Source organism: Paenibacillus tundrae (genome assembly GCF_030812775.1).
Classification (GTDB): Bacteria; Bacillota; Bacilli; order Paenibacillales; family Paenibacillaceae; genus Paenibacillus; species Paenibacillus tundrae_A.
On the sequence record NZ_JAUSTI010000019.1, the window covers coordinates 1 to 97,024 of the forward strand.

Annotated in this window: 100 protein-coding genes, 1 pseudogene and 1 other annotated feature; of the genes and pseudogenes, 82 read left to right on the plus strand and 19 right to left on the minus strand. The window is 41.8% G+C overall.

Annotated features, from left to right (window positions below; genetic code table 11):
- The 17 genes from J2T19_RS23850 to J2T19_RS23930 all read left to right on the plus strand — a co-directional run.
- Positions 1 to 729: RHS repeat-associated core domain-containing protein (locus J2T19_RS23850; protein ID WP_307220273.1), on the plus strand; the 729-nt coding region annotated here is incomplete at its 5' end.
- A gap of 17 nt (positions 730 to 746) precedes the next feature.
- Complete coding sequence (locus tag J2T19_RS23855) at positions 747 to 1,292, plus strand: SUKH-4 family immunity protein (protein WP_307220275.1); 546 nt, start codon at positions 747 to 749, stop codon at positions 1,290 to 1,292.
- Positions 1,293 to 1,336: 44 nt separating this feature from the next.
- On the plus strand, positions 1,337 to 1,831 hold the full coding sequence (locus J2T19_RS23860; RefSeq protein ID WP_307220277.1) for a hypothetical protein: 495 nt from the start codon (positions 1,337 to 1,339) through the stop codon (positions 1,829 to 1,831).
- Between the two features lie 395 nt (positions 1,832 to 2,226).
- Entirely contained in the window at positions 2,227 to 2,745 is a 519-nt protein-coding gene (locus J2T19_RS23865) for a SecY-interacting protein Syd (RefSeq protein WP_307220279.1), read from the plus strand.
- A gap of 38 nt (positions 2,746 to 2,783) precedes the next feature.
- A complete protein-coding gene (locus J2T19_RS23870; protein ID WP_307220281.1) occupies positions 2,784 to 3,323 on the plus strand; it encodes a SecY-interacting protein Syd in 540 nt (179 codons plus the stop codon).
- A gap of 213 nt (positions 3,324 to 3,536) precedes the next feature.
- Entirely contained in the window at positions 3,537 to 4,097 is a 561-nt protein-coding gene (locus J2T19_RS23875; protein ID WP_370874941.1) for an AHH domain-containing protein, read from the plus strand.
- 123 nt (positions 4,098 to 4,220) lie between these two features.
- A complete protein-coding gene (locus J2T19_RS23880) occupies positions 4,221 to 4,757 on the plus strand; it encodes a cytoplasmic protein (RefSeq protein ID WP_307220285.1) in 537 nt (178 codons plus the stop codon).
- Between the two features lie 273 nt (positions 4,758 to 5,030).
- Positions 5,031 to 5,411, plus strand: a complete 381-nt coding sequence (locus J2T19_RS23885) for a hypothetical protein (RefSeq protein ID WP_307220291.1) — start codon at positions 5,031 to 5,033, stop codon at positions 5,409 to 5,411.
- 244 nt (positions 5,412 to 5,655) lie between these two features.
- Entirely contained in the window at positions 5,656 to 6,099 is a 444-nt protein-coding gene (locus J2T19_RS23890; protein WP_307220293.1) for an SMI1/KNR4 family protein, read from the plus strand.
- Positions 6,100 to 6,263: 164 nt separating this feature from the next.
- On the plus strand, positions 6,264 to 6,767 hold the full coding sequence (locus J2T19_RS23895; RefSeq protein WP_307220295.1) for a hypothetical protein: 504 nt from the start codon (positions 6,264 to 6,266) through the stop codon (positions 6,765 to 6,767).
- 79 nt (positions 6,768 to 6,846) lie between these two features.
- Positions 6,847 to 7,239, plus strand: coding sequence for a hypothetical protein (locus J2T19_RS23900; protein ID WP_307220297.1), 393 nt, complete (start codon positions 6,847 to 6,849; stop codon positions 7,237 to 7,239).
- 184 nt (positions 7,240 to 7,423) lie between these two features.
- Positions 7,424 to 7,891 carry a hypothetical protein gene (locus tag J2T19_RS23905; protein WP_307220299.1) on the plus strand — a complete coding sequence of 156 codons (468 nt, stop codon included), beginning with the start codon at positions 7,424 to 7,426 and terminating at the stop codon, positions 7,889 to 7,891.
- A 202-nt stretch (positions 7,892 to 8,093) separates the two neighbouring features.
- Complete coding sequence (locus tag J2T19_RS23910; protein ID WP_307220301.1) at positions 8,094 to 8,390, plus strand: hypothetical protein; 297 nt, start codon at positions 8,094 to 8,096, stop codon at positions 8,388 to 8,390.
- A gap of 143 nt (positions 8,391 to 8,533) precedes the next feature.
- A complete protein-coding gene (locus J2T19_RS23915; protein WP_307220304.1) occupies positions 8,534 to 9,115 on the plus strand; it encodes a hypothetical protein in 582 nt (193 codons plus the stop codon).
- Between the two features lie 34 nt (positions 9,116 to 9,149).
- A complete protein-coding gene (locus J2T19_RS23920; protein ID WP_307220306.1) occupies positions 9,150 to 10,043 on the plus strand; it encodes a nucleotidyl transferase AbiEii/AbiGii toxin family protein in 894 nt (297 codons plus the stop codon).
- 170 nt (positions 10,044 to 10,213) lie between these two features.
- Positions 10,214 to 10,648 carry an Imm48 family immunity protein gene (gene imm48 / locus J2T19_RS23925; RefSeq protein WP_307220308.1) on the plus strand — a complete coding sequence of 145 codons (435 nt, stop codon included), beginning with the start codon at positions 10,214 to 10,216 and terminating at the stop codon, positions 10,646 to 10,648.
- 348 nt (positions 10,649 to 10,996) lie between these two features.
- Positions 10,997 to 11,536, plus strand: a complete 540-nt coding sequence (locus tag J2T19_RS23930; RefSeq protein ID WP_307220310.1) for an RNA 2'-phosphotransferase — start codon at positions 10,997 to 10,999, stop codon at positions 11,534 to 11,536.
- A gap of 259 nt (positions 11,537 to 11,795) precedes the next feature.
- On the opposite strand, the gene J2T19_RS23935 is transcribed toward J2T19_RS23930, so the two are convergent.
- The 5 genes from J2T19_RS23935 to J2T19_RS23955 form a co-directional block, all read right to left on the minus strand.
- On the minus strand, positions 11,796 to 12,653 hold the full coding sequence (locus J2T19_RS23935) for an SDR family oxidoreductase (protein WP_307220313.1): 858 nt from the start codon (positions 12,651 to 12,653) through the stop codon (positions 11,796 to 11,798).
- A gap of 241 nt (positions 12,654 to 12,894) precedes the next feature.
- Positions 12,895 to 13,320: an Rrf2 family transcriptional regulator gene (locus J2T19_RS23940; RefSeq protein WP_307220317.1), complete on the minus strand. Its 426-nt coding sequence runs from the start codon at positions 13,318 to 13,320 to the stop codon at positions 12,895 to 12,897.
- 158 nt (positions 13,321 to 13,478) lie between these two features.
- Positions 13,479 to 14,303, minus strand: coding sequence for a carbohydrate ABC transporter permease (locus J2T19_RS23945; RefSeq protein WP_307220319.1), 825 nt, complete (start codon positions 14,301 to 14,303; stop codon positions 13,479 to 13,481).
- The gene (locus J2T19_RS23950) at positions 14,304 to 15,176 is read right to left on the minus strand and encodes a carbohydrate ABC transporter permease (protein WP_128102955.1); all 873 of its coding nucleotides are present in this window, start codon (positions 15,174 to 15,176) and stop codon (positions 14,304 to 14,306) included.
- A gap of 55 nt (positions 15,177 to 15,231) precedes the next feature.
- Positions 15,232 to 16,533 carry an ABC transporter substrate-binding protein gene (locus J2T19_RS23955; protein ID WP_307220321.1) on the minus strand — a complete coding sequence of 434 codons (1,302 nt, stop codon included), beginning with the start codon at positions 16,531 to 16,533 and terminating at the stop codon, positions 15,232 to 15,234.
- Positions 16,534 to 16,692: 159 nt separating this feature from the next.
- On the opposite strand from J2T19_RS23955, the gene J2T19_RS23960 reads away from it, so the two are divergent.
- On the plus strand, positions 16,693 to 18,585 hold the full coding sequence (locus tag J2T19_RS23960) for a cache domain-containing sensor histidine kinase (RefSeq protein WP_307220323.1): 1,893 nt from the start codon (positions 16,693 to 16,695) through the stop codon (positions 18,583 to 18,585).
- A gap of 2 nt (positions 18,586 to 18,587) precedes the next feature.
- Positions 18,588 to 19,397, plus strand: a complete 810-nt coding sequence (locus tag J2T19_RS23965; RefSeq protein ID WP_307220325.1) for a response regulator transcription factor — start codon at positions 18,588 to 18,590, stop codon at positions 19,395 to 19,397.
- On the opposite strand, the pseudogene J2T19_RS23970 reads toward J2T19_RS23965, so the two are convergent.
- The 3 genes and pseudogenes from J2T19_RS23970 to J2T19_RS23980 form a co-directional block, all read right to left on the minus strand.
- Positions 19,398 to 19,661 (minus strand): annotated as a pseudogene (locus tag J2T19_RS23970) (YfbR-like 5'-deoxynucleotidase); the annotation flags it as partial.
- A 420-nt stretch (positions 19,662 to 20,081) separates the two neighbouring features.
- The gene (locus tag J2T19_RS23975) at positions 20,082 to 20,558 is read right to left on the minus strand and encodes an NUDIX hydrolase (RefSeq protein ID WP_307220327.1); all 477 of its coding nucleotides are present in this window, start codon (positions 20,556 to 20,558) and stop codon (positions 20,082 to 20,084) included.
- Positions 20,559 to 21,344, minus strand: a complete 786-nt coding sequence (locus J2T19_RS23980) for a helix-turn-helix domain-containing protein (protein WP_307220330.1) — start codon at positions 21,342 to 21,344, stop codon at positions 20,559 to 20,561.
- A 298-nt stretch (positions 21,345 to 21,642) separates the two neighbouring features.
- On the opposite strand from J2T19_RS23980, the gene J2T19_RS23985 reads away from it, so the two are divergent.
- The 18 genes from J2T19_RS23985 (at position 21,643) to J2T19_RS24070 (ending at position 37,543) form a co-directional block, all read left to right on the plus strand.
- Positions 21,643 to 22,692 carry a thiamine-phosphate kinase gene (locus J2T19_RS23985; RefSeq protein WP_307220332.1) on the plus strand — a complete coding sequence of 350 codons (1,050 nt, stop codon included), beginning with the start codon at positions 21,643 to 21,645 and terminating at the stop codon, positions 22,690 to 22,692.
- Positions 22,689 to 23,210, plus strand: coding sequence for a dCTP deaminase (locus tag J2T19_RS23990; protein ID WP_307220334.1), 522 nt, complete (start codon positions 22,689 to 22,691; stop codon positions 23,208 to 23,210). The genes J2T19_RS23985 and J2T19_RS23990 overlap by 4 nt, the downstream gene beginning before the upstream one ends.
- Positions 23,211 to 23,218: 8 nt before the next feature.
- The gene (dcd, locus tag J2T19_RS23995; RefSeq protein WP_307220337.1) at positions 23,219 to 23,752 is read left to right on the plus strand and encodes a dCTP deaminase; all 534 of its coding nucleotides are present in this window, start codon (positions 23,219 to 23,221) and stop codon (positions 23,750 to 23,752) included.
- Complete coding sequence (dcd, locus tag J2T19_RS24000; protein ID WP_307220339.1) at positions 23,749 to 24,318, plus strand: dCTP deaminase; 570 nt, start codon at positions 23,749 to 23,751, stop codon at positions 24,316 to 24,318. Before dcd (J2T19_RS23995) ends, dcd (J2T19_RS24000) begins: the two co-directional genes overlap by 4 nt.
- Complete coding sequence (gene murG, locus J2T19_RS24005; RefSeq protein ID WP_307220342.1) at positions 24,308 to 25,393, plus strand: undecaprenyldiphospho-muramoylpentapeptide beta-N-acetylglucosaminyltransferase; 1,086 nt, start codon at positions 24,308 to 24,310, stop codon at positions 25,391 to 25,393. Before dcd (J2T19_RS24000) ends, murG begins: the two co-directional genes overlap by 11 nt.
- Positions 25,390 to 26,019 carry a PIG-L deacetylase family protein gene (locus tag J2T19_RS24010; RefSeq protein ID WP_307220344.1) on the plus strand — a complete coding sequence of 210 codons (630 nt, stop codon included), beginning with the start codon at positions 25,390 to 25,392 and terminating at the stop codon, positions 26,017 to 26,019. The genes murG and J2T19_RS24010 overlap by 4 nt, the downstream gene beginning before the upstream one ends.
- A 79-nt stretch (positions 26,020 to 26,098) precedes the next feature.
- Positions 26,099 to 26,347 carry an acyl carrier protein gene (locus tag J2T19_RS24015; protein ID WP_307220346.1) on the plus strand — a complete coding sequence of 83 codons (249 nt, stop codon included), beginning with the start codon at positions 26,099 to 26,101 and terminating at the stop codon, positions 26,345 to 26,347.
- 28 nt (positions 26,348 to 26,375) lie between these two features.
- Entirely contained in the window at positions 26,376 to 27,119 is a 744-nt protein-coding gene (locus J2T19_RS24020) for a TauD/TfdA family dioxygenase (protein WP_307220348.1), read from the plus strand.
- Between the two features lie 76 nt (positions 27,120 to 27,195).
- On the plus strand, positions 27,196 to 28,377 hold the full coding sequence (locus J2T19_RS24025) for a radical SAM protein (RefSeq protein ID WP_307220350.1): 1,182 nt from the start codon (positions 27,196 to 27,198) through the stop codon (positions 28,375 to 28,377).
- A gap of 77 nt (positions 28,378 to 28,454) precedes the next feature.
- Positions 28,455 to 29,207: a WbqC family protein gene (locus J2T19_RS24030; RefSeq protein WP_307220352.1), complete on the plus strand. Its 753-nt coding sequence runs from the start codon at positions 28,455 to 28,457 to the stop codon at positions 29,205 to 29,207.
- The gene (locus tag J2T19_RS24035; RefSeq protein ID WP_307220354.1) at positions 29,161 to 30,312 is read left to right on the plus strand and encodes a DegT/DnrJ/EryC1/StrS family aminotransferase; all 1,152 of its coding nucleotides are present in this window, start codon (positions 29,161 to 29,163) and stop codon (positions 30,310 to 30,312) included. The genes J2T19_RS24030 and J2T19_RS24035 overlap by 47 nt, the downstream gene beginning before the upstream one ends.
- Positions 30,296 to 31,723 (plus strand): class I adenylate-forming enzyme family protein, encoded by a 1,428-nt coding sequence (locus J2T19_RS24040; RefSeq protein WP_307220356.1) that lies wholly within the window; start codon positions 30,296 to 30,298, stop codon positions 31,721 to 31,723. The genes J2T19_RS24035 and J2T19_RS24040 overlap by 17 nt, the downstream gene beginning before the upstream one ends.
- A 35-nt stretch (positions 31,724 to 31,758) precedes the next feature.
- Positions 31,759 to 32,484 carry a hypothetical protein gene (locus J2T19_RS24045; RefSeq protein WP_307220357.1) on the plus strand — a complete coding sequence of 242 codons (726 nt, stop codon included), beginning with the start codon at positions 31,759 to 31,761 and terminating at the stop codon, positions 32,482 to 32,484.
- Positions 32,485 to 32,525: 41 nt separating this feature from the next.
- Positions 32,526 to 33,890: a glycosyltransferase family 2 protein gene (locus J2T19_RS24050; protein WP_307220359.1), complete on the plus strand. Its 1,365-nt coding sequence runs from the start codon at positions 32,526 to 32,528 to the stop codon at positions 33,888 to 33,890.
- Between the two features lie 20 nt (positions 33,891 to 33,910).
- Complete coding sequence (locus J2T19_RS24055) at positions 33,911 to 34,921, plus strand: glycosyltransferase family 2 protein (RefSeq protein ID WP_307220361.1); 1,011 nt, start codon at positions 33,911 to 33,913, stop codon at positions 34,919 to 34,921.
- A 23-nt stretch (positions 34,922 to 34,944) separates the two neighbouring features.
- Positions 34,945 to 35,934, plus strand: a complete 990-nt coding sequence (locus J2T19_RS24060; protein ID WP_307220363.1) for an ABC transporter ATP-binding protein — start codon at positions 34,945 to 34,947, stop codon at positions 35,932 to 35,934.
- Positions 35,935 to 35,966: 32 nt separating this feature from the next.
- Positions 35,967 to 36,749 (plus strand): ABC transporter permease, encoded by a 783-nt coding sequence (locus J2T19_RS24065; RefSeq protein ID WP_307220365.1) that lies wholly within the window; start codon positions 35,967 to 35,969, stop codon positions 36,747 to 36,749.
- An 8-nt stretch (positions 36,750 to 36,757) separates the two neighbouring features.
- Complete coding sequence (locus J2T19_RS24070; protein ID WP_307220367.1) at positions 36,758 to 37,543, plus strand: ABC transporter permease; 786 nt, start codon at positions 36,758 to 36,760, stop codon at positions 37,541 to 37,543.
- 191 nt (positions 37,544 to 37,734) lie between these two features.
- Here J2T19_RS24070 and J2T19_RS24075 read toward each other — a convergent pair whose 3' ends face one another.
- Complete coding sequence (locus J2T19_RS24075; protein WP_307220370.1) at positions 37,735 to 38,481, minus strand: alpha/beta hydrolase; 747 nt, start codon at positions 38,479 to 38,481, stop codon at positions 37,735 to 37,737.
- A 57-nt stretch (positions 38,482 to 38,538) separates the two neighbouring features.
- Between J2T19_RS24075 and J2T19_RS24080 the strand changes: the two genes are divergently transcribed.
- The 3 genes from J2T19_RS24080 to J2T19_RS24090 all read left to right on the plus strand — a co-directional run bounded on the left by J2T19_RS24080 (position 38,539) and on the right by J2T19_RS24090 (position 41,509).
- Positions 38,539 to 39,723, plus strand: coding sequence for a phenylacetate--CoA ligase family protein (locus tag J2T19_RS24080; protein WP_307220372.1), 1,185 nt, complete (start codon positions 38,539 to 38,541; stop codon positions 39,721 to 39,723).
- A 90-nt stretch (positions 39,724 to 39,813) separates the two neighbouring features.
- Entirely contained in the window at positions 39,814 to 40,968 is a 1,155-nt protein-coding gene (gene wecB / locus J2T19_RS24085; RefSeq protein WP_307220374.1) for a non-hydrolyzing UDP-N-acetylglucosamine 2-epimerase, read from the plus strand.
- Between the two features lie 313 nt (positions 40,969 to 41,281).
- The gene (locus J2T19_RS24090; RefSeq protein ID WP_307220376.1) at positions 41,282 to 41,509 is read left to right on the plus strand and encodes a helix-turn-helix transcriptional regulator; all 228 of its coding nucleotides are present in this window, start codon (positions 41,282 to 41,284) and stop codon (positions 41,507 to 41,509) included.
- On the opposite strand, the gene J2T19_RS24095 is transcribed toward J2T19_RS24090, so the two are convergent.
- The 4 genes from J2T19_RS24095 to nirB form a co-directional block, all read right to left on the minus strand.
- Entirely contained in the window at positions 41,510 to 42,139 is a 630-nt protein-coding gene (locus J2T19_RS24095; protein WP_056695875.1) for a YfbR-like 5'-deoxynucleotidase, read from the minus strand.
- A 171-nt stretch (positions 42,140 to 42,310) separates the two neighbouring features.
- Complete coding sequence (locus J2T19_RS24100) at positions 42,311 to 43,099, minus strand: formate/nitrite transporter family protein (RefSeq protein ID WP_145045783.1); 789 nt, start codon at positions 43,097 to 43,099, stop codon at positions 42,311 to 42,313.
- Positions 43,100 to 43,151: 52 nt separating this feature from the next.
- Positions 43,152 to 43,478: a nitrite reductase small subunit NirD gene (gene nirD / locus J2T19_RS24105; RefSeq protein WP_056695881.1), complete on the minus strand. Its 327-nt coding sequence runs from the start codon at positions 43,476 to 43,478 to the stop codon at positions 43,152 to 43,154.
- 237 nt (positions 43,479 to 43,715) lie between these two features.
- Entirely contained in the window at positions 43,716 to 46,145 is a 2,430-nt protein-coding gene (gene nirB / locus J2T19_RS24110) for a nitrite reductase large subunit NirB (RefSeq protein WP_307220380.1), read from the minus strand.
- Positions 46,146 to 46,420: 275 nt separating this feature from the next.
- On the opposite strand from nirB, the gene J2T19_RS24115 reads away from it, so the two are divergent.
- Positions 46,421 to 47,128, plus strand: coding sequence for a metal-dependent hydrolase (locus tag J2T19_RS24115; RefSeq protein WP_307220382.1), 708 nt, complete (start codon positions 46,421 to 46,423; stop codon positions 47,126 to 47,128).
- A gap of 243 nt (positions 47,129 to 47,371) precedes the next feature.
- Here J2T19_RS24115 and J2T19_RS24120 read toward each other — a convergent pair whose 3' ends face one another.
- Together J2T19_RS24120 and J2T19_RS24125 are read right to left on the minus strand one after the other, a co-directional pair.
- Positions 47,372 to 47,692 carry a hypothetical protein gene (locus J2T19_RS24120; RefSeq protein ID WP_128102949.1) on the minus strand — a complete coding sequence of 107 codons (321 nt, stop codon included), beginning with the start codon at positions 47,690 to 47,692 and terminating at the stop codon, positions 47,372 to 47,374.
- A 181-nt stretch (positions 47,693 to 47,873) separates the two neighbouring features.
- A complete protein-coding gene (locus tag J2T19_RS24125) occupies positions 47,874 to 48,947 on the minus strand; it encodes a M42 family metallopeptidase (RefSeq protein WP_307220384.1) in 1,074 nt (357 codons plus the stop codon).
- Between the two features lie 676 nt (positions 48,948 to 49,623).
- On the opposite strand from J2T19_RS24125, the gene spoVAC reads away from it, so the two are divergent.
- The 17 genes from spoVAC to leuS all read left to right on the plus strand — a co-directional run bounded on the left by spoVAC (position 49,624) and on the right by leuS (position 66,768).
- Positions 49,624 to 50,130, plus strand: a complete 507-nt coding sequence (gene spoVAC, locus J2T19_RS24130) for a stage V sporulation protein AC (RefSeq protein WP_307220386.1) — start codon at positions 49,624 to 49,626, stop codon at positions 50,128 to 50,130.
- On the plus strand, positions 50,127 to 51,143 hold the full coding sequence (gene spoVAD, locus J2T19_RS24135; RefSeq protein WP_307220388.1) for a stage V sporulation protein AD: 1,017 nt from the start codon (positions 50,127 to 50,129) through the stop codon (positions 51,141 to 51,143). The genes spoVAC and spoVAD overlap by 4 nt, the downstream gene beginning before the upstream one ends.
- Before the next feature lie 2 nt (positions 51,144 to 51,145).
- Positions 51,146 to 51,496 carry a stage V sporulation protein AE gene (gene spoVAE, locus J2T19_RS24140; protein WP_056695903.1) on the plus strand — a complete coding sequence of 117 codons (351 nt, stop codon included), beginning with the start codon at positions 51,146 to 51,148 and terminating at the stop codon, positions 51,494 to 51,496.
- Between the two features lie 219 nt (positions 51,497 to 51,715).
- Positions 51,716 to 52,672, plus strand: coding sequence for an AAA family ATPase (locus tag J2T19_RS24145; RefSeq protein ID WP_056695906.1), 957 nt, complete (start codon positions 51,716 to 51,718; stop codon positions 52,670 to 52,672).
- Between the two features lie 3 nt (positions 52,673 to 52,675).
- Positions 52,676 to 53,923 (plus strand): DUF58 domain-containing protein, encoded by a 1,248-nt coding sequence (locus J2T19_RS24150; protein WP_307220391.1) that lies wholly within the window; start codon positions 52,676 to 52,678, stop codon positions 53,921 to 53,923.
- The gene (locus J2T19_RS24155; RefSeq protein WP_307220394.1) at positions 53,920 to 56,133 is read left to right on the plus strand and encodes a transglutaminase TgpA family protein; all 2,214 of its coding nucleotides are present in this window, start codon (positions 53,920 to 53,922) and stop codon (positions 56,131 to 56,133) included. Before J2T19_RS24150 ends, J2T19_RS24155 begins: the two co-directional genes overlap by 4 nt.
- 109 nt (positions 56,134 to 56,242) lie before the next feature.
- On the plus strand, positions 56,243 to 56,770 hold the full coding sequence (locus J2T19_RS24160) for a YqeG family HAD IIIA-type phosphatase (RefSeq protein WP_307220461.1): 528 nt from the start codon (positions 56,243 to 56,245) through the stop codon (positions 56,768 to 56,770).
- Positions 56,767 to 57,894: a ribosome biogenesis GTPase YqeH gene (yqeH, locus tag J2T19_RS24165; protein WP_145045765.1), complete on the plus strand. Its 1,128-nt coding sequence runs from the start codon at positions 56,767 to 56,769 to the stop codon at positions 57,892 to 57,894. Before J2T19_RS24160 ends, yqeH begins: the two co-directional genes overlap by 4 nt.
- Before the next feature lie 40 nt (positions 57,895 to 57,934).
- Positions 57,935 to 58,804 (plus strand): shikimate dehydrogenase, encoded by an 870-nt coding sequence (aroE, locus tag J2T19_RS24170; RefSeq protein ID WP_307220396.1) that lies wholly within the window; start codon positions 57,935 to 57,937, stop codon positions 58,802 to 58,804.
- A 124-nt stretch (positions 58,805 to 58,928) separates the two neighbouring features.
- A complete protein-coding gene (gene yhbY, locus J2T19_RS24175; protein WP_145045761.1) occupies positions 58,929 to 59,219 on the plus strand; it encodes a ribosome assembly RNA-binding protein YhbY in 291 nt (96 codons plus the stop codon).
- Between the two features lie 12 nt (positions 59,220 to 59,231).
- Positions 59,232 to 59,822: a nicotinate-nucleotide adenylyltransferase gene (locus J2T19_RS24180; RefSeq protein WP_307220398.1), complete on the plus strand. Its 591-nt coding sequence runs from the start codon at positions 59,232 to 59,234 to the stop codon at positions 59,820 to 59,822.
- Positions 59,806 to 60,372, plus strand: coding sequence for a bis(5'-nucleosyl)-tetraphosphatase (symmetrical) YqeK (gene yqeK, locus J2T19_RS24185; protein WP_307220400.1), 567 nt, complete (start codon positions 59,806 to 59,808; stop codon positions 60,370 to 60,372). The genes J2T19_RS24180 and yqeK overlap by 17 nt, the downstream gene beginning before the upstream one ends.
- A 17-nt stretch (positions 60,373 to 60,389) precedes the next feature.
- Entirely contained in the window at positions 60,390 to 60,737 is a 348-nt protein-coding gene (gene rsfS, locus J2T19_RS24190) for a ribosome silencing factor (RefSeq protein WP_145045756.1), read from the plus strand.
- Positions 60,734 to 61,648 carry a CvfB family protein gene (locus J2T19_RS24195; RefSeq protein ID WP_307220404.1) on the plus strand — a complete coding sequence of 305 codons (915 nt, stop codon included), beginning with the start codon at positions 60,734 to 60,736 and terminating at the stop codon, positions 61,646 to 61,648. The genes rsfS and J2T19_RS24195 overlap by 4 nt, the downstream gene beginning before the upstream one ends.
- Positions 61,649 to 62,011: 363 nt before the next feature.
- A complete protein-coding gene (locus J2T19_RS24200) occupies positions 62,012 to 62,782 on the plus strand; it encodes a class I SAM-dependent DNA methyltransferase (RefSeq protein WP_307220406.1) in 771 nt (256 codons plus the stop codon).
- A 187-nt stretch (positions 62,783 to 62,969) separates the two neighbouring features.
- Positions 62,970 to 63,926 carry a phosphotransferase family protein gene (locus J2T19_RS24205; protein ID WP_307220408.1) on the plus strand — a complete coding sequence of 319 codons (957 nt, stop codon included), beginning with the start codon at positions 62,970 to 62,972 and terminating at the stop codon, positions 63,924 to 63,926.
- A 55-nt stretch (positions 63,927 to 63,981) separates the two neighbouring features.
- Positions 63,982 to 64,251 (plus strand) — a binding site (T-box leader).
- 72 nt (positions 64,252 to 64,323) lie between these two features.
- Positions 64,324 to 66,768 carry a leucine--tRNA ligase gene (gene leuS / locus J2T19_RS24210; RefSeq protein WP_307220410.1) on the plus strand — a complete coding sequence of 815 codons (2,445 nt, stop codon included), beginning with the start codon at positions 64,324 to 64,326 and terminating at the stop codon, positions 66,766 to 66,768.
- Here the strand turns inward: leuS and comER are convergent.
- Positions 66,749 to 67,594: a late competence protein ComER gene (gene comER / locus J2T19_RS24215; RefSeq protein WP_307220412.1), complete on the minus strand. Its 846-nt coding sequence runs from the start codon at positions 67,592 to 67,594 to the stop codon at positions 66,749 to 66,751. The genes leuS and comER overlap by 20 nt on opposite strands.
- A gap of 186 nt (positions 67,595 to 67,780) precedes the next feature.
- Between comER and J2T19_RS24220 the strand changes: the two genes are divergently transcribed.
- From J2T19_RS24220 to J2T19_RS24230, 3 genes are all read left to right on the plus strand, one after another.
- Positions 67,781 to 68,392, plus strand: a complete 612-nt coding sequence (locus tag J2T19_RS24220) for a ComEA family DNA-binding protein (RefSeq protein ID WP_307220415.1) — start codon at positions 67,781 to 67,783, stop codon at positions 68,390 to 68,392.
- Positions 68,393 to 68,423: 31 nt separating this feature from the next.
- Positions 68,424 to 68,945, plus strand: a complete 522-nt coding sequence (locus J2T19_RS24225; protein WP_128102932.1) for a deoxycytidylate deaminase — start codon at positions 68,424 to 68,426, stop codon at positions 68,943 to 68,945.
- A 290-nt stretch (positions 68,946 to 69,235) separates the two neighbouring features.
- A complete protein-coding gene (locus tag J2T19_RS24230; protein ID WP_370874944.1) occupies positions 69,236 to 72,088 on the plus strand; it encodes a ComEC/Rec2 family competence protein in 2,853 nt (950 codons plus the stop codon).
- A 579-nt stretch (positions 72,089 to 72,667) separates the two neighbouring features.
- Here J2T19_RS24230 and J2T19_RS24235 read toward each other — a convergent pair.
- Entirely contained in the window at positions 72,668 to 72,970 is a 303-nt protein-coding gene (locus tag J2T19_RS24235) for a hypothetical protein (RefSeq protein ID WP_056695947.1), read from the minus strand.
- 348 nt (positions 72,971 to 73,318) lie between these two features.
- On the opposite strand from J2T19_RS24235, the gene J2T19_RS24240 reads away from it, so the two are divergent.
- The 3 genes from J2T19_RS24240 to holA all read left to right on the plus strand — a co-directional run bounded on the left by J2T19_RS24240 (position 73,319) and on the right by holA (position 76,613).
- A complete protein-coding gene (locus J2T19_RS24240; protein WP_056695951.1) occupies positions 73,319 to 73,867 on the plus strand; it encodes an RNA polymerase sigma factor in 549 nt (182 codons plus the stop codon).
- Positions 73,864 to 75,156: a zf-HC2 domain-containing protein gene (locus J2T19_RS24245; protein WP_307220421.1), complete on the plus strand. Its 1,293-nt coding sequence runs from the start codon at positions 73,864 to 73,866 to the stop codon at positions 75,154 to 75,156. The genes J2T19_RS24240 and J2T19_RS24245 overlap by 4 nt, the downstream gene beginning before the upstream one ends.
- Before the next feature lie 440 nt (positions 75,157 to 75,596).
- Positions 75,597 to 76,613, plus strand: coding sequence for a DNA polymerase III subunit delta (gene holA / locus J2T19_RS24250; RefSeq protein WP_307220423.1), 1,017 nt, complete (start codon positions 75,597 to 75,599; stop codon positions 76,611 to 76,613).
- 214 nt (positions 76,614 to 76,827) lie between these two features.
- On the opposite strand, the gene rpsT is transcribed toward holA, so the two are convergent.
- Positions 76,828 to 77,100: a 30S ribosomal protein S20 gene (rpsT, locus tag J2T19_RS24255; protein WP_024628504.1), complete on the minus strand. Its 273-nt coding sequence runs from the start codon at positions 77,098 to 77,100 to the stop codon at positions 76,828 to 76,830.
- Between the two features lie 175 nt (positions 77,101 to 77,275).
- Here rpsT and gpr point away from each other — a divergent pair, with 175 nt between their 5' ends.
- The 18 genes from gpr (at position 77,276) to J2T19_RS24345 (ending at position 95,529) form a co-directional block, all read left to right on the plus strand.
- A complete protein-coding gene (gpr, locus tag J2T19_RS24260) occupies positions 77,276 to 78,277 on the plus strand; it encodes a GPR endopeptidase (RefSeq protein WP_307220425.1) in 1,002 nt (333 codons plus the stop codon).
- 213 nt (positions 78,278 to 78,490) lie between these two features.
- Positions 78,491 to 79,798: a stage II sporulation protein P gene (locus J2T19_RS24265; protein ID WP_307220427.1), complete on the plus strand. Its 1,308-nt coding sequence runs from the start codon at positions 78,491 to 78,493 to the stop codon at positions 79,796 to 79,798.
- Between the two features lie 51 nt (positions 79,799 to 79,849).
- Entirely contained in the window at positions 79,850 to 80,212 is a 363-nt protein-coding gene (locus tag J2T19_RS24270; protein ID WP_056695962.1) for a DUF3679 domain-containing protein, read from the plus strand.
- A 147-nt stretch (positions 80,213 to 80,359) separates the two neighbouring features.
- Complete coding sequence (gene lepA, locus J2T19_RS24275) at positions 80,360 to 82,174, plus strand: translation elongation factor 4 (protein ID WP_145045729.1); 1,815 nt, start codon at positions 80,360 to 80,362, stop codon at positions 82,172 to 82,174.
- Positions 82,175 to 82,577: 403 nt separating this feature from the next.
- A complete protein-coding gene (gene hemW / locus J2T19_RS24280; protein WP_307220431.1) occupies positions 82,578 to 83,762 on the plus strand; it encodes a radical SAM family heme chaperone HemW in 1,185 nt (394 codons plus the stop codon).
- A gap of 118 nt (positions 83,763 to 83,880) precedes the next feature.
- Positions 83,881 to 84,351 carry an N-acetyltransferase gene (locus tag J2T19_RS24285; protein WP_056695968.1) on the plus strand — a complete coding sequence of 157 codons (471 nt, stop codon included), beginning with the start codon at positions 83,881 to 83,883 and terminating at the stop codon, positions 84,349 to 84,351.
- Between the two features lie 336 nt (positions 84,352 to 84,687).
- Positions 84,688 to 85,719 carry a heat-inducible transcriptional repressor HrcA gene (hrcA, locus tag J2T19_RS24290; RefSeq protein ID WP_056695970.1) on the plus strand — a complete coding sequence of 344 codons (1,032 nt, stop codon included), beginning with the start codon at positions 84,688 to 84,690 and terminating at the stop codon, positions 85,717 to 85,719.
- Positions 85,720 to 85,797: 78 nt separating this feature from the next.
- On the plus strand, positions 85,798 to 86,367 hold the full coding sequence (grpE, locus tag J2T19_RS24295; RefSeq protein ID WP_307220437.1) for a nucleotide exchange factor GrpE: 570 nt from the start codon (positions 85,798 to 85,800) through the stop codon (positions 86,365 to 86,367).
- A 131-nt stretch (positions 86,368 to 86,498) separates the two neighbouring features.
- Positions 86,499 to 88,343: a molecular chaperone DnaK gene (gene dnaK / locus J2T19_RS24300; RefSeq protein WP_307220439.1), complete on the plus strand. Its 1,845-nt coding sequence runs from the start codon at positions 86,499 to 86,501 to the stop codon at positions 88,341 to 88,343.
- A 129-nt stretch (positions 88,344 to 88,472) separates the two neighbouring features.
- Positions 88,473 to 89,597 (plus strand): molecular chaperone DnaJ, encoded by a 1,125-nt coding sequence (gene dnaJ / locus J2T19_RS24305; RefSeq protein WP_056695975.1) that lies wholly within the window; start codon positions 88,473 to 88,475, stop codon positions 89,595 to 89,597.
- A 218-nt stretch (positions 89,598 to 89,815) separates the two neighbouring features.
- Positions 89,816 to 90,184 carry a hypothetical protein gene (locus J2T19_RS24310; protein WP_307220442.1) on the plus strand — a complete coding sequence of 123 codons (369 nt, stop codon included), beginning with the start codon at positions 89,816 to 89,818 and terminating at the stop codon, positions 90,182 to 90,184.
- Between the two features lie 48 nt (positions 90,185 to 90,232).
- Positions 90,233 to 90,412, plus strand: a complete 180-nt coding sequence (locus J2T19_RS24315; protein ID WP_056695979.1) for a YfhD family protein — start codon at positions 90,233 to 90,235, stop codon at positions 90,410 to 90,412.
- On the plus strand, positions 90,405 to 90,800 hold the full coding sequence (locus J2T19_RS24320; RefSeq protein WP_307220447.1) for a hypothetical protein: 396 nt from the start codon (positions 90,405 to 90,407) through the stop codon (positions 90,798 to 90,800). The genes J2T19_RS24315 and J2T19_RS24320 overlap by 8 nt, the downstream gene beginning before the upstream one ends.
- A gap of 236 nt (positions 90,801 to 91,036) precedes the next feature.
- The gene (gene prmA, locus J2T19_RS24325; RefSeq protein ID WP_307220451.1) at positions 91,037 to 92,002 is read left to right on the plus strand and encodes a 50S ribosomal protein L11 methyltransferase; all 966 of its coding nucleotides are present in this window, start codon (positions 91,037 to 91,039) and stop codon (positions 92,000 to 92,002) included.
- A 3-nt stretch (positions 92,003 to 92,005) separates the two neighbouring features.
- Positions 92,006 to 92,683: a site-2 protease family protein gene (locus J2T19_RS24330; protein WP_307220455.1), complete on the plus strand. Its 678-nt coding sequence runs from the start codon at positions 92,006 to 92,008 to the stop codon at positions 92,681 to 92,683.
- Positions 92,684 to 92,850: 167 nt separating this feature from the next.
- A complete protein-coding gene (locus J2T19_RS24335; RefSeq protein ID WP_307220464.1) occupies positions 92,851 to 93,615 on the plus strand; it encodes an RsmE family RNA methyltransferase in 765 nt (254 codons plus the stop codon).
- A gap of 2 nt (positions 93,616 to 93,617) precedes the next feature.
- Positions 93,618 to 94,964, plus strand: a complete 1,347-nt coding sequence (gene mtaB, locus J2T19_RS24340) for a tRNA (N(6)-L-threonylcarbamoyladenosine(37)-C(2))-methylthiotransferase MtaB (RefSeq protein ID WP_307220458.1) — start codon at positions 93,618 to 93,620, stop codon at positions 94,962 to 94,964.
- Positions 94,965 to 95,094: 130 nt separating this feature from the next.
- Complete coding sequence (locus tag J2T19_RS24345; RefSeq protein WP_056695997.1) at positions 95,095 to 95,529, plus strand: NUDIX hydrolase; 435 nt, start codon at positions 95,095 to 95,097, stop codon at positions 95,527 to 95,529.
- A gap of 107 nt (positions 95,530 to 95,636) precedes the next feature.
- On the opposite strand, the gene J2T19_RS24350 is transcribed toward J2T19_RS24345, so the two are convergent.
- The gene (locus J2T19_RS24350) at positions 95,637 to 96,638 is read right to left on the minus strand and encodes a Na/Pi cotransporter family protein (RefSeq protein ID WP_307220467.1); all 1,002 of its coding nucleotides are present in this window, start codon (positions 96,636 to 96,638) and stop codon (positions 95,637 to 95,639) included.
- Positions 96,639 to 97,024 lie beyond the last annotated feature (386 nt).

A 97,024-nucleotide genomic window follows, 5' to 3' on the forward strand; every position in this document is an offset into this window, starting at 1 on the left:
GATGCCTTCGGGAATATGTTGTCTGCAAGAGAGCAACGGGGAAATCCGTTCCGATATGCGGGAGAAATGCAGGACGCGCTGACAGGACATTACTACCTGCGTGCGAGATTCTATAATCCGCAGATTGCTAGATTCACACAGGAAGACACGTACCGTGGAGACGGTCTAAACCTGTATGCGTATGTTGCCAACAACCCGATCCGATATGTAGACCCGAGTGGGTATGCAAAATCGGGAAGCGGTGGAACCCCAGCTTCTTGTGTGAATAAGGGACTTGTTTTCGATAGTGATTATGAAATTAGAGGCTACAGGCAAAGAGATTTGAGTAAATATCCTTCAGAGTATATTGTTGATCCTAGACTAATGCTAGAAATGGACTTCAAAGGGAAAAGTTCATCAGGCACTAACGCTGCAGGATGGGAGCGCAGTTCAAAAAAATTCTTTAATCAATTATTAAAGAATAACCCCGAATACTGGAGTGAGAGCAATACTCGAACCATAAAAAAAGGAAGGGTGCCGACTGTAGATGAACATTTTCTGCAATACTTCCCTCAATATGAAAAATATTTAAATGATCCAATGAGGCATCATCATATTGGTGAAGGTGGGCAGGCAGTTGCGGTACCTCTCACGTTACATCCTGGCTATGGTGGGATTCATAATATTGAAAAAGAGTGGGGGATTACAGGAGTTGACGATAATATTGCTGATAGATTAAGTAAATTTTAATAAATGGAGGGAAATACATGAACCCTAATTTGTTCAGGAGTCTTTGGAATGCTGAAGAAAATGGATCATTAATTAATTTTGATCAACAGGTAATAAATATTTTGAAAATTGATGAGCATAACAAGGAATTTTTCAGAATTGCAGGTCTGCCAGAGACTCCAGCGCCTTATCTGGAGTTTATTTCCTCTGAAGGACTATTACTTAATTTGTCGAAAAAATTTAGTCTTTCTGAACAGTATAAAGATTACTGGTATTTAGGTACAACGGCTGCAGGTGAAATAGTAACCTTGAAAGAAAGAACAGGACATATCGTAGCAATTGATGTTCAGAATAATAATAAAGAAACGTACATCAACTCTTCAATAATACATTTTGCAGAATTTTTATATGAATTTTCGGAGATGATTCTCAAAGCAATTGAAATTAATGGAGATGATGCTTTTATTGATAACAATATTCCTGAAGAATTGCTGATGGATACTATTAAAAATTTGAAGACTATAGATGAGGCCGCAATGGAAGGTGCAACATTTTGGTGTAATGAGTTTGAAGAGTTCGCTTAAAACTATTAAATGATATTGCGTTGTTAAAATGAGGGAACAATCAAATGAATAAAGATATAAATCTCGAAATTGATGGGCTTGGCATTATTCTATATTCCCCCTTTTCAGTAGCACATATTAAAGAAGAAGAGGACTACTTAACAAAAAACTATATGTCAGCTGAACAAGTTGCAGATCATGTCAATCGAGGAACAATTGTAGGATTTTCGACAGGGTCACCAGGTAATTATATGTTAAGACTTAGAGACGGTTATCCCGATGAAAAAACTCTAGATGAGTCTGACTACGTTCTAAGATTAGCCATAGAAATACGAGATCATAAACTATGTATTAGAGACTTGTATGATTTAATGGAGTGGACTACCGAATTACCAGGTGAGCAAGTGATCGACCTCGATAATGGTTGCTACAATATCACTGTTTTCAGTAATTTGCCGCTTTCAAATATACGAGGAGATCAGCAGGGAATTTATCTTTACTTTAATCGATTAACTGAAATGCCCAGAATATCGTATTCTGGAGTGCCTACGTTAGAGTAGTGAACAAGATTAAGAAATCCTTCAAACGTAAAAGTAGAATCAAAGCACTTTTTATTGTAATAAATTGTTCTGCATTTATTATAAAATACAGAACAAACATATTTTTATGTCTACGGTCTATTCCTACTAGGATAGACCTGTTTTTTTATAGTCTTGGTAAAAAGATTCATTTTATAAAGAACATAATTGAGAAGAAATTGGGTATTTAGGGAATTCTATATATGCTGAACTACTGCAAAATTTTAATAAATAGGGGCTGAAAAAGATGATTATCAAATCAATGGAAAACTACTTTGAAAGGTATGTAACTACATGGAAGGAATTTAATGGAACTTTACCTCGAACCTCTTGGATAGGTGAAAAAGGACAACGATTAAAAAAGGAGATAATTTGATATGAAACAAAAATTGGAGGACTATTTCAAAAGAAAATATGCTAGGTGGCGAGAGTATAAAAATTCTTTTCCTATGATTAGTTGGGATGAGGATGTGCCTTCGTTTATGTATGTAGGAGAAATTAACAATGAAAATTATGTTCAATGGAAGGCGATTCCAAAAGATGAGATATACGAGTTTAGTGAAGTTAAGAATGAGTATAATATCGAGCTGCATCCCGATATCAAAGAGTATTTTAATTCATATTGGTTTCTTGAATTAACAGGAAGATATGAAGATTACAGTGTCATATTGGAACCCGTTGTACCAGGAATAGGTTTAAGAGATTTTTATCGTAATTTAAAAGAGTATCATCACAGTCATGGAAATCAATTGAAACATATTCCTATCGGGTTTGAAGCGGATGGGCTAATTATTTTAGTTGATAACGAAACAGGCAAAGTATTCATTGAGGATCATGAAAGTGAGACATACGAAAAAATAGCTGAAAACTTGGTAAAATTAATTGAAAAAATGTAGACGGATTTTCTTGAAAAAATTTAGAGGTAGGTAAAAAAATGGAAGTTACTCAAGCAATGGAAAACTATTTTGATAAGTTATTGTCTTTTTGGGAGGATCAGTTCTCAAGTCTTCCTAAGATATCTTTTGAAGAAGATATTGAAAGTTGGATGTATGTTGGAGTACCTGACGAAGAAGAAAGTGTCCAATGGAGGCCAAGACTTAAAACAACTAAAGAGGATTTTACTTTAATAGAAAGAGAATTAGGAATGAAGTTGCACTCTTCAATTAAAGAATATTTTAACTCATTTTGGTTTCTAAACCTACAAGGATTTTACGGATCTAATCGAATCACATTAGAAGAAGTGATTCCAAACAAGGATATCCTTGCTTTTTTCACCAATCAGATGAATTTTGAAGTAAGTGCAGAGAGAAAGTTCGATTATACCCTTATAGGGTACATCTCTCCAGATGATCAAGGCTTGCTACTGGATAATAGAACTGGAGAAATAGTTAGAGAAGATTACGAGACTAATGAGCTTTTACGAGTTGCTTCTTCTTTATCAGAATTAATTGATAGTCTTAGAATAACCAAATAAAAATAATAATGAGAGCTTAGGGAATTGAATTACACCTACATCCTAAGCTCTCATTATTGCTTTAAAATGAATAGGAAAGTAGATTCAACGCTACGAACAGGACAAAAAAGATAGAACTCGAATACATAAACATACGATATCTCGGGAATATGCTGTCTGCACACGAGAATAGCGTGTCAACAAGTGCCGTTATGCGGGAGAAATGCAAGATGCTTGACAGGACATTACTATCTGCGTGCGAGGTTCTATAATCCGCAGATTGCTAGATTCACACAGGAAGACACGTACCGTGGAGACGGTCTGAACCTGTATGCGTATGTTGCCAACAACCCGATCCGATATGTAGACCCGAGTGGGTATATGTGTGAGGTTAAGGGTGATGTTTACGATCCCAACAAACGTTTAATTCCAGGAACCCCTGGTCAAATAACGAAAAGCGATTCTTCGGCTCTTGGAAAAAATCTTTTGGAATCTATGGGGTTACCTAGATCTTTGCAATGGACCGGATATCAAGCGCAACATATAATTCCTGGAGAAATGTATAACCACCCTGTAATTATAAAGATTGGGATGGATATAAATCATGCCAATAACGGAATTTTTCTTCCTACTCCAGGTAAGTCCCCAAGCACATTGTCTAGACATCAAGGATATCACAGTGTATATAATAGAGCTGTAAAAAAAGAATTAAATAAAATGGATATTAAAGAAAGTATAGAAGTGCTAGAGAGGCAAATATATGATTTACAAAAAAACACTGCAAACGGGTGTTGAGAAAGGAATACCTTTGTATAAATCTAAAATACAGACACAGAGAGCATTAAAGAAATTTTATCTATAAGGTAAAGATAAAGATCTTCCTGTTTGGCTTAGAGGTGGAGGAGCAACGGAAGACTTATGGGAAAGGTGGATAAACAAATGAAGTACGGACAAAATACTAGTTTGGTACTAGAAGTTATAAAGTTTATTTCAAATAATAAACTTTTCGAATCGAATAGCCATTTTCCTAAAGACGTCACGATTGTTGATGACTATGAGAGGGCAAAACAACTAGCCTTTTCTCAAGATTTAAAACTTGTTGATGTAACATGGCAGGATGTGAAGTCTAATGAGAGCGCTGCTCTATTTAGCTCTATTTATAAAGAAGAAAACTTAAAAGAGACGGATAACGAACTTTCTGAAATTTTCGAATCCAGTGATAATTATAATGAAGATTTTATTCCATTCGATTATTGGGATATTTCAGAGGAAATAGAATCTGATCTATATAAAATTGCACTTAATCGTTTTATAAATGGTAATAAGACGAATTTTTATGAGGAAATGTTTGAATGTTATCAATCTGGAGGGTGGCCTTGTGGCTGGGAGGGTATCTATCCCAATGGTAAGTTTATTGTATATGTGCCATCTTCAGATCACTATAGTAAAGAATAAAAGCATTAGTCACCATTTTATTTAGAATTAATTAGTTGAAATTGAGCTTTTTGAAGTTTATGAGATAACCGATTGCTGCTGGTTTCCTCATCTTTCTCAGGGTTATTTGATAGTCTTCAAATAACTAAATAAAAAAGTAAGAGAGCTTAGGTAGTTGGTTTAATAACCCATAAGCTCTTGCTTTTTTGTAAAAAAAGAATGGGCAAGGCAACTCTAAAAGACTAATGAAACAATAGCTAAGAAGTTTGGATTGAACAAAGGTGATGATGACAAATGTATTCAAGAAAGTTTATCAGAGAACAATTAATTGATGCAATGCACGGTTTAGAAGAAGCGACAAAGTATTTCGAGAATAAACTTAATGATCTTGAACTACTTAAATTATTAATTAAAATTGCAAAGGATGATTATTCTACAGATGCTTCTGCCGCAGCATCCTATTGGATATCACATTTCGAAGAGGGACTTCTTAAGGAAGTAGAAGGGAAGTTGCTAATTCTTCAGAAATATAAGCTTGATTCCATTTCGGGTTTCGCAATCATAGCATTGTCAAGAATAAATTCTGCAAAGGGAAGGGAATACCTTTTAAGACATAGAATTAACCCCATGGTTAAATGGTGGGATTCGAAGGCGCTAGAAAATTATATGAAGTAATAATGTTAAGAGAAATTTATGACTTCTAACAACATCAAAATTAGATTACTTCCAAGAATATTTGCTCTGATTGGTATGTTCCAATGAGGGCTTTTTTCTAGTTAACTATGAATTGAAAATGGTAGCTAATCCTTTGAAGTGTTATCAAAGTTGCAAGGATTTGTTAACAATTTTAGGTGAATTTCCGAATATTAAAGTTACTAGAGTTTAAATCATAGATTATTAAAATGTGGAGGAATCTAGAATGAGTTCTTTAGAAGGTAATGATATCAGAATTTTCTTGTCAAACTTAGAAGCGCAATCGGTTCCAATAAAACCTTGCATTGAAGATGAAATCTCAATATTGAAGAATCTAAGTCCAACCAAAGAACTTCCCTTAACTTATTTGGAATTTATGTACAAAGCGGGTAATGGAGCCGAATTTCTGGCAGGAACAGATTATTCTATGAAATATATATTAGAGCTTAAGGAATGGGCAGTTGAACTTTTGGGAGAAAATAATTATTCTGAGAAACTAACAGATAATCAGTTTGTATTTATGATGCATCAGGGATATATGTTCTGGTACTTTAATTTGGACGAGGGTGATGATCCGCCAGTGTTTCTATATGATGAAAGTCTAGATCTAAGTGAATTCAAGAAAGTGAATGATAAGTTCTCGAAATTTTTAATTTCAATGTATGACTGATACTATATGAAAATTATGGTTCTAATAAAGATTCAATCTCTTATGATGTAGGGTTGTATTTGTTTGAATCTTTATCAAAAAAAGGAAAGTACAGAATACATCTAGATAATACTTGATTTTTACAGTGCTTATATTTAATGATTTGCAAAGGTGGGTTTTATTTAATGAAAGAGATTATTGTTAGTCAAGAGTTGTTGAATGAATTTGAGGATATCCATTGGTTTGAAAATTGCGGAAAAATCGAAGCCATGGAGTTACTTTGTTCAATACAACAAGTAGAGGGTTGGGAGACAGCAGAAGAATTGGATGATAAGGAAGAATGGGAGGCGATAATCTCCAATAGTAGAGATCGTCTTGCGGAATTTATTCTGAGGAAATTAGGATATAGTGTTAGAGATTTTAATGCAGTTGTTGTTGCGGTAAGAGAGTCACAGCAGTATAAAACGGCTATTGCTACACTTAACAATGTTATTGAAGAGAAGAATATAAAAGATGAATTTGCAGGAACAATAGCCTGGTTATTGCTTAATGCTGGTGTTGAGCGTGCGTTTGGCGAGTTTAAAGGGTGTCCAAGTTTCTTTGGGCAAATGTTATTGGTTCTTAGATCAGGGCACTGTCCATGCGGATGGAACGGAAGATGGCCACAAGGTACGTTGTACATTTACTAACTATTTCAATCATAAAAACTTATTTCGGTTTAATAATTATAATACATGATGATTATCCCAATAGATCGTGAGGTTCTGCATGAACAAATATATGTTATCTGTTACCAAAAAGGTAGACTACTACTTTAGCCAACATGAAATTGCAAATATCATTTATCTACAGGATGAAGAGGATCATGAACGATTAGACCAGGTTGTTTTCTTTGAAAAAAGTGATGGCGATGTCATAGGTATATACATCAGGGGAATGAATCCGTTAATTTCGGCGAAGCGAATAAATGATGTGGATGATTTTAATTTGTACGCTACATACGAAGGACTACTGGAATACAAAGAAAAGCTGACCTTCAAAATCGAATACATAGGTTTGGTTTTCGGTTCTCAATACAACGAATTACTGGGAAATATTTATCGAATGATGAAGCGTCTGAATCCATATTTATGTTATTTTTGCAGGATGAGATCCTTGTAGAACAGGGATGTAGTAAAGTTTACGCAACCAGGGTGCTTGATGCACAGTTTTCGGCAAATGGGTATGTTACATATATTAAAGAGAGTGAAAAAGACTGGACTCCATCTTGCATGTAGATTCGAATTGCATCAGGGGAATGTTTTGTCACATTGATAAAAATTGAATGGATAAGGAGGATAACGCTATGAACAACCTTATTATGAAACATTGGTCTGCCGAACAACGCGAGTTGCCGGGGCTGAATTGTATTGCTTTCTCCAATGGGAACATCATCATGTTAAATGTTGAGACCTATTACGATCCGAACAACAATGAGTGCAGAATATACTGCTCTCCCCTCTGTGATACCACGATTGAGAGTGTGGAGAAATATAACGCTGACTGCTGGACTATGGTTGATCCGTGGACGAGTATTGTTTATCAAGGTGGGAAGATCTATGGCGGGGATGGGCAGATGGGAAATGAAGGCTTCATTGCTTGCACAGATGCAGACCACAATATGGTGTGGGGAATTTTTCTTGATGCAACCAATCCTATTAAACAGTTAAGTATTCAAGATACAACATTAACAGCCATTAACGAACACGAAGATATGAGAATTGAAATTAGTTTGCATAATCTTGTGGATATTCAAATGTCATATCTTAGATAAGTACTAACTTAGATTAGGAGATTGGGTATGAATTCGCAACTCAAAAGGACTATAGATCAAGTTAAAGAATTGTTGATGCAGGATCATGATAGTATAATTTATGGTCAACTACATTCAGGTCTAGGATACACCCTACCTTCAGATTGTCCTCACATGAGACCATATTATGATTTTCTTGGAATGAGTAATGGTGCGCTGTGGGGTGATTGATCTATGGTCATATGAAGAACTGGACAAGAAACAATATCGTCTGAACAATTGGATGAATGATGTGGGTGAGTGGCTTGAGATTGGGCAAATATTGTATGAGCCGTTAGTGATCAACCGAAAATCGGGTTTGCTATACGTTCTGAAAGAAGAAGAACACATAAAAGAAGAAGAAAACATAGGGGAATGTAATGACTTCCTATTCAACTATGTGTTTGGAGAAAAGTACTATAGTATTGCTGCGGGTGTGGATGATTGGTGGCTACTTCTGAAGAGACTTCAATCTGTTTAGTCAGTAAATGAAAAAACTGGAACAAATCTAGCAAAGTACCGATGTATAATTTAGGAAGTTTTCCAGAGAATTGCGATTATAGTAGTACATCTAACATCTTCGCAGCGATCCTAACATCATAAGAAACGACAGGGAGTGAGCACATGGAATTTGAGTTTCATATTACAGTGAATGATCTAAGTCTTGAAGAGAAGGCAAGCTTTATTGAACGTTGCCAGATAGAGCAGGTTAAACCCGTGATGATTGTGTTAGATCATGGCGATTATATTCATCAACCGATGATTACAGGCGTAATACATAGTACGAATTTTGATGAAGTACACAGTACGATTAAACAGATGGCAGCACGGTTCCAACATAGCGGGTTTACGGTTGTGCGGATCAAGGTAGAGGTTCCAGCGAAGGAAGAAACGTACTTTCATCAGCGAATGGTACCTAACTCCACCCCCTATTTCGAATGGCACGGTAAAGTGAACGTAGATGATGTGAATCATTTAAAAGAACTATGCGAAAGTAACGGTGGACATATTTCAAGAAACTCGCTTAATGCAAATGGCAAAATACGATTTGTAACAGTCCGAGAATATAACAGTTCTGAACAGTTCTACAACACAGTGAAGCAGATACACCATATCCTGCAACACAATGGAATCCAGCTCATTAAGGAACAGTACGAATTATGTGTATATGACAGCAGAGAAGAACTGGATCGTGGCTGGATCTAATCACACATACATATAGGGGAAGAAGGAACTTTAGATGTCCGAAGTGAAGCATTTACACCAGTTTAGCTGGGGAGAAAAATTAATTATTGCGTTGGAGGCACTGCTACGAAGAGCATCTCATGTAGGTATGCCATTTGTATTGAAAGGCAGCTTGTTAACGAGACAATATTTAAGCAACAGAGATATTCGGGATGCGGAGGATATCGACTTTTTGTACATGGGTAAGGTCGAGGATGATCAGCAGGCCAAGAAACTTTTTACCGACTGGATGATCCAGGTCACGGAGCTTGATCTGAACGATGGTGTTATGTTTAGAAGTTTTCGCGAGAACGCCTTTTGGCGGAGAATTGATTACGCAATGGCAGATGACTTTCCAACAATTAATACCGATCTAGCTTATTATTTCACGAGTGAACCTAGACAGGAAGATACCTATGAAGAGGAGCTATTTCTGGATATTTCATTTAATCTGGATATGGAGGTTGCGGCGATCCCACTCACGTACCAACCGCTTATGGGAGAGCCCTTTGTCGTTCCATATACTGTTCCATTATCGGTTCAAGTTGCGTGGAAGCTGCATCAGACGATTGTTAGACCTCGGTTCAAAGACTTATACGATCTGAGCTTCCTGTTAACGCATCCCACGTATGACAAGCAGACGCTGCAACAAACGTTACAGACGCTAGTCAACGAATGTCATATCGATCCATCCATAACGGATGCAGCGATCAAGAAGGTATTGGTGGATGATCTAGTTGATCTAAGGGTAGCGTTATCCGAGTATGATCTGCGAGATTATGCGGGAAGTCTGAACATAGACTATTATTATTCGGAGTTTGCAACGAAGCTGCGTGAGATCATGAACCAGGCGGGTATTAACATTCATGCTTACGAAAATCTTCCTAGCCCTACCATTCATAAAAAATAGTTTATTGCTCGCGATATGAAATGAACCTTGTTCGCTCTTGCCCTTTTATTTCAATTCATAGCATCTATCGAGCATATTCATAGATTTGAACTGAGCGCCCTATCTCGTTACAATAGGGGCAAGTGATTCATAGAATGGATCCAAACTGGTTCAGAAATGGAGAATTACCTATGACTGATTTTATTAACGCTGATGATATTAATGATGTAATTTTAGCTTCTGCAGCGAACGAGCTGGAGGAGATGGTGAATCGAATCTGCGAGCTGATTGGCACGCCGTTGGAGCAGACGACAGAACTGGAACGACAAGTTATTGCTGCTTTTGGATTCGGCGCTGTATATGGCATCACTCATCGGGATCAGCTTCGAGAGCCACAGGCTCATGCTCTAAGTATACGGATGCTGATTAAGCCGTTTCTTTATAGTGAACAACAAGCAGTAGATTTTGCGGATGACCTCATTCGAGTGGCTTCAGATCGTGAGGCTCATCCAGTCATGAATACAATTATTCATCGAGGCATTGATGGTCACTATCAATTTACACAGGAGGATAACGAGGGACTTGCACGGAATATACAAGAGATTTTAACGGCTGTACGCTCCTAACGGTGTTTTACATCGGAAGCCTAAGCCAGCCCCGTTTTTCCCTTTGCAGAAGGAGTGCAAAAAAACGGAGGTTCACAGCGACCTTTAAGTGCATGTTCAAAAAGGGCGGTTTTCAGTACCAAGAAGATGGGATGAAGATAGAAATGGAGTAGCGGAGCGTAGGTAAACCTACGTGAGCAACAGACATTTCGGCTGAATTCCATCTTCGACGCTGAGATGCCGCTCGTGCATCCTTCGTAATCAAAAGCGGACTTTTTGACAACCTCTTTAAGGTTTATTCTCTCATCGGAGTGAACAAGTGTAAATCTCTTTAGTTGAACCTATTAACCAACTAAGGAGTTGATTGCGATGGATCTGATGAAGTTGAGTAAAGAACTCTCTTATGCGTTGCGTCATGCTCCGTGGGAGTATGAGCTGGAGTTAGACGAAGAAGGCTGGGTGGAGATCTCACAATTGCTTGTGGCGCTGCATGAGAGCCCGCAGTGGAAGCATGTGACGGAAGCGGATCTAGAGAAGATGATCGCAGTCTCGGAGAAAAAGCGACATGAAATTCAAGCTGGTCGGATCCGCGCCTTATATGGTCATTCGACTCCGCACAAGATTGCGAAATTATCTGCAACTCCCCCAGAGACGCTCTATCATGGTACGCCCTTACGTGCAGTAGAGTCCATTATGCAGCACGGTTTGCAGCCGAGACAACGGCAATACGTGCATTTATCCGCAGATATGGAAACTGCCACTCAGGTTGGACGCAGGCGGGATGATCAACCTATTATTTTGACAATCGACGCTGCTAAGGCTGCCCAAGATGGAATACGGTTCTATCATGGAAATGAAAATATTTGGCTGGCTGATCATATTCCTGCGCGATACATTCAACAGCCATGAGTGGATCATAAGAAAGTGCATGAGAGAAGAGAAGATAGAACGAGATATAAAAAGAGATGCAAACAGAGCTGCCAAAAGAGACAACACCGATCTATGATCGGGATCGCTCTCACGGTGTATGCTCATGAAAATCGATCGTTATTACAGAAAAGGGACACGTCCAACAATCAGTTGGCGTGTCCCTTTCTCGTACGATCATGATATATCCTTAATAGAAGTGATGTCTTTGAAACTAATCAGCTCAACGGCTCATCGGATCTCATTGACCCACGATCGCTTGAATACCCTCGCGAAGTGGTTGAGCTGGACGTCCGAGCAATTGCTCCAGTGTGTTGCTCTCTACTGCAAGAGCGCCATCTTTAATCACTGCTTGCATATCTACCAGCATGGTTACAACAAAGTCTGGAAGACCTGCACCCTTCATGATTTCAGCATAGGCAGCACCGTCTACGTTCTGAACGGGGATGTCTTTACCGAGTACTTCACCAGCGATGGCAGCAAGTTCAGCTTGAGTTAGAAGTTTGCCAGAGAGTTCATATACGGTGTTCTCATGACCTTCACCTGTTAGTACAGCAGCGGCAGCATGTGCATAATCACGACGCGTTGCCCAGCCTACTTTGCTGGAATCCGTAGCATGAACCCAAGGTGCGCCTTGAATCGCAGCTTGAATGCTGCCTGCTTCATTTTCCAAGTACCAGTTATTGCGTAGGAAGGAATAAGGGATGCCTGTCTCCAGAATCGCACTCTCTGTTGCACGGTGTACTTCTGCGAGAGAAAGGGAACTCTGTCCTGCATTGACAACACTAGTGTAAGCGATGAAACCAACGCCAGCTTCCTTCGCCGCCTGAACAGCAGCCTTGTGCTGACGAATACGCGTTTCGTTATCTGCATCAGCAGAGATCAAGAGCAGACGATCTACACCGGCAAAGGCTTGTGCCAATGTTTCCGGTTGATCAAAATCACCATGACGCACGTCCACACCTTGGGAGCGTAGATGCTCTGCTTTTTCTGGATTACGTACACTTACTGCCAGATCTGAAGCCGGAACGGATTGTAGCAAAGCTTCTACGACGAGTGAACCGAGATGTCCTGTTGCGCCAGTAACTAAAATTGTCATTGTTAATTCCTCCAATGGGGTATGTTTTAGAATCATAGGGAAATGCCTAAGTAAATGTGTTCATATAGCTTAGCTTTCCTGATGTAAAAGTATTGATGTAACCATATACGTTATAACAGGTGTGATTACAACGAAGGGATAAAAAAAGCTCAACCTTGAGCTTTTTTTAATTTTCACCAGAATAGCCAGTTCTCTTCACCGAACCAATCGAAAAATCGAAAGGGAAGCATAGTTTACTGGGCTATTCATCTGGTTGAACCTGATCCATCAACTGCTGAATCGTTACACACTTCAACCGTTCCTCCATGGCAAGTTGAGCCTCTACCAGTTCGGCACGCAATGTATGCTCAATCATGCTGCCTACCGAACAGGCTGGATTCGGATGTTTGTGAAAGTTAAACAGCTGACCGTCCTCCACGACATCAAGCGCATGATAGATATCCAATAACGTGATCTCCGCAGGCGGCTTGAGCAGATACGCACCACCAACGCCAGGTCTGACATCAATCAAGCCTGCTTTCTTCAGCGTGGACATGATCCGGCGAATGATGACGGGATTCGTATTCACACTTCTAGCTATAAAATCTCCGGTGCACTCTGTAGGTACAACGGCAATCAGAGATAATGTATGAACTGCAATGGAGAAACGACTGCTGATTTGTTTCATTGTTAATCACCACCGTTGTAACCATAATAGTTACAAAATGTTCCGAAGTCAACTGGAATTTTTACGTTGCTCTCCACAACTTGTTTTTGATTCCAATTGGTCACATTCCATTTTCGATTATTCCTATCATCTCCACAATCCCCATAATTCCAGTCATTTCATCCTTTGACAGCTCCGGAAGTGAGGCCGCCTACAATATACTTTTGCCCAATGAGGAACACAATTAACACAGGCAACGATGTAAGTACAATATCCGCACTAACCAGATTCCACTGTGCACTGAACTGTCCAAAGAAATTATATACAGCCAGCGTCATAGGCCACATCTCGACCGTATTGAGCATGTAGAGCGGCGCGGTAAATTCATTCCATACACTGAGGAAATTCAATACAAATACCGTAACCAGCACGGAGGTGAGCAGAGGGACAATGACTTTTAAGAACAACTTGATCCCGTTGCATCCGTCCATGATGGCAGCCTCGTCTAACTCTCTTGGAATATTTGATACAAACGCAAACGTGATGAACAGGGAGATGGGAATGCCCATCGCTGTGTAGAGTAGAACCATGCCCACATGTGAATTAATCATGCCTAGCGTCTTCATCACTTCCATTAATGGAATATAGTTCAGAGGCAATGTAATGCCTAGAATGAGGAAGAAGTATAGGAACTTACTCCACCGGGAGTGATTCCGAGATAGCGTGAAAGCCGAGAAGGCCACGACAAATACGAGTAAAAGGGAGGATGCTCCCGCATGTAACAGGCTGTTGAAGAAGGAGCTACCCAGATGTCCTTGCTCATATACAATTTTATAATTTTCGAAAATAAATGTCTCGGGAAGAGTTAGTTTCAGTACTTTAGCTTCTGCATCGGACTTGAACGAGTTTAGGACGATGACGGCAAAAGGGATCAACACAATGAGGCTAAGGATCCATGCCAGCACGTTCAGACATAGGGAAACGAGTCGTTTCTTCAAGCGCATCTAGAATTCCACCTTTCGGTTCATCAAGCGAATAATGAAGAAGGAGATGATCGCCATAATGACAAACAAGATGGTGGATAGTGCACTACCGAGTCCCCAATACCCTTTGGCAAAAGACGAATACACTGCTGTATTAATGACATCTGTTGCATTACCCGGGCCGCCGTTGGTGAGTACGTAAACAGCATCAAATACCCGCAAGCCATACGTAATATTTAATACCGTTGCAATGGTGATGGTAGGCATCAGCATCGGCAGGGTGATCTTGAACAGCTTCTGCCAGAAACCTGCGCCGTCAATGGATGCCGCTTCGTAATAATCACGGGGAATGGCGAGCAATCCCGCAATGAACAGCACCATAATATAGCCCATGCCTTTCCATGTATCCACAGCCATAATGGACGGCATCGCCCACGTCAGTGAGCCAAGCCAGTTCTGCGCGAGAAAATCGAGTCCGAGTGACCGCAGCGTAACGTTAACAAAACCATTGTTTGGATCAAGCAGACTTTTGAATACTAAACCAATGATGAGGAAGGACAGCACCTGCGGTGAGAAAATAATCATCCGATGCAGATTGGCTGCCTTCACACCACTAACGAGCAGCAAGGCGAGAAATAGTCCTAATACTGTTTTCGCAATCGATGTAACTAACGTAAATAACACTGTATTTTTGATAAAAAGCAGATAGGTTGGATCACCCGCCAGGATGGTGCGAAAATGCTCTAGTCCAACAAAGTTCTTCTCCGAGCTATAGCTGTTCCAGTCGGTGAAGGAATAATATATACCCAGCAGGGCGGGAGCGACGATGAATAGGATGTAAAGTACGATCGCTCCGGATGAGAAGTACCAAGGATAAATTTTGTTCGCATTCATAACATGTAACACCTGTCCTTCCTGCCGCGTGCTTCACTGTAGTGACACGACACAACTACTGCCATGCCTCATCTTTCAACACTTTGGCTTGTTCCGCCCGACGTTTATCGATATTTTGCAAAATTTGATCAGGAGTCATCGCGCCGGCAAACATACCCGAGATATCTTTGCCGATATCCATCCATTGAGGATCGATATACTTCACGGCTGCTTGCATAACCGTGCCCTTTTCATGATTTTTCTCATAGTCGATATAATCTTGCGTCAGCTTAGGTTCAATCTCGGGCCAGCAGATGGTCAGATTGCCCTCGCCTCCGTCAAATACACGTTGTAGATTGTCATGCTCCGTAATCCAGCGGAAGAATTTCAGCACTTCTTCAGGATGCTTGCTGTTTTTGTTGCCAAACATCGCTGCGGAACCACCTGGATTGACACCAATCGTTTGGTTATCACCCCAAGGCATGACGAAGAATCCCATATTGTCTTCCATGGCAGGGTATGCTTCGGAGACTTCTTTTTCAGTACCAGGCACACGCAGCAGCATTGCTGCTTTTTCCTGACCAAAGGCTTCGATGCCAGCTTCGACTGTGTTGGACAAGAAGTCCTTGCCGAAATAGCCGAGATCCGCGAATTCTTTTAATTGCTCAATAACGGTCCTTAACTGCGTCAGATCTGCGACCTTCATCTCATTGTTGTTTAGCTTCTCATAGGTTCCCGGTGTCGTATGTTCATAGTTAGGCCCTGTCTCGAACAGGGGGAGTACCTGATACCATCCGCTTGCTGGTGCTTGGTAGAATGGGATGATATCTTGAGCCTTAATTTTCTCGCTAATAGCCTTAAACTCGGCGTATGTGGTTGGGGGCTCAATGCCCAGCTCATTAAATATCCGTTTGTTATAGTACACATACCAGATTTTCGATGGAGCGAATGAAACGCCGTAAACTTTATCGTTATGGCTGACGGTTGGTAGAATTTCTTCGGACATTCGTCCGGCAAATTCCTCATTGGTCAGGTCAATCGCATTCTCTTCAGGTCGCACATTAGCTGGCATGCTAAGTGGGTCTACATCGACATTGAAGATATCCGGTGCTTCACCAGAAGCGAGCTTTACTTTGATCAGATCACGCCACTGGGCATCAGGCACCACCTGAAAGTCAATTTTCACACCTGTTTCTTGTTCATATTCCTTCGCCATCGTTTGCATAATTCCGGTGCGTGGAATACCACTTTGGCTGGTTCCAAACGTAAGGGTTACCTTGCCTGAACCTTCCGATGTTTTAGCTGAGTTACAGCCAGCTAGCAGCAATCCAGATACGAGTAACAAGCTGGCTAGTGATACCAAAAATCTTTTTTTCATCATTGAACCTCCTGGAAGAATAAGATATGATGTCTTGCAGTACAACGTAATGTAAGCGTATTCTTATATGTTCAACATTACGCTGATTGAGGAATGGGCTCAATAGACAAAAGCGGTCTGTTGGGTGGACATTTTCGAACCCGTAGATTGAGGTGTAAGATGATTCGATACCGTTTTCGAACGTTGCAGCAAAGCTTGTTTATGTATTACTCGGCAGTTTTTATTGTGTTTGCGCTCATTGTGGCAGGGCTGTTGTACGTTTTTCTGGCCAATGATATTCGCAGTCGCAGCGAAGAACAGCAGAAACAGCTCGGTGCATCCCTGGTGAGTAATCTGGATCAGGAAGTGGTCAAGATGAACAATTTCTCCATGAATATTGCCTATTCCAATCTGGTTAAGGAGCACTTTAGTCACTACTTGTCTCCTGCGGAAGGAAGCGAGCAGGGGCTTGCGGCAGATCCAGCATTCTACAAAGATACAACCACGCTGATCGACGTCATATTAGCCATCATTAGCAGCTCGAATACAGCCAAGCAGGCTAACATCTATGATGTGAATGGCAAAATGCTGGGGGCAGGTGCTTTTAATGGACAGATGAATGTCGATTTAACGCAGAGACCTTGGTACAACGAAACTTGGAATCGCAATGGCTGGCGAGTTATCACGATGTTAGATGGAGGCAGTCTGCCCATGCCTACAGGTGAAGGAGAGTCGGATAGCCGATATGTCTCACTTACTCGTGTGTATAAGAACGGGAATTACGTCAGCCAAGGCGTCGTCGAAATTTTGCAGGATGCCCAAACGATGTTCAACTATTTACATGAAATACAGGCTGGGAATGAAGAGCTGCATATTGATGTAATTGATGAGCGGGGATCGTTATTGTATCCCTTCTCCCGCTTTTCGTCGGAGGATGCTGAGGCAACAATGATGATTAGTTCAGAGGATCTGGCTATGATTCGCACGGGGCAATACCCACCAGGTGAAATGCAAGAGGTCGTCCATACGGACAGCAACTCTCCTCAGATGATGACGTATATGACCTCAGCCGAAACGGGCTGGACAGTGATTGTGACACAATCGAAGCAATCGTTGTTCGTGAGCCTGAACCGGATGGCTACGCTATTTATAGGCGCTACGTTAGGCATGTTATTGCTCATTTTAGTGTTATCGTATCTGATCTCCAAAAGAGTCACGTTACCCCTGCATCGACTACAGCGCATCATTCAAAAGATCGGTGTACAAGACCTCGCCACAGGCCAGGATTCGGGTCATTTGTTCAAGCTGGATCATCCAAGCTCTATTCGCGAGATGGATGAATTAAATGATACATTTGTGCGCTTGAATCAACAGCTTATGCAGTCCTTCCAGGACATGCTTGCTCTCAAGTCGCAGGAAACGGATACACGTTTATTCGCGTTGCAATCCCAGATGAATCCTCACTTCCTTTACAATAACATCACGAATATCAGCATCATGGCGGAAGAGGGCATGAATGATCAGATCGTTGCTTTTTGTGGACATATTACAGCGATGCTTCGTTACATCTCAGCACCTAACCCTGAAGGTGTGACCTTATCAGAGGAAATGAATTATTGCGAGCGGTATTTGGAGTGTATGAAAATTCGGTTCGAAGAGGATCTGCATTATACGTTTCATATTCCAGAGGCCATGCACCACATACGTATTCCTATGCTGCTGATCCAGCCCTTGCTGGAGAACACCATCAAATATGGATTAGGTGATTCACCTCCATGGAAACTGTATGTGGGAGGAGAGTTGAACGAAGCGGAAGAAACCTGGCGGATCATCGTTGAAGACAACGGACCGGGCATGGAGCCAGAGGTATTGACATCCATACAAGCGTATATTGAATCCTCACAGGACTGGGAGCGTATTCCTGATCTTGCGATTAACGGCATGGGGCTGAGAAATATTTGGATACGACTGAAATTATGGTATGGATCAAGAGCACAGATGCACATTGAAAACAGGCCTAACGGCGGGGTCAGAATTACCGTGGGTGGATTGATTCGAAAGGAGCGTGGCTGAACATGTCAGTGAACTACAGAACCATTATTGTGGAGGATGAAGCACTTATCCGTCGTAACGTGTCGCGGAAGTTCAGCGAGTTGGGTACACGATTCGAGGTGATTGGTGAAGCGAGGAACGGACAGGAAGCACTGCAACTGATCGAACAGACGGTTCCTGATCTCGTCGTCACCGATATTCAGATGCCTGTGATGAATGGATTAGAGCTGGCGAAGCATCTGTATTTTGCCTATCCTCAAGTGAAAATTGTAATCCTAAGTGGCCATCATGAGTTTGAGTATGCACGTCAGGCGATCAGCTATAAGGTGGAGGATTATTTGCTCAAGCCGATCTCGGAAGACCAAATTCGTGGACTGCTGGATGCAATGGAGCTCAAGCTTGGGAATGTGGTTGATTCTCTCACGCATGTGAGCGCGGCAGTGGAGGAGCAGAGGAAGCCGGAGGATATCGCAGAGGCGGTCAAACTATACGTGAAGCAGCATTATATGCATGAGATCAGCCTTCAGGATATGGCGGGACAGATGCACTTTAGCGTGGATTATCTAGGTAAGTGTTTCAAAAAAGTAACGGGCGAAACTCCGCTCAAATATATGACAGGACTGCGAATTAACGAAGCGAAGCGGTTGCTGGTTGCGCATCAGAACCTGGACATTCAATCGATAGGCAAAGCCGTTGGCTACGCGGACTCTCATTATTTCAGCCGTATTTTCAAAAATAAAACAGGGGTATATCCGAGTGAATATCGGCAACAGTGTGCAGAACGAAAAAAAGCTTTGTCCCTGGATCATGAGAGCCATGGCGACTTGAGCTGATTATTCGGCGAGTGCCTCTTCAGTTATTTTGCGAATATCAATCGGGGAACGGATGCCTTCCTGAATAATGTCGGGGAGGATGTGATAGAGGGAATAGTGAACACAATGGAGGTCAATGTTCTTTATTTTGATCAGGGCATATCGATACATCACAATGAATTCTTTCTCCGTATTTCCCCGTTGTAATTCTGCAAAGGCTTCATATACCTGATCCATCTTGTCGGCAACTTCAAGAATAAGCCCTTCAACGGATTGATCTTTTCCAGAGAGTGCATAGTGTAGTTGTTAGTGGACTTTCTTTACTCACTGGTAAAACTATTCAAATCCATAACGGAAGTCATTTGATGATTAACGAGTGAATACTATGTTGTCAGATGTATAATAATGGGATAAAATAAACTTCAGACATAAACTTCTCAATTTAAGATTAGATTTAAGGTGATTTTTTTTCTATATAATACATCTTCCGGAAAGAATGCTTAGGATCAATAAGTGTAATTGTCCAAGCTACGATAGAAAAATAATTAATATCTCTATAAGTAAAAATGATACATTGGAAACTTGAATTTTTTCAACTTCCCATATATGGACGTAGTTTAGATAATCTATAAAAAATAGAGTCATGCATGTGTATCAAGCATAAACTCTACCGAAGGTTATAAAATTAAACAATTACTCTGAATTTCACCTACCTTTCCTATTAATATATGAGGTTAGGCATGCTCTCCCTACAGGGGTAAAAGAATGGGAATCATCTTTCAATATTTCCTCTAAAGCACAGAGTGATATCCATTGTACCTCATCGGTTCCGTCCCCTTTTGTAGTCAACGTTCCTGTGGCTTTGCAGATGAATACCATTCCCATGGAATCAACTTTACCTTTAATTGTTTGGTATACATCAAATGGTTGTATGGACTCAATTATTATATTCTCCTGAACTATAGTGATGTAGTCATTGGAACCCTGTACATGTGTAACCTCTAAGCCTGTTTCTTCGCGAATTTCCCTTTTCAAGCCTTCTAGTATGGATTCAAATTCCTCTAGTCTACCTCCTGGCAGTTCAAAGCTGTAACTTTCGCCTGGCTTGTCTCTTTTTTGAATTACAATTTCTATTTGACCCTCATGAATTCTTTCAATGATTCCTCGTATGTTTACCCACATTTAAACTCCACCTTTCAAACTTCTATTATTAATCATATTTCTTTGAAGCAAAGAAATATTGCGATACTCCATAGGGGTTTTTCCAAAATGTTTTTTAAATGTCATACTAAATTGGGAATTAGAAACATATCCAACTTTTGAAGCGATTTCAGCTATTGATAAAGTCGTATTTATTAATAAATTACATGCTTCTCGCATGCGTACAAGTTGCAGATACTGAATTGGCGATAAATTAAAGAACTTTTTGTAAGTATTACTTAGATAAACCGGATTGAATCCAATTAATTCTGCCAGAAAGTTTAGCGTGATTACTTCAAAATAATGATCATTAATGTAGCGGTGTATATAGACCAAACGAAAATCGATTTTCTTATGGCTCAATTGCATAGTCTTATATAGTGATCTAAAAAAACTCTCCTCCCTATTTGAACAATCGATAACATGTTTATCAATATTTGATATACATTTGTCAATTAAATTAGATAAGAGTATACGATCTTCTTTTTCGAATATTAGGAAATTGTCTATTGGGATAGATTCTTCAGTGCCAGTAGAGAAGACGACAGCTCTTATAAAGACAGTATCATTGTCTATATTCATAATTGAAAAGCTTCCTTTGCCCATAAAGGAAGTGTTCTCATACTGAATTTGAGAGTTTCCTACGGTTGAAATTAGTAATTTTCCATTACTTTCAAGAAGAAGTATTCTCTTCTCACTTGATAGTTGTAATGTTGAATCTACAGGGATTGCAATGAATGAGTAGGTTGCTGCTAAATCGATTTTCAAGGTGCTACCTCCCAAAGCAAATTACTTACTGCTATACATTGACACATTAGAATGCAAACCTAAGGCTTAGGAACTATAGCAACTGAATACTCAAGAAACATTCTTAATAAATGAAAGATATCACACTCCTTAAATTGAAATTTGAAGATATTATGATTTTACCTATAAGGAAATTTGTCGGCAATTATCAAAAATACAGTTTTTATCCAAAAACACATAATGTATTGTGTCATTCAGACAAAGGTGTTAAGTTGTTTGATATATTTTCCATTTCTAAGAAACAGGAGATGATCATACTTTGGATTTACAAACAGTTAAGGATGTAGGCGAAAAAAACTTAATTAAGACGCTCATAAAACCTCTTTTTAATCCACTAAATGATCCGAATTTATCAGGTGATGATTGTGCAGTGATAAAAGTAGGAGGAACTAAATTTTCTATTTGTCTTTCGACAGATCGTGTTCCCGCTGACCTAATTAGTTTTAAATTGGGGATAATTGACTACTTTGAATTAGGTTATTATTTGGCTGTTTTAAATATTAGTGATGTTTTAGCGAGTGGAAGTACTCCCACTGGTCTATTATTGAACTTTGCATTTCCAAATGAATTTGAAACAAATGATTTAAATGAAATTTTGCTAGGGGTAAAAAAAGCATGTGATGAATATGATTGTCCCGTAATCGGCGGAGATCTTAGTCACTCTATAGAATTGAGTTTAAGCGCTACTTCAATTGGTATTGTCGAAACAGAAAAAGTTTTGTATAGATCAGGAGCGAACAGTGGGGATTTAATCTATTGTTCAGATGATGTAGGTTTAACTTCCACTGCTTTTTATTACTTTTTAAAAGCGAAACCTATGGGACATAAACTCACTGAGGAAGAAGAAAATATATTAAAAAATCAATTTAAGAAAACAAAAGCGAGAAAGACGCTCTCTTTGCTTCTTTCAGGTTTTATGGGAAAAGCTACTGCAATGGATAATACAGATGGATTCTCACAATCATATTTAGAACTTTCTGAAATAAATAAGCTTAAAATGGAATTGGATTTTAGGCAGTTTCCTATACATCCATTGTCTTATAAAGTTGCTGAATTTTTAGAGATCGACATATCAGAAGTGATTCTGGGAGGAGGGGCAGATTTTCAATTTTTGGGAACTATTAATAAGGAGATTTATGAGAACCATAAAACAGATCTTGATAAAGAGAACGTTAGTATCATTGGGATTTGTTCATCTGGTTCAGGGCTTTACTTAAGAAAGTCAAGTGAGGAAGATTCCGTTCCTTTTAAAGCTAAGGGTTGGGATTACTTTAATATGAAGTTGGCAGAAGACTTGGAGGTTCTATGATCTTAACGGGTAAAGAAATTTTAAGACAAGTTAAACAAGATAATATAACTATTGAACCTTTTAATTCTAACCATATCAATCCGAATAGTTATAACTATAGAATTGGTAGAAAAATATTGAAAGTGGATAAGAATATTTCGTTAGGACAAACTTCACAAAATACATCTTATGAAACGATTCCTGAGGAGGGATATCTTTTAGAGCCTGGACAATTATATCTTGCAAGCACTCATGAAACAATTGGAAGTAATAGGTATGTTACTTCTCTGATTGGCAGATCTTCAATTGGAAGGTTGGGGTTATACTTACAGGTTTCGGCTGATTTAGGTAACCTTGGCCCTGCGCATAAATGGACACTTGAGCTAGTTTGTGTTCAACCTATTAAAATCTACCCTGAAATGGTAATTGGGCAAGTAAGCTTTTGGAAGCCTTATGGTGAAATTATAGAATATTCTGGAGAATATTCTGCGTACAACAATCCACAGTTATGTTTATTAAATACCTTATATAAAAAATAGGAGGCAACATGATTTTAACAGGACTTGAGATTTCTAAACAGTATGAACAGGGAAATATAACTATTGAACCTTTCTCATCAAATCAAATCAACCCGAATAGCTACAATTTTAGACTCGGATCCACTATCAAATGCTATAAAAATGATATTCTTGATCCAAAAGTTAAACAAGATACAATTGATATCGAAATAGGTAATGAAGGTTACGTGCTGGAACCCGATAAGATTTATCTTGGACATACAATGGAAGTAATGGGTAGTGATAAGTACGTTCCAATCATAAGAGCAAGATCATCTATTGCCAGAATGGGGTTGTTTGTTCATGTAACTGCTGATCTTATAGATATTGGCTCACATAATCAATGGACACTTCAACTTCATGCTGTTCAACCAGTAAAAGTATATCCTGGGATGATGATTGGTCAAGTGACGTTTTGGGAAGTTCAAGGAGAGATTGAATTATATAAAGGTAAATACCAAGGGTTAATGGGACCACAACCATCACAAGTGTATCGCGACTTTGAAATGGGTATTTCACTATGATCTTAGCTGATGTTGATATTATGAAATTAATAGAAAACGACAATTTGAGAATATCTCCATTCGATATTCAAAATTTAAGACCAAATGGAGTTAGAGTCCATATTTCTAACGAAATTATTACGTATGATCGAAATCAAACAATAGATATGAGCAAACCTGAAAAGTTAAGATATACAACTAATATCATTGATCCTGTCGCCGGCTTTATTCTAAGTCCTAATGAGTTTATTCTTATGTCCACATTGGAAACCATAAAGACTCCAAGGGATATAGTGGGATACTTGGAAGGGAGAAGCACGATTGCTAGGTTGGGTCTATCAATACACTGTACTTCTGGAATTATTGATAATCTATATGAAGAACCTCGGTCAATCATATTAGAAATTAAGAATAATGGTCCGTTGTCTATTAAGCTTTATCCGGGTTTACCGATTGGGATGATGTTATTTCATCAGTTGTCAAGTCCAGTTGAACAAGATGTGCAAAAACAATATTTTAGACAGGACAAAGTTACTGTCCCAAATTTAGAATTTATACATGAAGGAGGAGGGAAGATTGAAAAATAAAATAGTTTTAACTGGAGGAGGATCAGCAGGACATGTCACACCTAATTTATCCCTTATCCCAGACTTACAGAATGCGGGATGGGAAATTCATTATATTGGTACAAAAAAAGGAATTGAAAGTAAAGTGGTACCAAAAGATAGCGTAATATATCATTCAGTTAAAGCAGGGAAGTGGAGAAGATACTTTGACTGGAAAAACCTCACAGATATATTCAACGTATTTTTAGGAATATGCAAATCCACTCTAATTATCAGGAAAATTAAACCTAATGTTATATTCTCCAAAGGAGGATTTGTGTCTGTTCCCATAGTTATTGGTGGTTGGTTAAATCGTGTTCCTGTTATTTTGCACGAATCTGATTTAACACCAGGTTTAGCCAATAAACTTTCTACTCCCTTTGCACAGAATATCTGTACCTCATTTGCGGAAACATTAGATTTCTTACCAAAAAATAAGAGCATTCATGTAGGCTCTCCCATACGACAGGAATTGATAAGTGGTGATGCTTCAAATGGACTAAGCTATTGTGGTTTTGTTGAAGGAAAACCGATTCTTATGGTATTAGGTGGTAGTTTAGGCTCTGTAAAAATTAATAAACTTATCAGAGATAATATTAATGACATACTAAATAAATTTCAAATTGTCCATATTTGCGGAAAAGGAAAGCTGGATAAAGGATTTAATGAGATACAAGGTTATAGACAGTTTGAATATGTTCAAAAGGAGATGGCTGATCTTTTTAAAATAACGGATATTGCCGTTGGCAGGGCGGGTTCAAATTCAATATTCGAGTTCCTGTATTTAAAAATCCCTAGTTTGCTTATACCACTTCCTAAAACAGCGAGTAGAGGTGATCAAATTCTTAATGCTGCTATGTTTAGTGAACTTGGCTATAGCAAAATGCTGCAGGAAGAAAATCTCACCGATAAAGCATTTTTAGATGCTTTAGATGAGTTATTTCATGATAAAGAAAAATATATTCAAAAAATGATGAGAGCCAAGCTTCCTGATGGAAAGGAGAATATTGTTAAATTGATAAATCAATTTAATATCGAGAGGAATGTAATGCAATGATTAAAAAGAGAAACTTAATCATAACAGCTCATCCTGATGATGCAGAGATTACAATGGGCGGTACTATAAAAAAGATGACAACTTTAGGACATGAAGTTAAAAATTTAATAATATGCCTGCCGAGTGAACCTGAAATAAGAATTGATGAAGCAAAAAAATCAGCGAAACTACTTGGTATGGATGTGGAATTTTTAGAAAAAAATAAAACCTCAATTGCAGAGGATCATACACTATTCTATTTGATTACGAAATTAGACCGAGTAATTGAAGAATATCAACCCGACTCAATTTATACCCATTTTATTAAAGATAGTCATCAGGATCATAGAATAGTTGCTCAAGCTGTTCTTACATGTTTTCGTAAACATAAATGTGATCTTCTCTCATTTGAACAAATAAATCAGAATAATCTTATAACTAGTAATCAATTCATTCCTAATCTTTATGTTGATATAAGTGAATATTTTCAAGAGAAAATAAAATCATTGGAAATTCACAAATCACAAATGGTGGGACATATGACCCACTACCTAATAGATGTGGAGAAGTTAGCAGAGTGGAGAGGTCATCAAAGTGGTAATCGATATGCAGAATCATTTTTAATTATTCACAAAAAAGATTTCTAATTATTATTTAAGAATTTCGTTTTTGAATATGTAATTGTTACTCTATTGAATCATGTAGAAGACAAATGGAGGTCTTTATATGGAAGATTTAAAAAATATTATTTCAAACTTATCATTTTTAAATAAAGAGATTACTCACGATACAGATCTTCTTGAGGATCTAGGGTTTGATTCTTTACAGATTTTAAGATTATTGGTTGAAGTAGAGAATCATTATAATTTTCAAATTTCCTATGATGCTATTGATTATGAGATTTTCAAACGTTATCAAGACTTAGAACAATTCGTGATTAAGAAGATTGAAAAAAGTGACAGTAAGTATATTTAACTTATATCCATAAAAGGGGTGACAGTAATTGGAGAGTACAAAAACCGTTTTTAATGATTACTTTATTGACATTAATAGACCAGATTATGTTGAAAAAATACAAGAAGCGCTCAATGAGAAGGGACTTGTAACATTTAACCACGATTTTACAAGAGAAGAGTATGTAGAATTTACAAAAAAATTTGGGAGCGTTTATTTCCATAGAAAAAGTGATAGTGATGGAGCAGATGTAATTACAAATATGTATGAGAAGAATTGGTACAGGAAATTTACTGCTCGTACATTTGAATATCATACAGACCTCAGTAAAAATAAATTGCCTCCTTCCCTTTTGTTTTTTTATTGTAAGGAAGTGGATACTGTAGGGGGGGAATCCATTCTTTTAGATGGTAAAAAATTGTACTCTGAGTTGAAAGAAAATAATCCAAAGATGTTAAATGAATTATGTCGCCCAGGCTCAATTATTTTTGGAGAGGATCTGTTGCTAGGATCCTTTTATGAGAAATTGTCTGAAAATCGAATGTTGATAAGGTTTAGATACGACAATTTAATTTATTTTTCTATCTCAATAATGAACTTGATGCCTGAACTACAAGAGATGTTTGAAAAACAGACATTAACCTTTAAATTGGATTCTAATCAAGGATATATCGCTAATAATGGTTGGTGGTTACACGGAAGAAAATCATGGGAAGGTGACCGAAAGGCTTATCGAATGATGATTAATTCAGAAGAACCACAAGGTAAGAATCCTCTTGGTTTTTTAATTTAACTTTCGTTGAGAAGTATCTTATTGAAGAAGAGTATAAGAGACAGTTTGAACAAGATTTTAAGAGGAGGATATATGAATGTTAATTGAAGAAAAAAGAGGAATGACACCACTATCAGTATTAAGTGAACCACATGAAGAATTCACAGATGATAAAGTTTTGTACACAGGTAGGATTGCTAATTATAAAGGGATATTTAACAGAGAAGAGTTTTTAAGGATCGCACCTGCACCATGGACAGTTGATTTTCAATTGACAGCAGTATGCAATCATCATTGTGTTTTTTGTTCTTATGATGAAAGAAATAAACATCTACAAAAAAATAAACTGGATTTGGTTTTGAAAACACATCGTGAACTTTTAGAAATGGGAGCTAGAGGAATCATTTATACAGGCGGAGGAGAGCCGCTCTCCTGGAGAGATGGAGGGATGGATTTAGCTGACCTAATAAGAAGTATTGATTACGGTGAAAATTGTAAACCAAGTTTAGTGACGAATGCAGTAATGCTTCAAAAAATAATTAATCCAGACATACTTAGAAAAATGCACTTTATAGCGATAAGTGTGTATGCTCATACGCCTGAACTGTATAAAGAGGTTGTAAAAGTAAATGCCTTTAAAGCGCAAACTAAAAATATAAAAAAACTTATTCAGATGAAAAAGGATTATAATCTCAAATATCCCGAACTAAATTTCAAGATACTAATTAACCGAGTTAACTACAAATATTTACCTGAAATATATCACTTTTATAAAGAGTTAGGAGTAGAATACATTTTTATGCGTTGCGTCAATAATTTCGAAGAAGGACAAGATGTAGAGCTATCAGAATTACAGAAGGAAGAATTGGAGTCCTTGGTCAGAAAAAAAATGGATATAGGTGAAGAGTATGTCGATGATTTCTTAAAGAGTCTACTCCCCTCTAAAGATATAAAACCTGCTAGTAATTGTTGGACAGTTAAAATGGGTCACAATATTTTAATCTCAACAATTGGAGAATGTTCCATTGAAATCCCATATGGGGCAAAAAAAGAGTTTTGTATAGGGAATATTAATCACAACTCACTAAAGGAAATCTGGGGATCTGAACAACATCTGGATGTAATCAACAAACTTAACACTCAAATGCAAGGGCTAGGCTGTGATTTGCGGATGTGCAGACATCATAAATACAACAAAGTAATGGATGCTTTTTTAGCCGGCGAAGTAAATGCTCCAGATCAAAGTAAATTTGATATGAAACATGGATATTATTTATAAAAATGTTTTACGTATAAACGAAAAGTATTAGACCCTAATAAGTCGATAACGTAAATTTATTAATTAGAGGATGAAATATGTCAATTAAAACAGTTTGTATTCATCAGCCTAACTTTTTACCTTGGATTGGTCTTATCCATAAGATCTGTATTTCAGAAAATTATATTGTCTTAGATAATGTAATGTTTACTAGAGATCAATTCCAGCAGAGAAATAGTATCAACACAATGAATGGCCAGACAAGGTTATCTGTTCCTATAACAAAGGGGGATGGAGTTGGTCTAATCAAAAATATTGAAATCTCTGAACACTTTGACTGGAGAAAGAAGCACCTAGAAACAATATATTATTCTTATAAAAAGTCGAAATATTTTAATGAATTTTATGAAAGACTAGAACAAATTTATTCGCAAAACTACAAAAAGTTAATACATCTTAATGTCAATATTATAAATCATATATTAGATTATTTAAACGTCGATGCAAATATTCTTTTTGCATCTGATGTTGTTACGAGAGCTGATAAGACATTAAGACTAGTTGACCTTTGTGAGGCTACTGGTGTAAATGCTTACATTTATGGAGGGACAGCTGACTACATTGTCAAGGAAAAATTCATTGAAAAAGGAATAAGTTTAATACCTCAAGGTTTTATCCATCCCAGTTATGACCAGATGCACGCAGATCAGTTCACTTCTAATTTGTCTATAGTAGATTGGATTTTTCAGCGTCCTAAAAGTGAAATTATTGCTTACTTAGATTTGGAGAAGGAGAAGTTTAAAAGTGAAAAACTTAAAACCAATAACACACAATACACTTCCCTGGTTTAGTGAAATACAAAAGGAGGAATTTGCAGTAAGTTCACGAGAAATATTAGATTCCGGTCAGTTGATTTGTGGAAAATACACAAATTTATTAGAAGAGAAAGCCAAAAAGGTTTGTAAGACAAACTACGCTGTTGCAGTTTCTTCTGCAACAGCAGCAATTGAAATAATATTAAATTATCTGGAACTGAATGGTGAAGAAGTTTTAGTTCCGAATAACACATTTATTTCTACAATCTATGCTTTACGTAATGCCGGAGCTACGCCAATATTGGTGGATATTGACCCGAAGACATTCTGCATAGATATCAGTGATGTGAGGAATAAAATTACACCAAAAACGAGGGCACTGATCTTAGTTCACATTGCAGGATATATTCCTGAATATGTTACTGAACTTAAAGCGTTCTGCAAAGATCATAATATTACATTAATTGAAGATGCTTCTCATGCTTTTGGTGCGAGTTATCAGAATGATAGTGCTGGTGGGATTGGCTTTGCTTCAGCTATTTCCCTGTATCCAACCAAAATAGTTACTGGTGGCACAGGCGGGATTCTTACAACAAACGACGGGGGGCTTGCGGAATTTGCCCTATTATGCAGAGCACATGGCAATTCACCTAAAGGGATGAACTTACAAGTTTCACCGAACTGGTTTATAAGTGAATTCAGTGCTTTGTTATGTTTCTTGCAGATAAGTGAGCTTTCAGAAATATTGATACGGAGAAACAGAGTAGCCGATTCCTATGATCAGGTGATTAAAAGACACAAACAGTTATTTCAGACTCAGCCACATGATGATCGCAGAGTACATCCTTATTATAAGTATATTGTAAAAATTAGAGATAATATAATAAAAAAGAAAGATATCACTGAATTTTTCCGAAGCAAAAATATTGAATTAGGTCATTGTTATGAAACTACATTAAGTGAACACTTAAGTACTAAAAATATATTTAGAAATCAACAATTCCCGAATTCCCAGATATTTTCTTCTAACCATTTTACATTACCTTGTCATACTGGACTTACAGCAAAGGAAACTGACTTTATTTGTGAAACACTTGAAGAGTTTGTGGGGAGTCATGTATACAATGCGAATAAAAAATGAGGATTATATGGATATTACCAATATTTATAATTTATTTGAGAAGTGCTCTCGTTTATATATGGATAAAATTATGGTATATGAGTCAAATAATCAATATTCATATTCATATATTAGGAATCGCGTTTATTACAGAAGACGAGAACTTGAAAATTATGGGTTTAAGAAAGGTGACATTTTATTAGTTTGTTCTCAGGATCACATATCTATTCTCGAATTAATGTTAGCTTGTTGGTCACTCCAAGGCATTGTAGCTATTGTTAATTATGAGTTGAAAAGATTAGATAAAGAATTAATGAAAGAATATATAAATCCCAAAATGATTTATGAGGATAAAGAACTGCAAACATATTCTGTTACGCTTGCAGACACAATTACGCCTGATTTATGTAATGCAGCTTATATATCCTTTTCAACAGGTACCAGCAACAAACCAAAAGGGATTGTACATTCTCATAGAGGACTTATTTTAAATGCTAAGAAAATAAATGCCTATTTAAAACTTTCACATAATGATAAGTGTCTGAATCTTAAACCTTTGCATCATGTTGCTTCACTCTCTTCCTTAATTTTGCCATCAATAATGGCTGGGTCCGAGCTGCATTTTAAACGGAATGATGATTTACTCAGTACGACTACCTATGTATATGAAAAAAAAATTACTTTTATAGATGTCTCAGCAACTGTTCTTAAATATATTAGTTATTTTTCTGAAAGACAGGTTTTAGATTGTCCATTGAGAATCATCTCAGTAAATGGAGAACATCTATCAGCTGAAGAAATTACAAATATCAAAGAAAAATTCCCAAATGCTTTAATTTATTATGCATATGGTATGTCTGAAGCAGGTCCAAGGATAACATATTTGGATACAGATCTGTATCCAAATAAACTTGAAAGTGTTGGCAAGCCTTTAGAAGAGATAGAACTGTCAATCCTCAACCATGACGAACACAATCAATTGGAGGGGGAAAGGAAAATCGGGGAAATCGTTATTAACACGCCCTCACTGATGATCGGATATTACAAAAACAATTTATTGACAAATAAGATTATTGGTGATGGTCTGCTCAAAACTGGGGATCTTGGATACCTAGATAAGGAGGGATTCTTGTATGTACTTGGTAGAGTAGATGGTCAGATCTCAAGAGGAGGAGTGGCTATTTATCCATATGAGATTGAAGACATGATCAAAATGATGCCGCGAGTCACAGATTGCGTTGTAACTGAATCCAAAGACACAATGAATGGAAACAGAGTTATAGCCTTCGTTTCAGTGAGTGATCATGTCGAAGTTAAAGATATCTATAACTTTTGCAATTCTAACTTACCACTTTATTTAGTCCCACAATCTATCTTTATTGTTGATGAAATCCCAATGAAAAACGGTAAGCTCCTACGAACCAAGCTGTAGTTATATTTAAAAACTAGATAACTGGAGGTTAGTTTATGTTTAAAAACTTGTCTGAAGTAAGAGATTGGATTTCTCATAACTATGATGATAGGAAAGATATAATGGAGCAAATAAAGACTATACTGGAACCTCTGAGTGGGAAAAAACAAGTTATTAAGCTACTTACTTCGTTACTTAAAGATGACATGTGGCTAGAGGAAATTGCACAGCGTTCTTACACACATATCAATGGTTTTGACAAGCTCGTTCTGATTGAATCAAAAGAACCAGAGTATAAACTTAGACTTCATATCTGGTGGCCAGAACATTTTGTTAATCATATTGAGCATATTCACAATCATCCATGGCACTTCAGCTCACGAATTTTAACAGGAAATTTGAGGTTTCAAACATTTAGAGAAACAAGTGCTACTGAGATAGCGCCGCTATACCACCACCAAACGTTTCCTCCAATCCCAGGGGATAGTGGTCATATTATCAAGCGAATAGGTACTAAAAAGCTGGATATTGATTTTGATGGCACTATTTCTGCAGGGTCATTTTACACAATGCACAAAGATATAATGCATAGGGTGATTAAGATAAAGGAAGAAACCAATTCTACACTTTTATTACAGGGTCCTTTTGGTGAGGGGATATCCAATTTGTTTACGGATCAAGATTATGTTAGTCCAGAGAAGACAACTCTTAAATTCTTTGATAAAAATATTGTCAAAAATAAAATTGAAAGATATATAAACGTCTTAATGCAGCACAACTAGAAGATCATCATCATAAAAATTTTTCACAAGGAGGGTGAGCTATGTTTTCGTTTATAATTCCTACGTACAATTCAAAAGACTACTTGTACCAATCTTTAATTTATCTTAGTAGTCTTAATAAACCCAAAGGTATCTCTTTTGAAATTATTATTGTTGATGACGGATCGAATGACAACACATACAGTATATTGAAGTATTTCCCGATTTTAATGGAGTGTATACAATATATCTATCTTCCACGGGATCGTAATTCTTGTCGCTCGCGCACACGTAATGAAGGAATAAAGAGGAGTAGTGGAGAGTACCTAATTTTCCTTGATAGTGGAGTACTTGTCCCACCTATTTTTTTAGAGAATCTACTGAAAAAAAATCTTATTAATGAAAAAACAGTCATATTACATTATGTCTATGGTTTATATGTGATTCCTGATAACGAAGATACTTCATTACTTAATGAAATGACCCCGCATAACATGACATCTGTATCTGAGAAGTTGAGTTTGAAGTCTGATTGGCAGGATAGTAGAAGCAATTTGTTTCAATTAGTTAATAACGATCTCAATAAGCTCCCTTCTCCTTGGACGATAGGATATACATGTTCACTTACTGTGCCTAAAAAGCTCTGCTTAGAAAGTGGATTGTTTGATGAAGACTTTAAAGGTTGGGGAGCAGAGGACAGTGATTTCTGTTACAACCTTTATGAGAAAGGAGCGAGCTTCATATCGGAGAGGGAATCCTTTGCTTTCCATCTTCCTCATCCTCCAAACAGTAGCGACACATCAAAAAGATTACACGGATTAGAAAATAGAAGGAGATTGCATAGGAAAAGGTTCAGAATGGATACCGAGTTGCTCATTTTTTTGTCCAGTAGATTACAACATTTTATGATGGGATATTTTCAGAATCTTATTATAGAAGATCTAATCCCTAATTATGAGCGTGATGTATATGGATGGATAAATAAAAAAATTATACTTGGGACTACTCATTCGCTTTTAATAGGAACAAGTAGTATGAATACATGTCGTCAGTTAGAAGTTAGCGATGTTTTTTTGCAAAATGTATCGTTAGTGAAAGAGTTTGAAGAAATGTTCAGGGATAGGAAATCTAAATATTTATTAGGGTGCGACACTCCATACCATGAAGATCATTTTGATTGTGTTATTGTTACAGACTTTTTCAGATTACTTACTCCCGTTCTTATGAAGGCTTTTTTTCACGAACTACAGCGAATAAGTAAGAATGCATACTTTATATTTACGGCTGATTATGAACCTAAAAGTATATACTGGGCACGATATGAAGAATTAAATGAAGTCATTGAGGAATTAAACTTCAACTTTGATGTTGTTGAACAGCTCGACAAACATACTATATTTACACTCAAACAAAAAGCTTCATCTTAAAGGAGGGTAACAAAGATTTTATGAAAAAAGTATCCGTGATTATTCCTACTTATAATAAGGCCGAGTATTTGGATTTGACATTATCATCATTTATAAATCAAACTTACAAAAATTTTGAAATTATTATTATTGATGACGGAAGTGAGGATAATACATTAGAAGTAATAGGTCAATACGAGGATTTATTGGATATAAAGAGAATTAGTCATCTTAATCAGGGTAGAGCCTATTCACGTAATCGTGGATTGGATATATCCACTGGAGAGATAATTTTGTTTAACGATGATGACCGTATAGCATCTCCAAATTTTATTGAAACCCATCTGAATGCACATCTCTATAAAAATTACAACATCGTAATAGGGTGGAAGCATAATCTACTTAGCATATGGAGTAGAGATATTTCAGTACCTATGGATGAATTGGCATATTTGGCAAAGAAAAACCCTCATATTTATGATCTGAATAAGAAATATGGAGAGGAAGATTATCACTACTTAGTTAGCCAAAAAGATATTAGAAATTTCGAATTAGCGAGGATGAAGACATTCACTTGTGAAAACGGGAAAGACAACTTCTCCAAATTACTTGATTATTATAAAAATAACATTGACCAGTTTCATTTTCGTTGGTTGATCGGAACAACAGCAAATATGTCTGTTAATAGAGAATTGTTAGAAAGAGTAGGCTTATTTGATGAGAATTTTGTGGGATGGGGTATGGAAGATACTGAACTGACGTATCGTATGATTAAAGAAGGTGGAGAATTAGTGTTAGAAAGAAAAGCAGTTAATTACCATCAATATCATCGTAGGGATAACAATCAAAATATAGTTCGTCCCCAATTGAAAAAAAACATTCAGTACTTTTGTGCGAAGTATGATAATTTAGATTGTTACTTGTATCATAGAAGTTTCGACAAAAAAATAACTCTCATTGAAGCTAATGAACTATTAGATGCTATACAAAATAATAAAGAAATAATACATGAGTTAAAGAGTGTGTATGCTGAATATTATAAAGAAAATTAAGGCAGAACATTAGGGAGGAAATAATGGAAGTTATTAGAGTTAAGAACTTAACAAGAACTTTCAGACAAGCGATAAAGGAGCCTGGAATTAAAGGGGCAATAAAGCATTTATTCCAGGGGAAATATGTAGATAAAAATGCAGTTAATAACATCAGTTTTACTATTAATAAAGGGGAAGCGGTAGCTTATTTGGGGAAGAATGGTGCTGGAAAATCTACCACAATTAAAATGCTAACGGGCATACTTAGACCTACTTCTGGTGAACTTTTGGTTAATGGTATTCAACCTCACAAGAATAGGCTTCAATACACTAAGGAAATAGGAGTGGTTTTTGGTCAGAGAAGCCAGCTGTGGATGGATATACCTATATATGAATCCTTTAAATTATTGAAAGATATTTATGGTATTTCTAATACTGTCTTTCAAAAAAAATTATCGGATTTTTCAGAAATGCTTGATCTAAATGATTTCATTCATCTTCCAGCGAGAAAGATTTCCTTGGGTCAAAGGATGAAAGCAGATCTTGTTGCATCCTTGCTCCACAATCCCAAAATTCTCTATTTAGATGAACCAACTATTGGACTTGATATTGAATCTAAAAATAAAATCAGAAAATTTATCTCTTACCTCAAGGATTCATATAATACAACCATTTTGTTAACAACTCATGATCTTGCAGATATTGAACAAATATGTGACCGTTTAATTCTTATTGATGAAGGTAGAATTCTTTATGATGGGACTATTAAACTTGCTAAAGAGAAATATGCTAACTTGAAAAAACTTCATGTAACAATAGAAAAAGATGACCCTAAACTTCTAATAGGATTATCTAAAATAAACAGTTTAACAATTGAGAGCAAAATGAAAAACAAAATATCAATCACTTTTAATCAACATGAGGTAACATCTGGTGAGATAATAACTCAATTCATCAAGTACACACAGATATATGATATTAGTATTGAGGAACCATCGATTGAAAATATTTTGGAGCTTATGTATTTACAGTAAACAAAAATATACTGAAACAATTGAGGTAAGTCATGAAAAAGTATATCGCTGTGGTTAAATGTTCTATACAGCTCACTATCGCATATCGTACAACGTATATTATAAATATTTTGTTTAGTTTGGTTTCGGCATTGTTATTACTATGTTTGTGGGATGCAGTATACCAAGGCAAAAGTGAGCTAATGAATTTTAGCTGGGAAGAAATGAAAGCTTATATAATGATAGTATTCATAATTAATACCGATCTATATTCAGAACATCGCTGCTCACGGAAAATTTTAGATGGTTCAATTATTATGGATTTAATCAAACCCGTACAACATCAAGAATATACTTTATCTGAAATTTTAGGATCCATTCTTGTAAGTATTACTTTAAGTATTGTTATAAGTTCTATTATATTTATGGTTTTTGGGATGTACACCCCAGATCACGTTCTAGTGTGGTTACTTTTTATTATAAGTTTAGGCTTGGCCTTATTCATAAAGTATCTCATAATATTTGTTTTCTCTCTTTTCTCTTTTTGGACACATAACGTAACAGGTACCCTTTGGACTAGAGTAGCAATAACTAATTTTTTCTCCGGTGCATTGATTCCTATCAGTTTTTTTCCAGAATGGTTGCAAAGAATAGCACTTTTATTGCCTTTTCAAGGGATTATCAATACTCCTGTCATTATTTTTACGATGCAAGTAAGCTTCAATCAAATGATATTGTCGATCTATTTGCAGATATTATGGATAATTGTTATCTGGATAGTTGCTAAGTTTTTATTTAGAATATGTATTCAGAATATTGTTATCAATGGGGGATAGTATAGACTTTGAAACATTATATTTGGTTATATTTGCGTATGCTTGCAGTCAATATAAAATCTCAACTAAGCTTTAAGGCTGACTTTTGGATTATGTTTCTTAGTGGGAGTCTAAGTCAAATTTTAAATATAATATTTATTTTTGTTCTTTTTAATAGGATTCCAACATTAGCTGGGTGGGACATGTGGGAGATTGCTTTTATGCTGTCCCTCTTTTATATAACTGAGGGATTAGCTTCAATTTTCTTTGAAGGTACATGGAGCCTTCCGTCCATTGTTAACCGCGGGGAGTTTGATCGTCTTTTATTAAGACCTATTCCAACTGTCATTCAAATATTTACACTCGGATTTGGTCCACAAGGAGTTGGAAACGTATTGCTTGGTCTAACTATTCTGGTATATTCCTTCAAAGAGACCGCAATGGAATTAACCCCAAGTAATATAGTTTTATTATCGTTCTCGATTTTATTTGGGGTGATTATAAGAGTAGCTATAAATTTAATTACATCCATTACATCTTTTTGGACCAAAAATGGAAATCCTATAATGATGGCAAGTAATAGTATCTTAGAATTCTCTAAATATCCAATATCTATATATATATTACCAATAAAAATTCTTTTGTTATTAATACCATATTCTTATATTACTTTTATTCCTGCTGCTCTTTTCTTTGAGAAAGAGTTTTGGAAGTATCTTTTTTACTTATTTCCGGTTGTCACCGTATATATCATACTCGTTGCTAAATTAGTACTTAAGTTGGCTCTTAATAAATATGAGAGTTTCGGTAACTAAGCATTAGGAGACAAGCACTTGTCACGGTACCAGACTTGTATAAGAAGCTTCGTATTAATCTTCTTATACAAGCGTGCAGATTTATATAAGGTTCGTGGTATACTTCTTCTTCTGTTTTTTAAACCAGAGCCGAACAAGATTAAATTATTATTTGAAGATGTAGCTTCCTGTAACTTAAGGATATACCTAAGTTAGTTGGATTGTAACCATTCAATGATTCGATCTGTTATGTCAAGATTTATTTGATGTCCAGAATTAGGAGATTCAATATATGTAATCTGTTTGGAATGGATCGAATAATCATCTAAAACGGTCTTATAGAAGTAACGTTGAGAATAAACGGGAATAATGAAATCTGATTGTCCATGAAATATCAGAATTGACCTAGGAACCATTTTTGAAATTAGATTTATAGGGTCATTTAATGAGATGAGATTGAGTAACTTTTGATTTTCTTTTAAAACCGTTCTTGTGCTGAATTTTGCGAGTAATTCCTCATTCTTCTGCCAAGCAAGACAACTGTTTACAGCGATGAGCCCTTTAATGAACGGAAACTTTGTAAATAGTACAGAGGCTATGTATCCACCCATAGAGTACCCTTGAATATAGAAATTCTCCTTAATCACAGTTGGATATTCGACAATCAAATTTATTAACTCTAATGATTCATCTATAGATTCAAAAATTGTATTCCATTGGCATATCAATTCTGCATTGTTGTTATCCTTTTTGATTCGCGCTCCGTGATTTGGCAGTTCAGGCACAATAATTTGGTAGCCAGCTTCAGCAATACGAGAGCAAAAAGGGATTGAGTTGTTCATTTCAGAGTTCCAACCGTAATAGTGAAGTATAGTTCCTTGTATTTTCTTTTTAGTAGGTTGAATAAAAAGAAAAGGTATCCCCAGTACTTCCCTTTTTTCAATATTAATTTGAAACACCCCGTATATGTAATGTATTGGATCTAATAGCTTAATTATACTATGGAGGGGAATTAATTGAAACAAGATTTGACTATTGAACAGTTAGGGAAAATAAAGGTACTTTTGAATGAGTTATATTTAGAAAATGATTTTTATCGGAATTTATTCATAGAGAAAGATATAGACCCTGGAAATGTTGATTGTGAACACTTCCTCCAATTACCTGTTATCACTAAAGATGTTATTAGAAAAAACGAAGGCGATTATTACTCCAAAAGTGATGAGGCATATTATGTAGAATACACCACTGGTTCAACGGGGGTGCCATTAAGGTGTTTAAAGACAAAACGAGAAAAATTGATCTCGACTTTGGCTATCTGGCAAGAACGAAGACGATGGGATCCTGAAGTCAACATTGAGAATTATGTTAGTTTATTCGGTAGAGATGATACGTCGTTCAATCCTTTTGATTTCTCTGAACAAAATATGATTTATAGCTTCAACGAATTGTTATCGCTAAATCCACGTTGGCTAAGTGCTCCAATTACAGCTCTATTAAGATATGCAAAGTTAATAAATGAATGCATAATTAAATATGATAAGAAACAAATTAAATTTATTGAGCTTATAGGGGAATATGCTGAACAGTCAGAAAGAGAGATAGTAGAACATGCTTTTGGTTGCAAAACTATTTTGCACTATGGTTTGAGAGAGACTTGGTTCGCATGTTACGAGTGTCCGGAAGGTAACCTCCATGTGAGGGAGGACTTATTTTTTTTAGAGCAAGATAATTCGAATAAACAAATCCAAGAGGGCATGAATGAAATTTTGATTACAAGTTTTTTTAACAAAAAGATGCCTATTATTAGATATAGTACAGGGGATTTAGGGAAAGTTGAACGTATGCCTTGCAAGTGTGGCCAACATACTCAAGTTTTAAAACTAGCAGGTGGTAGGAAAGCGGGGATAATAAAGGGGCCTAATGAAATGCTAGGAGATATGTTTTTCAAGCGTATTATTCGTTCTCTTATTGAAGATGGAGATGATTCTATCGAAACTTTTAGAGTAGAACAAAATTCTATTGACCAATTTACTTTTTTTATAGTTCCAAATGATCAATTTAACGATAGTGTAAAATCAAAACTTGTGAAAAGAGTAAACGAGAAGATAAAAAGAAAAGTAACAGTAAATATAATTACTGTTAAAACTATTCCTGTATTAACAAGCGGGAAATTCCAAGTCTTTAAATGTCTCTGTTAGAAGATTTATAAAGAGTATAATCTTTGATTAACATTCTCTTTTTATGGTATTATCTAGTTGAATTTCTAAACATTTATAGGGGGTTATGATGTGGGGAAGAGAAAAATTATGGTTCTGTTTGGAACTAGACCTGAGGCAACTAAGATGTGTCCCGTTATTCAGGAATTAAAAAAGTACACTGAGTTTTTTGAAACAAAAGTTGTGACTACAGGTCAGCATCGTGAGCAACTCTATCAAGCGCTAAATCATTTTAATATAACACCGGATGTGGATCTTGCATTAATGAAAGAAAACCAGTCACTAGCTTACTTCACTTCTGCAGCTATAGCTGGATTAGACAAAGTTGTGTCAGAGGATATGCCTGACTTAATTTTGGTTCATGGTGATACTCAAACAGCACTTTGTGGTGGGCTTGTAGCTTTTTTTCATAAGATACCTGTTGGACATGTTGAGGCTGGACTGCGCTCTCATAATAAATACTCACCATGGCCTGAGGAGGTAAATCGCAAGATTGTTGATGTTGTAACCGATTTGTTATTTGCTCCAACATCGATCTCTAAAGAAAATTTATTAAATGAAGGATACAGTAATGAGAACATTTTTGTTACAGGACAAACTGCAGTAGATGCAGCGTTATACACTCATAAGGAAGATTACGAATTCAAAAATACTATTTTAAAGAGTATTCTTGGTAATGGTAGTCGAGTAATAACACTGACAGCCCATCGAAGAGAGAATTACGGGGAACGTATGGAGAATATGTTTAATGCTATCCGGCGTATTGTTAATACTCACCCCGATGTAAATGTGGTTTATCCTGTTCATTTGAGTCCGATTGTGCGTGACAAGGCTTTCGGAATGTTATCTGGGCATGACAGAATACACTTAATAGATCCGTTAGAGTATCCTGACATGATTAATCTTATCTCTCGTTCTTATTTAATTATTAGTGATTCAGGAGGTTTACAAGAAGAAACTCCTGTTTTTCGAAAACCCCTTGTTTTAATGCGTGATACTACAGAACGACCAGAGGCAGTCAATGCGAATGCAGTTTATTTGTCTGGAACAGATGAATCAGCAATTTATAACATAACGAATCAACTATTAGGCGATTCAGAGAGTTACAAAAGAATGACTGATATAAATAATCCATTTGGTGATGGCATGGCATCTAAACGAATAGTAGAAATAATCACTAAACATTTCGGATTTGCCTCAGACCTTCCTATAGAGTTCAAAGGATGACTCGTAAGATAGTATAAAAAAAGTATTCAAGATTGTTGCATTGTTATTGATTCACATTTACATAGGTCTTCCAAAATAATAAAGGGAGACCTTCGCTTCATTAAATAATGCATATGTTAAGTACCAACAAGATTAAAGATTTAAAAAAGCTAAATTTGACATGTAACTAGAACTGGTCTGAAGAATAATTAAAACAGTAGGACATACTGAAAACAGTTTAATTGTTATGCAACTTACATAAATAAATTTATAATTCAGATCATTTCGACTTGCTTATGAATCCTATTTGCGATTCAGATGAGATAGGTGTTTTTTGGAGAAAGCTGAGGAAGACTGGGATATCGCAGAGGCGTTTAAACTGTACGTGAAGCAGCATTACATGCACGAGATCAGCCTTCAGGATATGACGGGACAGATGCATTTTAGCGTGGATTATCTGAAAAATAAAACAGGGGTATATCCGAGTGAATATCGGCAACAGTGTACAGAACGAAAAAAAGCTCTGTCCCTGGATCATGAGAGCCATGGCGACTTGAGCTGATTATTCGGCGAGTGCCTCTTCAGTTATTTTGCGAATATCAATCGGGGAACGGATGCCTTCCTGAATAATGTCGGGGAGGATGTGATGGAGGAAATAGTGAACACAATGGAGGTCAATGTTCTTGATTTTGATCAGGGCATATCTATACATCACAATGAATTCTTTCTCCGTATTTCCCCGTTGTAATTCTGCAAAGGCTTCATACACCTGATCCATCTTGTCGGCAACTTCAAGAATAAGCCCTTCCACAGATTGATCTTTACCTTCACGCAGTTGACGACGGAATATGGCTTGGAACTCTTCGGGAATGTTCTCGTTGATAAAATGCTCAACCATACCTTCCTCGACTTGCTGCAGCATTGCACGAAGCTCAAGTGAATAATGCTTGACCGGAGTTTTGATATCTCCGATGAAGATCTCGCCGTAATCATGGCTGCTAGTGATCTCGTAAAGCTTTTTCCAATCGATGGCTACGCCGTTCTGTTCTTCAATATCCGCGAGCGTTTTGGCATATTGCACGACTTTCCATGAATGTGCGGAGACGCTATGTTCCTCAAACTTGAATTTGCCTGGCGTTCGGATAATGCGTTCTAGATCATTCAGCGATCTGAAGTACGTGTGTATTCCCATATAAGCGATCATCCTTTGGTCGTTAGATATGTTAAGGCATGGTTCGACTATACGACTTCTATGTAAACGGGGGATTAACGCTGAGGTTGTGAAAGGTAAAAGGTCATAATGTAAAAAACCATGCCCTCTGAGAGTCCAGAGAATGCATGGTGTATAGCATGAGAGCATAAGTCATTGACGGGTTTTCTTTCTCACAGGTGATACGAACCAATAGGCCATCCCAACAAACAAAGCGCCTCCTACAATGTTACCGAGTGTAACTGGAATCATATTATGGAACCAGCCTGCTAATGTGATGGTATCCGGATGGTTGGGTAACAACCAAGACAAGGAGAGCAATGTCATATTGGCAACGCTATGCTCATATCCACTGGCGATAAATGCGTACAGACACCACCAGATCAATACAAGCTTGGCAATGTCCTCTTTTGTGCGTGAAGACATCCAAATGGCTAGACAGACGAGCCAGTTACAGAGAATGCCGCGGAAGAATAGCTCAGTAACGGGGGCGGCCATCTTCTTAGCAGAAACGGCAAAGAGCAGATGCTCTGGTGTAGCTGTCTTGAACAAACCACTGCCTACAATGAGCAGACTCAGAATGACCGCACCGATCAGATTGCCGAGGAAGACAAGTCCCCAGTTCTTCATCGTGTCTTTCACGGTAGTGCGACCTGCTAACGTACTCATGGTAAAAAACATATTGTTACCCGTAAACAGTTCCGATCCTGCAAAAATGACGAGGGTGAGAGCGAGCCCGAAGGACATGCCCATCAGGATCATTTGAAAAGGTGATTGCGCCGCCAGAAGCGGTGCACCGATACTGAAGATTAGAATAATGCCAAGGCCTACGTATGCACCAGCCATCAAGGCAGATACCATATAACGTGCTAGGCCTGAATTCATTTGATCTCTTTTTTTGACCGCGGCTTCAATAATTCCTTCAACATTAGGTGTGTACATGTCGGTTTCCCCCATACTTAAGCATCAATCTTATGTGTTACCTGGATTGCAGCTATACTGCAATCCAGACCGTACCATTTTCCACTTTAACCGAGTACATCTGAACCTGTCCTTGGTCGGGAGCTTGCACTAGACCTGTGCTAAGATCGATTTTCCAATCGTACAGCGGGTCATAGAGATAATGACCTGACACAATGCCTTCGGCAAGTGGTCCGCCTTTCGGATGAGGGTTTCGATTATCGGCAGCGAAGATGGTACCATCCGAGGCAAGAAATACAGCGAGCTGTTTGCCTTGAATCTCAACGACTCTACCAATGCGAGGTAGAAATTCATCAATCGTTCCGGCAGGATAATAGGTGCCGGCTGGTTTAGTTGTCATATTGAACTCTCCTTATCTGTATTATATAGGTTCAACTAAAGCCGGTTTACACTTGCCACTTCGATGACAGAATAACCTTCCGATCGCTGTTATCCCCAGATTTTTTTGATTCCCTTCTTCAAAGGGAAAATCCGGAGATAAAGGCGAACGCTTCGCTTCTACACGTTATTTCTGTCCTCTCCGTTCTCGTGTAAAAAGTTTAGTTGAACTTATATAGAGTAAAGCTCACATCGGATTTTACGGACGAGCAGTTACTTCAATACCGTGAAATAGTTTGTTCTCACCTTGTTCATTTCGAATTGCCTTTTGCCAAGGTTCTTCCACATGTCCAAGTGCGAATTCAATTCGTTCCATTAGCGCTTTACGTTCTTGAATATCGTCAACCACAACTGCACGTATCGATTCCAGACCCACACGTTCTACCCATTCCGAAGTCCGTTCAAGGTAGTTGGCAGTCTCCCGATAATGTTGCATGATGGCGCCGCACAGCTCGATCAATTCTTCGTCCGTTTTCACTTTGCAGAGGGAGTCCGCAAGTCTAGCTTTGATCCCGCCGTTACCACCGATGAATATTTCCCAACCGCCGTCGTTTCCGACGATACCGATATCTTTCGTACATGCTTCTGCACAGTTACGTGGGCAGCCGTTCACGGCGTATTTGAATTTAGCAGGTAAGTCTAAGCGTTCGAATTTGCGTTCTATTAGGGCACCCATAGCCATCGAATCCTGTGTACCGAAGCGGCAGAACTGTGAACCCACACATGTTTTGACGGTACGAAGAGATTTGGCATAAGCATAACCTGAAGGCATATCGAGCTCAGCCCATACTTTAGGTAAATCTTCTTTTTTGACACCAATCAAGTCTAGACGCTGTCCTCCAGTCACTTTAACGGCTTTTACATCGTATTTGACCGATACATCAGCAATACGTTTCAAGTCTTCAGGTGTTGTAACCCCACCATACATCCGTGGCACAACGGTATAGGTTCCGTCTTTTTGAATATTGGCGTTCATCCGTTCGTTGACGAAGCGGGATTCTTTCTCATCCTCATGTGTATCCGGTGCAATCATACCCAAGTAATAGTTGATTGCAGGACGGCATTTCGAGCAACCTTCAGGCTGAGTCCATCCCAATACGTTCATTACTTCTTTGGTCGTTTGCAGACCTTTCTGTCTGATCTCTGCTACGATCTCATCCCGGCTTAGGGAAGTACATCCGCAAATGCCCTGTTTGGCACCCGTTGTGAAATTATCACCAAGTACATATTGCAAGATTTGTTCAACGACCGGTTTACATCCACCACAAGAGCGAGTAGCCCCTGTACAAGCTTTGATTTCATCCACCGTTGTAAGGCCTTGATTCGTGATGACGTCTACAATGGTTCCTTTGGTTACTCCGTTACATCCGCAGACGATTTCATCTTCTGGCATCGTTTCAACAGAGGTTGTTTTTTTATGACCACCGCAGCCTGTGCCCATCAGGGAAGCATACAGATCATCGGTCATCTCCGTTTGTTGCTTGATCAGTTTTTGCAGCTCTGCTGAATCCGTGATGTCACCAAACAATACAGCGCCGACCATCACATTATCGCGAAGTAGAATTTTTTTGTACGTGCGTTTCCATTCGTCTTTGTGAGAGATAACGGTGTGCTCAGGACCATCAATAAACTCACCTGTCGAAAATACATCTACGCCCGAAATTTTCAGTTTCGTGGATACCACAGAACCTTCATAAGGTGCAGTGTCAACACCGCATATATGTTTAGCCAGAATCATGCCTTGTTCGAATAATGGAGCGACGAGGCCGTAACACACACCGCGATGCTCTGTACATTCTCCGACGGAATACACATTTTCAAGAGAAGTTTGCATGTAGTCGTCAACAATAATACCTCGATTAACTTCCATGCCACTCTCGCGAGCAACAGCAATATTCGGTTTGATACCGACAGCCATAACAACAAAATCAACATCCAGTACCGTTTCATCTGCAAAACGAATACCTTCAACACGCTCGCCGCCAAGCAATTCGGATGTCTGTGCGCCCATTTTGAATTGGATGCCTTGACGCTCAAGTTCGGCTTTTAACATCGCAGAAGCTTGGGAATCGAGTTGACGTTCCATGAGATCCTGCATTAAGTGAACAACGGTAACCTCCATGCCGAGCTGAACCAGTCCTTTAGCTGCCTCTAAACCAAGCAATCCGCCACCAATGACAGCTGCTTTTTTGTAATTCTTTGCCGCATCGAGCATTGTATTACAGTCGGCGATATCCCGGAATCCAACAACGCCTTGTTTATCGTGTCCAGGTACAGGAAGAATAAAGGAATTGGAGCCTGTAGCAATGATGACCTTGTCATAAGGGACGCGCGAACCGTCTGTAGTCACCACTTCGCGTGTATCGGAATCGATTTTGGATACTGTTGTGCCCATATGCAGCGTTATACCGTATTCTTCATACCAATGCAGGTCATTGAGTACAATATCATCCAACGTTTTGCTGCCCTCCAGCACATAGGACAACATAATGCGGTTATAGTTAGGGTAGGGCTCTGTACCAATAACTGTGATATCGAAGCGGGAGCTTAATTTTAAAATTTGCTCAACCGTGCTAATTCCTGCCATACCGTTACCGATGACAACCAGTTTTTCTTTATTTCCGTTCATGTGTATAAGCCTCCTTGGATAGACTGTACATTACTAACATTTTTAGTGGTTTATATTTTAATCATACAGATGATTGGCATCATCTAATGTGATAAATTTCACAAATAACGATAAACTCCTCACAAAATAAAAACTGTGGTCCCAGTCACAGAAATGAAAATTTATTTTGAAAACAAATAAGGAAATACGAACTATTGTTCTCATTTTGAAATCAGTGTAATATCAGAAGTGGGTCAGTTATGTTCCCTATTTCGTCGAAAGGAAGTTTTGGCATCATGATGGGAAGATCCCACCTTATTATTGGAACAGGGGTATCACTTTCTGTTCTTCAATTCACAGGCCTGCCTGTAACAGCTCCTGCAGTAACGGTGGCGCTGATCGGTTCACTGCTGCCTGACATCGATGAACCTAACTCGCTATTGGTTTCGAAGGCTCTGCCAAACAGTCTCATTAGGCTGCTACAGACGATTTTGTTACCAACGGCGGTGTTTGTGTACTTCTATGTTCAGAGTCAACCTTGGAATCTGTTGCTTGCGATCTTGATTGGTATGGTATCATTTTTACCTTCACGATCACTCCGTAAAGTGCTAATGTTTGCGATTGGCTTGGGACTGGTTTTCTACGGCCATGCATTTGCGCCTTGGAACTGGATTGCAGGTAGTTTGTTGATGTTATGTACAACGCTGACACACAGGGGACTAACGCATACAGTGTATGGAACTACGGTTTGGGCAGGACTACTGTATACTACGACTGCGCAGCTGCAACCGGAGATCTGGATTGCTGGGGGCACAGCTTATGCTATGCATCTACTTGCTGATTCATTAACGAATCGGGGTATTCGTCCACTGCCACCACTGAAGTGGCGTATACGTGCGAATCTAATGAGTACGGGAACCAAGCATGGAGCCGTTGTGGAGAATGTGTGCATTGTACTTACTCTCATACTTGCTTGGATTGCATTTTCACCACTATTTCTCTAACGATCCCAATAACGCCAGTCTGTAGATTGAAGCTCAGACTGGCGTTTGTAGGGATACAGATGATTTTTGTCTTGCATGTTAGGGTGGAGCTGCCACCGACTTAGGCTTGGGAAGGGGCATCGGTTAGGCTATCAATATCTGAGGAACCATATACGAATAAAACAACAAGAATGACGATGATGATTAGCTCGGCGAATCCATTTCCATCGAAGTCAGACATGATCTCAACCTCTTTTCTTGGTGTTAGGAATTGATTCTTTGTTGAAATGCCCGAATAACATCATTTAACGTCATATCGCCACCGATTTCATCCAGAAACTGCACAAGTTTGTCTTGATTCGATGGTGTAATCTGTTGTAGCGTTTTATATTGGCCGACCAATTCAACGACAAGTGTAGCTTCGCGAAACAACGTAACCGCATCCACTCTGAGCTTCCCGCTCACTAGTAATGCTGCCACAATAAGCTCCAGATTTCTTCCTTTAAGATTACCGCCAAGAAGGGAGTTGGCAGCATTCTCTTTTTTGGAGCCCTTATTCGACTTTCCATTCTTTCTTACTGCCATAGAAGCTCCTCCGCCGCTTGGTGTTTGATTCTTCTTCCGTTCTTGTATCTTATGTGTAATTTCCTATAATGTTCGACCTATTAATCTATCCTTTTTGACCACACACTATTGGTGAAAACGTAAAAAAGAGACATCCCGACATAATCAGGACATCTCTTGGAATAAAGCGTACGTTCAGATGTTAAGCATTGTTAATAATGGTATTCATTGTGGAGCGATCCAGCCCTTTGACGAGCTTCACAATCAATTCTTTCGCTGCATCATAGTCATCGGTATGGATGATGGAGGAAGAAGTGTGGATGTAACGAGCACAGATTCCAATAACGGTGGAAGGAACACCAATACCGCTCAGATGAACCTGTCCTGCATCTGTTCCGCCCGGTGAGATGAAGTATTGCATCTTAATCTGGTTGGAGGATGCGGTATCCTGCACATACTCGACCATACCACGGTGGGTGAACATGCCTGGATCGAAAATACGCAGCAATGCTCCTTGTCCAATATGTCCAAAGGATTGCTTGTCTCCTGTCATATCATTGGCAGCACTACAGTCGAGCGCGAAGAAGATGTCAGGCTCAATGAGATTGGCAGCGGTACGTGCGCCGCGCAGACCCAATTCCTCTTGAACCGTTGCTCCGGAATATAAGATATTAGGCAATTTTTCTTTGTGAAGTGCCTCAACGAGTTCCAGTGCAAGTCCAACGCCATAACGGTTATCCCACGCCTTAGCCATGATTTTCTTCGGGTTCGCCATGGGTGTGAATTCACAGATAGGGACAATTTGCATGCCCGGATGAATGCCCCATGACTCTGCTTCAGCGCGGTTATCTGCACCAATATCTAGGTACATGGTGTTCAGATCCACCGGCTTGTTACGCTGGGACTCATCCAATAGATGTGTAGGTGTAGAGCCTACAACCCCAGTGATTCGGCACTCAGGTGTGATGATCTGAAGGCGTTGTGACAATACAGCTTGGCTCCACCATCCACCCAGTGGACGGAATTTAATCATACCGGTTTCTGTAATGCCAGTCGTCATGAAGCCTACTTCATCAAAATGCCCGGCAACCATGACTTTAGGTCCTGTTTCATCCCCGCGTAATACACCAAAAAGACTACCCAAGCGATCCTGAACAAATTCATCCGTGTAAGCGGAAAGCTGATCTTTCATCCAACCGCGAAGCTCACGTTCAAAGCCCGAAGCAGAAGGGAACTCGGTCAGTGTGCGAAACATATCCATTGTTTTTTCATTCATATGTGGACAACTCCTCTGTTCTTATGTAGTTCAAGTCTCAGCAGAACGGCTGCTGGACATGAGATCCTGTTCATATAAGGATCAATTATTAACCACCGGTCATAACCAGTATGAACCTTGCGCACGTAATTGTCCATGGTTACGTCACGTATATCAGGCATATTGAGTTCTGATGTTCACTGCATATTCGTATGAAATCCGCACAAGTCCTTGTTCCGCCGAATAGCTGTTTGAATAGGAATACATAGATAGGAATGGTTTACCTCTCAGGGACACCACTCCCTTGTTCTATACGTTTGAGCAATAGGAAGGAGTTGCATACAACTAGATGAAGCCACCTGATGAAGGTAATGAAGCAATTCTTTTTATCGTCTTGTTTATTCTTCTCGTTATCATCCTGCTTTATTTGTAAGAGCAACGGTATACATTTAAGTAATAAATTATGGGGGAAGTTTTATGCAATGTAGGTGTGGTTTGTAGACTATGAGCAGATAATAATCCGGCGTTTATAACAGCAAATTCAAATCTTTAACACACTGGAAACATATGCTGCATTTCGCCGGATACATAACCTTCCGAACATTAACAAACAATGTATTTAGGATTACACACGTCCAACCATTGCATACAGGAATGAATTCGCGTTCTCATTCCATTTCGAAGGAGGTTCTGTACATTGCCAGCTGAGTCGAAAGGAACCGGCAGTAGCAAAAAATCACCATCATTGTCCATTAGTGAGCAGGAATATAAAAAGGTAGCCAAAAAGCATGAACCTGCACGTCCCCTCTTGGCCAACTGCATTAAAGCATTTTTCGTTGGGGGATTTGTCTGCCTAATTGGACAAGCTATCCAAGAAGCATTTATGGCGGGATTTGATATGACTTCTAAGGAAGCAGCTAGTCCGACCGTAGCGGTGATGATCTTTATCTCGGTCGTGCTGACCTGTCTTGGTGTATACGATAAAATCGCACAATGGGCAGGGGCGGGTACAGCAGTTCCGGTTACAGGCTTTGCCAACTCGATGTGTTCTGCGGCGCTGGAGCACAGGGCAGAAGGATTGGTACTTGGTGTAGGTGCCAACATGTTTAAACTGGCTGGCTCCGTTATCGTGTTTGGTGTAGTCGCAGCATTTATTATCGGGATCGTATATGCCTTCCTCGGATTTGGGGGAGGACATCTATGAAACGACTGGGACGTCAAACTTGGAAATTTGAAAATCGTCCACGTATTGTCGGCAGGGCTGCTGTTGTTGGACCTGACGAAGGACAAGGACCGCTCGCATCTGACTTTGACTATGTATACGACAATCTGGAGATTGGCGAGAAGACATGGGAGAAAGGGGAGCGCAAGCTATTAGAGCAGGCAACTCAACTGGCATTAGTCAATGCGAATATTACCAAAGAAGAGCTTCAGTTTTTCATTGGTGGAGATCTCATGAACCAGATCATCAGTAGTTCGTTCTCAGCTCGTAAGCTAGGAGCACCCTTCCTCGGTGTGTTTGGTGCATGCTCAACCTCCATGGAAAGTTTGGCACTGGCTTCTCTCATTGTGGATTCTGGGGGCGGTGACTACGTTCTTGCAGGAACGGTCAGTCACAACTGTACCGTAGAGAAACAGTTTCGTTATCCGACCGAGTATGGGTCACAGAAGCCGCCTTATGCACAGTATACCGTCACAGGTGCAGGCTGCGGAGTTGTATCCCGAACAGGAGAAGGGCCTGTCATTACACACGCAACGATCGGTCGTGTTATGGATTTGGGCATTAAAGACCCATTCAACATGGGAGCAGCTATGGCACCTGCGGCTGCGGATACGTTGGTTTCTCATTTCCGTGATACAGGGCTTGAGCCGGGTTATTACGATCTGATTGTTACAGGAGATCTTGCTTCGGTTGGACTACCGATCACCAAAGAACTTTTGCATAAAGAAGGTATTCCAATGGAACAAACGGTGTTTAACGACTGTGGATTGATGATTTATGACCGTGAGAAACAGCCTCAGGTTGTGGCAGGGGGAAGTGGTTGCGGATGCTCCGCATCAGTTACCTATGGGCACATTTTAAACCAAATGCAAAAGGGCGATTTAAAACGTGTTCTGGTGGTAGCTACGGGAGCTTTATTGTCACCGCTATCTTACCAGCAGGGTGAGAGTATTCCTTGTATTGCACATGCCGTTTCCATCGAGAAGGAGGGTTGAAAATGCAATTTCTATGGGCATTTATCGTTGGCGGCTTAATCTGTGTCATTGGACAGCTTCTTATGGATGGGGTCAAGCTGACACCAGCACATACGATGAGTACGCTGGTGGTTGCAGGTGCTGTGGCTGATGCCTTTGGTCTTTACGATCCACTGGTGAAATTTGCTGGTGCTGGTGCTTCCATTCCCATTACGAGTTTTGGTAATTCCCTAGTTCATGGAGCATTAACCGAATTGGAGAAAGAAGGCTGGCTTGGTGTAATTACCGGTATCTTCGATCTAACTGCAGCGGGGATCTCCGCAGCGATTATCTTCTCATTTCTTGCGGCACTTGTTGTTCGTCCAAAAGGGTGATCGTTGCGATGGTACAGGGCAGTACGGGCAGATAGAAAAAAAGAATTTCCAAAGAGGCTTCGGATATCTCTTATCCGGGTCTCTTTTTGTCGTATTCATGCGTGAATAGCGGTGAATCAGACGGCTAGAAACAAATTGTGATTCTCTTCGAGTGTACTCGCGCTCATGGATCATGTACAATAAAAGGAAATCTGTATGCTTTTTTAGGAGGTTAGACATATGCCTGTGCGCAAAGAGTCGATCCAAATCATTTCAGCAGTCCGTTCTAATCTAGAATCTTGCATAATGGGGAAATCCTTTGAAATTCAACTTTTGCTCACAGCTTTGCTTGCAGGCGGCCACGTTTTAATTGAAGACGTACCGGGAACAGGCAAGACACAACTGATCAAAGCCTTATCCAAATCGATGCGCGGCGAATACCGACGTATTCAATGTAATCCAGATATTTTACCGAGTGACATTACGGGTGTATCCGTATTCCACCCACGTGATGAGCGCTTTTACTTCCGTCCAGGTCCAGTCATGACGAACATATTGCTAGCAGACGAGATTAACCGAGCGACAACGAAGACTCAATCGGCGTTGCTTGAGGTTATGGAAGAACGCAGTGTAACGGTAGACGGAGATACGTACGATTTGCCACATCCGTTTATGCTCTGTGCTACGCAGAACCCGATTGATTTTGAAGGAACATATACATTGCCGGAGGCACAACTAGACCGGTTTATGTTGAAAATAAGCCTTGGTTATCCAGATAAGGATATCGAGAAAACACTGCTGAAGCAGCATCAGTCGGGTCAACCGGTTGACCGACTCGAGTCGGTGACTCACATGGATCAGATCTCTGCGATCCAGCAGGAGATCAAGGAAGTATTTATAGGTGATCCAGTGATGGATTATTTGCTGGATGTTGTTCGTACCACACGCTCCCATCCATCCGTATTGCTCGGTGCCAGTCCGCGGGCGGCCATTTCATTTATGTCAGCGGTAAAAGCCTTCGCCTTCCTTCAGGAACGGGACTATGTGCTTCCGGATGATGTGAAGACGATGGCGCCATATGTCATCTCTCATCGGATTGTGCTACGTCCTGAGGCGAGACTGGATAGCATGAGTTCTGAAGCCGTTCTGAACTCTGTACTTCAGCAGATACGTGTGCCCGTTTCTATGGGACAATAGTTTATGAAGCCGCTTTTGAGTACCGTCAAAAGAGGGATACGGCACCCCCGCGTTTGGAGCATCGCGGCGGTGTGGATGTGCTGCCTTGCATATGTTCTATTTCAAGGTGGAAAGACATCCATCATGTTATTATCAATGGTTACCCTGCTCTGTCTGTACCTTGCCATTGCTGGTTTTAGTGGTGTAAGACGCGCTAAGGGAGCCAGGGCATTGTCATCAGGTCAGGATCATGAAGAATTGCTACATGCAGGTGATCAGGTTCAAGTTCAGCTTCGAGTGAACATTCCAGGATTTCTGCCACTTCCTTATGTGGTCGTGCGCGAGATGCTGCATCGCCACAACGGTGAATCATGGTCGTTCCGTGAGAGCCTAATTCCCAATATGAGGGGCGTTGGTGAGCTGTCGTTTCAGACACCGCCGCTCGAACGTGGAAAATATGTATTTTCCAAAACGGAATGTTCAAGTGAAGATATTTTCGGACTGATTGAGCATCGCGGGACGTTTAAGGCCAAGGGCGAATTTCGAGTGTTACCACGAACTGTGTTTATCCCCTACTGGCAGTTATATGATCGCAAATCACGATTATCTGGGCCGCAGACAGCACAGACGCGCTCACGCCGAGAAACAACCCAGATTAATGGTGTCCGCGACTATGTCTACGGGGATCGTCTCTCTCGCATTCATTGGAATGCCACAGCGAAGACCGGTTCATGGAAATCGAAAGAGTTTGAGCACGAATCTGTGCCCAAAACCGTTTTGGTTATCGATGCACTGGCAGCCAGCTATGAACAGAGTGAAACATTTGAATTAGCGGTGTCCACTGCAGCCTCTTTATTGGAATACGGTTCAAGAGAGCGGATGGGGATGGGATTGATGACCTTGTCTGATAAGAACACATTCCTCGCACCTAGCGAAAGTCTCATTGACCGTCAGAAGATGATGCATCATCTGGTGGACATTCAATACAACGGGCAGGATCGTCGCTTGCTTCCGGGTGTAGAGAAGCTTGGGCGTCAGTTGCCGCAAGGAGCTTATTTCGTTTTGATTTCACCTCAGAAGGATGAGAAGGTATTAGAATTGTTAAGATGGGCGGATACCCGTGGGATGACACCTTGTCATGTTCTAATCGATCCTCAAGGCTCTCGTCAGAGCGCAGAGTGGTCTGCCATGCTGCGTGGTAGAGGTACAAGATCCTTCACGGTGGCCCATCTTCAGGAGCTCCCAACGGTTATGGGGGGAGGTTCCGCATGAATACAACAGGCAAACAACTGGCATCTGGCAAAAGATCGTGGTATCAAGCCGCATCGCTGCTATGGATCTTTCTGATTGCAATGCAGTGGCTCTCGTTTACCAAGGAATCGTGGTATAACGAGACGACCTCTTTGGTATTGTGGACGCTGGCAGCTATGAGTGTACTTGAAGTGATTTTGCCATTTAAGCTTATCTATCGCACAATCATTAAAGCGATTGTTCTTATCTATATTTTGCATAAAACCTTAATTGATTACTCTGTGTATATTCCTTATGGTTCATTTATGGATCGGGTGGAGCAATTTATCTTTCACTCTAATCCATATATCTGGTTTTCCCTATGTGCCTGGGTCATGCTTGAAGCTGCATTACGCTTGGTGAATACAACTCGGCGTATCCTAGTATTCTTGGGTATTAATATTGTATCCATGGGAATTCTGGATTCTTTCACTCAGATTTCCTTGTGGATTGAGGTTGCTTGGGTGATGTTTGCAGGTATGGGTTGGTTAGTATGTCAGCACTTCCGCAACTTTCAAGTGTATTATCCACAAGGCTGGAAGCGACTCATTCGGTATCCATACAAAATCATTGCCAATATCGCCATCATTTTTTCTCTTATTATTGTAGCAAGTGTGAATATGCCGGAAGTACCGCCTACGCTGACAGATCCATATACAGCATGGCGTAACTATACCGGAACTTCGACCAGTCAGGCTGGCAATGGAACGCTCGATATTCCAAATTCAACAGAGTCTGGATATAGTCGTGAAGATAATCAACTTGGCGGCGGTTTTAACTTTGACTACACCCCTGTGATGTCTGTACAGACCAATGAGCGTAGTTACTGGCGTGGGGAGACTCGTGAAGAGTACACCGGAACAGGCTGGGATGACCGTAGACGAGCCTCGACGGAAGAGGTACAGCCTGGCGAAACGTTGGAGAATGATGATGCAGGTAGTGGGAACACGAAACAAGTGACGCAAAAAGTAACGATGCTGAATGATACGGTCTATCCGATTATGTTTGGAGCGTACTCCATTGCAGAGGTCACATCCATTGATGGACAGACGGAGTCTAATCGAATGCTCTGGAATCCTGAGCAGGCTGAGTTGCTGCTGATGACAAATCGACAACAACCTCAGTATCCCAAAACGTATACAGTCGTATCTGAAGCACCGGTGGTTGTAGAGGATGAGCTTCGTACCAAATCTTTTGACGATCTGTACGGAAGTAATCCAGCCGACGATATGTATTTACAGTTGCCGTCCCGTTTCCCGGATCGAGTTACGGACTTAGCAAACGAAATTACGGCTTCTGCAAATACTCCGTATGAAAAAGTAGCATTACTGCAAAACTATTTACAAACTAATTTTGAATACACCAATAATCCAGATTTATCCCGGAAAGTGAGCAGTGACTTTGTCGAAGGATTCCTGTTCGATGTTATGGAGGGTTACTGTGATTACTTCTCCACAGCTCTAGTCATGATGGCGCGTTCTGAAGGGATTCCTGCTCGCTGGGTTAAAGGTTATGCACCAGGACAATTATCTCTCAACTCAGACATGCAGGCACCTCGTCAACCTGGCTCTGAGATTGAGACCACCTATACAGTAACCAATGCAGATGCTCACTCTTGGGCTGAAGTTTACTTTGGTGAGTATGGATGGATTCCAGTTGAAGCGACACCAGGCTTTGATATGCCTTTGTTAACAGAGGCACCTGATGTGCAGCCGGTTGACGAGCCTGAAGAGCAGCCAGAAGAAGAGCCGGTGCAGGAAGAAGAACAGACACCTGTATCTGAGCAAGCGACATCTGGTGTACCAACATTCGTCATTTGGATGGCTGTAGCCATCCTGATCGCATGGGTTGCCTACATGTTCTGGCGGAACCGCTTCTCTCTTCGTTTCTTGTTGCTTCGTCTACGAACAGGCGAGCCGCTTACACCAGAACAGAAGGTTGTAGCTGAAACGGAACGCTGGATTCGTTATGTGAAACGCAAAGGCTTAACCCGTAGTGGGGATGAAACGCTGCGTGAATCAGTTAACCGCTGGAGCCAGTCTGTACCAGCATCTGCAGTCACGCTGCATGAACTGTTAGCATGGTTTGAACGCACGCGTTATAGTCCAGCATCTGTAACTTCAGATGATTGGAAGGCAGTGTATGAGACAGCCTTGAAGCTACGGAAGGAACTCAAAGCGGAACGGGCGTAATTATCGCCTGTCCCGTTTTTCCTTTTTTCCAGCGCTCCAAGCGTTGTATGCATTTTCAGGAAAGACGGATTTGTGATATAGTGTGTCGTATGAAACTGAGGTGACTTCTTTGTTTAAAATGTTAATGCCCAAGCTGCGAGTAGACACAGTTTTTGACATTAATCTGGAAGAGCTGTACGCTCAAGGCTATCGTGGAATAATAACTGATCTCGACAATACGCTTGTTGGAGCTAAAGCCCCTGATGCAACGCCAGAACTGATTGAATGGTTTGCACGTGTGAAAGAGGCAGGCTTCAAACTGATGATTGTGTCCAATAACAATTTGAATCGTGTATCCTTGTTTGCTACGCCACTGGATATCCAGTTTGTGCACAGTGCACGCAAACCATCGAATGCACCGTTTCGTAGAGCAATGAAAATGATGGAGCTTACTCCAGATAAAACGATTGTGGTAGGTGATCAGATGTTAACCGATGTATATGGAGGTAACCGGCTAGGGCTTTATACCGTGCTGGTGTTACCCATCTCCATCGGTGATGAAGGATTCATGACCCGCTTCAATCGACGCGTGGAACGGATTGCTCTAACGAGTTTACGCAAGAAAGGCTTATGGCTTGAGGAGGAAAATAAGAAATGACAGACACGCATAACGGCAATCTTGCCGTAAGATGCAGCGGATGCGGGGTGCATCTGCAAACAGAAGATCAGGATAAACCCGGATTTATCCCTGAGAAGGCGCTGGATCGTGAACCGGTAATATGCCAGCGTTGTTTCCGTATCAAAAATTATAATGAATCATCATCAGTAACCGTTGACCAAGACGAGTTCCTAGCATTGCTGAGCCAGATCGGGGATAAGGATGCGCTTGTTATCCATATCGTTGATTTGTTTGACTTTGACGGTAGCGTAATCTCTGGCCTCCAACGTTTTGTCGGTAACAATCCGGTATTACTTGTAGTAAACAAAACGGACTTGCTACCTAAAGTAACAAACTGGAATAAGGTTCGAAACTGGGTGCAAAAGCAGGCTAAGGAGCAGGGACTGCGCACTGTGGATGTGTTGCTCGTGAGCGCTAAGCAAAATCAAGGCTTCGAACGTCTCCTTGAATTGGTAAGCACTTATCGTGAAGATCGTGACGTTTACGTGGTCGGGGGCACTAATGTGGGTAAATCTACATTGATTAACCGACTGATTCGTGACTACAGTGATCTGGAACAAGAACTGACAACATCCCGTTACCCAGGAACAACACTGGATATGGTGAACATTCCATTAGAAGATGGAAAGTTTATTATTGATACACCTGGGATCGTATATCCATGGCGTTTCAGTGAGATCGTATCTCGCAAAGACTTAGCTGCGATTATGCCGGACAAGCCGCTTAAGCCTGCCGTATATCAATTAAATCCAGGTCAAGCGCTGTTCTTTGGCGGTATGGCTCGTTTCGACTTCGTAGAGGGTGATCGTCAGTCCTTTACATGTTTTATCAGCACAGCGCTGAATATTCACCGGACGAAGCTAGAACGCGCGGATGAATTGTACCGTGATCATCTAGGAGAGTTGCTTACCCCGCCAACACGCGAAGGTGCTTCGGAGATGCCAGAATGGACTCGTCATGAGTTCCGTATCAAACGTGGAAGTCAGTCCGATATCTTTATCTCCGGTCTAGGCTGGGTTAAAGTGAACGGAGACAATGGGGCTCTCGTAGCTGTTCATGTACCTAAAGGTATCCGAGTACTTGTTCGTCCTTCTCTGATCTAATCAGGTCAGTAACATATTCATCAGATCGGAGGCGGACGCGTTGTCTGAACAAAAGAAAACCACGACTTCACTTCCAGTGTTGCTGGGCGTTATGGGTAATCCTATTGCTCATTCCAAATCTCCAGCTATGCATAATGCAGCTTTAAAGGCCGCAGAAGTGAATGGAATCTATATGCCACTCCATGTTCATCCCGAACAATTGCAGGCAGCGGTTAGAGGCATTGTTGCTCTGGGGTATCGCGGTGTGAATGTCACCATTCCTCATAAGGAGCAGGTTATGTCTTATCTGGATGAGATCGATGAGAGCGCACGGTTGATTGGTGCAGTGAATACCATTGTCAATAAGGACGGAAAGCTGATAGGCTATAATACGGATGGCATTGGTTATGTACGGTCACTTAAGGAAGAAGCTGTGCCTGACCTTGCAGGCAAACGGATCGCTGTGCTAGGTGCAGGAGGAGCTGCTAGAGGAGTCATATATGCACTGGCTCTAGAGAAGCCTGAACGCATTCACATATTGAATCGTACAGCCGAGCGAGCCATTGAACTCGCTTCGGATCTGCGGGCTCATGGATTAGGTGAGATTACAGGCAGTGGAATGGCGGAAGCGGCGGCTGTGCTTGCTTCCGCTGATATTGTCATTAATACAACGGCTGCGGGGATGCATCCCCATGTGGATGATGTTCCGGTAGATCCTGCACTGATTCGTGTAGACGCAGCCGTAAGTGATCTCATCTATAATCCACTGGAGACACGTCTGCTGCGTGAATCACGCCTACGTGGATGTACGGTGCATGGTGGTCTGGGGATGTTTGTATATCAGGGCGCAGTGGCTTTTGAACATTGGTTCGGCATCCAGGCTCCTGTGGAGACAATGAGACAAGCGGTACTAGACAGCTTCGATAAGTAAAATAAGTAACAAGCAAGGTTAAGTGAATAATAAATAATGACACTAAAATATAATTGAACAGCCAAGCCTGACAGAGACTCTTCTGTCACTGGCGTGTGCTGAGCATAAGGAGTATGGAGTATTCATGTTAACAGGTAAACAAAAACGCTTTTTGCGTTCACAAGCACATCATCTAACCCCAGTGTTTCAGATCGGTAAAGGTGGCACAAACGATCATCTGTTCCGTCACATTGAAGATGCGATCGAAAAACGCGAGTTGATGAAAGTTCAAATTTTGAACAACAATCTGGATGATAAAAACGAAATCGCGGCAGAACTTGCTCGTGAGACTGGCAGTGAGCTTGTACAAGTGATTGGTGGCACGATTGTCCTGTATAAGGAATCACGCGACAACAAACAAATCGAACTTCCTTAGGATGGTGACATCATGAAGATTGGTATCATGGGTGGGACATTCGATCCAATCCATATGGGACATCTGTTGGCCGCTGAAGCTGCGAGGGATTCCCATGCACTGGATGAAATCTGGTTCATGCCCTCCCATGTTCCACCACACAAGCGTGGAGCCGGGGCTTCGGGGCAGCAACGTCTGGATATGACGGAAGCGGCGATCCAAGATGTACAGCAATATGAGATGCTGGATATTGAAATGGAGCTTGGTGGCGTATCTTATACAATCGACACGATGAAGGAGCTATGGAATCGTTATCCAGAGCATGATTTTTACTTTATCATTGGTGCAGATATGGTCAACTATCTACCCAAATGGGAACAGATCGAGGAGCTTGCAGCACGCTTGACCTTTATCGGAGTAGGCAGACCCGGCTTTCAGCTTCATCTGGATGACTTACCCGATGAGCTACAAGATAAAGTATTGCTGGCAGAGATGCCGCTCGTCGACATATCATCCACTGCCGTACGTAAACGTCTTGCGAAGGGACAATCGGTACGTTTCATGATTCCTACTGCAGTTCATGAATATATTGTAAGGAGCGGTTTATATGGCACTAAGCCGTGAGGAACTCATTCAAGCTGTTTCGGGTCAAATGCCGGAGAAACGCTGGAAGCATACCCTTGGCGTGATGCAATCTGCCGTATATTTGGCTGAAAAATATGGTGCAGATCCCGTGAAGGCGGATCTGGCTGCCGTATTGCACGATGTTGCCAAGTACTGGCCTGTATCAGAGATGGAAGCAGTTATCCGTGACAATGGATTAAACGAAGACCTGTTGCAGCATGACAAGCAGCTCTGGCACTCAGAGGTTGGTGCTTTTGTAGCACAGCGGGATTACGGAATTGATGATCTGGAGATCATTAATGCTATTCGTTGGCATACCTCTGGGAGAGTGGGCATGAGTCTGCTGGATAAGGTGGTATGTCTTGCGGATTATATTGAGCCGGGAAGAGATTTTCCGGGTGTGGATCGCATTCGTGAACAGGCTGAACACAGTCTGGAGGAAGGGTTAATTGCTGGTTTTGACTCAACGATTAGCTTGCTGTTATCACAGCGGAGAGTGATTTACCCTTTAACCATGTATGCACGTAACGATCTGATTACACAATTATAAACTATGGAGGTTGGTTCATGACATTATCATCGAAAGAACTAATGAATTTGGCGGTTACAGCCGCAGACGATAAAAAGGCATCCAACATTGTAGCACTCGATCTAGTGGGGATTTCACTGGTAGCGGACTATTTTGTGATCTGCCATGGTAACTCGGATACACAGGTACAATCTATTGCAACAGAGATTCGTAAACAGGCTCACGCCGCAGGTGTAACGATTAAAGGTATTGAGGGTATGGATTCGGCACGCTGGGTTCTGATGGATCTAGGGGACGTGGTTGTTCATATCTTCCACCGCGATGAGCGTGAATACTACAACATCGAACGTTTATGGTCGGATGCTAAAGTGGTGGAAACGGTATGAGTTTGATTGCAGGAACTGTTGTCTCTTTGCGGGTTGAACGTGAAGTATCTCCGTTTGGCTACTTTTTGACGACTGGATCGGAAGAGGTACTGCTTCACTATACAGAGCTGACACGTGATATCAAAATCGATGAGACACTGGAAGTCTTTATCTTCTTTGATACGGAAGATCGCCTTGCTGCGACGATGAAGAAGCCTTATCTTACTCTTGGGGAAATGGCACGACTTGTTGTGGCTGACATACATCCACGGCTCGGCTGTTTTCTAGAAATGGGTCTGGGTCGGCAACTACTGCTTCCTATCCGTGAATTGCCTGAATTAGAAGAGCTGCGTCCACAGGTTGGGGACGAGGTTTTTGTTATCATGGAGCACGATAAGCAAGGCCGTCTTCGTGCGAAATTGGCTGGAGAACGTGAGCTTGCACCGTTAGCCTTCCATGCACCGACATCATGGCTCAATGAATGGGTCGAAGCGACGGTGTACAAGCCGTTGCAAATGGGGACTTTTGTGCTTGTGGAAGGTGGAGTGCTTGGTTTTGGTGCCATTGGCATGATCCATTCCTCCGAGCGTACCCACTTGTTGCGTCTCGGCGAGAAAGTGAAATGCCGGGTAACGCTGGTTCGTGAGGATGGACGTGTGAACCTGGCGACGTCTCTTCGCAAAGAGGTAGGTCGTAACGAGGATGCGGATAAGCTGCTCGCGTTTATGAAAGAGCGTCCAACAGGTGGTATGCCTTATTCGGATGCGACACCACCGGATATTATTAAACAGCGTTTTGGCATCAGCAAATCCGCCTTCAAGCGTGCTTTAGGTAAGCTAATGAAGGATGGACTGGTCACTCAGAAAGAAAACTGGACATACTTGACGGACGCTGCTTCGCAAGCTACTGCTCCGGATTCGGACAAGAATTAGTAACGTTGAACTTAAGTTAATCGCAGACTCATGTGAGTTTGATGTAAAAGCAGGGCAAGCTGGGTGAACTCCGGACGCCTCTGCTTTTTCGTTTATGATAAATTTATATCAGTTCAACTAATTCTTTACACGAGAACGGAGAAGACAGAAATAACGTGAAGAAGCGAAGCGTTCGCCTGAAAGCTTTCTGCAAGAAAGCTACATCGGAAGCATATGCCTCTATCCCCGGATTTTCCCTTTGGAAAAGGGAATCAAAAAAATCCGGGGATAACAGCGATCGGAAGGTTGTTCTGTTTATCGGAGTGGCAAGTGTAAATATTTTTGAGTTATATAATAAAATGAATTGAAAGTGCGGTGCCTGACATGTCTTACCGTAAATTTGCCTATGTTTACGATGAATTAATGGAAGATATGCCTTATCCGGACTGGATAAGGTTCGCGAGAACAGCTTGGGAGCGCCACGGCATGCCCAAAAGCGTAGCTGAACTTGGTTGTGGTACAGGTTCGATTACGATTCCTTTGGTTAACTCAGGATTCGAGGTGACGGGGATCGATCTGTCGGCGGATATGTTATCTGTGGCTCGCAGCAAGATGGAAGCTACACCCCAAGGGCATCGTTTGTACCGTGAAGGCAGTGTACGGTGGGTACAGCAGGATATGCGCGAATGGAGAGTACCTGAGCCAGTAGACTCGGTTATTTCATTCTGTGACTGTATTAACTATTTGCTGGAACAGGACGATGTCATCCGCACCTTCCAACGAACATACGAAATGATGAAGCCAGGAGGAACATTCCTGTTCGATGTGCATCATCCTAATACATTTATTCGATATGAAGAAGAACAGCCTTTTGTACTGGACGAACGCTCCATATCCTATATCTGGACAAGTGCTTTAGACTCGGAACGATGTGAGATCGAACATCATCTCAGCATTTTCTCACGTGTTGATGATGGGGGGAAGGATCTCTATCAGAGGTTCGAAGAGGTGCATGTGCAGCGCGCATACGATCCGGAGTGGATGAAGCTGGAGTTACGGAAGGCGGGATTCCGCGATGTCAGCGTGTACGCAGATTTTGAGTGGGAAGAAGCAGGGGAAAGCGCGCAGCGTCTGTTCTATGTTGCTATCAAATAATTGGTCTTGTTCATCGCCCTTGCACATTCGGAGGGCGTTTTTTTATTTTTGAGCAAAATAGGATCATGGATCGTGATCTAAGCTATTGCCAGTTAAGTGTGAGGGAGCCATAATAACACTAACAGAAAGCGTTTTCCTTTTTTGATGAGATAAGATGACGAACTTAAGAAGGACAGGTGATTATGGGGTGGAAAGTAAATACAAAACCAAGCTAACTTCGGAACAGCTAGACCGGATAGTAATCCAAATATTAAATAGTGAACTATCTGAGTATCAGGAAATGAATGAAGGCTGGGCGAACCAGGCATATCGGATCGTATTAAAAGATGGACAGACGGTGGTGCTCAAAATTGCTCCTACGGATAAATCCAATCTGATGCGTTGTGAACAAGGGTTAATGAAGACTGAAGTTGAGGCACTGCGTCTTGTGTCGGAGCTAACGGATCTGCCTGTTCCTCGTGTACTTGCGTATGATGATTCACTAACCCTTGCACCTTCAGAATATTTTATTATGGAGCATATGACAGGCAAGCCGTATAACCAAGTGAAAGAGCACTATAGCATTGAAGAACAGGAAGCAATTGAAGAAGAGCTAGGGCGCTACAATCGAAGAATAAATGATATCAAAGGAGAACAATTTGGTTATTTCTCATCGGGACGACAACGTTATTTCACATGGAAAGAAGCTTTTCTGCAACTGATGGATGATGTATTAATCGATGGGAAAAAGGCAGGGATTACGTTTTCGATGTCTTATGAGGAATTGGAGCGTTTGATTCAGGCTAGAGCTGATGTCCTCGATGATGTGCTAGAACCTGTGTTTATTAGCTGGGATCTGTGGGATGGCAATGTGCTGGTGGAGAATGGTCAAATTACCGCCATTATTGACTTTGAGCGTTCACTATGGGCGGATCCATTGATGGAGCATTATTTTAGTCACTTTAATTACACGCCTGGATTTTTGAAGGGATATGGTAGATCCATTACAACACCAAGTGAACGAAGCAGAAGAGGGTTATATGATCTGTATTTTGATCTATTACTTCGGATCGAATGTGCATACCGGCAGTTTGATGATCATAAACATATTCAGTGGACGATTCATAATCTGGAAGAAAGCATTGAACGGTTTCGGTTGGGCTGAGGTCTGTCATTGACTTTGGCGGTACTTTTTTATATAATGTTTCCGATATTGTATACATATTTCGATGATAAGGATCAGTAGTGAATTCTGTACATGACAGAGAGTCGGCGGTTGGTGCAAGCCGATTGACAGTATTTCATGAACTCGCCTTGGAGAAATGCGGTGATTACACCATCCGATACTTAACCGATGTCTATTCGGTGGTTGCAGGAATGGAAATCCGCATCGGTTAACCGCCGTTACAGGTTCAAAGGGAGTGGATGACGAAGCACGTTCATCCGCTAACTAGGGTGGTACCACGGGAATTCAACCTCTCGTCCCTAGCGCTGCAAACGCTATGGGATGCTGAGGTTTTTTTGTTGTAATTTATGTGAATCAACCAGAGGAGGAACAATAGATGAGTGAGAATCACCAGCCGAAGCACGGCTATCAGCCGCAAGTGATGGAGAAAAGTTGGCAGCAATTTTGGGATGAGAATAAAACGTTCAAAACAGGCGAGGATCCGGCTAAACCGAAGTTCTATGCATTGGATATGTTCCCATATCCATCTGGCGCGGGGCTGCACGTAGGTCACCCGGAAGGATACACTGCAACGGATATCGTTTCTCGTTACAAACGTATGCGCGGATACAATGTTTTGCATCCAATGGGCTGGGACGCTTTTGGTCTGCCTGCTGAGCAGCATGCACTTGATACGGGAGAACACCCACGTGAGATCACATTCCGTAACATTGACAACTTCCGTCGTCAGATTAAATCCCTTGGGTTCTCCTATGACTGGGATCGGGAGATCAGCACAACGGATCCGGATTATTACAAATGGACGCAATGGATCTTCATCCAGTTGTACAACAAAGGGCTCGCTTACGTTGATGAAGTGCCTGTAAACTGGTGCGAAGCATTGGGTACAGTACTGGCTAATGAAGAGGTCATTGATGGTAAAAGTGAGCGCGGTAATCACCCGGTTGTCCGTAAACCGATGCGTCAATGGGTATTGAAAATTACTGAATATGCTGAGCGCCTCTTGGAAGACCTGGAAGAGCTGGATTGGTCCGAGAGCATTAAGGATATGCAACGTAACTGGATTGGTAAATCCACAGGAGCAGAAGTGGTGTTTGCCATTGAGGGACGTGAGGAAGTAATCAAGGTATTCACGACTCGTGCGGATACTTTGTTTGGAGCTAGTTATGCTGTATTGGCACCAGAACATGAGTTGGTAGATGCCATTGTGACAGCAGAGCAACGTGAAGCGATCAAAGCTTATCAGGAGCAAGCTGGACGTAAGAGTGACCTGGAACGTACGGATCTGGCCAAAGACAAAACAGGTGTATTTACAGGGGCTTATGCCATCAATCCAGTAAATGGAGCGAAGGTGCCTATCTGGATCGCTGATTATGTTCTGGCTGGTTATGGTACAGGTGCAATTATGGCAGTTCCTGGGCATGATACACGTGACTGGGAATTTGCGAAGCAATTCGGACTGGACATCATTGAAGTTGTTTCTGGTGGGGATGTGACCAAAGAAGCGTATTCCGGAGACGGACCACACGTTAACTCTGATTTCTTGAATGGTCTGAACAACGAAGAAGCGATTGCGAAGATGATTGCATGGCTGGAAGACAGCGGTAAAGGTGAAGGCAAAACGACATACCGTCTGCGTGACTGGTTGTTCAGCCGTCAACGCTACTGGGGAGAGCCGATTCCAATTCTGCATCTGGAAGATGGAACGATGAAGACCGTGCCTGAGGATCAACTTCCATTGTTGCTGCCAGACATTGATCAGATCAAGCCTTCGGGTACAGGGGAATCACCACTGGCGAATGTAACCGAGTGGGTGAATACGGTTGATCCTGAAACGGGAATGAAAGCACGTCGTGAGACAAACACGATGCCACAATGGGCGGGAAGCTGCTGGTATTACCTGCGCTTTATCGATCCACATAATGACAAGGAACTGATCTCTCAGGAAAAACAACAACAATGGCTACCTGTCGATCTGTACATCGGGGGAGCAGAGCACGCTGTGCTTCACTTGCTGTATGCACGTTTCTGGCATAAAGTGCTGTATGACCTGGGTGTAGTGCAGACGAAAGAGCCATTCCATAAACTTGTGAACCAAGGTATGATTCTGGGAACTAATAATGAGAAAATGAGTAAATCTCGTGGTAACGTTATTAACCCAGATGAAATTGTAAATGAATTCGGTGCAGATACGCTGCGTTTGTATGAGATGTTCATGGGGCCGCTGGAAGCAACAAAACCGTGGAATGCTAACGGGGTTGAAGGCATGTACCGCTTCCTGTCACGCGTATGGCGTCTCTTCATCAATGAAGATACAGGCGCGATTAATGATAAAATTACAGCGGATGGCGGTACAGAAGAATTCAAGCGTACTGCTCACAAAACAATTAAGAAAGTAACGGATGATCTGGAGCATCTGCGCTTCAACACAGCGATCAGTCAGCTGATGATCTTCATTAACGATGCATACAAAGCAGATACGCTGCCACGTGAATCGATGGAGAACTTCGTGCAATTACTGTCACCGCTTGCGCCGCATATGGCGGAAGAGCTGTGGAGTCGCTTAGGTCATGAAGGTGGAATTACTTATGTAGCTTGGCCTGAATATGACGAAGCGATGACAGTAGACGCTGAAGTGGAGATTGTCGTTCAAGTGAATGGCAAAATTGTAACACGGGCAACCGTTGCGAAGGATTTGGATGCACAAGGCATGCAGGACTTCACAATGGAGCTTGCACCAGTGAAGCAGGCTCTGGAAGGCAAGACCATTCGTAAGGTCATTGCCGTTCCAGGCAAACTGGTTAATATTGTTGCCGGTTAATCTCACTGGCTTGGAATAGTTCATTAAGCTTTACCAAGTCTTCATCATATTTGTCATGGGTGGTGTGAATGAGGCTATCAAACACACCGTCCAGACTAATCTTGAGTAGTGCCAAAGCCTGAGCAGTGATGCCACCGGGAACAGCAACTCGTGCTTGAAGTTCTTGAGGTGTATACCCTCCTTCAGTGAGCAGTTTACCTGTTCCAAGGAGCATCTCACCTGCAAGAGCACAGGCATCTGCTCGTTTGATCCCTGTAAGCTTGACGGCACTCTCAATCCATTGTTCCAAAAAGAACGATATGAATGCAGGTCCGCAACTGGAAAAGTCGGATGTTATGCGGGTACACGCTTCATCCACTTGGTAAGGTTTGCTGAAATGACTCAGCAAGCCTTCCAACACAGTGCGATCTTCAGTTGTCATTCGTTCACCGTGTATACATAATGACGCTCCGCTGCCGACCTGATGTGTGACGCTGGGGATAACTTTGGAGACTTTGCAAGGAAGTGAAGATTCCAGATGACGCAGCTGCACGGGACTAGTGATCGAGACAATCATATGATTCGGATTCACGACAGGCAGGATCTCGTCAATAACATGTTTGAATTCCAGCGGCTTCACACAGAGAAAGATGATGTTGCTTCGGATAACGGTTTCCCGATTACTCTGTGATTCATGCAGACCGGGATAACGGAGGGATAACTGACGCACTTTGGAAGGGGTTCGATTGCTTGCGGCGATCTGCCGCGGCTCTAATGCTCCGGATTGGATCAGGGCATAGATCAGCAGGCTTCCCATGCTGCCGGTTCCGATAAATCCAACCTTCATTGTTTCAGGCCTCCTTTCATGCTTTACGGTACTGGCGTAGTTCGTTCCTTCTAGTCTATGCAGCATAACTTGTTTGACATGACATCAAAAAAGGAATGTGGAGATTATAGTCCATTTATAGACGGTTCGGAAGCACCGCCCGTGTTCAAAATTGATCTATTTGATAACAGGGAGAGGTGTAGACGAATGAAGTGGAAACAAGGATGGACGATTGGTGCTGCGGTAATTGGAACGATACTTATATTGTGGTCGGGCAAAAGTGAACAGCCGCCTTCTGGCTGGGAACCGATGCAGCTCGCCACTCAAACGCCGACGCTCAAGCAGGAAGCTGCTATTGTAGAGTCGGCTGTTTTGGGTCAAAATAGGGAGTTGTCAACGCAAGCTGTAGTAGAACAAGCCACACCAGTCAATGCGGGGGTGAATCCTGCAGGAGACAGTGAGGCTTCTTCTACGATGCAGGGGAAGGCACCGGAAGAGAAGAGTCCAGATGTTATTAATACGGAATCTGCTACGTCTGCAGCAGTCACGAATAAGTCAACTGAAACAGAAATGAAGCCGGAACAGCAGGTTGCAAGTCCACCAGAGCAAGAGGTTGTCGACAATGGTAAAATTGATATCAATTCAGCACCTGTCTCTAAACTTACCGAACTTCCAGGCATTGGAGAGAAGAAGGCGCAGGCCATCGTTGATTATCGAAATGCACATGGACCGTTTACAAGAGTCAGTGATTTGACCAAAGTAAAAGGAATAGGTATGAAAATGCTGGAGAAGATGGCTCCATATGTGCAAATTCGGTAATTAAATTATTTCAATCGGGAGAGATGCAAATATGAGTACAACAGATGTACGCAAAGACTGGGATACTTACTTCATGGATATTGCTTATATGGTCTCTACCCGCTCCCGCTGTTCGCGTCGGCATGTAGGTGCAGTGCTTGTGCAAGGGAAAAAACTGCTCGGAACAGCATACAACGGGGCACCTATGGGGGTACCGGATTGTTCAGAAGCAGGATGTATGATATCCGAGGAGTATGAATTGGTTGTCACGGATGGTAAAGAGGAAATGGTTAAGAAGCAGCGGTGTATTCGTACCATTCATGCGGAGCAAAATTTACTTTTGTTCACGGATCGAATCGATCGGGAGGGCTCGTCTGTTTATGTGACGGATGAACCTTGCTGGACCTGCTCTAATATGCTTGCGAACAGTGGCATTACAGAAATTGTTTTCCATCGCCCATATCCTAAGGATACGGGTAAAGTAACGCGTATGATGGCGCAAAAAGGCATCACATTCCGCAAGCTGGAGCAATATCAGCCTCCACGTGAGACGATGATGACAATTAGTGATTAAACGGTTAGGTATGGGAAGGATTTAAAGACTTCATGTACTATCGTCTCTATCACTAGGCATGTTTATTGTAATGTGATATCACTTTACTAAATTACGCTTTAGATCGAGGAAGAACCTCCGGTTAGCTACGTCAGCTACCGGGGGTTTTTCTTCGTTTTTTTGATTATAAATAAGCTTCTGCAAAAAAACGATAAGGGGAGATTGGGATGAAAGGTAGGCCTTTATTGCTATTTACAGTGTGTTGGTTATGCGGAAGTATAGTGGGATGTGCATTATCAGGATGGACACTTATGTGGGGGTTGGTGGGAGTGCTGGCATGTATGCCCCTCCTTTTTCACTGGCTGGACATTCGTGGCTGGACTCGTCTATTACTTGTTGCATCGCTTCTAGGTGGTCTTGCTCACTGGGAATGGTATGATCTGCGTAATGTCAGCGTCTTGCCGGAGATCACTGGAAGGAGTCATCAGGAGCTTGATGGATATGTAGCAAAGCTAGAAGGTACGATCGCGTCAGCTGTTCGTGTGGATGGAGATCGGGCCGATTTTGAGCTTTTACTTTCTACAATATATCCAGAATCAGACCCGTTATCTGGCACCGAAGAAAGGGCAGATCCGAAGCAACAGCCGATGCATGACGTAGGTGAGCGTTTGATGGTACAGGTGAAGCTAGTTGAAGAAGAAGAGCAGGACATAGCGATGGCGTGGAGCCGCGGGGATTCCATGGTAATGACTGGCTCGTTCACAAGACCGGGTGAAGCCCGGAATTATGGTGGATTTGACTATCGTAATTATTTGCGGACACAGGAGATACATTGGTTGTTTAAAGTCAAAGGTGCCAGCTCAATCACTTCCATGCAGCCTGAAGGCTGGAGCCAGATTGATATTTTTCGTTGGAATGACATGATCAGACAACAGTTGGGGAGCGCAATAGAGGTCTTGTTTCCCGAACCTCATGCTGGATACATGAAGGGGTTAATCATAGGCATGGCGAAGGACATTGATCCAGATACGTATGGTCACTTCTCTCAGCTTGGACTTACCCATATCCTTGCGATATCTGGCACACATGTTGCCGTGTATGTTGCTTCACTGCTATTTTTTTTGTCTTTGCTGAGGTTAACTAGAGAAACGTCACTTACGATTGTGTTGCTACTTATCCCTGCTTATGTAATGCTGTCGGGTGGTTCACCTTCGGTTATTCGTGCCGGCATTATGTCCATGCTTGGCTTGTATTTGGCTAGACGAGGGTTAGCTAGAGATGGATTGCAGATGATCAGTGCGGCAGCATTGTTAATGATGTGGTGGAATCCGTATTTTTTGCTCAGCGTCAGCTTCCAGCTTTCTTTTCTCGTCACCGCCGGTTTGATGATCTATATGCCCTTTATTAATCGTCTGTTTAGAAAATTACCGAAAGCACTGGCTGCGACAGCCTCGGTGACCGTTACAGCGCAGCTCATTTCATTTCCGGTGACCATATTGTATTTCAATCAGTTTTCAATGTTATCGTTTGTAGCAAATTTCCTCTTTGTCTCACTCATAAGCGCTGTAGTTCTGCCCTTTGGAGCGGTTGCATTGCTGTTATCTATGATATGGCTACCTCTTGCCAAACCGTTCGCTTGGCTGGTCATCCTCTTAAATAAACTAACCTTTGCTGGTATTGAATGGTTGAATAGTTTGCCTGGTTTTGTACTCATCTGGGCTACGCCTACCTGGCTGTGGGTTGGGATCTATTACGGAGTTTTGTATGCACTATTACGGATATGGTTTCAAGGGAATGGTCAAGAATCACAGTGGAGCAGTCATCTTGATGAAGAGACCAAACCGTTGAAACAGGAAGATGCAGCATGGGCGATCTCTAAGATGAATGGCAAGCTTGCCTTCAAGTCCTCTCTTTACCCACCGAATCAGAGTTATAGAACGCAAGAAAAGCACAAGGGTTCAATGACACTCAGCGCAAGTATTGCCTGGCCAGAGTATACAAGTGCTTTTCGGGCTAGAGGAGCGGGAGATGATTCGGGGAGACAACGCCCGGTGTATCAACAGTGGTTATGCGGGTTGCTTGCGATTACTTTGATTGCAGGGTTATGGTGGGCCTATCAGACTCCTCAGCCTTCGCGGACGGGTGTAGTACAGTTTCTCGATATTGGTCAAGGGGATAGCACGTTAATTACAACGCCTGAGGGAAAGCATATTTTGGTTGATGGTGGGGGTACGGTTAGCTTCGGTAAGCCTGATCAATCGTGGAAGACTCGGCGTGATCCCTATGAAGTCGGGGCGAAGGTGGTTGTACCATTACTGAAAAAACGAGGTATACATCGGCTAGATGCCGTCATCGTAACCCATGCTGACCAGGATCATGCTGGTGGTTTGCAGGCGGTGCTGGAACAGATCCCAGTGGAGCGTTTTATGTTTAATGGTACAACAAGTGGTAAGGGCAATTTCAATAAGCTAATAGATACAGCTATTGAACGTGATATACCGTTATATGCCATTCGGCAAGGAATGTCTTATGTAGCGGATGATGAGACTACGTTACATTTTATTAATCCAGATCTAGATTCGTTGCATCTTGAAGCGGTGGATGGCATTCCTGTTTCAGAGAATCAAAATCATGATTCAGTTGTATTTTTGCTGGATATGGCTGGCGCTTCATTTTTGTTCACGGGAGATATGGATGCAGCAGCCGAGCAAAATTTGCTCTACATGATTCAGGATGGATCGCTTGCTACCCAGTTTGAAAGACAGAATGTAAAAGGTGGAATTGTTGATAAGGATGTTCCTCTGGAGCTAATGAAAATGATTTCGAGCAACAAAACGATTGGGAAAGTCACTGGTGATGAAGAAGATACGGGAGCGAAGGAGGTGGAGGAGTCGATCTCCATTGACGTCCTGAAGGTAGCTCATCACGGTAGCAAAACGTCGTCAACCGAAGCATGGCTTCAATATTGGAATGCCAAAACAGCTGTAATCTCTGCTGGAGTCAACAATACCTATGGTCATCCCAATCCGGGAGTAATGGAACGTTTGGGGGAAACTGGATCCGAGATCTATCGAACAGATCAGATGGGGGAGATCCAGATGAGGGTCAAGGACGGGGAGATTGAGATACGGCACAAGTTAGAGCCGGAGAATTTGGGGGGGTGATGAATTTTCGGATATTGCAGGACATTGGAACAATGATACGAGTTTAGAGCAACGTTTCAGCAAAGTGACCGTTACAGATATCAAAACAAAATTGAAAAGAATAATAGTGATCGAAGTTACACCGTTGTATTCCGTAATGCTAAAGGAAAAACAGTTTCTGCTTACGCAGGAGGTGCGCCCTCTAGTGTGACGGAAATGCTTGCTGATTCTGACCAATTCTTCTCTTCTGATCCTTATAAGAAAAATAAAATTGGTCTCAGTCCACATGGAATAAAATTATTGCTAGGGAAGTAGCTCTAGGAATGAACATGACGCAGGCGCGCTTGGCATGGGGGGATCCCACGAGCATTTCGTATGAAACAAGTTCAAAAGGCAAGATCGAAGCTTGGGTATATGCTAGCTCCGCAGGTGTAAGAGCTTTAGGGTTTGCCAATGGCAAACTGATTGTGATTTACTGATCATTAGACGAATTAATCATTTCTTTTGATTGCAAGTTACAGGAATGCACAAAAAAGCCCGCTTCCCATATCCTCCATCTGGGAGGAATCGGAAACGGCCTATTTAACTTACTAGTTGAAACTATTCAACACCGTCTTTGAAATGTTTATTCCAGTGTTTATCACCTTTATGCAATAGGTCTTCCACTGTTTTTTCAAGCGTAAGCAGAAGTTGCTCACGAACATCAAGTACGGTTTCTCTGTACAAGCGTTCTTCCGATCCGACAATTTTATCGCCGTATAACGCTTGTGCAGCAGTGTATTTCCGATGTTCCTCTACCAAGGTATCAATGGATTCCAGTGCATGTTCTACAAAATGAGAAATGCTTTGATATTCCTTAGGCATTTGTTCTTTTAACAATTGAATTTTCGCTAGAGCTGGCATGCTCATCACCTCGTATTATGAATGTAAATTTACAATACACTATTTTCATGAAAATTGCATTAAAAAGAGCTTAAATTTATACAAAATTCGACTTTTTTTATTTTTTGCTTCTGAAAGCCTGTTTGCTATAATATATGCTATTGCTCATCAATTGAATCGTGTAAGTACTGGAATAGCTTTTTACTGCTGTGATGACGCTTTATGCAATTTCTGTTATTCTAAGAGAAGATTTTGGGCGGCCCTAATACATAAGCCGTTATTTTATGGTGCCAATAAAAAAATACTTAACTTTGCAACAATTTTATTGATGGTCACGTCTGTAAGGTTGCAGGGAGAGGGGGATCCTTTGTGGTAGAGCCGGAACTCATCAGAGCCGCTCAATCGGGCGATCGCGACGCTCTAATTACCCTATTGCGGAACATTGAACAGCATGTTTATCGATCCGCATTTTACATTTTAAATAATGAACAAGACGCTTTGGATGCTGCTCAGGAAGCGTTGATCCGAATTTACACCAAGATTAATTCTTATGAAGAAAAAGCACAATTCAAAACATGGGTTCAACGCATTGTAACGAATATCTGTATTGATAAATTTAGAAGAACCAAGCCTTCTGTCTCGATTGACGAGCATGAGATGGTTTTTCAAGATAATCAAAATGTAGAATTTGAAGTGATGTCCACGTATGTGGCAAAAGATATTCAGGAGGCGATCAACAAGCTTCCAGAGCATCATCGAACCGTGATTGTTCTAAGATACTTACAGGATTTATCGTATAACGAAATTGCGGACTGTCTCGATCTTCCGTTGAATACGGTGAAATCTTATTTATTTCGAGCTAGACAACAATTACAAAATCTATTACAGGAGTATCAGAAAGGTGGTGTGACAGGATGAAATGTGATGAGGTGGTGGAATGGATGCACCGGTATCTGGATCATGATCTGGGTGAGGTGGAGACCGAGCAGTTGCTACAACATGTGGCCAAGTGCCCGGAGTGCGCCGAGAATTTTAGTTTGCTCAGAGCTTTGTCCAGAGAACTGGAAGATTTACCGCAAGTAACCCCAAAGTTTAGTTTAGTGGATGCAATTATGCCTCAATTAGATGCGATCGACGAAGCGCGGAGGGAACAGAGCAGTACCATGCAAGAAATGAGTCCTGTCCCTGCTGCATTTGAAAATTTACAACGATCAAGTGAGCGGAAAGTTAAACCCTCTTGGTTTAATTCTATGGTTGGCCGAATGTCTATGGGGGCTGCGGCAGCCGTCTTGGTATTGGGTGTAGCTATATGGGGTTATACGCCTGAGAAAATTGAAAATGCAGAGTCAATGATGGGTGCAGGGAGTGCTCAAGAAAGCGGTAATGAAGATCAGAACGCACTCAGAATGGAAATTAGCAACGAGGATTCCACTGCTCCGACAGAAGGAGACAACAGTACTATGTCAGGGCTGTCCAAAGATCAGCCTGATCGACAGCCTGATACACAAGAATCTATTTCGACAGTAAATCCTGAGGAGAATGAGTCGGAGAAGGTGCAGGAAACTCAACCACAGGAAGATGTAACACCGAAACAGCCGTCGGCTGATGCTGAGGCAAAAGTCGATGCGCCGAAAGAAACACCTTCAGCGTCAACTCCTTCGGAGAATCAGGGGAATGCTAATCAAGTAGAACCTGATCAACAAAAGAGTGTAGATCCGGGAAGTGCTGATGCTCCTCAAGGGCGTTCAGATGATGGTGCTGGAACTGAACCTGAAACTGGAGAGTCAGAGTCTTTTTCAACGCAAGATGTAGTGCCGCATGTAAATAATGACGAACCAGCAACGGGCATGGTCGCTCCTAATGCAGATCAGAGCCCTGAGCAGACGACAGATGGTAACAATGGATTGGTTGCTCCAGATCGTGGGTTTGCCGCTGCGGTGACTCCTCCTGCAACAGAGTGGAAGTCTCCGAATGGTTCTTATCTGGTCATACAGATCGGCAACCAGCTCAGTATCTATTCTAAATCTGCCAGTGATTCTGACGTTCTGAATCTAGTAGAACAACGTGATCTGGAAGGAACATTGAAATCGGCTAGCTGGTCCAAGGATAGCACCGTATTCAATTATGAGACAGAGAAGGATGGAGCAGCAATGAAAAAATCATTTCATGTAGCTCCAGTAGCGGGCAGCGAGAATACCGAGAAATAATCGTACCATGTTATGGTTATCATCTGTCCATGGAAGAACATTATAGCTGCATCCGAATATAATGAAAGTAAACCACGTCCTATATCAGTTATAACAACTGACGTCGTATGACCGCGCATTAGCCTCTACTAGTTATGTGTTCAAAAAGGGCGATTTTCAGTACCGAGAAGATGGGATGAAGCTAGAAATGGAGTAGCGGAGCGTAGGCAACCTACGTGAGCAACGGACATTTCGGTTGAATTCTATGTTCGACGCTGAGATGCCGTTAGGCATCCTTCGTAATCAAAAGCGAACTTTTTTGAACAGCCTCTTCTAGAGTGGTTGGTGCTGCGTTTATATAGATGTAGGACTAAGGGGTCTTCATCCACACGGTGGATCGAAGGCCCCTTTGTTGTCTGTCACGTTTTCTGGTAGGATAAGAGGGATAAGGAGGCACCGTGATGGATGTGAAGAGTGCAACAAAAGCAATACGAAGTGGGGATACGGCTCCGATATATGTGCTGTACGGAACGGAGAAATACCAGATACAGCAATTTACGGATATGTTGAAGGAACAGGTTATCGAGGAGGAGCATCGAGATTTTGCGATTGTACCTTATGATCTCTCGGAGACACCTGTAGAAGTTGTTATTGAAGAAGCGGAGACGGTTCCTTTCCTTGTGCCGCGTAAACTAATTATTGTTAGAGATGCGAATCTGTTTACAGCCGGTAAGGATTCCAAAATTGAGCATCAGGTTGATCGCTTGCTGACATACATGGATAACCCTGCGGATTATAGTACAATCGTATTTTTAGCCCAAGGGGATAAGCTCGATGAGCGCAAAAAGTTAGTGAAGGCTGCGAAGAAGCAAGCCATTGTGCTTTTGTTTGCTCCACTTAGTGGGGAAGAGTTGTTGAACTGGATTGTGAAGCTGGCTAAACAACGTGAGGTTACCTTTGAACCTGGAGCTCCAGATATTCTAGTCAGTTATGCGGGAACAGGTCTACAGACGTTATCTGCTGAAGTAGACAAGCTCTGCCTTTTTGCTGGAAACGGTGGCATGATTAGACGTGCGGATATCGAATCGTTGGTTGCACGTAGCACAGAGCAGAATGTATTTGCTCTAGTGGAGGAATTAGCGAATTTAAGACTTGAGAAGGCGTTATCTCTATTCTATGAGTTGTTGAAACAGCGCGAAGAGCCTATCAAAATTGCGGCATTGATCGCTAGACAGTTCCGAATCATGATTCAAGTGAAGGAGCTTGGGCAACAGAGTTATTCACAGCAGCAGATTGCAAGCCAGCTTGGACTTCACCCTTATGCAGTCAAAATTGCTGGGGAGCAAGCACGTAAATTTCAACCTGAACGTTTACGACTGATTTTAAGTCATCTGAGTGAGCTGGATTATCAAATGAAAACAGGCGCTGTAGACAAAGTGCTTGGTTTGGAGTTGTTTTTGTTAAAACTTGGTGCCTAAGAAATGTTGCGTGATGTTGGTGTAATGCGACTCATTATTGCGAAACATTCATTAGGGGAAATAGAAAAAAAGCGGCTCTCATTCCGTTGATCTTTGATCAACCGAGTGAGAGCCGCTTTTGTTTCTGATAGTACTCAACCGACCACATAGCTAAAAAATCCTGAAAGCACATGCTGTTCAGGATTTTTCCATTGGATCGTATAAGTAACGCTTCTTACGCTTGTGCGGAAAGAGCGTTCAGTTTTTTCGCCAAGCGAGACTTTTTGCGAGCTGCAGCATTTTTATGAACCAGACCTTTAGTTACAGCCTTGTCCAGCTTTTTGGAAGCAGCTTGAATTGCAGCTTTAGCAGTATCAACTTCGTTGCTTACCAGGGCAGCATCAGCAGCTTTAACAGCTGTACGAAGTGCAGATTTCTGGGAAGCATTGAGTGCGCGGCGCTTGTCGCTCGTTTTTACGCGTTTAACAGCGGATTTGATGTTTGGCATTACATTCACCTCCTGTAAGGCATTTGCATGAATACAAACGTTTCACAACTTAAAATATTCTAGCATGATGGCATGTAAATTGCAACAGAAATTCCTATCATATTCGGGCATGTTGCATAAAGTATCCCTTTTTCCCACACAATATGCTCAAATGCGGTAAGGGAGGCAAGAACGGATGACACTTGATTTACAGAACTATACAGTACGCACTGACTTGGCAATTGATTCAAAGGAAATGGTTCAAGGTGACCAGAAGCAAACGATCCCAGGTCTGCGGGAAGATGTAGAGACCAAAGAAGGAATCACGATTACAAGGATTGATGTTCAGAACGATGCTGCGGCACAAGCTATTGGTCGTGTGAAGGGACATTACGTTACGTTAGAAGTTCCCGCCCTTCGCAATGGAGATACGGAACTACAGGAGCGTGTCGCTGCGGAGTTCACTCGAGAAATGGAAGATTTTATGACCAAAGCAGGCATTAACAAAGACTCCAAGATCTTAATTGTGGGACTGGGAAATTTAAATGTTACGCCTGATGCACTTGGCCCGTTAGTTGTGGAGAATCTCATGGTTACCCGTCAATATTTTGAATTAGTACCTGATCAGGTAGCGCCAGGCTATCGAGAAGTGAGTGCTATTGCTCCAGGGGTACTCGGAACTACGGGGATTGAATCAAGTGATATCGTGCAAGGTATCGTGGATCGAACCAAGCCAGATGCGATTATTGCGATTGATTCTCTTGCTTCTCGTTCATTAGAACGTGTCAACACGACGATACAAGTTGCAGACATAGGGATTCATCCAGGTTCTGGCATTGGGAATAAGCGACGTGGCTTAACGAAAGATATTCTGGGTGTGCCTTGTATTGCAATTGGTGTCCCTACGGTATGTTATGCATCAACGATTGTGAATAACGCGATTGAAATGATGCGGAGTCATTTCCGCCAGGAGACGGATCAAACAAAACAAATCATGGGTATGCTTGACGATATCAGTGAAAATGAGCGCCTCAGTTTGGTCAAAGAAATATTGGAACCACTGGGTCATGATCTGATCGTAACCCCTAAAGAGATTGATGAGTTTATAGAAGATATCGCTAATGTCATTGCAACAGGGCTGAATGCGGCATTACATGATGCTGTTAATCCTGATAATGTAGCCGCATATACACATTAATTGAAGTTGATGAAGTTGATTTTACAGCGTTAACCACTTCTAGCTACTTCCTATCTTATCCCTGAATATGCACTTTCCAAGCCCTATTAGAAGAGAGTCCGAATCTATCGGACTTTCTTTTTTTTGGAGATTGTCCTCTTCTAGTTCTATCAATTCTAACTAGCTCATAGAGTTGGAGTATAAGAGTTGTCCAGCAGGGAAGGAGACAGAGGCATGAACAAAATATTGGCATGGAATATTGGCAAGTGGAGAAAAAGATTTCTGCATGTACTGGCCATGGGTCGTACATTGCTGTTGCTTATGATGATATCGATCCTATTTTTTATTGTACTCGGTCTAGGAGGAATGGCAGAGAAGCAATTGAATAACTCGCCCGTTTCTTCAATGAAAGGATTCGCCAGTACCGTGTCTAGTCGTTTTTTTGTAGACATGCTTGGTATGGAAGTACCGCACTTAACTCAAAAGGAACAAACCTCTGCGTTTTCAGGTGAGAATTTAACCACGTTTGTTTTTCAACTTCTTACCAATGTTAATCCTCAGGATCCCAAAAGCTTAATTGCTAGAGAAATGCCAGGAATGGGGTCCAATCAGCCGGTGTTGCTTCGGCCAGGGTCGGGAAATGAAAAGGCTGAAGCGCCAGAGGATTATCAACCCGGTCCCGGATTAACGGACACCGCTTCAACGAATGGTGGGAAAAGTGAGGGAGAACTACATACTCCACCAGGGCAAGATGATACGACCTCACCAGATACGGACGAGACTGAAGATCCTGGAGATTCCAAAGATCCAGAAGCTCAGGAAGATCCGCCTAAGAAGAATCCAGACGATGATTCCGAACCTACATTAGACAAAAAGGCAGTCCTTATCTATCACTCGCATCCACGGGAAGGATACAATCCATTACTAGGTACCAAGAGTGATAACCCTTCTTCCGGTAAGTCCACAGGCAATGTTTTTCAAGTGGGGAGCTATTTAACAGATAGTTTGGAAAAACTAGGTATAGGGGTTGAACATGCCAAGGAGGATTATCCTACTAAAGTGAAGGGTTACAACTGGAATTATTCCTATAAATATTCACGTCAGACGGTAAAAGCTGCACTTGCCCAAAATGATGATCTTACCTATCTCATTGATATCCACAGGGATTCACAGCGCCATAATAAAACAACAACAACGATTGAAGGTCTTGGATATGCAAAAGTCTACTTTATCATTGGGCATGAAAATCCAAACTGGGAGAAAAATGAGGCCTTTGCGGCTAAGATTCACAAGAAGCTTGAGGCCAAGTATCCTGGAGTTTCTCGTGGGGTCTGGGGGAAAACTGGAGGAGGAGCTAACAATGGTGAATACAACCAGACGCTGTCTCCAAACAGTATCCTTATTGAAATCGGAGGCATCGATAATACGGCAGCTGAATTAAAGCGAACCTCTAAGATATTAGCTGACATGATTGCCGAAGTGTATTGGCAAGATCAGAACGTGGATAAGGCAAGCGCGGAAACGAAAACACAAGGTGGTTAGCGTTGAGTCAACGGAGAACATTCTAAATCATGTATCGAGGGGGCGAAGAGCGTGTCCAGATTCGGGAAAAAGCTGCTATCGGTTGCTGTTCTGATGTTACTTGGAATTCTGTTTGGTATGCAGCTGGCAGGCAGTAACTTTCAGCTTGGGAATGATCAGCAGGAAAGTCCTGCGCTTGTAAAGTCAGAGCCAGCATCCGTCGCAGTCGAATCTGAGCCAGAACAACCTGTGGAACAGGTCGAAAAAAAGGAACCACCAGTTGTACCTGTCCAATCGCCGAGTCAGGTGTTAGGAGCAGAGCAGAGCCAAGCACCGGTTGATGTTCTTGCTGATAAAACGGCGGGACTTCTACAGAACCTTTCTCATAGCGGAATTAAATGGGTGGTCTCCCTGTTTAGTGGCGTTGCTGAATAAAAAGCAATACATTCAAGGCAAAATATACCCCTGGCAGTTCTTCGTAGTGATAAATTATGATAAAGTTGAAACATCATGGGATTGATGCACCCTGCATCAACTGTTATAATGAAGTGATTGACACTAGGCTGTTTCTGGGGGTAAGGAATGACTGACATTCGGGCAAGACAACGTAAAATTCGTAACTTTTCAATTATTGCACATATAGATCACGGCAAATCAACACTTGCGGACCGGATCTTGGAGTACACAGGTGCGCTTACATCGCGTGAGATGCAGGAGCAAGTGCTGGATCAGATGGATCTTGAACGCGAACGTGGAATTACGATTAAACTGCAAGCTGTAGCTCTGACTTACAAAGCAGACGATGGTGAAGAGTATCTATTGAATTTGATTGACACGCCAGGACACGTAGACTTCACGTATGAAGTATCACGGAGTTTGGCTGCATGTGAAGGCGCACTGTTGGTAGTGGATGCAGCTCAGGGAATTGAAGCGCAAACACTAGCTAACGTATATCTTGCGCTTGATAATGATCTCGAAATTCTACCAGTCATCAACAAAATTGACCTGCCAAGCGCTGATCCTGATCGCGTGAAACAGGAAGTAGAAGATGTGATTGGGCTTGATACAAGCAATGCAGTGCTGGCTTCCGCTAAGGCTGGAATTGGTATCAAGGAGATTCTTGAGCAAGTGGTACAAAGCGTACCTGCTCCTGCGGGTGACCCGGATCAACCACTGAAAGCGCTGATTTTTGACTCGCACTATGATCCGTACAAAGGTGTAATCGTATACGTACGTGTTGTCGATGGTAAGATCAAATCCGGTTCGAAGATCAAAATGATGGCAACAGACAAGTCATTTGAGGTTATCGAAGTGGGTGCCTTCAAACCACGCATGACCATTGTGGACGAGCTGAACGTGGGTGACGTTGGATTTATCGTAGCAGGTATTCGGCACGTAGGAGATACGCGGGTCGGGGATACAGTAACCGATGCCAAAAAGCCAACGGCAGAGCCTTTGCCGGGTTATCGCAAAATTAATCCAATGGTATACTGCGGTCTGTATCCGATTGAAACATCGGATTACGTGGATCTGCGTGAGGCATTGGAGAAATTGCAGTTAAATGATGCTTCACTGAGCTTTGAGCCAGAGACATCCAGTGCACTTGGATTCGGATTCCGTTGCGGATTCCTCGGATTGCTACACATGGACGTTATCCAAGAGCGGATTGAGCGTGAGTTCAACATTCCGTTGATCACTACTGCACCAAGCGTAATCTATCATGTCACTCTGACCAATGGTGAGATGATTCAGATCGACAACCCTTCTAACTACCCTGAGGTAGGACGGATTGATTATGTTGAAGAACCGTATGTTAAAGCAGCCATTATCGTACCGAATGATTATGTAGGTACCATTATGGAATTGTGCCAAAACAAACGTGGCGAATACGTTAATATGGAGTACTTGGACACTACGCGGGTTACAATTACGTATGAAATCCCATTGTCCGAGATTGTATATGACTTCTTCGATCAATTAAAATCAAGTACCAAAGGTTACGCATCCTTCGACTATGAGTTGTCTGGTTATCGTCAGTCTAATCTGGCGAAAATGGATATATTGCTTAATGGCGAACAGGTCGATGCTCTGTCCTTCATCGTTCACCGTGACCGTGCATATAACCGCGGCCGCATTATCTGTGAGAAGCTGCGTGAGCTGATTCCACGGCAAATGTTCGAGGTGCCAATTCAGGCATCCGTTGGAACGAAGGTCGTAGCGCGTGAAACGGTAAAAGCAATGCGTAAAAACGTACTTGCTAAGTGTTATGGTGGTGACATCTCGCGGAAACGGAAACTGCTTGAGAAGCAGAAGGAAGGTAAGAAGCGGATGAAGCAGGTTGGTAACGTTGAGGTACCACAAGAAGCGTTCATGGCCGTGTTGAAAATTGATGATTAATAATCTATTTTGAGGTACAACACAGAATGTGTGTACTCAAATTAGATTCCAATAATTCAATTTCGGGTACAACACAGAATGTGTGTATCGAAATTGAATTGTAAGACGTTTGCTTGCAAACGTCACGTGAACCCTTTTGGAACCTCAATGATTTGTGTATGAAAGGGTAAACGAAGTTTTGAGGTACAACACAGAATGTGTGTACTCAAATTAGATTCCAATAATTCGATTTCGGGTACATCACAGAATGTGCGTATCGAAATTGAATTGTAAGACGTTTGCTTGCAAACGATAATATGATATAGATTGAACTGATACTTACACGTATATTTCAATTTATATAATGAAGCTAAGAGGGGAAGCCGGATGGCTTTCCTTTTTTCAAATAGAGGGGGACTTACCCATGACATTGACATCACAAAGCCGGAAAACAGGTTCACCCCAAGCGGTGTATCTTCACATTCCCTTTTGCACGAATAAATGCTTTTACTGTGATTTTAACTCCTACGTTCTGAAGGATCAGCCTGTTATGCAGTATTTAGAGGCATTGGAACGGGAGATGGAGCATACCGTTAAGGCGAATCCGCCGGGCGAGATTAAAACGATATTTGTAGGTGGGGGCACGCCGACAGCGTTGAAGCCTGACGAAATGGCTTACTTCCTTCGTTCCGTCAAAACATATTTCCCCAATTGGGCAGACGATATTGAGTTTTCAATGGAAGCGAACCCGGGTACTACAGATGCGGAGAAGCTTGCTGCGATGAAAGAAGGCGGCGTTAACCGTGTCAGTTTTGGTGTGCAGGCTTTCCAAAATGACCTACTCACTGGCATCGGTCGTATTCATAACACAGATGATGTATATCGTAGCTTGGAGAATGCACGTAAAGCAGGATTGAGCAACTTGTCCATCGATCTCATGTTTGGTTTGCCAAACCAGACGGTAGAGATGTTAAATGAGAGCATCGACAGAGCGCTGGAGCTGGATCTGCCGCATTATTCAATCTACAGCTTGAAAGTGGAAGAGAACACTCTTTTCCATACACTGTATCAGAAGAATCAATTGCCGCTACCGCATGAAGATGATGAATTGCAGATGTATCTTCTATTAATGAGCCGAATGAAAGAAGCGGGTTATGAACAGTATGAGATCAGTAACTTTGCTAAACCTGGCTTCGAGAGTCGTCACAATATCACCTACTGGCGCAATGAGGATTATTATGGACTTGGAGCAGGTGCACATGGATACGTAGGGCGCGAACGGCATATGAATATTAAAGGAATAAATCCTTATGTTGAAGCTGCCAAAACGGGACTGCCGCGTTTAGATCATTTTGAGATCAGTCGTCCGGAAGCGATGGAGGATTATCTCATGGTTGGACTCAGAATGCTAGAGGGAGCCTCGGCCTCACGTTTCAATGAGCAATTTGGTGAATCCATCGAAGAGGTGTTCGCAAAACCATTGGGCAAAATGTTAAACGCAGGATTACTTGAGCGGACGCCAGACGGCTTCCGGCTGAGTGAGCAGGGTATCCTGTTCGGAAACGACGTTTTTGCCGAGTTTATTGGCTCGATATCGCTAAATTCGTAGCTTGAAATTCTATACGCTTTGTTGTATATTTATTCATATTGATTTTGACAGAGCGTGTAATTTAACAACTACGAAGTTGGCTTTCCTTCGGAAAGCTTGGTAATAGGAGGAGAGCAGAATGTCGGTTATATGCAGAAAAGCCGTGCCGGAAGATGTTGAACCGCTATATGAAATGATTAAGGGATACGCAGAGCGTGGGATCATGCTTCCGCGATCAAGGGAAGTACTGCATAGGCAACTGGAACACTTTGTCGTCGCTGAAGTGGATGGAGAGGTCGTGGGCTGTGGGTCGCTTTGCCGTTTGGGCAACGATCTAGTGGAGGTTAGATCCCTTGGTATCTCAGAAGGACACAAAGGACTGGGTATAGGTTCCCGGTTGCTGGATCGACTGGTGGAAGAAGCTCAGAATCAGAAAATTCCTAAAGTGATGGCACTCACATATGAAGTTTCTTTCTTTGAGAAAAATGGCTTTGCCATTGTAGATAAAGAGATTTTTCCTGAAAAAGTATGGACGGACTGCGTGCACTGCAGCAAACAAAATTGCTGCGACGAGATTGCAGTGCTGAAAGAACTAGAAATTTCCGCCTGATGCATAATGGGTCGCATGAACAGAGTCTTGAGTGAACAACTCTACTCACATGCGATCCTTTTTCATGCATATGTTGTATAATGAATGTTGAGTGTTATGACTGACGGAGAATGGTCTATACTATTAGAGATATCGCATGATTTCCGTCTTCTTCGGTCTAAACGTGTTCTAAAAAACATGTCAGCTTGAACATACGTAATAAATTGATGAGCATCGTTATGAAACTGACTTGACAATGTTCATGTCAGTTTGGTATTTTTGTATTACCGCTTAGCACTCATCTAACCTGAGTGCTAACGACATGGGACATTGCAGTCAGAAGGAGGGATACTCACCATGTTAACAGAGCGTCAACGTATGATTCTGAACGCTATAGTGGATGACTATATCCGTTCAGCTGAGCCCGTAGGGTCCCGAAGCATCTCCAAACGAGGAGATGTTGGATACAGTCCAGCGACGATCCGTAATGAGATGGCGGATCTTGAGGATATGGGATTTTTGGAACAGCCGCATACATCTGCTGGACGAATTCCTTCCCATAAGGGCTACCGTTATTATGTAGATCATCTGGTTCCGTGGAATCAAGTGGAGCCTCAAGAGTTGGACGATTTGAAGTCATTTTTTGCTGAGAAGTTAAACGTGATGGAACAGGTTATACAACATGCATCAGTCATATTGTCACATATGACAAATTATACTTCGATCTTGCTGGGGCCGGAAGTATTTCACACCTCGCTTCGCCATTTCCAACTGCTTCCGCTCAATGAACGGGAAGCTGTGGCGATTATTGTAACGAATACAGGCCAAGTCGAGAACAAAACGGTACAGATTCCACCGGAAATCTCGGTTGCCGAGATGGAGAATGTGGTACGTCTGTTAAATACCAAATTGGTCGGTGTACCTATTTATAAACTCAAATCACGTCTTTATACAGAGCTTGGGCAAGAGATGGAACGACATATTAATCGCTATGAAGAAGTCATGCAGGTGCTGAATAGCGCTTTTGATAATGAGCACGATAATCGTCTGTTCCTTAGCGGTGCTACAAATATGTTAACTCAACCTGAGTTTAAAGATGTTGAAAAGGTTAAAGATATTCTTGACCTGTTAGATGAGACACCAACACTGATGAAGTTAATGATGCCCGTGCCGGGTGGATCTGGGATTCAGGTACGAATTGGTACCGAGAATGATCATGAAGCCTTTGCCAATTGCAGCCTGATTACAGCATCCTACTCATTGGATGGAGAGGCCTTAGGTTCCATTGGTATACTGGGACCGACGCGAATGGATTACGCACGTGTCATTCATATATTAAATACACTCTCTCGTGACTTGACTTCGATGTTAACGCATCGTTTCAAATAAGCATTGTGTGGGTCATCCCGCATGATGCTTATCTGAACGGGAAATGAACCATTTCATTCTTATAAGGAGGTGAACATCTTGAAAGAGGAGCAATCATTCGCAGCAGAAGAACAGGAAACAACAGCGGCTGAAAGCCAGGAGCCTGTTAACGAAGCAGGTGCTGCAGAAGCACAGGCTGAGGAGATGGTAGATCAAGAGCAAGGTGAGATCGCACGTTTGACGGCAGAAGCTGAGGAGCATCAGCAACGTTTGATCCGTGCGCAAGCTGATTTTGACAACTTCCGTCGCCGCACTCAAAAGGAAAAAGAAGAACTAGCGAAATACGCTTCGATGAAGCTGATCACCGAACTCGTACCGGTTATCGACAATTTCGAACGTGCTATGGCGACTGTACCTGAAGGTACGGAGAGTGAATCTTTTTCCAAAGGCATTCAAATGATCTTCCGCCAGTTGGAGTCCGTGTTGAACAATGAAGGTCTGACTGCAATGGAGACGGTAGGACAACCGTTCAATCCAGAATTCCACCAAGCGATCATGCAAGTGGAAAGCGACGAGTATGAAGAAGGTACCGTTGTTGAGGAAGTCCAAAAAGGCTATATGCTAAAAGATAAAGTGCTTCGTCCAGCTATGGTTAAGGTAAGCTCATAATTCCTCTTTGTGAGGGTATGATGCCCGCGAAGCTTCATATAGAGGTTTGCACACATAGAGCAAGAAAATAAATTATAATGCAGCGAAGGATCGAAGGATTCTTCTCAATTGTCGAAGGAGGAAATTTTCCGATGAGCAAAGTAATCGGTATTGACTTAGGAACAACTAACTCATGCGTAGCGGTTATGGAAGGCGGCGAGGCTGTCGTAATTCCAAACCCAGAAGGCGCACGTACAACGCCATCCGTGGTAGGTTTCAAAAAAGATGGTGAGCGCGTTGTAGGTGAGACTGCAAAACGCCAAGCTATTACGAATCCAGATCGTACGATCATTTCGATCAAACGTCATATGGGTACTTCCCACAAAGAAACAATCGATAGCAAAGACTATTCTCCACAAGAGATCTCTGCAATCATCCTGCAAAAACTAAAAGCTGATGCTGAAGCTTACCTGGGTCAAACGGTAACTCAAGCGGTTATCACAGTTCCAGCTTACTTCAATGACAGTCAGCGTCAAGCAACGAAAGATGCTGGTAAAATTGCTGGTTTGGAAGTTCTGCGTATCGTCAACGAACCAACAGCAGCAGCTCTAGCATATGGTATGGAGAAATCCGAAGATCAAACGATCCTCGTGTATGACCTTGGTGGCGGTACGTTCGACGTATCTATCCTTGAACTCGGAGATGGCTTCTTTGAAGTAAAAGCAACTAGTGGTGACAACCAACTAGGTGGAGATGACTTCGACCAAGTTATCATTGATTACCTCGTAAGTGAATTCAAGAAAGATCAAGGTATTGATCTGAGCAAAGATAAAGCAGCGGTGCAACGTTTGAAAGATGCAGCGGAAAAAGCGAAAAAAGAACTTTCCGGCGTATTGACTACAACGATCTCTCTGCCGTTCATTACAGTGGCTGACGGCGTTCCTCAGCACTTGGAGCTTAACCTGAGCCGTGCGAAATTTGAAGAAATCTCTGCAAGTCTTGTTGAGCGTACACTTGAGCCGACTCGTCGTGCATTGAGTGATGCAGGCATGACTGCTAACGATATTGACAAGATCGTATTGGTTGGTGGTTCAACACGTATTCCAGCAGTACAAGAAGCAATCAAAAAACTGACAGGTAAAGAGCCTCACAAAGGCGTTAACCCGGATGAAGTTGTAGCTTTGGGTGCTGCTGTACAAGCGGGCGTACTGACAGGTGATGTGAAAGACGTTGTATTGCTCGACGTAACTCCACTGTCCCTGGGTATCGAAACTGCAGGTGGCGTATTCACTAAAATGATCGAGCGCAACACAACGATCCCTACAAGTAAATCTCAAGTGTTCTCCACTTATGCAGACAATCAACCTAGCGTTGAGATCCACGTCCTGCAAGGTGAGCGTGAGATGGCAGCAGGTAACAAATCTCTTGGACGCTTCATGTTGGGAGATATCCCACCAGCTCCACGTGGTGTTCCACAAATCGAAGTTAGCTTCGATATTGATGCCAACGGTATTGTTAACGTATCTGCAACAGATAAAGGTACCAACAAAACACAAAAAATCACAATCACTTCTTCCAGCGGTTTGAGCGATGCTGAAGTTGAGCAAATGATGAAAGATGCTGAGCTGCACGCTGAAGAAGATAAAAAACGTAAAGAACTCGTTGAAGCCAAAAACAGTGCAGACCAACTGATCTACTCTGTGGACAAAACGATTAAAGATCTTGGTGAAAAAGCTGACGCTGGTGAAGTTGAAAAAGCTAACGCTGCAAAAGAAAAATTGCAAGGTGTAGTAGATACTGACAACTTGGAAGACATCAAAGCAGCTACAGAAGAACTGACAGAGATCGTTCAACAACTGTCCGTAAAACTGTATGAGCAAGCACAAGCACAAGAACAAGCGGCTCAAGGTGCTGAAGATCAACAAGGTTCTGCTAAACGTGATAACGTTGTTGACGCAGATTACGAAGTCGTAGACGAAGATAAAAAACAAAACTAATTCGCGCATGTAGGCGAATGAAACATTGGTGACGTTCGGATTAAAGGGAAAGTCATAGCCGGGGCTCCCGTGCTTTGACTTTCCTTTTGTCACGATGTGCGATATGGTGAATGTTATGGGGGTGGAAGAGTGGCTGAAAAACGTGATTATTATGAGGTTCTCGGCGTTGGCAAAAATGCAAGCGACGAGGAGATCAAAAAGGCATACCGTAAGCTTGCACGTCAGTATCACCCTGACGTAAACAAAGCGGATGATGCAGAAGCTAAGTTCAAAGAAGTGAAAGAAGCTTATGATGTTGTCAGTGACAGCCAAAAACGTGCGCAGTATGACCAATATGGGCATATTGATCCGAATCAAGGTGGATTCGGTGGTGGTGGCGATTTTGGTGGCGGTGGATTTGGCGATATCTTCGATATGTTCTTTGGCGGTGGTGGTGGCGGAAGACGTGATCCTAATGCACCGCAACGTGGGAACGATCTGCAATATACCATGACCATTGAGTTCAAAGAGGCTGTCTTTGGTAAAGAAACGGATATTACAATTCCGCGTACGGAAGGCTGTGACACTTGTCACGGTTCAGGTGCTAAACCAGGAACGAAACCAGAAACATGTACGGTCTGCAAAGGTAGTGGACAACAGGAAGTTGTTCAGAACACTCCATTTGGCCGTATGGTGAATCGCCGTGCATGCTCGAACTGTAGTGGTACAGGACAAATTATTAAAGAAAAATGTACAACGTGCAGTGGTAGCGGTAAAGTGCGCAAGCAACGCAAAATCCATGTTCGCATTCCAGCGGGCGTAGATGATGGTGCACAACTGCGTATGACAGGTGAAGGTGAAGGCGGTCTGCGTGGTGGCCCAGCGGGAGACTTGTATATTGTTATTCGTGTGAAATCACATGATTTCTTCGAACGCGAAGGAGACGATATTTACTGCGAGATTCCACTGACGTTTGCTCAGGCAGCATTGGGAGACGAGATTGAGATTCCAACGTTGACTGAAAAAGTGAAATTGAAAATTCCAGCAGGTACGCAAACCGGAACTTATTTCCGTCTTAAAGGCAAAGGGGTTCCACGCCTGCGCGGTATGGGTCAAGGGGATCAACATGTGAAGGTGGTTGTTGTTACACCTAGCAAGCTGAATGACGAGCAGAAAGATCTGTTACGCCAAATTGCTGCACTAGATGGAGAACAAACTCATGAACATGAGCAATCCTTCTTTGATCGAGTAAAACGCGCATTCCGTGGTGACTAATAGATGGTTGTTATCCACAACTCGGTGTAAGGCCTTAGCCGGAAAGCTTCAAAGATGTGGTTTACCACAGTTATTGTAAATATAAAAGGACATCATTGCTGTTATTCGGCATGGTGTCCTTTTTTGTGCATAAATGGAGAAGCATTGCGGCAGACTAGCATAGCGAGAACGATAAGGGATAGCCCATATACGAAAACTAGGGAAGCAGGTGTGACCAGATGAGTGAGAAAAACATTTTGGCGTACTTCCATAGCCCAGAGCAAGCAGAAGGCGCTGCCAAAAAATTGGAGGCGTTACGTGTGGAGGACCTGTCGATCAATCGTTTCAGCCGTTATGCAGGTGTAGGGCCAAGTGGAGCCTCGTACACGCCAGGAGTTTCTGGTAGTTACTCTTCTTGGGTGCCTGGAGCGATGGGCATGAATGTAACCGCTGGAATTATGGCTGCTGCGGATCCTTCCGCTAGTGGGATGAGTGATGGCGGACAAGAAGGCCCAACAGGTAGGGATGTCTTGCTCACTGTAGTCGTAGATGAATCAGTACATCACCGCGCCTTGTCAATAATCGAACAGGCTGGTGGCATGATCTAGTTAGACCCCATCCATAATAGAGCACTGATATTAAAGGAGGAACATAACATGGCAGAACATGAACGCCCGGGCAAAATTTTGACGAAGACTGAGAAAATGAAACGATTGCAATCTGCAAAAAATGAAGATGTGGAATTTAGTAGTGAGGCAGCCGATCATGAAGACGTAGAGGCATTGCGCCGTAGTGAGGCAGCTGATCGTCGTCAAGGAAGAGAGCTGCATGACTGAAGACGTTCGCTCAACAGTAAGGATTGAGGCAGTCTTTACGAGTTGGTCTGACGCTGAATCTGCACGGAGAGCTCTCGAACTATTACACCCCAATCAATTGCGTGTTGAAAGTCTTCCTCTGCAATCAAATGAACCGAATGCCAAACAGGATGAGGAGGGAGAATTCTCTCCCACGGCGGTAATTGGTGGGTTTAGCGGGGAACTTAACGTTCTTTCGCTAATTAGTGATGATCCGGAAATGCTATCTAATGGTCAGGTATATGATATGCCTGAGACCATATCGACAGGACAACCCAAACAAGGTATTTTATTGACCGTGTCGGTGACTAACGATTCGTTTCCACAGGCAGCCGAGATGATTACACAAAACGGTGGGCGCTTTTATTAACTAACGTAATAGAAGAATAAGCCAGCAGAACAGGATGCTCTAGCCAATGCTACGGGATCCTGTTTTTTTGTTTTCATTAAGAAGTTGTGTAGACCCGTTAGTTATGGATGATGAGATATTAGCGGCGACTCTACCTGCTATTCGAACGCTACCTGTAATTACTGCATTTTGTATTCTGACTCGCTTGTGTAGTACAATGATGGGGATGTTTGAAAAATGAGGAGGAAAAATAACGTATGTTATGGCATGAACTAACAATACATACTACCGAAGAAGCGGTAGAGATGATTTCGAATTTTTTGCATGAAGCAGGTGCTGGAGGGGTTTCAATTGAAGAGTCCGGTACTTTAAATAAAAAGCGTGATGCACCCTATGGTGAGTGGTATGAATTTCCTTTGAATGATATCCCTGAAGGTTTTGCTGAGATCAAAGGGTATTTCTCCGAAGACACAGACATGGAAGCATTACAGGCAGAAGTGCGCCCAAGAATTGAGCAACTTGCTGAATTCGATATTAATGTGGGTGACGTACGTTATGAGACAAGAACGGTTGATGAGAACGACTGGGCAGATGCGTGGAAAAAGTATTTTAAACCTGTGCGTGTGTCAGAACGTTTGACAATCAAACCGACATGGGAGGAGTATACTCCAGAGAGCCCAGACGAAAAAATTATCGAGCTTGATCCAGGCATGGCCTTTGGTACGGGGACTCACCCAACAACTTCACTTTGTTTGCGTACACTGGAAACGGTGATCCAAGGTGGAGAAGAAGTCATTGATGTCGGAACAGGTTCAGGCATTCTTGCCATTGGCGCGGTACAACTTGGGGCGAAGCATGTTCTAGCTTTAGATTTGGATCCAGTGGCTGTATCCAGCGCGAAGGAAAATGCACATCTGAACGGGCTTGATGATCGTATCACCGTGAAGGAAAGTGACCTGCTGTCTGTTCTGGGAAGTGAAGACCCAACGCTAGGCGTAAAACTCCCAGTCAAAGTCATTGTAGCTAATATTCTTGCTGAGATCATCATGCTGTTTGTGGACGATGTCTATAATGCTCTTGAACCAGGTGGCGTTTATATTGCTTCAGGTATCTGGAAAAATAAAGAGCAGTTAGTTCATGATGGACTCATTGCCGCTGGGTTTGAAATTAGTGCCGTTCACCGTGATGAGGACTGGCTGGCGTACGTAGCTAGGAAGAGGTAACGGATGGATTTTCTGAATTCGCTCTTTCGTTACCCATTAGATCAGTTACCGTTCTTCTTACTAACAATTCTGATTGCTTTTACGGTGCACGAGTTTGCACATGCGTATTTTGCCAATAAGTTTGGAGATCCAACAGCGAAACTGTTAGGGAGAGTAACGCTTAATCCGGTTGTGCATTTTGATCTATTGGGCGTAATCATGCTATTGATCGCTGGTTTTGGTTGGGCTAGGCCTGTACCTGTGAATCGAGCTAACTTCGATCATCCGCGGAGAATGAGTTTAATTGTCTCCTTGGCAGGTCCGTTAAGTAATTTGTTGCTTGCGATCATGGGTACCATCGTATTTGCTACGCTTGTAGGTACTGGAGTTATGCATAATATTGCAAATGAACGATTGTATACAGCAATTGCAACCTTCTTCTTCATGTTCAATCTCACGAACTTTTTCCTGTTTTTATTCAACCTGATTCCATTACCTCCTCTGGACGGTTATCGGGTTCTGGAAGAGTTATTACCGCCGTCCATTAGTCGCAAGCTACAGGGCGTGGAGCAATGGTCTATTCTTATTTTCTTGCTTATTCTTATCGTACCTCCGTTACGCGATGTAACGATTAATCCGTTATACATGTTGGCATACAGTATGTATGACGATTTTGGAAATCTAATAAGAGGTCTATTTTAGAGGCCTTTTTGAACAAGTACTTCTATTAAACGAATGATAACGTTTTGGACTGAAATACTGGTCAGAAGGACGTAAAAGTTGTATGATCATCTGTGGCGTATGGATTCACGCCTGCTTGTGAGCAGGGTGAATTTCATTCATAACAGGATAGAATGGTGGACAGACCTATGCAGCGTTATTTTGTATCTGAAGAACAATTCCAAGAGCGTTCGGTTGTGATCACAGGGGATGATGCGCGCCATATCAGTAAGGTGATGCGTGGCAAACCTGGAGACAAACTGATTGTCAGTGACGGACGTACTAGAGAAGCTCTGGTGGAGATTGAAGGCATAGAAGCTGGTGAAGTGACAACGAATATTGTGGAGCCTCTGGAGATGGATCATGAGGCTCGTATTCGTGTAACGGTAGCTCAAAGTTTGCCTAAAGGTGACAAGATGGAAACGGTCATTCAGCGATGCACTGAGATCGGAGCGGTAGCGTTTGTTCCTTTTCTCTCGGAACGGACGATTGTGCAATATGATGCCAAGAAGGAAAGCAAACGACTAGAGCGATGGGGGAAGATTGCTAAAGAAGCTGCTGAGCAGAGCCATCGCAACCGTATTCCGTCCATTGAGCAGCCGCTTTCTTGGAAAGGGCTGTTGTCTTCTTTTGAGGGATATGATCTGGTATGCTATTGTTATGAGAAAGAAAACGGCAAGCAACTGCGCGATGCGCTAAAACCGTTCGTAGAAAAGCTTGCACCTGATGAGACGGCTAATGTGTTGATCGTGGTAGGCCCAGAAGGCGGGTTCTCAGAGAAGGAGACACTGGAAGCTGATCAGGCTGGCGCCGTATCGGTTGGACTGGGCAAACGGATTTTGCGTGCAGAGACGGCTGGAATGGCCGCGCTGACTTGTGTTCTATACGAATCTGGAGAAATGGGGGGAATGTAATTATGCCATCCGTGGCGTTTTACACCTTAGGCTGCAAAGTTAACTTTTATGATACAGAAGCAATCTGGCAACTGTTCAAGAACGAAGGATATGATCAAGTGGACTTTGATGAACAGACAGCCGATGTATACTTAATTAATACTTGTACAGTGACGAATACAGGAGACAAGAAAAGCCGTCAAATTATTCGTCGTGCCATTCGTCGGAATCCGGATGCCATTGTGGCAGTAACTGGCTGTTACGCTCAGACCTCTCCTGCCGAGATTCTAGATATTCCAGGAGTAGATCTGGTTATCGGAACACAAGATCGGGATAAAATTTTGCCGTATGTTAGAGAAATTCAGGAATCCCGTCAACCGGTAAACGCTGTACGTAACATTATGAAGACACGTGTGTTTGAAGAAATGGATGTGCCTGATTTTGCTGATCGTACGCGTGCCTTCCTGAAAATTCAGGATGGATGTAATAACTTCTGCACATTCTGTATCATTCCGTGGTCGCGTGGTCTTTCTCGTAGCCGGGAATCCAACAGTATTGTTCAACAGGCGCATCAATTGGTGCATGCGGGCTACAAAGAAATTGTGCTTACAGGTATCCATACTGGTGGATATGGTGACGACATGGAAAACTACGACTTAACCGATCTGCTCTGGGATCTGGATAAAGTCGAAGGTCTGGAACGTATTCGTATTAGTTCCATTGAAGCTAGCCAGATCGATGATCGTATGCTGGATGTGATTAAACGCTCGGATAAACTAGTTCGTCACTTCCATATTCCGCTACAAGCAGGGGACGATGCAGTGTTGAAACGGATGCGCCGTAAATATACAACTGAAGAGTTCTATAATAAAATGCTCCGCATTCGTGAAGCTATGCCGGATGTAGCCATTACGACAGATGTTATTGTAGGCTTCCCGGGTGAAACGGATGAGATGTTCCGTAACGGCTATGAACTGATGAAGAAGATCGGTTTCTCCGAAATGCACGTATTCCCTTATTCCAAACGTACCGGAACGCCGGCAGCACGTATGGAAGATCAGGTGGATGAAGAAGTGAAAAATGCTCGTGTACATGAATTGATCGATCTGTCTGAACAGATGCAGTTGGCTTATGCACAGCAGTTCGTGGGACAAGTATTGGATGTTATTCCTGAGGGAGAAGCCAAAGGCCGCGAAGGCAGTGGTAAACTTCAAGGATACAGCGATAATTACATTCAATTGGTATTCGATGGTTCCCAGGATATGATCGGTAAAGTATGCCGCGTGAAGCTTACTGAAGCTGGCGTCAATGAGAGCCAGGCTACGTTAGTTCGTGTATTGGAAGATCAACTGAAGTCTGCGGCGATGTAATCGAGATGACAAAAACAAGGATTTCATTTCCTTGGGGAACGTACCCGGGCGATGAAATCCTTCTTTTGCAATAAATGGCTAAGAAGTTGTGTAACAGATCGTAAGTATTCCGTGAGTGGGGGAGAACAAAATGAACAAAAAAGAAATTTCAGCAGGTGGCGTTGTTTATCGCAAAGACGATGACGGAAAACTACAGATCCAATTGATTGTGGATCGTTACGGGAAAACGACATTGGCTAAGGGCAAAATGGAACCAGGCGAAACGATTGAGCAGACAGCGCTGCGCGAGATATTAGAAGAGACAGGCATGGTTGGACGAATTGTTGAACCTGTCGATGTTATCGCCTATACGTACCAACATGCAGAGTTCGGTCCGGTAGACAAGGAAGTTCACTATTATTTAGTGGAGGCAGAGAGCGGCGATATGCAGCCTCAGATTGAAGAAATTAAAGGCGTAGATTGGTATACACCTGAGGAAGCATGGTCAAGACAGGAAAGTAACGGCTATGACAACAATGACAGTATTCTACGTGACGCACTGAGCAAACTGGGCATTAACGTTTAAAAAGACGAAGGAGCAGTCCTGAGGAATCGGATGAAGCTAGTAATGGATTCGCTGGACTTTTTAAATAACCATTACTTGTGACGCATCTTTAATTATGGTTGTGAGCACTATGCCACGGGTGATTTCGCCGAAGGGGCGGTAACCGGTGGTTTTTTGTGCCAGATTGGTAAATAACATAAGGGTAGAGCTAATAGGGAGCAGATGACGTTAAATAAAGTCTGCGCATGGGCGATCTGTGCTCCGTGATCCGCGGACAGCCAAGCCGAAGCTGCATGAAGCTGATCAATGAGTGGCATGAAAAGTAGTGCACCTGCCACGTTTAATATGACATGCGCGGCTGCGACGAATTTGCCTGCGGATGCTCCACCAGCGGCAGCAAGAACGGCTGTGATGCATGTGCCCACATTGGAGCCGATCACAATGGCAATACCAATCTCTACGGGCAACACACCTGTTGCGGCAAGTGTTATAGCCATGCTGATGACAGCTGCACTGCTGTGAATTAGTGCTGTCAGACAGGCTCCTGCAAGGAATCCCCACCATAGGCTATCCGCGGAGCGATCCAAAAACCATTGGAATACACCCATGCTTCGAAGTGGAACTGCAATGGATTGCATGACCTGAATGCCTGTCATGACGAGTGCGAATCCTGCTGCTGCCAAAAAACTGCATTGTATTTGGAAAAGCGTTCGCTTGGTTTCTTCGGGAGCCGCCCGATTGCGTTCTGCAAGGACAACAAAAGTAGCCCAGCCAAGCAGGGAAAGAACGAGCAAAGGGAGTGCAGCACGTCCAATCTGCAATCCAACAAGCTCCGTGGTTAAACAGGTGCCTATATTTGTACCTAAAATAATCCCAAGCGTGCGCCCATAGGTGATGATTCTTGCATTGGCAAGACCGATGGTGAGCACGGTGACGGCAGTGCTGCTCTGGAGAAGTGCGGTTGCACCTGCACTGAAAGCCATCCCTTTCCAGGGGGCAGAAGTGGCGCGATTGAGCCACCCGGCGAGCATTGGCCCAGCCATGCGCTGTAGCGACATTTCCATGACCTTCATGCCAGCAAAGAAGATAACAAGCCCATATAATAAAGGAAACACAACTTCTCTGAACATCCGTAACCTCATTCCTTCCTGCATTGCTCTTATCTTCATCCTATGAGTCGGTAAGGACAACCATGACAAGCATGAGGAATTACAGCGAGTTGAGAAAACAATCAGTTAACACAACATTGGTAGCATTAAAGGTTTTACCTCCGTATCACACATTTCCAAAGATGCATTGCGTGCAACGGAGCGAAGCAAACGAAATTTTCATTAAAGAAGCGAAGCGAGCGCCTTTTCTTTATCAGCTCCCTTTTAAAAAAAAGGGAGCTGATAAAGAAAACAGCCATCATTCAAGGGTCTACCCTACGTACCGCCATATTCAAAAGATACGGAGATTCGTGCAAACGGAGCGGAGGGGACGGAATCGGATCTGAAGAAGCGAAGCGCGCGCCTTA

What these genes read in the sequence shown, in the direction of transcription:
- J2T19_RS24045 (WP_307220357.1), top strand. Translation starts at nt 31,759, where the DNA reads ATGTTTAAAAACTTGTCTGAAGTAAGAGATTGGATTTCTCATAACTAT.
- J2T19_RS24040 (WP_307220356.1), top strand. Translation starts at nt 30,296, where the DNA reads ATGCGAATAAAAAATGAGGATTATATGGATATTACCAATATTTATAAT.
- J2T19_RS24065 (WP_307220365.1), top strand. Translation starts at nt 35,967, where the DNA reads ATGAAAAAGTATATCGCTGTGGTTAAATGTTCTATACAGCTCACTATC.
- rsfS (WP_145045756.1), top strand. Translation starts at nt 60,390, where the DNA reads ATGACATTATCATCGAAAGAACTAATGAATTTGGCGGTTACAGCCGCA.
- yhbY (WP_145045761.1), top strand. Translation starts at nt 58,929, where the DNA reads ATGTTAACAGGTAAACAAAAACGCTTTTTGCGTTCACAAGCACATCAT.
- J2T19_RS24150 (WP_307220391.1), top strand. Translation starts at nt 52,676, where the DNA reads ATGAAGCCGCTTTTGAGTACCGTCAAAAGAGGGATACGGCACCCCCGC.
- J2T19_RS23935 (WP_307220313.1), bottom strand. Translation starts at nt 12,653, where the DNA reads ATGACAATTTTAGTTACTGGCGCAACAGGACATCTCGGTTCACTCGTC.
- dcd (WP_307220339.1), top strand. Translation starts at nt 23,749, where the DNA reads ATGATCTTAGCTGATGTTGATATTATGAAATTAATAGAAAACGACAAT.
- dnaK (WP_307220439.1), top strand. Translation starts at nt 86,499, where the DNA reads ATGAGCAAAGTAATCGGTATTGACTTAGGAACAACTAACTCATGCGTA.
- J2T19_RS23915 (WP_307220304.1), top strand. Translation starts at nt 8,534, where the DNA reads ATGGAATTTGAGTTTCATATTACAGTGAATGATCTAAGTCTTGAAGAG.
- J2T19_RS24060 (WP_307220363.1), top strand. Translation starts at nt 34,945, where the DNA reads ATGGAAGTTATTAGAGTTAAGAACTTAACAAGAACTTTCAGACAAGCG.
- J2T19_RS24050 (WP_307220359.1), top strand. Translation starts at nt 32,526, where the DNA reads ATGTTTTCGTTTATAATTCCTACGTACAATTCAAAAGACTACTTGTAC.
- nirB (WP_307220380.1), bottom strand. Translation starts at nt 46,145, where the DNA reads ATGAACGGAAATAAAGAAAAACTGGTTGTCATCGGTAACGGTATGGCA.
- J2T19_RS23965 (WP_307220325.1), top strand. Translation starts at nt 18,588, where the DNA reads ATGTCAGTGAACTACAGAACCATTATTGTGGAGGATGAAGCACTTATC.
- J2T19_RS23950 (WP_128102955.1), bottom strand. Translation starts at nt 15,176, where the DNA reads ATGAATGCGAACAAAATTTATCCTTGGTACTTCTCATCCGGAGCGATC.
- J2T19_RS24095 (WP_056695875.1), bottom strand. Translation starts at nt 42,139, where the DNA reads ATGGGAATACACACGTACTTCAGATCGCTGAATGATCTAGAACGCATT.
- J2T19_RS24265 (WP_307220427.1), top strand. Translation starts at nt 78,491, where the DNA reads ATGAACAAAATATTGGCATGGAATATTGGCAAGTGGAGAAAAAGATTT.
- J2T19_RS24315 (WP_056695979.1), top strand. Translation starts at nt 90,233, where the DNA reads ATGGCAGAACATGAACGCCCGGGCAAAATTTTGACGAAGACTGAGAAA.
- hemW (WP_307220431.1), top strand. Translation starts at nt 82,578, where the DNA reads ATGACATTGACATCACAAAGCCGGAAAACAGGTTCACCCCAAGCGGTG.
- J2T19_RS24120 (WP_128102949.1), bottom strand. Translation starts at nt 47,692, where the DNA reads ATGGCAGTAAGAAAGAATGGAAAGTCGAATAAGGGCTCCAAAAAAGAG.
- J2T19_RS24235 (WP_056695947.1), bottom strand. Translation starts at nt 72,970, where the DNA reads ATGCCAGCTCTAGCGAAAATTCAATTGTTAAAAGAACAAATGCCTAAG.
- J2T19_RS24115 (WP_307220382.1), top strand. Translation starts at nt 46,421, where the DNA reads ATGATGGGAAGATCCCACCTTATTATTGGAACAGGGGTATCACTTTCT.
- J2T19_RS24230 (WP_370874944.1), top strand. Translation starts at nt 69,236, where the DNA reads ATGTGGGGGTTGGTGGGAGTGCTGGCATGTATGCCCCTCCTTTTTCAC.
- J2T19_RS24330 (WP_307220455.1), top strand. Translation starts at nt 92,006, where the DNA reads ATGGATTTTCTGAATTCGCTCTTTCGTTACCCATTAGATCAGTTACCG.
- spoVAD (WP_307220388.1), top strand. Translation starts at nt 50,127, where the DNA reads ATGAAACGACTGGGACGTCAAACTTGGAAATTTGAAAATCGTCCACGT.
- dcd (WP_307220337.1), top strand. Translation starts at nt 23,219, where the DNA reads ATGATTTTAACAGGACTTGAGATTTCTAAACAGTATGAACAGGGAAAT.
- imm48 (WP_307220308.1), top strand. Translation starts at nt 10,214, where the DNA reads ATGACTGATTTTATTAACGCTGATGATATTAATGATGTAATTTTAGCT.
- J2T19_RS24320 (WP_307220447.1), top strand. Translation starts at nt 90,405, where the DNA reads ATGACTGAAGACGTTCGCTCAACAGTAAGGATTGAGGCAGTCTTTACG.
- J2T19_RS24010 (WP_307220344.1), top strand. Translation starts at nt 25,390, where the DNA reads ATGATTAAAAAGAGAAACTTAATCATAACAGCTCATCCTGATGATGCA.
- J2T19_RS23895 (WP_307220295.1), top strand. Translation starts at nt 6,264, where the DNA reads ATGAAAGAGATTATTGTTAGTCAAGAGTTGTTGAATGAATTTGAGGAT.
- J2T19_RS24200 (WP_307220406.1), top strand. Translation starts at nt 62,012, where the DNA reads ATGTCTTACCGTAAATTTGCCTATGTTTACGATGAATTAATGGAAGAT.
- J2T19_RS24015 (WP_307220346.1), top strand. Translation starts at nt 26,099, where the DNA reads ATGGAAGATTTAAAAAATATTATTTCAAACTTATCATTTTTAAATAAA.
- J2T19_RS24145 (WP_056695906.1), top strand. Translation starts at nt 51,716, where the DNA reads ATGCCTGTGCGCAAAGAGTCGATCCAAATCATTTCAGCAGTCCGTTCT.
- J2T19_RS24350 (WP_307220467.1), bottom strand. Translation starts at nt 96,638, where the DNA reads ATGTTCAGAGAAGTTGTGTTTCCTTTATTATATGGGCTTGTTATCTTC.
- J2T19_RS24195 (WP_307220404.1), top strand. Translation starts at nt 60,734, where the DNA reads ATGAGTTTGATTGCAGGAACTGTTGTCTCTTTGCGGGTTGAACGTGAA.
- J2T19_RS24245 (WP_307220421.1), top strand. Translation starts at nt 73,864, where the DNA reads ATGAAATGTGATGAGGTGGTGGAATGGATGCACCGGTATCTGGATCAT.
- spoVAE (WP_056695903.1), top strand. Translation starts at nt 51,146, where the DNA reads ATGCAATTTCTATGGGCATTTATCGTTGGCGGCTTAATCTGTGTCATT.
- J2T19_RS24030 (WP_307220352.1), top strand. Translation starts at nt 28,455, where the DNA reads ATGTCAATTAAAACAGTTTGTATTCATCAGCCTAACTTTTTACCTTGG.
- J2T19_RS23905 (WP_307220299.1), top strand. Translation starts at nt 7,424, where the DNA reads ATGAACAACCTTATTATGAAACATTGGTCTGCCGAACAACGCGAGTTG.
- J2T19_RS23900 (WP_307220297.1), top strand. Translation starts at nt 6,847, where the DNA reads ATGAACAAATATATGTTATCTGTTACCAAAAAGGTAGACTACTACTTT.
- comER (WP_307220412.1), bottom strand. Translation starts at nt 67,594, where the DNA reads ATGAAGGTTGGATTTATCGGAACCGGCAGCATGGGAAGCCTGCTGATC.
- lepA (WP_145045729.1), top strand. Translation starts at nt 80,360, where the DNA reads ATGACTGACATTCGGGCAAGACAACGTAAAATTCGTAACTTTTCAATT.
- J2T19_RS24345 (WP_056695997.1), top strand. Translation starts at nt 95,095, where the DNA reads ATGAACAAAAAAGAAATTTCAGCAGGTGGCGTTGTTTATCGCAAAGAC.
- rpsT (WP_024628504.1), bottom strand. Translation starts at nt 77,100, where the DNA reads ATGCCAAACATCAAATCCGCTGTTAAACGCGTAAAAACGAGCGACAAG.
- holA (WP_307220423.1), top strand. Translation starts at nt 75,597, where the DNA reads ATGGATGTGAAGAGTGCAACAAAAGCAATACGAAGTGGGGATACGGCT.
- J2T19_RS24335 (WP_307220464.1), top strand. Translation starts at nt 92,851, where the DNA reads ATGCAGCGTTATTTTGTATCTGAAGAACAATTCCAAGAGCGTTCGGTT.
- J2T19_RS23860 (WP_307220277.1), top strand. Translation starts at nt 1,337, where the DNA reads ATGAATAAAGATATAAATCTCGAAATTGATGGGCTTGGCATTATTCTA.
- J2T19_RS23940 (WP_307220317.1), bottom strand. Translation starts at nt 13,320, where the DNA reads ATGAAACAAATCAGCAGTCGTTTCTCCATTGCAGTTCATACATTATCT.
- J2T19_RS23930 (WP_307220310.1), top strand. Translation starts at nt 10,997, where the DNA reads ATGGATCTGATGAAGTTGAGTAAAGAACTCTCTTATGCGTTGCGTCAT.
- leuS (WP_307220410.1), top strand. Translation starts at nt 64,324, where the DNA reads ATGAGTGAGAATCACCAGCCGAAGCACGGCTATCAGCCGCAAGTGATG.
- J2T19_RS24180 (WP_307220398.1), top strand. Translation starts at nt 59,232, where the DNA reads ATGAAGATTGGTATCATGGGTGGGACATTCGATCCAATCCATATGGGA.
- J2T19_RS23955 (WP_307220321.1), bottom strand. Translation starts at nt 16,533, where the DNA reads ATGAAAAAAAGATTTTTGGTATCACTAGCCAGCTTGTTACTCGTATCT.
- J2T19_RS23885 (WP_307220291.1), top strand. Translation starts at nt 5,031, where the DNA reads ATGTATTCAAGAAAGTTTATCAGAGAACAATTAATTGATGCAATGCAC.
- J2T19_RS23945 (WP_307220319.1), bottom strand. Translation starts at nt 14,303, where the DNA reads ATGCGCTTGAAGAAACGACTCGTTTCCCTATGTCTGAACGTGCTGGCA.
- J2T19_RS24055 (WP_307220361.1), top strand. Translation starts at nt 33,911, where the DNA reads ATGAAAAAAGTATCCGTGATTATTCCTACTTATAATAAGGCCGAGTAT.
- J2T19_RS24225 (WP_128102932.1), top strand. Translation starts at nt 68,424, where the DNA reads ATGAGTACAACAGATGTACGCAAAGACTGGGATACTTACTTCATGGAT.
- J2T19_RS24025 (WP_307220350.1), top strand. Translation starts at nt 27,196, where the DNA reads ATGTTAATTGAAGAAAAAAGAGGAATGACACCACTATCAGTATTAAGT.
- J2T19_RS23880 (WP_307220285.1), top strand. Translation starts at nt 4,221, where the DNA reads ATGGGAAAGGTGGATAAACAAATGAAGTACGGACAAAATACTAGTTTG.
- J2T19_RS23960 (WP_307220323.1), top strand. Translation starts at nt 16,693, where the DNA reads ATGATTCGATACCGTTTTCGAACGTTGCAGCAAAGCTTGTTTATGTAT.
- prmA (WP_307220451.1), top strand. Translation starts at nt 91,037, where the DNA reads ATGTTATGGCATGAACTAACAATACATACTACCGAAGAAGCGGTAGAG.
- gpr (WP_307220425.1), top strand. Translation starts at nt 77,276, where the DNA reads ATGACACTTGATTTACAGAACTATACAGTACGCACTGACTTGGCAATT.
- J2T19_RS24100 (WP_145045783.1), bottom strand. Translation starts at nt 43,099, where the DNA reads ATGTACACACCTAATGTTGAAGGAATTATTGAAGCCGCGGTCAAAAAA.
- J2T19_RS24310 (WP_307220442.1), top strand. Translation starts at nt 89,816, where the DNA reads ATGAGTGAGAAAAACATTTTGGCGTACTTCCATAGCCCAGAGCAAGCA.
- hrcA (WP_056695970.1), top strand. Translation starts at nt 84,688, where the DNA reads ATGTTAACAGAGCGTCAACGTATGATTCTGAACGCTATAGTGGATGAC.
- J2T19_RS24125 (WP_307220384.1), bottom strand. Translation starts at nt 48,947, where the DNA reads ATGAATGAAAAAACAATGGATATGTTTCGCACACTGACCGAGTTCCCT.
- J2T19_RS24285 (WP_056695968.1), top strand. Translation starts at nt 83,881, where the DNA reads ATGTCGGTTATATGCAGAAAAGCCGTGCCGGAAGATGTTGAACCGCTA.
- J2T19_RS23855 (WP_307220275.1), top strand. Translation starts at nt 747, where the DNA reads ATGAACCCTAATTTGTTCAGGAGTCTTTGGAATGCTGAAGAAAATGGA.
- J2T19_RS23890 (WP_307220293.1), top strand. Translation starts at nt 5,656, where the DNA reads ATGAGTTCTTTAGAAGGTAATGATATCAGAATTTTCTTGTCAAACTTA.
- yqeK (WP_307220400.1), top strand. Translation starts at nt 59,806, where the DNA reads ATGGCACTAAGCCGTGAGGAACTCATTCAAGCTGTTTCGGGTCAAATG.
- J2T19_RS23975 (WP_307220327.1), bottom strand. Translation starts at nt 20,558, where the DNA reads ATGTGGGTAAACATACGAGGAATCATTGAAAGAATTCATGAGGGTCAA.
- J2T19_RS23920 (WP_307220306.1), top strand. Translation starts at nt 9,150, where the DNA reads ATGTCCGAAGTGAAGCATTTACACCAGTTTAGCTGGGGAGAAAAATTA.
- yqeH (WP_145045765.1), top strand. Translation starts at nt 56,767, where the DNA reads ATGACAGACACGCATAACGGCAATCTTGCCGTAAGATGCAGCGGATGC.
- J2T19_RS23865 (WP_307220279.1), top strand. Translation starts at nt 2,227, where the DNA reads ATGAAACAAAAATTGGAGGACTATTTCAAAAGAAAATATGCTAGGTGG.
- J2T19_RS24220 (WP_307220415.1), top strand. Translation starts at nt 67,781, where the DNA reads ATGAAGTGGAAACAAGGATGGACGATTGGTGCTGCGGTAATTGGAACG.
- J2T19_RS24155 (WP_307220394.1), top strand. Translation starts at nt 53,920, where the DNA reads ATGAATACAACAGGCAAACAACTGGCATCTGGCAAAAGATCGTGGTAT.
- nirD (WP_056695881.1), bottom strand. Translation starts at nt 43,478, where the DNA reads ATGACAACTAAACCAGCCGGCACCTATTATCCTGCCGGAACGATTGAT.
- J2T19_RS23990 (WP_307220334.1), top strand. Translation starts at nt 22,689, where the DNA reads ATGATCTTAACGGGTAAAGAAATTTTAAGACAAGTTAAACAAGATAAT.
- J2T19_RS23870 (WP_307220281.1), top strand. Translation starts at nt 2,784, where the DNA reads ATGGAAGTTACTCAAGCAATGGAAAACTATTTTGATAAGTTATTGTCT.
- mtaB (WP_307220458.1), top strand. Translation starts at nt 93,618, where the DNA reads ATGCCATCCGTGGCGTTTTACACCTTAGGCTGCAAAGTTAACTTTTAT.